We start from the raw sequence: 115,343 nt of genomic DNA, 5'->3' as shown, positions 1-115,343 counted from the left end.
TGGATCACCACAATAAATGAGCTGGCTAACCTGACTAGATCTGTATTCATCTTTTAGAAACAAAAATTTATTCATTAAAACTTTAAGTAGAATTGTAATTGTGGTCAATCTTTGTTGACCATCAACCACATCTACTGTATTGGTACCGCCATGATAGTACCCGGTATGAAGAATGAGCATACCAAAAAGATGACCATCTCCAGGCAAAAGCATATCTATATCTTCAATTAAGGCTCTATGCTGAGGGTATTTCCATGCATAACGTCTTTGATAGGATGGTACTTTGAACTGTTCTGTTGGCACGTTCAATAAAGAATGAAGCGTGAAATCTTTTGGAGTAACATTCATATTACAATTTTTTTATTTCTTATATTTTTTCACTTTTAATCCTCTCCAACAACCTCTCAGCAGGCTCCCAGTCTGCTTCTTTTCTACAAGCTTCCAGCTCGGATGCTGTCAACAACTTTCCTTCAAAAGCCTTTTTCAAAATACTCTGACGCATGGCTTCTGCTTTCTTTAAACTCGTTTGGATTGTTTCGGTCATCTTATCTGCAACTGAAAGGCGAGATTCGATTTCTTGGACTATTTGCAGCTGCTCTGAATATTCAGGTATATTTAACTCATAGTCATAAATTTTAGAACCTGAAATAACTGGCTGCGCAGTTGAATTTGATAATTTATTTAAATTCTCAAATTCAAGTTTTAATTTCATAAAATGGAGATCATGAATTTCCCCTTGCTTAAATTCAATAACAAGAGCATTGTCTGTAACCCAAGAGAATGGTAGAGTAATGTGAGTCACACCGCATCGCACACCAACTCTGCCAATTATAAGTTTTGGATCTGAAAATAAAAATTCCGAATGATTTCCATTTATCCCGTTACCTCCATAAACAAAAAATTTTCCCCCATCCATTTGATTTGATGTAAGTCCTTTTCCACTTGAAACCTTTAGAATCTTTCCAAGTCTAATTTTTCTCCAATTATTAGGAAGTTTTAAAACTAAATCTATATTAGAAGTAAATCCTCCCTCAAAAGCCTTCTTAAGCACCGCTTGTCTATAAATTTCGAGTTTGGAAAGGGCGGATTGCAAGTTCGAAATGGAATGGTCTAGCTCACTGAAAAGCTCCTCAATCCGAGCGACGATGGCGCGTTGTTCGGGGAGTGGAGATAGTTTAATTTTAAGAATTGAAAATTTTGACTTATTAAGAATTGGAAGAGTTGTAGATGATGAATTATCTTTAATTTTATTTTGAAATTCCTGACTAACAATCTGAAAATACAAGAATTTATAATGAACGAACCTATCAGGAATTACAGCATTAATTTGCTGATTAAAACCTCCATCTTTTTTAATTAATCCTGTTTTTCCGATTGTTGCGCCAATGCAGGTTACAAGAATTGAGTTTTTTGGAGCCTTTCTTGCAAGTTTATATGCTTTTAAAGACATAAAGTCTTGGGAATCAATTGTATTTATTCCTTGATTTAAGTCTGTTGGCTTGTAGAAGGGAAAATCATTAGAATTATAATTTGTTAAATCTGCTTTTATTGGTGTTCCACCAGTAATTATTTCACTTACAGTTTTTAATTCAACTTCTATCCAATCTTTTTTCATAGGGTGACTTTTCTGATTTTGCCATTGTAAAGGATTTCATAACCAAAAGGCTTTTTTTCATTTACAGCAATATTGGTGAGTTCAGGCCAGACTTTAGCTAAAACCTCAACCATTTCCCAAATTGTTAATTGTAGTTTTTTGTTTTTCCCCTTGATAAAAAAAATCCCAAGGCCACATTTCCTGAATATTTCAATTTCATGTTTTCGCTTGGCGATTTGATAATCTTGGGTGATCATGCAGGATTTTAATGCGGCCACTTTAGGCATCCACTCTTCATCTTTCTCACTATAAGTGGAATACTCAGGCCAATGGATCACTTCTATAGGAATCCCTGTTTTCTTACTTTCTGGAGCTTGAAGAATATTGAACCCAATGGCTAGATGTGGCGGTATATTTTCATCCGTAAAAATTTTCATGCGGCCGATTCACAATAAGTAATCGCATCTTGCGCTTGTTTCTCTGAGATTTGATATATGTATGCAATATAATCTACAGGATCACCAGCTTTAAAATGACCGTAAATTGTTTCTGGGTATATATTTTTACCTTCAATAATTGGATGACCAAATTTTCGCTGAGGATCAATCACTATTGAACTTTCTTTACCCATTGGCCAAAGTTTAGAAACCACTTCTCCATCAAATTCCAACTTTTTGAAAAATACCTTAATTATTTCAAGATTTATTTGCCTAGTCCCATTCATTGAAACTAAAACATTGTCAATTCTCCAATAGACAGATTTTCCATCTGTTTGAACTTGGTCTAGTACTTCCTTCTGGGCAAATGGAAATGGTGTTTGAAAAATTTCAGCTAATTCTTGGTGCGCAGTCAAAACTTCATGGGTCTTTACGCCTTTTTCTGCAAATTGAATCATGACATAGAGTTCAACAACTGTATGGAAATTCACAGCGACTGAACCATCTCTTTCCCAGGAGTATTGCTGTTGATATTTCTTACCTAGCTTCCCATCCCAATAGGTACGAACCCACCTTCTGACCTTTCGGTAAGGTATCTTTAAGATATGGGATATATCAGGTAAGGTATAAATACCTTTTCCTATTTCTGGTTTATTTTCGAAAGCGATCATGTCATTAGATTTAAAAAGTTCTTCAAATTACGAATTTCAATTGAAATTCAAATGTATTAGTTAAACGGAGTTTGTCGAATGTTGATTCAAAAGGTATTCTTAATAATTCTAATTCCGAAATAATTAATTTAGCTTCCTTTAGATTCATTCTCCTGAAATTGAAATTAAGAATATTAACCAAACAAAGGTGTCGTACTTGGTTTTGGAGGCAAACCAGGATAAAAAACCCCAATAATTACAAAAGGATTATTAGCCCTTCGCATATGCCATTCTTTGGTGGTGCCCAAAAAGAAATATAGATCCTAGATGGCAATGGATATGTTGTGACGGTTAAAAGTACTTTTTCTCTTGGCATAATTTATATATGTAAAAGTTCATACTCAAAATCAGGAAGTTCACAAATTGCCTCAGCCAAATGCTTTCTATGGCACTGACAGATATCCGCTTCAAAACAAGTGATGGCAACTCTATCAAAATTTTTGATCAAGTCGAGAATCTCTTGCTGTTGGGTGCGTGTTTGTGGTAGGACTGTCTCTTTGTAATCTTCAAAGAGTGCGTCATAATCACTTTGATTATTCAATTCCTGCCTTTTGTCAGAGACTATCCCCACCTCTGGAATATGGATAAACCGAATTCCCACACCTTGGCAAGCCATCGTCAATTGTGATTTATTGAAGCCATATTTCATACTGAAAGAATTTTTCCTCACATCACATAGTACCTTGACATCTTCTGCTAGTAATTTGTTGATGTATTGTTCCAAACTCAATCCTTCATATCCTATTGTAAACAATGCCTTCTTATTGGATTTTGGCTTTTCGGCTTCTACTATCGCCTTTTCAAGATCATTCAAATAGCGTCCTGAAACTGTGCTATTGATCGCATAATAGGGGAATTTGGTGTAAGTATATCTTATAAGGTCTTCAGATTTCTTTCCTTGGAAAAGCGTTTTTAGCTTTGTATTTGCTAATCTGTCTTTTGGTTTTAACTTTTGCCCATAATCGATAGAGTCTATTTTTTTCCAAGTTTTTTCACTTTCTAAAACTTGTTCATACTTCCTCATTGTAGAAAGATCAGCATTCGCTTGAAATGAAAAACAGCCAAATTTGTAAGGAACAAAATGGTAATTTCTTTCTTCTTGATAGGAAGAAAATATCATCAAAAGCTTCTGTAGCTGTAATTTTTCCAATTCACCACCAAATGCTTCTAAAATCGCCAATAATATTTTTCTTCTGTTATACATCATAAGAGTGCAAAGATAGCCAATACCAATGCCTATGCAGTAAGTTCCTTGTTTAATTCTTCGATTACATCGACCATTTGTGTCTCAAAAAGATTCCACATCATTCCCCTCCCCCCTTTTCCATCAAAAGGTGTATAATCCAAATCTTCGATATCAATTTGAAAACTGCTTGCAATGTGGTCTTTGATCATCCGCAGCCACTCCACCTGTTCTTCAGAGAATCTGTTATGTTGCCCCGCATTTTGTTTGAAAATCCATTTTTGGAAATTCAGGTTTACTGTTTTGTCATAAGGAGTCAGTTGGGCATCAATACCAGCCACCTTCCTTACCAATGAAACCAAGGCTATCAGTTCATTTTTTGGTGAATTCTCTTTCACCTGATCCAATTGCTGATAAGCCTCCCACACATAAGAAGGTGCGAGTAAGGGTCGATCCAATTTCAATTGTTCAAGTAATTCTTTGATCATTTTTAGGTTAAGTTCCCTTCTTTTGTAGGGCTGATCGTAGAATATACTCAATGCGAGAATTTCATCTTTGTGTGTTTCGATGTATTCAGCAAATTCTTTGACTACTTCATTGGCTTTGTCTTTGCTGAAAGTATCCCATTCAGATTTTATCACCCGATCAATGTTGACATGGTCAATAACTTGGTCATGTGCTTTTCTGACTTTCTCGACATACTCTGTCAGCGGGCCAGTAAAAATTTTAGCAGCCTCTGTTCTTAAATCTTCCACTTTTCCCTGAATAGTTTTAGAAATATCATCTGGAGCTTGTCCAATCATTTCTTTGGAAACTTCAGCTTCTATGTCCTCGATCACATCTGGGTTATAGGCATTGAGAAGATCTTTGATTACGGTTTGAAGGCTTTTCCCTTCGGCAAGATCTGAGAATTTCTCTTTTTCAGGTTCTGTGAGCTCTTTTTCTAGCCTTAGTAGTCTGTTGGCAAGTGACAGAAATAGGTCTTCATCTTGTGCACCCATCTTTACGGCTCCGAGTAAATCTTTGAGAGGAATAGAAGGCTTTCGCTCCAAGGGACGACTATCCGTCTTTTTTGATTTGATTGCTCCTATAGCATCTACAATCACAAAATGGGTTTTGGTGTGTTTGGCGGTTCTAGTTACTTTTTGTAAATCATCAAATTTGATTGTGCGCGTGCCCCGACCTTTCATCTGTTCAAAGTAATTGGTGCTTTTGACATCGCGCATAAAAAGTAAAACCTCCAAAGGTTTGACATCCGTTCCAGTAGCAATCATATCCACTGTCACGGCTATTCTCGGAGCCCAAGAATTACGAAAGCGGTTGAGGACAGATTTGGGATCTTCTTCAATCTTGTAGGTGATTTTTTTACAAAAATCATTTCCTTCGTTGAATTCCTCACGGACGATTTGGATAATGTCGTCTGCATGGCTATCTGTTTTGGCAAAAATCAATGTTTTTGGAACTTCAAACTCACCCTCTTCATCAAATCGATCTGGGAAAATAGAAGGTAAAGCTTCCCTAAAAGCTTTTATAACCGTTCGAATTTGACTAGGATTGACAATGTTTCTGTCGAGTTGACTTGGTTTGTATTCTAAATCCTCTTCCAGCTGTTCCCACCTTTTTTTCCTTGTCAGTTTTTCACGTCTATCAACAAATTCTTTGGCTTTGATAATGGAGCCTGATTTAGTGATTTCAGTTTCTATTGTAAAAACATCATAAGGAACATTCACGCCATCTAGGACGGATTCTTCATAAGTATATTCACTGACTACATTCTGATTGAAAAACCCAAAAGTTCGCTTGTCCGGTGTAGCAGTAAGCCCAACCAAAAAAGCATCATAATAGTCCAGCACCTGTTTCCATAAATTGTAAATCGAACGATGACATTCATCTATAATGATAAAATCAAACTGCTCAATAGGATTCTTGGCATTGTAGGCTACTGGTAATGGATCTTTTCCAGAAAGCAGTTTGGAATATGTCCAACTTGATTCATTAGGGTTTTCCTCTTCTGCAGTATCTTCCAGTTCTTTTCCTTGAAGGATGGCATACAACCGTTGAATCGTCGATATGCAAACCTGAGCATCAGAAGCGATATAACTCGAACTCAATCGCTGTACATTATACAATTCTGTGAATTTTCTGTTATCGTCATTTGGCTGATACTTTAGGAATTCCTGTTCAGCTTGTTCGCCAAGGTTCTTTGTATCTACTAAAAAAAGGATTCGTTTTGCATTCGCAAACTTCAATAATCTGTAAATAAATGTACAAGCTGTAAAAGTCTTTCCAGCACCAGTAGCCATCTGAATCAGCGCTTTTGGACGATTATCTTTGAAAGAAGTTTCTAGATTTCTAATCGCTCTGATTTGCGCAGGGCGAAGGCCATATTCATCTAAGGTTGTAAAATCTCTCAACCTGGCTCTCAAAGTCTTTGCTTGATCCAACCATTCAGCGAATGTTTCGGGTTTATGAAAATGAAATACTGGCCTTGAACGCGGTTTTGGATCTCTATAATCGGTAAATTTGGTTAGCGTTCCTGTGCTTTCATACACAAAGGGAAGATCTCCATGATTTAGATACTTGAGTTTACTGGTAGCATAATCACGAGATTGATCCTCTGCTACCGTAAGCCTTTCACCTTCTTCTTCTCTTTTTGCTTCAATAATTCCAACAGGCTTCCGATCTACAAAAAGCACATAATCAGCAGGACCTGAAGAGGTTTGATATTCCCTGACGGCGATACCTCTCCCGGCGGATAGATTTACTTCATTTTTAGATTGCACCAACCACCCCGCAAGCATCAGTTGCTTATCAATCAAATCTCTAGCAATTTGCTCTGGGTTTTGGTTGGGTATAGAGGTCATAAAAAAATCTTAAATTTTTAATACAAATTGATGTACTTACCGAATCTTTGATTGATTCAGATAATTTTCAGTTGTCAAGATATATAAAAATATTAATTAAAATTTCGTTGGTTAGAAGAAAGATGCTAAATATGTTACTAAAAAATGCAATTTATAGAATCACTAATTTATAAATTACTATAACTAAATAAAACCCTTTCTCTCCCATCACTTCCTATAATCCACCTGCTTTCTCAACTGATCCATTTCTTTGGAAAAGTCGAAGCTTCGGCTGAGGCGTTCGAGTTTCTTCTGAAGATTTTCCAAGAACTTCATGTGCGCCGGACTGTCGGGATTGAAAGGTCGGTGGGCTAGTTCTCTTCTGATGCTTTCTACTTCTTGGATAGTAGTAAATGACTTTGGATCAATCCACGAATTCTTAAAATGCTCCCAAATGTAATCCTCTGCTTGTTCTGTGGGGTGAATCATATCCGATTTATAAAAGCGATAATCACGGAGTTCGTCCATCATGATCTCGTAACTCGGGAAATAATGCACATGGTCAAATGACTCGGCTATATCATGACAAGCCAATCTTAATAGGCTTTTACTGAGTTGATTTTCGGGAATCCCATCTTTGGTATGGCGAACAGGACTGACTGTCAAAATAATATTGGCATTGGGATTGAATTCCCGATACATATTGATAAAGCCGATATACGTTTTATGAATTTCCTCCAAGTTGAGTAATCTCTTTTCAAACAAGTCACCCGGTTGTTTGTGGCAATTGGCTACGATCTGTCCAGAGGAACCATATTCATACACCCATGCCGTCCCAAATGTAATCAACAAGTGCGTGGCATTTTCTAATTGCTTTTTGGTTTGTTGCTGCTTTTTGTGAATCAGCCGCTCTAGAGAATCTTTACTATATCCCGACACATCAGAATGCATCCCAAAATGAAGGTAAACCGCATCCCGAATCAAAACCATATCGGTATTGACAGGCATTTCAAGCAACGCATCTTCCAGCACTTGTGTGATGGAAATGGGGTTAAAAAGTGTTCCAAAAGGATTGTTCAGCACATTGAATTTTCTATCATGCAGTTTCTCCCCTATCATCGTAGAAAAACATGAACCAATGGCATAAAGTGAAGATTGGTGATTGATCTTTGGTTGAAACTCAGGGATATCAAAACTAGTAGTCCATTGCATGACTTAAAATTAAGGAGAATCATTTGATATAGACAATGGTTGGGGAATATTTATCGAGAAAGGGAGACGGAGGATGTTGATTAGTTATTTGGTTGTTTAGGGTTTGAAGGTTGAAAGGTTTAAAAGTTGTAAAGTTGAGGTTCCTCACAACCGTTCCCGAATGGGAACAAATCTCGATTAACACCGAGTCGCTACTCGGGGTTAAAATGAAAGAAAATATATATTCCCGAACTCCAAAGGAGTTGAATTTAAACCAGATTTAGCCAAGATTTCTCCCCGTGGACTGTGTCCAAGCAGACCACTAATTGCAATGCGAAATTTCAAAAAGGAAGAAAGGCCTCTAAGGACACAAACCTTGGAAGTAAAAAAGGCCTGTGATAACACAGACCTTAAGGTAGGCTTTATAATATTTAAAAACTGATCACTCAGGCCACTAATCAACTGATCACCAATAACTCAATCCACTAATCCCCAATAACTATTTACTAAATTAACCAATAACTAATTTACTGATTACTCAATCAACTAATCACTTCACTTCATTCACCCAATTAAACGCATTGACAAATGCCTCTACCCAAGGAGTGATTTCGTCGTCTAATCTCTCTGTGGCGTAGTGTGGCCAGTTCCATGGCTTCAACGAACGCTCAATGTGTGGCATGATGGCTAAATGTCTTCCGTCAGCAGATGCAATACCCGCCACAGCATGGTCTGATCCATTTGGATTTCCTGGATATGCTTCGTAAGCATAAGTCATCCCAACGTGATAGTCGGAGAGTGATTTTGGTAAGGAGAATTTACCTTCTCCATGTGCTATCCATACGCCAAGACGCTTACCGGCAAGACTTTTGAACATCACTGTATTATTTTCTGGAATATTGACATTTACGAAAGCAGATTCAAACTTGTGAGATGCATTGTGTAGCATTTTTGGCTTGACATCATGCTCAGGTGTAACTAGTCCAAGCTCCACCATCAATTGACAGCCATTACAAACTCCTAAACTCAAGGTGTCTTTTCTTGCATAGAAATTGTCTAAAGCTTGTTTTGCCTTTTCATTATAAAGGAATGCGCCTGCCCAGCCTTTTGCTGAACCAAGTACATCGGAATTTGAGAATCCACCTACAAATACGATCATTTGCACATCTTCCAATGTTTCTCTTCCAGCAATCAAGTCTGTCATGTGCACATCTTTGACGTCAAAACCTGCTAACCATAGCGAATAGGCCATCTCACGATCACCATTCACACCTTTTTCACGAATGATTGCAGCTGTTTTTCCTGATTTTTCTTTGCGATATGGATTGAGGCTGAATGAATCAAATGTTCCTTCCCAATTCTGACCAAATGTATAAGAAAGTGCTTGTGATTTATAATGCTCAAATCTCGCTGCAGCTAATTTTTCACCAGATTGCTTTTTGTCAAGCAAATAAGAAGACTTGAACCAAGTATCGCGCATTTCTGCAACGTCTAATTCCATATTCAGACCTGTCAATTCAACTTTTCCAGTTAGGTTGACTGTTGCGAGTGGAATATAATCTATTCCTTGATTGGCCAATACTGCTCGTGTACGCTCTGGATTGACCACTTGAATCAACACTCCAGGGTTTTCAGCAAAAAGTGATTTTATAATATCGTTTCCAGCTAGTCGATCTGTTTTTACAGTAAGCCCAACTTTTGTTGATGGGAAAGTCATTTCTAACAAAGCGGTGATCAATCCTCCTGAAGAAATATCATGTCCTGCTAAAATTTCTCCTTTTTCGATCAGTTTTTGTAAGGTCATAAAAGCCATTCCAAAATAGTGGCTATCTTTTACATCAGGAGTTTCTGAACCTATTTTATTCAAAATCTGATAGAAGCTTGAGCCCCCAAGCTTTGGTAAATCCTTTGAAAAATCTATGTAAAACAGTTTACTTCCTTCCACTGGTTTCAGATCAGGAGAGACAGTTTTATTAATATCAGAACATTCACCAATTGAAGAAATTATGACTGTTCCAGGTGAATAAACAATTTTTCCATCAGGGTACTTTTGAGTCATGGAAAGAGAGTCTTTTCCTGTTGGAATATTCACTCCCAAATCAATCGCAAACTCACTGACTGCCTCTACCGCTCGATAAAGCCTGTCATTCTCACCCACATTTTTTGCGGGCCACATCCAGTTGGCACTTAGAGAAATCCCTGCCAAACCATCTTGAATTGGAGCCCAAACCAAATTGGTCATTGCTTCTGCAATGGCTAATCTTGAACCAGCTTCAGGATTTGCCAAAGCGGCTACAGGTGCATGTCCGATTGATGTGGCGATACCTTTTTGACCTGTGAAATCAATTGCCATCACTGCCACATTATTCAATGGAACTTGAATCTCTCCTACCGTCTGTTGCTTGGCAACTCTTCCCGTTACAGAGCGATCGACTTTGTTCGTCAACCAATCTTTACAAGCCACTGCCTCTAATTGAAGCACTTCAGAGATATATTGTTTCAGATGCTGAACATCAAATTCGGAATCTGCAAAATTTGAATTTCCACTCTTGTCTTCTAGAATTGTCTTTGGAGAACTACCGAACATGTAAGACAAATTCCAATCAACTGGCTTTTCACCCGTATTTTGATTTTCAAATTTGAAGTGCATATCTCCAGTTGTCTCACCTACAACATAAAAAGGAGCTCGTTCTCTTTCTGAAATTTTCTGAAGTAATTGAAGGTCTTTTTTACCAACGACAAGCCCCATTCTTTCCTGAGATTCATTTCCAATAATTTCTTTAGAAGAAAGAGTTGGATCACCTACTGGAAGTTTATCAATGTGGATTGTGCCTCCTGTAGTTTCTACTAATTCAGAAAGACAGTTTAAGTGCCCGCCAGCACCATGGTCATGGATCGAAACGATGGGATTATTGTCAGATTCGGCCATAGCACGAATTACATTCATGACACGCTTTTGCATTTCAGGATTGGATCGCTGAATGGCATTCAATTCTATCGCATTGGAAAATTCTCCGGTAGCTACAGAAGAAACTGCACTCCCTCCCATTCCAATTCGGTAATTATCTCCACCCATGATGATGATTTTATCACCTTTGGCAGGATCATTTTTCTTGCTGTATTGACTTCTTGTGAAACCAACACCACCAGCCAACATAATCACTTTATCGAAACCATGTGCCTTGCCATCTTCTTCATGTTCAAAAGTCAAAACTGAACCAGAAATCAAAGGCTGACCGAATTTATTTCCAAAATCACTCGCTCCATTGGATGCTTTGATCAAGATATCCATGGGAGTTTGATAGAGCCAAGGACGTTCTGAAAGATTTTTTTCCCAGCTTCTACCCTTTTCTGAACGTGGATAAGAGGTCATATAAACGGCTGTTCCAGCTAGTGGAATAGATGCTGTGCCCCCAGCCATCCTATCTCTAATTTCACCTCCTGCACCTGTAGCGGCTCCATTGAAAGGCTCAACGGTCGTTGGGAAATTATGTGTTTCTGCTTTGAGAGAAATGACTGTATCAATTGTCTCAGGTTCAAAAAAATCGGGTTTATCTTGTGTTTTTGGAGCAAATTGCTGTGCTCTTGGCCCTTGAACAAAAGCAACATTGTCTTTATAAGCAGAGACAATTCGATTAGGATGTCTCTTGGAAGTTTCTTTAATGAGTTGAAAGAGTGTTTTTTCTTTTTCTTCTCCATCGATGACAAACGATCCATTGAATATCTTGTGTCGACAATGTTCAGAGTTTACTTGACTAAACCCAAAAACTTCAGAGTCTGTAAGCGGTCTTTCAAGCTTTTTCGATACATTTTCTAAATATTCCACTTCTTCTTGGCTAAGCGCCAAACCTTCAGTAGCATTGTAAGCTTTAATATCTTTTACTTCAACTACCTTTTCTGGCTCCACATGAATATCAAAAATATCTTGATCCAATCCGTCATAAGCGGCTTGTAACATGGGATCAATACTATCTTCTTCCGAAATTGGTATATACTCTTCTATTCTTTGAATACCCAAAATACCCATATTGATGGTGATTTCTACAGCATTTGTTGACCAAGGAGTGATCATTTCCTTTCGAGGTCCTGCATACCGACCTGAGACCTTATCTGACTGAATCTCTTTAGCTTCTCCAAAAAGCCAAAGTAGTTTTTCGATATCAGATTTATGAATTGGGTGTTTGGATTGAACAGCGTAAATAACTGCTTGAGGGGATTGGAAAAAGAGAATCATGTCCTGAGTTTTGGATGTCTTTTTTAAGAAGATTCAAAGGTACACAATTGCATGAAAAGTAGGAAATGGAAAAGGTTGGAAGGTTGTAATGTTCTATGGTTGAGGTTTTGTTGATGAAAAAATCTAGTATTTAAAAAAAATAACCAACAGTTGTAAAACTGCTGGTTATCAATGTTTTTATAAATAATTTAATTAGTCAATCGAAGGAAATTTAGCAGGATCGAATTCGTTCATCATAGCATAAATTTTCTCTACAACATCTTCAACGGAAGGTTTAGAGAAGTAATCCCCATCAGAAGAATAAGCTGGTCTATGAGCTTTTGCTGCTAAAGTAGCAGGCTCTGAATCCAAGTGATAATAAGCTTTTTGATCTTCGATCACTTGCTGCATCATGTAAGCCGAAGCTCCTCCTGGAACGTCTTCATCTGCAAACAAAACCCTGTTCGTCTTCTGAATAGATTTTCCTACGATGCCAGTTGTATCAAATGGCAATAAAGTCTGAGCATCAATCACTTCAATATCAATTCCCATATCGCTCAATTCTTGGGCAGCATCCATTACAATCCTACACATAGAACCATAAGTTACCACAGTCATATCATTTCCTTCTTTCAGAATTTCAGGAACTCCTAGGGGTACTTTAAATTCGCCAATATTACTTGGCATTTTTTCTTTTAGCCTATAGCCATTTAGACATTCAATCACTAAAGCTGGTTCGTCTGCTTCTAATAAGGTATTGTACATTCCTGCGGCTTGGGTCATGTCTCTTGGAACACAAATCAACATCCCTCTCAAAGAATGAAGCAGCATACCAATCGGTGAACCTGCATGCCAAACCCCTTCTAATCTATGCCCTCTTGTACGAACAATTAACGGAGCTTTTTGACCTCCTTTGGTACGATATTGCAAGGAGGCAACATCATCGGCCAAAGTCATCAATGCATAATAAATATAATCTAAATATTGAATTTCAGCCATCGGGCGAAGTCCTCTGAGCGCTGCACCAAGTCCCTGACCTATGATGGTACATTCTCTGATTCCCGTATCCGTCACTCTCAACTCACCATATTTGGCTTGTAATCCAGCGAAAGCCTGATTAACATCGCCAATCTTTCCTACATCTTCACCAAAAGCAAAAAATCGAGGATCTCTTTGAAGAATATCATCAAAACAGGCTTGTAAGATTTCTCTTCCATCTACTAGTGGAGACTCTTCGGTATATTTGGGCGCGATAGAAGCGATTTTTTCTACACTATAGATTGACTCACTGTATAAATGACTGTTGTATCTGTCATTATTAAGATCTTGTTGATTAGCATACCAAGCTTTCAAATCAGCTTTCACATCGTCAGAATCAGTTCTTACGAGCCAAAGTGCTCTCCTTACTGTACTGATTACATCTTTTCTGATTGGATTCAATGTTTTTTTCAAATCCTCGGCTAACTGCATGATCGCCGAAGTATTTGAAGATTTTGAAGCAAGAGCTGAAAGCAAATCCACCGCTTCTTTCAGTTCATCTTTGATTCCATCTGCGAAAGACTTCCATGCCAAATCTTTTTGCTCTTTGACAAATTGTTTAGCCTCTGATTCTATTTGGTTGAGCTGCTCTTCATCAGCAATTTTTCTATCTAGAAGAAATTCTCTGAATTTTAGAATGCAGTCATGATTTTTTTCCCATTCCAATCTTTCTGCCGATTTATATCTTTCATGCGAACCTGAGGTAGAATGACCTTGAGGTTGTGTTACTTCTACTACGTGAATCAATACAGGTACATGTTCTTCTCTTGCAATCCTAGCTGCATTTTCAAATGCTCTATCCAAAGCTTCATAATCCCAACCTTTGACTACAAAGATTTCATAGCCCTTTTGGTCATCATTGCGCTGTAATCCTTTGAGGATTTCAGAAATGCTGCCTTTTGTAGTATGATATTCATTGGGAACAGAGATTCCATAGCCATCATCCCAGACTGAGATTACCATAGGGACTTGAAGTACACCTGCTGCGTTGATGGATTCAAAAAACATCCCTTCTGAAGTGGATGCATTTCCGATAGTACCCCATGCTACTTCATTTCCTTTGTTTGAAAACTCGGTTAGTTCATGAAGTCCTTTATTTTCTTTGAACAACTTAGATGCATACGCAAGCCCGAGCAATTTTGGCATTTGAGCAGCTGTTGGAGAAATATCCGCAGAAGAGTTTTTCATTTCTGTGAGATTTTTCCAAGTTCCATCATTATTCAATGATCTTGTCGCAAAATGACCATTCATAAGTCTGCCTGCAGAAGCGGGATCAGCTTCCACATCAGTATGAGCATAAAGCTGAGCGAAATATTCTTTGACTGTCAGTTGATCTATGGCAAACATAAAAGTCTGATCTCTATAATAACCAGCTCTAAAATCACCATTTTCAAAATATCTAGCCATGGCCAATTGAGCCAATTCTTTACCATCACCAAAAATTCCGAATTTAGCCTTTCCCATAAAAACTTCCTTTCTTCCCATCAGAGAAGCCTGCCTGCTTTCTTGTGCTATTCGGTAATCTTTCAAAAGTTGCTCCTTATTTAGGGGCTTCGGGTTTCGATTTTTAGATAATGTCGCCACTTCTGTCATATTAATGTAATCTTTAAGCTATTTTGGGTTATCACACTTGTTTTGCAAGTATTTCAAAAATAAAGAATTTTGTTATTTTTACAAACTCGAAGACAGAATAATTTTTACATTTTTCAATAATTTATTTCGACAATAATTATTTTACAGATTTAAATAAAAATAATATTCTGTATTAATGATTATTTCAAAATATAACAAATATGAAAGAGCAAAATTGCCAATGGTTCTAAAAGTCATAGATCAAGAATAAAAATGATCAGAATTTTAAGTTTTAAAAGCACAATTTTTGAAATTTTATTAAGAAAAAGTCATTTATAAAAAATTAAATTCTAATTATCATTTGATTTCATATTCGAATCAAAATAAGTGTGATGAATTAGAAGGAGAATCCTTATCCCTTATTATATTTGCCGCCATAATTATAACCCAAATTTACACGACATGATAATAGGTGTTCCAAAGGAGATTAAAAACAACGAAAACAGGGTTGCATTGACGCCGGCAGGTGCTCAAGAGCTTGTAAAGAGAGGCCATTCTGTATTTGTTCAGCATACTGCTGGTGAAGGAAGTGGATTTACTGACGATATGTACACAGAAGCTGGAGCTGCTATTCTTCCAACTATCGAAGATGTGTACGCTATCGCTGAGATGATCATGAAGGTGAAAGAACCTATCGAACCTGAATATAAGTTAATCAAAGAAGGTCAGTTGTTGTTCACCTATTTCCATTTTGCGTCATACGAACCTTTGACCAAGGCAATGATCGAAAACAAGTCGGTTTGTTTGGCTTATGAAACTGTAGAGAGACCTGATAGAAGTTTACCACTTTTGGTTCCTATGTCAGAAGTTGCTGGCCGTATGGCAATCCAAAAAGGAGCAAATTACCTTGAAAAACCACTAGGTGGTAGGGGAATTTTGCTGGGTGGTGTACCGGGTGTTCTTCCTGCTAAAGTAATCATTTTAGGTGGTGGAATTGTAGGAACACAAGCTGCATGGATGGCTGCTGGACTTGGTGCGGATGTAACGATCATGGATGTATCTCTTCAGAGAATGAGATATTTGTCAGATGTGATGCCTGCCAATGTTAAGACCATGATGTCTAACGAATACAATATCAGGGAGATGATCAAAGATGCTGATTTGATCGTGGGAGCAGTTTTGATCCCAGGAGCAAAAGCACCTCACTTGATCACCAGAGATATGTTGACAGATATGAAAAAAGGTGCTGTCTTGGTGGATGTGGCGGTAGATCAAGGTGGATGTATCGAAACTTGTAAGCCTACTACACACGAAAATCCAACTTACGTGATTGACGAAGTGGTTCATTATTGTGTGGCAAACATGCCAGGAGCAGTCCCTTACACGTCCACACTTGCATTAACAAATGCTACACTACCTTATGCCATCCAACTAGCTGATAAAGGTTGGAAAGTAGCAGCTAAAGAAAATAAAGAGCTAGTTCCAGGACTGAATATCATCAATGGTGACGTGGTGTACAAGGCAGTTGCAGAAGCTTTCAATTTAGATTATGTGCCAGTTGAAAAATACTTAGCTGACTAATCATTCGCTTTAATTAATATTTAAAAAAAGCCTCTCTGATTTACTTCGGGGAGGCTTTTCTTTTAGAAGTAAGGGGAAATAAGCAAGAGCCAAGAGGAGGAATTCAAATTGTAGAGGGTAGATCTTAGATTTTAGATTTAAGAAGGTAGATTTTTGATTGAACCACTAAGAACAATGAAGGATACACGAGGGTCACAAAAAGAGCTTTGTGATTTCATTGTAATATCGAAAGAATGTGAGATATCGCTTTGTGATTTTAGAGAGTAGCTTTTTGATTTAACGAATATGAGATATTTCGCTTTGCTCGATATGACGTGTTAAAAAATTAATAGAGTTAATCCGTGTCTATCTGTGGTAAAAAAATTGGCGAAAGATTCCTAAAAATTCATCAGCAATCCTACTCCACTTGGAGTGACACCGATATGATTCATGATTGCGGGAAGTTCCTTGCCGTGGACATTGTGAAAAACATATTTGATAGCATCGAAGCTCATCAAAAATGCTCCTTGCAAAATTACAGATTTCCCGAAACCTTTAAACTGTTCTTTGTCCAATCGACTTCCTCTTTCTAATAAATACATACCTCCGGCCATGTAGCCCAAGTCCAAAGCAGCATTGACCAGCAATATTTTTTCGATGCTGTTTTGTGCGTGCATAGTCTCCCAAAACTCTGAGCTCGGGATTTCATTCAAAGCAGCGTAATATCCAAAACCAGCAATAGCCAAGTTGACCGTATTCCAGTAAATGTTCATTTGATGAAAAGCTTTTGTTTCCCCCGATGTTCTCCCAGCCATGAATCCACCCAAAGCGATATTGCCCAAAGCCCATGAACCTAAGATGATCATTCCTGATTTGTTGTAATCTATTCTCACTTGATTGAATTCTGTTAGTCTTGCAGGGGTATCTTGAGCTTGGACAAAAGAGACTGCGAATAATAAGAATAAAACAATAAAAAATGCGGGTTTGAAATTTCGACTTATATACATTCTGTTTTCTTTTTGATTATTTTAAATGATTCAGATTGGCAAATTAAATATTTCATCAATTTCAATTTCAAATGATTAAGAAACAGCACATAGGTGTTGTTCTTTTAAAGCTATTCTATCCGATTTTGTTTTGAATACTTTATTGCATCATAGCTACATCTTTATCGGGAAAGCTCCTTTCTTTTTTAGCAATGTACCTAATATTGCCATATCTTTGTTTAGGAGCCTACAAGATTTAATGGAACAAATTTAAAGGAATGAGTATTAAAGAGAATTTAATTGAAATAAAAAACACCTTTGTAAACCCTAACTGTAAGCTTGTAGCAGTGAGCAAAACTAAACCTGTGGATGCTCTCAAAGAAGCTTATGCGGCAGGAATCAGGGATTTTGGAGAAAATAAAGTTCAAGAATTAGTTGACAAGCAAACTCAAATGCCACAGGACACCCAATGGCACATGATCGGTCATCTTCAGCGGAACAAAGTCAAATATATAGCACCATTTATTTATTTGATCCATGGCGTAGATTCCTTTAAGTTGCTCAAAGAGATCAACAAAGAGGCAAAAAAAGCTGACCGCATCATCCCTTGTTTACTTCAAATGCACATTGCAAAAGAGGAAAGTAAATTTGGTTTTGATCAAGTAGAATTGGAGGAAATGCTTCAAAGTAAAGAAATCAAAGAACTGGAACACGTCAAAATCGTTGGGTTGATGGGAATGGCAACATTTACAGATAATGAAGACGTAATCAGAAGGGAGTTTAAAGGTTTGAAAGCATTGTTTGAGGAATTAAAATCGAATGAACTTCCTCAGAATTTTAACTTAAAAGAAATCTCCATGGGCATGAGCGGAGACTACCTGATTGCTCAGGAAGAAGGAAGTACGATGGTCAGAATCGGATCGGCGATTTTCGGAAGCAGAAATTGAAAGATTTTAAAAGTTGAAATTTTGCTAATACGAGATAAGGTCATTTCTAGCCTTTATGATATAAAAGGATCATTTTACTCAAAAAATTTCCAGCTTTCTCACCTCACAAATAATTTAAAAAAACATGAACATACATATCAAAATTGCAGCCATTTTGGGAGCTTTGGCTGTAGGAATTGGAGCTTTTGGAGCCCATAGTTTGGCTGGAATTTTAGCTGAATATGGAAGAACAGAAACCTTCGAGACAGCTGTCAAGTATCATTTCTACCATGCTTTAGCAATTGCACTTATTGGTGTTTTAAAAATTCAATTCCCAAATAATAAAAAATTAAATTTCTCTGGATATTTCTTTTTAGCTGGAATTATTATTTTTTCAGGATCGCTTTACGTGATGTCCTTAACTGGAATTACTTGGCTAGGTGCAATCACGCCCTTTGGCGGTTTGGCGTTTATTTTAGGTTGGATTTACTTATTCTTATCAAGCAGATCAGTAAAAATTACTTCATGATGTTTAAAAGAGCTTTTTTGATCACTTTTTTCCTAACAAACTTTATATTTAATGTATTCTCACAAAGAGAAGTCGCCGAGGATAGCATTTCTTTAAGGTATGAGAAACTTCATCAACTGCTTGGACCGAATACTTTTTTCGACAATCACCTGACTGGGTTTATGCTTTATGATCTGGATAGTCAGTGGGTCCATTATGAAAAAAATAGTCACATGAATTTTATCCCTGCTTCTACCACAAAGCTGTTGACTTTTTATGCTTCTCTAATGGTCATGAACAACCAAACCAATTCTTTTCGCTACACAACAAATGGGAATGAAATCACTATTTGGGGCTCTGGCGACCCTTCGTGGAAATACAATATTTTACCCCAACCAAAAATTGAAGAGTTTCTAAAGTCTTACAGCAAAATTTACTTTTCGGATCAAAACTGGAATGACACACCATTTGGATATGGTTGGCAGTGGGATGACTATTATTATGCTTATTCAGCCGAGCGTTCTCCCTTACCGATTTATGGAAATATCGTCACTTTTAGAAATGTCAATCGTGTTCCTCAAGCCAATATTCCTACATTTAAGATCGAATCAAAAAATATAAATGGAAATCTTACGACTGTAAGAAGAGATTTTCATAGTAACACTTTTTATTACAACCCGAGGACCTATACTAACCCTGGCACAATCTTGCCTTTTGTAACTTCATCAGAACTTACAGTGAGCTTATTGCGCGATATCCTTCAGAAGCCAGTTGACTTAGTCAACACCCAACTCCCTTCCAATAGTCAAGTTTTTCACGGTGGAACGATGCGACCATTGTGGAAAGAAATGCTTCAGGAAAGTGATAATTTTATAGCTGAACAAATTCTATTGATGGTCTCTGATCAAATGCTGGGAGAATTGAATAGCGAAAAAGCCATCAAAAGTATTCTAAAAAAGTATATGAATGACCTCCCTGACGAACCTCAGTGGGTAGATGGCTCAGGCTTATCAAGACACAACTTAGTAACTCCGCGAAGTATGATAAGGCTAATTGAAAAAATCGATCAAGCCATGCCAAGGAATGAATTACTTAACCTACTTCCTCAAGGTGGAATAAATGGCACGCTCAAATACAACTACAGAGGCAATAGACCTTATGTATTTGCCAAAACTGGTACAATTAGCAATAACCACGCTTTGGTAGGAATTATCAAATCAAAAAGTGATCGATATTATGCATTTGCTTTTTTGAACAATAATTATCTCAACAAAGCAAGTGAAATTCGGAGGGAAATGGAAAAAGTGCTTGTCTTCATACGTGACAATTATTAAGAATAAATTTAGTTTTATAAATCATTTATGAATTGAATAAAAATGAATAAAAGGAATTTCATCAAATCTCTTGGTCTTACACTTGGGGCAGTTCCATTTTTAGCTTTTGATCCCTTAAAGGAAGAAAGAAAGAATCTCAATTCACTCCTACCCCAACCTCTAAATGAAGGGGATACTGTGGGATTAATCAGTCCTTCTTCTGCTACAGCAGAGCGAATCCAGTTTTTATTTGCTCAGGAAGTTTTAGAAGCTTTAGGATTTAAAGTAAAACTTGGTGAAAATCTCAAAAACCGTCGCGGTCATCTTGCCGGAACGGATGAAGAAAGAGCAAGTGATTTAAATAGCATGTTTGCAGATTCAGAGGTGAAAGCCATCATTTGTATCCGTGGAGGTTCTGGGGCAGCGAGAATTCTCCCACTAATCGACTACGAACTGATTAAAAAGAACCCGAAACCACTACTTGGGTACTCTGACATTACTGCTTTGCATAATGCCATTCATGCAAAAACAGGATTAATCACATTCCACGGGCCAAATGGAACGGGTAGTTGGAATGATTTTAATGTGAGACAATTCAAAAATATTTTCTTTGATAAATCACAAGCTGTTTTTCAAAATGAAACCCAGAAAGGTGATGACTTGGTAATCAAGAATAATAGAACCATTACCTTGAATTCTGGAACAGCAGAAGGTAAAATTCTCGGAGGGAACCTCACGGTTTTAACAGCTCTTTCTGGAACTCCTTATTTGCCAGATTTTAAAGATGCCATCCTCTTTTTGGAAGATATCGGAGAAGATCCCTACAAGATTGATCGAATGATGAGCACCTTGAAACTTAATGGTACTTTAGATCAGATCAAGGGATTTGTCTTTGGTCAATGCACTGACTGCACTCCGTCAGGTGGCTATGGTTCACTTACATTGGATGATGTATTGGATGATTATATTCTTCCATTGGGAATCCCAGCTTACAAAGGTGCTATGATTGGGCATATCCCAAAACAATTTATTATCCCAGTTGGCGCTAAAGTCAAACTCGATGCAGATGCATGTACTCTAACCATGCTGGAACAAATATTTCAATAAAATCTTATGAAAAAACTTCTTTCAATCGCTTCTTTTTTCCTTGTACTTGGACAGTGGAGTTGTATTTCTTCTCAAAATATTTCAAAACAAAATCAAAAAATGGATTCAAATAAACTGACATATTTGGCACTTGGCGATAGTTATACTATAGGAGAAGGTGTTGAAGCAAAAGATCGATATCCTCATCAGGCCGTAGAGATGCTCAAAGAGTCAGGACTGATTTTTTCAGAACCAAAAATTATTGCCACGACAGGTTGGACAACCGACGAGTTAGCAAATGGAATCAAAGCTGCGGATATAGAAGGGGAAAATTATGATTTGGTCACTTTGTTGATTGGTGTAAATAATCAATATAGAGGAAGACCTGTAGAAAATTACCGAAATGAATTCCGACAACTTCTGGAAGATGCCATCACATTTGCCAAAGGAGATAAAAGCCATGTAGTCGTGCTTTCAATTCCTGATTGGGGAGTTACCCCTTTTGCAGTAAATAGAGGTTCAGATCAAGAGAAAGTAGCTCGGGAAATTGATCAATATAATCAAGCGAAAAAAGCAATCTCAGAAGAAATGGGTATTGCATATATTGATATCACCGAACATTATAGAATCAATGGGATGAAGTCTGAATCTGTTGTCTCAGACCAACTCCATCCAAGTGGTATGATTTATCAGTATTGGGCGGAGAAATTGGTGGAGATTGTTGAAGGGATGGAGTTTTGATAGGTTTTTACTCCTAGTTGAAATTAGTTATTTCAATTCCTTATTTAAAAAAGTAAAGGTCAAAAGAAAAGAAGATTTCAATCAGAATTCGGCGGAGGGTCTTGCATTGAGCAATGACCATGAAATCCCTATTAACCGAAGGGGTAGATACGCATTTGTTAATTATTTGATTCCCAAAATTTCCTCCTTTAATTTTGGTAGTTCTCTCACAATTATTGTCCAAATAACTTCATCGGAAATGTTATCATATTCGTGAGCTATTCTGTTTCTTGTCCCAACAATTTGTCTTGCGTTTTGAATTTCAATTGTAGTGCTTTTATAATTAGTGATTCTGTTAACTGCCTCTCCAATAATTTCAATATTTCTTTCAACCGCTTTTTTTGTCTTAATATCTTTTTGAAATTCTAAGAAATTTGGATTTTGAGGTAAAAAATCAAAAATTTCATCAATAGACCTTAAAATATCCTCAAGCCAAGCATTTATTTTGTTATCCATAAATAACAACTTTTGACGATTCAATTTCTTTTTTGAAAAAAGTGTTTTTTAAACCTCGTTCCTCTATCAGATCTATTTGTCTCTTTAAAACTAGCTCTAATTTATCTTTAAGTTGAAAGTACAAATCAGTATACTTTAATGGGTCTTTTTCGTCAAAATCAACTATAAAGTCGATGTCTGAATTTGGGGAAAAGTTGTCAGTCAATACAGAACCAAAAACAGAAAATCTTTTAACTCTATGTTCTTTACAAAGTTCCTTTATCCGCTCTATGTTTTCCTCTAAAATTTGCATACGAAATTATTAACAACCATAAAGTTACAATTTTTAATTGAGTTCTGAGTCAGAATTTGATGCTACAAAAATCAGCTTATGCTTATAGCTATTGCGTGAAGCAAGTGTTTTTGAGTCAATTTTTACAATGCTTGCTAAAGGTTTTTATATCCGCAATTCATTGCGTTTTCTATTCCTTGTAAAGCACTTAGCATAACAAATCACTATCACATTCCAAATACCCAATCGAAATTCATACCTAAGAACTAAACTCTTTACCAAAAAAGCAATAACTCAATTCAGAATTACTTTGAATAAGTCATAAAAAAAGCAGACCCGAGATCAGGTCTGCTTTTTAATGATTTTATACGCTTTTAATTTCCTTTCGGAAGTACATTAGAAATCAATGATACTTTTTCGATTGGTTCTGCAGCATTGGAGTAAACTCTTACTACGGAGTTTTGCTTGCCCATTTTACCGGCAGAGTTGAAGACAACTTTCATTTCTCCTTTTTCTCCTGGTGCGATTGGGGTTTTTGGCCAGTTAGGTGCAGTACATCCGCAAGTCACTGCTACATTAGAAATCACCAAAGGCGCATCTCCTGTGTTTTCGAAAACGAATTTATGCTCTACCTTGTCACCTTGTGTAATATCACCGAAGTCGATAGATTTTTCTTTAAAGATGATTTGAGCTCCTTTTTTTTCCTGGGCCTGAACTGCTATCGCAAACAGTGCCATCACCATGACTAATACTAACTTTTTCATTGCTCTAAGTTTTAATTTTATTCTTTGTTTCTATATTCTATTTTCAAATTACTCAATAAACTGATCACTAATCAATCAAATAACTTATTTAACTATCACTCCAATTCATTATTTTCTGAATTAAGGTAAAATCTCGGATGAAAGTTCACCATAAAGACTTCTTTTGTTGCTCTAGTCACCGCGGTATAAAGCCATCGGATATATTCGTGATCCACTTGCTCTTCTGTAAGATAACCTTGATCTACAAAAACTGCCTCCCATTGTCCTCCTTGTGATTTGTGACAAGTTAATGCATACGCAAATTTAACTTGCAGGGCTGAAAGATAAGGATCTTTTTTAATCAAATCCATCCTTTCTCCTTTATTGGCAATATCAGCATAATCCTCGGCCACTTGCTGGTAGAGACTCTTATACTGTTCCACACTCAAGGCGGGGGTAGCACTGTGAAGTGTATCTAAAATCACCTTTGCCTCAAAATAGGGCTCTTCGGGATAATCTATCAGCTTCAATTCTAATGTTGCAAATCTCAAGCCATATAGTTCTTCAAAAGAACGAATTTTTGTAACTTCAACAAAATCTCCATTTGCAAGAAAATTTACTTTATCAGAATCTGCCAAATAAGTGTAGTTATTTTTAACTATCATTAGCATATCTCCCGATGAAATCTCTTCTTCATAGAAGTGAATCGTTCTTCTGATATATTCATTGTATTGTACAGCCACTTTGTTGGATCTGGTGACAATGATTGTGTTTTCTACACCATATTTGTCATACGCATATCTCAAGCCATCTTCCAATCGCTCACCAGTCATTTTGAAAAAATCCTTGAATCCTTTCGTGTAAAAGCCAATCACAGGATTCTCTTGGAGAACCTGTCCTCTCAACGAGGTAGCATTATATAAAATCCCTGAGTTCAACTGCTGTCGCATTACTTCATGTAGTTCTATATCTTCTACAGGAAGTCTAAAATTGCGAATAAGATAACTTTTATCTAAAGCTGGACTTTGAGTGCTTCCTACTGGAGGAAGTTGTGCTGTATCTCCTACAAGTAACAGTCTGTTTGAGGATTCTTGAAAAACAAACCTAATCAAATCTCTCAACAAACTTCCTGCTCCATCATCTGCAAGCATGGAAGCTTCATCGACTATAAAAACAGTGTTTTTGTAATAGTTTTTCATCAATTCAAATCCCAAAGTAAGTTCTGGAGTGGTACCTTTCGGACGATAGATGATTTTATGGATAGTAAATCCAGATTTACCTGAATAATTGCTCATCACTTTTGCTGCGCGCCCTGTCGGTGCCAAAAGTAAAGATTTCAAATTTAGTCGGGGAAGGGATTTTACTAAAGCAGAAATCACTGAAGTTTTACCTGTACCTGCATAACCTCTCAAAATAAATGTACTCCCCTCCGCCACTTCGGACTTCAGAAAGTGATCCATTTTCAAAAAAAATGAACCCTGACCCGATGTAGGCTCGTGCGGAAAATTTCTTTGTAGTAAAATGGAAGGCTTTACACCGACTTGATTATCTTTATCGTTCATTATTTACGAAGCTAAGTCTAAAATGACAAATTTGGAAAAAGAAATTGAGGAGAAATTTGGGGGAAGACTAAGAACTCGTGTTAATGGAGTACTGATCCAAGATAAAAAAATTTTGATGATCAAACATAAGATGGGTGAAGAGAGATTTCTTTGGAATGTACCCGGTGGAGGGATGAAGTATGGGAGTTCTGCCGAGCAAAACCTAAAACGAGAATTCCTTGAAGAAACAGGTCTTGAAATTAAAGTAGGGAATTTCCTTTGCACTTATGAATATCTGAACAAACCACTACACGCTGTAGAGCTTTATTTCGAAGTTGAGGCGATAGGCGGAGAGTTGAAAATGGGTAAAGACCCAGAACTGTCCGATGAACTACAATTGATCACAGAAATGAGCTTTCTTGACATCGATAATCTTGCGTTTATCAAAAAAGAAGAAAAACATCGGTTGTTTTGGGGAATAAAATCGCTGAATGATGTGAGAATGTGGAAAGGATATTTTAATTTTGAAAATAATTATCTAAAATAGCACTTTAATTAATATACCATCAACCTTATTTAGCAGATTAAATCAATCCGAAAATGACGTTAACTAGAATTTTATCTATTGTCTTCTTACTGGGTGCTCTTGGCCTAGGTTACATGCTTTACAACTCCGTGGATAGCGTAGTAGAAAAGGAAAAAGAAATTGCCAGAACAGAAGCTAGAATTATCGAAAAATTACAAATGCTACGAGATGCGCAGATTGCTTATGTTGCATCCAATGGCGAGTATGCTGGAAACTGGAATGATTTGAAAAAATTCATTGAAGAAGGCCAAATTTGGTTAATCCAAAGAAGTGAAACTACTAAGCTCCTTGATTATGGTAAAGAAGAAATTACGGTTACCTTCGATACCTTAGGTTCGGTGAATGTAATAGATTCACTTTTCAATGAGAGTAAGTATCCAGATTTCAACCTTGAGGCTTTAAATGTTGTGCCCGGCTCAGGAGGTAAAACATTTGAATTCTTCTCGGATAAAATTGAAAGAAATCAAAGAGAAATTCCAGTATTCGAAATCAAAGATCCAGATCCAATCAATCCAAAAAGAAGATTGAACAATAAAGAAAAAGCTTTGAGAGTAGGTTCTAGAACTGATTCTTCTACTTCAGGTAACTGGGAGTAATCTTGACTAACTCAGCTGAAAATATTCAAGAAAATATTTATAGCGATAAATTTGATACCCAAACGGTATCAAGTTTATCGCTTTTCTTATTTGATGAAAAATATATTCTCCTTTCCAAAGATGTCAATGGGGAGGTGTCTGGAATTCATCAAAAGTTTTTCTCTGACCTCAAATCTTTAAGTTTTGTCATACAAAGAGATAAACTATACGCATTAGACGTTCCTAAAAAGATATTTTTATTCCACAAACCTGCTGCATTAATCCCTGGATTGATATTTGATTCAAATCATCTCCCTTATTATCTAGGTTTCGTAGAAAAAAACTCCATAGATGTAAGCTATCTTTTCTCCAATCTTGACAGCAATAATTGCTATTTGGTATCAAAAATCAATAATGAACTAAAAGCAATCTTTACAGGTAATCAAAGTAAACTTTCTTTTCATCATGGTGCTTCCTCGTTTTTGTCCTATATTCTAAAAGATAAAAACACCTATATCAACCAAGAAATTTTTATTTCTGTTTATAGCCAAGGCTTTTATTTGGCTGCATTCAAAAATCAAACTTTAACTGTTTTCAACACCTTTGATTGTGAGGATAGAGAAACTTTAATGAAGTATTTGTTTGGCATAGTCAAGCACCTCAACTTTGATCAGAAATATTGCCGAATCACTTTATTTGGAGAATATACAGCCTTAGATATTGATCAAGAGTTTGGTCACACTTATTTCAAAAATTTTATTTTGGATCAGCCAAAAGCCAATCAGCAATACCAAGCAAGTGCAAGCATATTCCAGAACTCAAATTTGTTTGAAGCCTTTTGGGAATACTAAAAAGAAGCCCAATGACAAAAATAGCCATCTTCCCAGGATCCTTTGATCCATTTACCAAAGGTCATCATGATATCGTGATTAGAAGTCTTGATATTTTTGATAAAGTGATCATAGGTATAGGATACAATTCTTCAAAGAAAAATAGGTATTTTGATATTGACATGATGGTCGATAAAATCAAGGGAACCTACGCAGATAATGACAGAGTAGAGGTACTTGTTTATAATGAATTGACCTCAACTTTTGCGAAAAAACATCATGCAGATTTCTTGGTTAGAGGATTGAGAAATACGACTGATTTCGAGTATGAAAACACGATTAGTCAAATGAACAGGGATCTTAATTCAAACCTAGAAACCGTATTTTTGATTACTTCTCCAGAATTTGCGGCGATTAGCTCCACAATCATTCGAGAGGTACATCGTTTTGGGGTTGATATCAACAAATACCTTCCCTACGAAGTTTGAACCTTAGGCACCATTCTTAAAAAACGTTTATAAAGATATCTCATAGAAGGGTAAGAGTTTACTAATGCGACTTTTGCTTCGTGATGATTAAGCCATTTGATATCCACTATCCCCTCTTCCAACTGTGGCTTCATTTCTTTATCATTTAAGTTTTCCATTGCGTACCAAAAGGTCTTCTTAAGAATGCTTTTTCTATTGTGCGTGTATGTATGCCAGGTTTTACAGATTTGGGGACCCAATTTTACTTGAATAGCGCACTCTTCTTCCACTTCTCGTACCGCACAATCTTGAGGTTTTTCGCCTTTTTCAAACTTCCCTTTAGGCAAATCCCATTTTCCAAGTCTATGAATAAACAGAACTTTGTCACCTTTAGTGACTACTCCTCCTGCGGCCTTGATGATTGTGAATCTGCTTTTGATAAATTTCTTCAAGTACTCTTTATCCTTAGTTACCAATACTACAGAATCAAGGTTTTTAAGTTTTCTGGTTCTTAGAAGGTACAAAAGTTTAATGATGATATCCTTAGATGGGTTTGTAATCAAAACATCATCATGAAAATCGACAGAGGCGGGCAAATCAGTGGGATTTTCATAGATGCATTCGAAGGTCCTGTCATCTGCAAGTTCCTCTGGAGTCATAATATCCAAGGGCTTATCATTTATAAAAATCTTCATAGTTGGTAAATTTTATCAAATGAAATCGATACACAAATCAAAAATGCAGAAAAAAAATTAACCTGCACAATACAGCTTGATTTTTATCTGCTATTTTTGAGGCATGAAATTATTTGATAAAACTGTAGCTGCTGAAGTAGCTTCAAAACTTCTAGAAATCAGAGCAATTCGTCTTCAACCTGACAAGCCTTTCACTTGGGCTTCGGGTTGGAAATCTCCAATTTACTGTGATAACAGGCTTTCACTTTCCTATCCAGAAGTACGTAATCTAATCAAAGCCAATTTGATCAAAGCAATTCAACATCACTTTCCAAATACAGAGGCTATTGCGGGTGTTGCTACGGCAGGAATTCCTCAAGGAGCGCTTTTAGCCGATAGATTGGGATTACCGTTTATCTACGTTCGCTCCAAACCAAAAGGTCATGGAATGGAAAATATGATAGAAGGAAAGGTTACGCCAGGTCAAAAAGTTGTTGTTGTAGAAGATCTAGTGTCTACGGGAGGAAGTTCTTTGAAAGCTGTAGCCGATTTGAAAGACGCAGGATTTGAAGTGTTGGGAATGGTTGCAATTTTCACTTATGGCTTTGATGTGGCAGCAGAAAATTTCAAAAATGCAGGAATAGATTTAATTTGTTTGAGTGACTATGCAGCGATGTTGCCACAAGCATTAGCTAATGATTATATCATTGATGATGATACTTTGGCCTCCTTGGTAGAATGGAGAAAGGATCCATCTGTTTGGGGAAAATAACAAGCTCAAGTTGATTTGAATTAAATAAAAAGAGGTCGTTTTTAATTAAATTTGGAATTAGCTGATCAGGTTGATTGGAATCATTGGGAATGGAAACAAGCTCATTAAGCATCATTATACCATTAAATAAATGCTTATTCGTGACTTTTTGAAGGTCAATTTGCTGGGCTTGAACCAAGATTGGCAAGAGCAAAAAATGAAGGATTATAATTTTATTAATTTTCATAGCGAACGTGATTTAGCTAGGTGGAAGTTAAGTCACATTCAATAATTTTAAAAATCATTTCTACAAATAACCTAAATTAAAAAAACCAGTCCGCTCTGGACTGGTTTGATATTGTTATTTGTGGATGAATGTAAAACTCACGTTTACCCGATCAGAAAGCGTCTGCTCGTCAGGACTAAAAGTAGGTTCTACCCTATCTTCGGAAGCCGTCTTCATCATCATTGTTTCCATTCGATATTCAGTTGGCTGGAAACTAGCACCTGAGCTGTAGTTCACTTTATAAACGCGGATTTGATCAATCCCCATGGTCTTAGCAATGATATCAGCCTTTCGTTTTGCGTCGAGCAAAGCCAATTCTAAAAGCTTTTCTTGATAAGATTTCTTTTGATTTTCGGAAATTCCAAAACTCACATTATAACTTAAATCCGCTGATTTATTGATTGATTCGACGATTTTCACTAAATCATTATCTCTGTGCTTAACTACAACTCTGATATTTTGGGTGGCAACATATCCACTGTCTTTAGAAGATCCTCTGGTGTAGATTCTATTGATGTTCACATAGTAGTTGTCCACTACAAATTTGTAATCTTTTACACCTGATTTTTTCAATGCATTTTCGATTGATTTTGTCTTTTTATTCAATTGATTTGTCACATCAGAGACTTTCATCCCCAATTCCCGAAGATTCATATTCAGAATAGCTTCATCAGGCATTACTTTGAGTTCACTCGCTCCATCAACATCAATAGATGGAACTGACTGTTGCTGTGCCGAAGCAAATAATGGCATTAGCAAAACGGGTAATAAAAAGAATAGTTTTTTCATAAAATATAGATTTTAGTCTGTATGCGGTATTCAAATCCCGAGCCACAAAAACTTAATAAATGTTAATTCCTAAATTGATTTTCTCAGGAAAGTATTTATTCTAAATTTAAGGGTAAGAAATTATTAAACCACAATTAAGACGTATTTTCAATCCATAATGTCTCAAGAATCATCCTAACTATGAAAAATAAATTCTTTGCATTTTCTGTAGTCGCTTTAATGATTACCAACCTAAGCTTTAGTCAGGTTTCCAATGTGATATTCTCAACAGCTGAAAAAGTCAATCAAGACTCCCTCCATAATATTAATCTTTTGCTAGAGAAAGCAGTAGATAATCAATGGATTGCTGGAGCGGTGGCATTGGTAGCTATTGATGGAGAAATTGTCTATGAAAATGCTTTTGGCTTTAGAAATATTGCTCTAAATGAAGCAATGAAAACAGATGATATATTTAGAATGGCCTCTATGACTAAACCCATCACTTCCATCGCTATTCTTAAATTATATGAAGAGGGAAAACTTGATTTCAAAGATCCCGTTTCCAAATATATTCCTGAATTTTCAAACCCTCAGATATTAGTAGCTTTGAACCCTACCGATTCTAGCTATACCACAAAACCTGCTTCTCGTGAAGTGACTATTCATGACCTCTTGACTCATACTTCAGGAATTTCCTATGGCTTTGCGGATACGTTGATGAATAAGATTTATGCCAAAGAAGGAATCATAGACTTGACTACTTTAAGGCCAATCAAATTAGAAGAAAGCATAGCTAAACTTGCAAAACTACCTTTGAAACATGAGCCGGGCGAAAAATTCACTTATGGATTAAGTATTGATGTTTTAGGTCGAGTAGTAGAAGTTGCCTCAGGACTGTCTTTTGACCAATACTTATTGGAAAACATATTTGATCCTTTAGGAATGGATGATACTAGGTTTTATTTTGATGATGAAACTCAGAAAGAAAGAGTTACTACCATGTATGCAAACACGAGGTCAGAGCCATTAGTGGAGTTTCCAGAAAACCCAAATAGAGACTTATCCGGTTTCTTCCCAATCAAAGGAGCAAAAACCTATTTCTCAGGGGGAGCTGGCTTGAGTTCTACAGCTCAGGACTACTTCAAATTTTGCCAAATGGTACTCAATGATGGAGAATTGAATGGAGTCAGAGTTTTAAAAGAGGAAACTATCGCTTTCGCTAAAAACAATCAAATCGGAGAAATTAGAATGGGTAGAGATCATTTTACCTATGGTTATCAAGTTGTTCCAGAAGACGGAGATTTACGTTTTGGAAGGATTCCTGGAAAAATTTCTTGGGGAGGTGCCTTTCAAACTACTTTCTGGATTGATCCTGCAAGAAATTCTGTAGCCATGCTGCTTACACAAATGTACCCATCATATCATCAACAAAAGCTTTACGGACCATTTGAGCAAATGGTGAATGGGGCGTTTGAGACCGGAAACTAAAAAAATTATTTAAAGACAAATAAATTACTTACCTTTAACGTTACTAATGTAATACGTACATATGATTATTTCATTTGGATCAAAAGATACTGAACAAATATGGCTTGGTATTCGAGTAAAAAAAATCCCACTTGAAATACAAAATATAGGTAGGCGGAAGCTAAGAATGCTAAATAATTCACAAGATCTAATTGATTTACGAGTTCCTCCTTCAAACAGACTTGAAAAATTAAGCGGTAATTTATCTGATTATTATAGCATTAGAATAAATAGACAATGGCGTATAATATTTCAGTGGGAAAAAGGGCAAGCTTCTGCTGTATCAATAGTTGACTATCATTAAATCATCACAAATGGAAAAATTAGCTAACATACATCCAGGCGAAATTCTATTATTTGAATTCCTAGAACCACTTGAAATCACACCTTATAGACTTTCTAAAGATTTAAAAATCCCTCAAACTCGCATTTCTGAAATACTCAAAGGTAGAAGGAGAATTACTGCCGATACTGCATTACGATTAAGTAAATATTTTGGAAATTCACCAAAATTTTGGCTTGGTCTTCAAGATGACTTCGATATTGAAGAGGAATTAGAAAATAAGGAGAATGAAATGAATGAAATTAAACGACATGACGAAAAAAGTGTAGCCTAAAATTATAAAAACCCCTGCTAGCAAACTAACAGGGGTTTTTATTTTATTTTCCTAAATCTAAAATATCTCCAATTTTGTTGATTTTCTGCATTTCTGAAGCTAGACTTTCAAAGTCTTCAGCAATGATTTTATCTCTGAATTTTGACAAATTAGATATATAAAGACTTAAGGCTTCGAGCATATTTTTTTTGTTTTCCTCCATAATCGGTGCCCACATAGCAGGAGAGGATTTGGCCAACCTTACCGTAGATGCAAAACCTGAACCTGCCATATCAAAGATATTTTTTTCATCTTCCATCTTATCCAAAACAGTCTTGCCAAGCATAAAAGAAGATACGTGTGATAGATGCGACACGAAGGCAAGATGTCTGTCATGCTCTTCAGCATCCATAAATCTCAGTTTCATATTGAGCGCTTCTAAGATGTCATAAGCCATTCCTTTCAAATGCACATCAGTCAATTCCATTTCGCAGATGATAAATACTTTCTTATCCAATAAGTCAGCTTTAGCTGCTTTTGGCCCAGAATATTCCGTACCTGCTATTGGGTGTCCTGCCAAATATTGGGCTCTTTTAGGATGCTCTGTAACCGCTTTGCAGAGATTTTCCTTCGTAGAACCAAAGTCTATAATCAATGTGTTTGGTCCTACTTGATCCAAATATTTGATTAAAAGTCCAGATAGCGTATTCGCTGGAGTCGCTAAGATGATGACATCCGTATCTGCATCTGGTTCTTCTTTAGCTTCATCTATGATTCCTAAGATTTGAGCATCTTCTAGATTTTTGGGATTGGCATCAAACCCAGTAAATTTAATATCAGGTTTAGCCTGTTTTAAAGCTAAGGAAAAAGAACCTCCCAAAAGTCCTAACCCGATAATGTGTATCTTTTTCATATTGATGGTTTTATTTGATTCTATTGATTACTTCTTCTATTTTTTTTTCTGAAATGCAAAGTGAAAAACGAACATATCCTTTCCCCTGACTTCCGAAAACACTTCCTGGCGTGATAAACAAGTGATGTTGATCAAGTAACTCGTCCACAAAATCTATATCTGTTTTATCGTTTTTGATTTTCGCCCAGACGAACATCCCTACAGCTTCTTTTTCTACCTCCAAATCCAAAAGGTCAGCTAATTCCCAGACTAAGTTTCTTCTTTTCCCATAAGTCTCATTCAGTGAAGCATACCAATCTTGACCTAATGAAAGTGCAGCAATAGCACCTTTTTGGATCCCTAGAAACATCCCTGAATCCATATTGCTTTTTACTTTCAGCACTGCATCAACCAATTCTGCCTTCCCCACTAAAGCTCCAACTCTCCATCCCGCCATATTTGCGGTTTTACTGAGGGAATTGAGCTCCAATGCAATTTCCTTCGCTCCGTTTATTGATAAAATACTTGAAGGTTTATCTTCTAAAATAAAGCTGTAAGGATTATCATGAATGATCAAAATATTATGCTTCTTCCCAAACTGAATAATCTTTTCAAATAAATCTTGATTAGCTCTTGCTCCCGTCGGCATGTGAGGATAATTAACCCACATCAATTTCACTTTTGAAAGATCGTTTTTTTTCAATTCTGCAAAATTTGGCTGCCAGTCATTTATTTTGTCCAAGTCATAGAAAACAGCCTTAGCTTCTACAAGCTGTACCGCTGAGGCATAAGTGGGATAACCGGGATTTGGGATAAGAACTTCATCACCTGCATTCAAAAACGCCATGGAGATGTGTACTATTCCCTCTTTCGAACCCATCAAAGGAAGTATTTCAGCGTTAGGATTGAGATCAACTCCATAATACTTTTGATAAAAATCAGCAAAAGCCTTTCTCAACTCAGGTATACCCTGATATCCTTGGTACCCGTGGGAAAGGGAATCTGAAGCAGTATCTTGGAGTGCCTTGATCACTGAAGGGTGCGGTGGTAAATCCGGACTTCCTATTCCCATATTGATTACAGGCTTCCCTTCAGAAATCAACTGACGGACTTCTTTAAGTTTTTTGGAAAAATAATATTCCTCGATATATGTTAGTCGATTAGAAAAACCCTTCATCACTTTCTGTTCTCGTATTCACCGAAAATTTTCACATCGCCAAAATCATTTTTTATATCTTGAATTACCGACTGATAGGCTTGATAATTCTCGAATTGCAAATCTATAAAAAATGCGTACTCCCAAGGTTTGTCAATCACGGGGATAGATTGAATTTTACTCAAGTCCAAACCAGAGCTACTGATCAATGACAATAATTTTGCAAGAATGCCTTTTTCATTGTTAACAGTTACTTTGATAGAAGCCTTATTGGGCTGAGAAAAGCCTAACTCTAAAATTGGTTTCTGTAAAATGATGAATCGGGTAAAATTATTTTTGACGGTTTGAATATCGCCTGCAAGTATTTCTAGCCCATAAATTTTTGCGGCTGTTGTGCTAGCTATTGCTGCTACATTTTTTAATTTTTCATCTCTAATTTTTCGCGAAACGGAAGCTGTATCGATATCATCAATCAATTTGATATTCGGATAGGCTTCAAAAAACTTCTTGCATTGCAACAAGGCCATGGGGTGAGACCTTACTTCGGTAATATCATCGATTTTCTGTCCTTTCAGACACATCAAATTATGAGAAATTGGCAAGTAATATTCATCCTTGATCGTCAGATTATAGCGATCTATCAATTCATAATTTGGAAGAATAGCACCAGCGATTGAATTTTCAATGGCTAAAATCCCAAATTCACATTCTCCTTTACTCACACATTTGGCAGCTTCTTCAAAAGTCCTAAAACCCAAAATCTCTGCGTCCTCTCCAAAACAATTGAGCGCCACTTGATGATGAAAAGAACCCGGTATTCCTTGAATTGATATTTTCATAGAAAGAGATATTAGAAGCGAGACATTAGATATGAGACTAGATAAACACGAGATAGGATCATATAAATAAACGATTGAAATCAGCTTTTTGCAGGTGGTTTAGTAACCAAGTTTATATTGTTAAAACTTTACAACCTTCCAACATATATTTCAAACCTTACAATTCTTTCACCAATTCCACGTGTTTCCAAAAACTTGGGTAGGATTTGTTGACTACTTCTGGATCTTCGATGATGACTTGAGTTTTGGTCATCAATGGCATAAATGCCATCGCCATCCTGTGGTCATCATAAGTTTGAATTTGAACTTCTCTTGGAATATCAACTGAAGGAATTAATGTAAACACTTCATTTTCACCTTCTACTAGTTGAGCGTTAAACTTGGCTAGTTCTTGCTGTAAAGCTAAGATTCTATCTGTTTCTTTGATTCTTAGACTTTCAAGACCAGAAAACTCCACTTTCTGACCTAAGATTGCGCACGTGACAGCCACCGTTTGTGCCAAATCAGGACAATGGGTAAAATCCCATGACTTCAAACCCTTGATAGGTTGCTTGGTTAATTTAACACCTGATTTATTAAATTCACTTCTAACTCCCAAATGATCCATGATTTCCACGATCTTGAAATCACCTTGAAGGCTGTTTTGCTTCAGTCCTCTTAGAAACAATTCTCCTTCATCGGCACATGCCAATAGACTGAACCAATAACTTGCACCGGACCAATCAGACTCTACGGCAAAACTTGATGGCTGATATTTTTGAGGAGCAATAAGAATTCTATTTTCAATCCAAGTATATGTCACACCAAATTGGGCCATCAACTCTAGTGTCATTTCTATGTAAGTTCTCGAGCCTACTTTGCCTTCCAACTCCAACTCCAAACCTTCTGGCAAAATCGGTGCAATCATCAGCAAAGCTGAAATATATTGACTGCTTACATCTCCTCTTATCTTGATTTTATTGGTCTTTTGATTGCTAAAACCATGAATCGCCAAAGGTGGATAGCCTTCTTTATTCATATAATGTATCTCCCCACCGAGCTCTCTCAGTGCATCTACCAAGATCCCAATTGGGCGTTCACACATCCTAGCTGTACCAGTCATAATCTTATTCTGATTGGTAACAGTAGCATATGCAGTAAGAAAACGCATTGTCGTACCAGCATCAAGCACATCCAAAACAGGTGGATTAGTCTCAAGCAATCGAATCATCGTTTGCGTATCTCTTGCCTCAGCGAGATTCCTGATCTGATTTTCACCTTCCGTCAAAGCATCAATAATCAATACCCTATTGCTTTCGCTTTTTGAAGAAGGAAGTGGAATATCCGTAATTTTGAATTTTGATAGTTGAGATAATGTAATGGTATTCATTAGATATAAATAGGCTTGAAGATGTTCTTAAAGAGATTTGTAAAATGCGATTGCTTCTTTTATTTCTGTTATACTCCCTGTGATGTTGTATTCGCACTGTCCGATTTTCCTAAGAAGGGAGAAATTTATACGATCGGAATCATTTTTCTTGTCTTGCGAACAAAGTGCTACAATAGCATCAACATCAGCCATTGGAATTTCTATTTTCCCATACACCCCTAAGAGTAAATTTGTTATTTGCTTCAATTCATCTAAAGTCAAGCCTGATTTTTTGTTTGAGAGAAAAGCTTCAGAAATCATTCCGATGGCAATTGCTTCGCCATGAAGCAAATGGTTTTCAGAATCCAAATAAAAGGATTCAAAAGCATGACCAATGGTGTGCCCAAAATTGAGAATCTTTCTCAGTCCCGATTCCTTTGGATCTTTTTCTACCACTGACTTTTTTATGCTGACTGACTTTTCAATCAAGGTCTTCCAATCTTGAGATTCCCAATCTTGAATTTTCAGACAAGAAAAATAATCTGCATTTTGAATCAAACCATGTTTAACCACTTCTGCATATCCTGAACGCAATTCGTTTACTGGTAAGGTTTTGAGAAATTCATCTGAAATAAGGACAGCAATTGGTTCTGCAAAAACACCGATATGATTCTTGAAACCATTGAAATCGATCCCAAGCTTCCCTCCTACACTGGCATCGACTTGAGAAAGTAGTGTGGTCGGTATGTTGATAAAGCGCACACCTCTCTTGTAAGTGCTGGCGCAAAAGCCGCCCATATCGCCCGTAACTCCTCCACCAAGATTGATTATCAGTGCTTTTCGATCAAACCCACAATCTGTCATCCATTGCCAGATTTGAATGCAGGTGTCGAGGTTTTTATTGATCTCTCCTGCAGCAAAAGCGAAAGTTCGATGTGGTAGTAGCTTGGATTTAATCAATGGATAGCAATGCTCCTGTGTATTGCTATCCATGATCAATCCGAGTTGGGAATAATCCTGTCTGTTCAAAAACCCAGCAAGATCATCCGATATGGTATTAGAAAATATAATTGATTCCAATTTTTCTATGTTATTAATTGACTCGAAATTACAAAATGCCCGGGTATAAAAGTTATAAAATTGTAAATTTGGAATGTTGAAAAGTTTGAGATTAGCAATGATTAAAAACAAAATGAAATCAATGATTGCCAATAAATTTTAAACCTTTCAACATTTTAACCTAATTACTATCTCTTAACTGGATCTGCTTCTCGTAATTGCTTTTCTTGTCTTTTAACTGATTCTTCATGAATACAGTAAAGCAATTCTTTCATGAATTTTTCACTCAAATTTTTCTTCACTCCCTTTTGTGTTCTAGATTCCATTACGTATTTCCATCTGTCAGATTGGAATACGGTCAGGTGATTTTCTCTTTTATAGGCTCCTATTTGATCGATCATGGAGAATCTTTCTTGTAACAAATCCAACAATTGATCATCCAAATGATCTACTGCAGTTCTCAAGTCATTGAGTCTTTCACCTGGATTTTCCGAACCAGCAGTTTCTCTAAAATCAATCTTAGAAAGAATTTGCTTTAAAGCAGCAGGAGTTACTTGCTGTTTTGCATCAGACCAAGCATTGTCAGGATCATGGTGTGTTTCAATCATCAATCCATCTAAACCAAAATTAATCGCACGCTGAGCAGTCTCCAAAATACCTGCTCTATTTCCAACAATATGACTTGGGTCGTTGATCACTTCCATTCCTTTCCACTCTCTCTTTAAGTGAATTGGCATAGACCAATTTGGCTTATTTCTAAAACGTTTGTCATAGGAATCGGAGAACCCTCTGTGGATTGCTGCTAACTTGTTGATGCCAACAGTTTGAAGTCTTTCCAAAGCTCCCAGCCAAAGTTGAAGGTCAGGATTCATTGGATTTTTCACCATCACAGGAATATCTACGCCTTTCAATGCATCAGCAATTTCCTGCACTGCAAACGGATTAACCGTAGTCCTGGCTCCAATCCAAAGTACATCTACTTTGTGCTTCAATGCCAACTCAACATGCGCTGCATTTCCAACTTCGGTCGTGATCGGAATGTTCAGGTGATTTCTTACGATTTCCATCCATGTCAAACCCTCTTCTCCAATCCCTTCGAAACTCCCTGGTCTGGTTCTTGGCTTCCAGATTCCAGCTCTAAAAAGATGAGGAATCATATTTTCCTTCTTCATATCCAAACAGACTTTTTCTATCTGTTCTGGCGTTTCTGCGCTACAAGGTCCTGCAATGATCAAATGACCATTTAATCCGAGTCCCCAGTCTTTTGTTTGTAAGTGATTTTCCATGAGTTTAATTGGTTTGAATAAAAAAAGCCCGACTCTTGCGAATCGGGCTTCTGTGTTTGTATGATTGTTTATTTTTTGACTAGACAATACGCAGCTCCGATTCGACCTTTAGGACGAAAATAAAAGTAAAAGAATGTAAAATATATCGCTGCTGTGATTAACATACTTCAAATGTAAATGGTCATTTTTTAAAAACAAATTAATTTTTCAATATTTTTTTACCAATTAGATAAAACTAATTGACAATGTTGCCAATTCATCAAAAGACTAAAGAAATTCTTTTTTGTGCAGAATATAATTTGGACTTGATTTTTCAAAATTACTTAAAATCTAGGATCCATCTATTTGAAAATTATTTTTCCAGTTTTCTGCCTTCCATAATTTCCGTTTGTTTATTAATCGATTCGGTATGAATAAGTTTAAAAACCTCCTTGATAAATTCAGGATTTACATTCATGGACTCTGCCCAATCAGCTCTTGTTTTGAAAACTTTCTTCCATCTCTCAATTTGAAAAACGGTCAAGTTATTTGATTTTTTATATTCTCCCACTTGCTCAACTAAGCTCATCCGGCGAGTCAAAACTTCTAATAGTTCTCTATCTACTTCATCAATCTGTTCTCTAAGTTGCTCAAGTTGATGCTTAAATATTGGATTTTCCAATCCACTATTTCTTGTCTTAAGACTTTTAAGCATTGCACCAAATGCATCAGGAGTCAGTTGTTGTGCCGCATCTGACCAAGCTTTATCTGGATCGATATGAGATTCTACGATCAAACCATCAAAATTCAAGTCATAAGCCATCTGTGCGATATCAAATAGCAAATCTCTTTTTCCACCAATGTGACTAGGGTCATTCAACAAAGGTAAATTCGGGATTTTGGTTTTTAATTCAATCGGAAGCTGCCACATTGGGGAGTTCCTATATTTTGTATCATTAAAATTTGAAAAACCCCTGTGAATCGCTCCTATTCGCTTCAAACCTGCTTGATCTAATCTTTCTAAAGCCCCAATCCAAAGTGCTAAATCTGGATTCACAGGATTCTTGACAAAAATTGGAATATCTACTCCCTTTAAACTATCAGCAATTTCCTGAACCGCAAACGGATTAACGGTGGTCCTTGCTCCAATCCATAATAAGTCAATACCAGCTTCAAGCGCTTGTTCCACATGGTTAGGGTTTGCAACTTCTATTGCGAACTTGACACCATACTTCTCCTTCACTTCTTTGATCCAAGGCAAAGCAATTGCTCCCACCCCTTCAAAATTACCCGGTCTCGTTCTAGGTTTCCAAACTCCACCACGGATGATTCTCACACCTTGATCTACCAATCCTGCAACAGTCCTATCCAGCTGCTCAGGAGTCTCTACGCTACAGGGCCCTGCGATGATCAAAGGTTTCTGGAGATTCATTCCCCAACGATCTAAAGTTTTTGTTTCCAAATGGGATTATATTTTAGCAAATTAACAATCGTCTAAGGTAAAAAGTTATTGAATCAAAAGTGAAACAATAACATGCATTTTGACAAAAATCATGAAGATTAAAAATAGATTGAACAAATGCTTTTGTAACCATATAAGGTTTGGAAGGCTTTGTTTGATAGCGTATATTTGCAGCTCTATCATCAGAATATGCCCACAAAAACGAAAATTTCTTTGGAAAACTTAGAAGTAGCTTTTGCTTCTAAAACGGATGCGGAATTGAGAAAAATGTATCTCATTTACGCAACTATGAATAACAATACCGCTGTAAAATTGGGTATAAAAATGGCGAATTTCGCATTTGCTATCAAAGCACCCATCAAAGGTTTGATGAAAAAAACGATGTTTGGGCATTTTTGTGGTGGAGAAAGCATTGAGGATTCCCAAAAAACTGTGGATGAATTAGCTGCTTATCGCATTAGAACAATCTTAGATTATTCTGTAGAAGGTAAGGGAAATGAAGCCAGCTATGAAGCAACCAAAAATGAGATTTTAAGAACTATAGAGCGGTCTGCTGGAGATGAAAATATTCCTTTTGCAGTGTTCAAAGTAACAGGATTAGGTAGCTACGAGATCATGATGAAGGTTCAAGAAGGAAAAAAACTTTCTGAAAAAGAGCAAACATCATTTAATAAACTGAAAGCTAGAGTTGACGAATTATGTAAAGCTGCTTTTGAAGCGAAAACCAAAATCCTGATTGATGCCGAAGAATCTTGGTTTCAAGACGTCATCGATGAAATGGCATATGAAGCCATGGAAAAATACAATCAAGAACATTGCGTGGTTTACAATACTTATCAAATGTATATGCATGAAATGTTGCAGAGACTTAAATCTTCACAAGCAGTTGCGGCACACAAAGGATATAAGTTTGGCGCTAAACTCGTCCGTGGTGCCTACATGGAAAAAGAGAGAGATCGCGCAAAAGACAAAGGATATAATAGCCCTATACAGCCAGATAAAGCATCAACAGATAGAGATTTCGATGAAGCGCTTCGCTTTTGTGTAGAAAATCATGGTCATGTCAGTCTCGTGGCAGGTTCACACAATGAAAAAAGTAATATCCTATTAACTCAGCTAATCGAAGAGGCTAACATTAGCCCAAGTGACGAAAGCGTATATTTTGCTCAGCTCTATGGAATGAGTGATAATATTTCATTCAACCTATCTCATGCAGGATATAATGTAGTAAAATACGTTCCTTATGGTCCAGTTGAGAAAGTAATGCCTTATCTAGGAAGACGAGCTGAAGAAAACACCTCAGTTGCAGGTCAAAGTTCAAGAGAATTTGACTTGATCAAAAAAGAAATTACAAGAAGAAGAAATATAAAAGCATAAAATAAAAACCAACACTGAGCGCAGTTCATATAATTTCGCTCAACATCTCAAATCATTGAACAAATGCAATTATTAAGCGAACAGGAAATAGAGCGTAGAAAAGACCGGGAAGAACTAATGAAACTGGGAATCAATCCATACCCAGCAGAGTCATTTCCTATCAATGTGACTGCGGCAGATATTCATAAAAATTACGAAAATAATAAAACTGATTACAAGGGTATCACCATTGCAGGTCGATTGATGAGTCGTCGTATCATGGGTTCCGCTTCTTTTGCAGAAATCCAAGATTCTACTGGCAGACTTCAAATTTATGTAAGAAGAGACGATATCTGCGAAGGAGAGGACAAGACCCTTTATAATACTGTTTTTAAAAAACTATTAGGAATCGGTGATTTTATTGGCGTTCAAGGATATATTTTCACTACGCAGACAGGTGAAATTTCTCTTCATGTAACTGAACTTAAAGTGCTTTCAAAAGCCGTAAAACCTCTTCCTGTTGTCAAAAGAGATGAAGATGGAAATGTATATGACGGATTTACAGATCCCGAGTTGAGATACAGACAGCGCTATGTTGATTTGACAGTCAATCCAGAAGTTAAAGAGGTGTTCATTACCAGAACAAAAATCATCTCCAACATGAGAAGATACTTCGACGATCACGGATGGTTGGAAGTAGAAACTCCAATTCTACAAGCTGTTCATGGTGGTGCCGCAGCTAGACCTTTCAATACCCATCACAATACCTTGGATATGCCTTTGTATTTGAGGATTGCTAATGAACTGTACTTGAAAAGGTTGATTGTTGGCGGATTCGACGGTGTGTACGAGTTTGGGAAAATGTTCAGAAATGAAGGGATGGACCGCACTCACAATCCAGAATTCACTTCCATGGAAATCTATGTTGCCTACAAAGACTACATTTGGATGATGGAAATGGTGGAAGAACTTTTGGAGAAAGTAACCGAATCCATTCATGGCACAACGACAGTTACTGTTGGAGATAAAGAAATCAACTTTGCAGGGCCTTACAGAAGAATCAGCATGTATGATTCCATCTTGGAATACACAGGTATAGATGTTTCTGAAATGGATGAAGCAGGATTAAAACAAGTTTGCAAAGATCTTGGTATCGAAACTGACCCAAGCATGGGCAAAGGCAAATTGGTTGATGAAATCTTCGGAGCAAAAGTAGAGGCTAACCTCATTCAGCCAACATATATTACTGATTATCCAATTGAAATGACACCTTTGGCGAAAAAACACAGAACCAAAAAAGGTTTGGTTGAACGTTTTGAGCTTTTTGTTAATGGAAAAGAAATCGCCAATGCTTACACGGAGTTGAATGATCCAATAGATCAAAGAGAACGATTTGAAGAGCAATTGAAACTAGCGGCTAGAGGAGACGACGAAGCCATGGCGATGGATGACGATTTCTTGAGAGCTTTGGAATATGGTATGCCTCCTACTTCGGGTTTGGGTATAGGTATCGATAGATTGACCATGATGTTGACCAATAAGACCACGATTCAGGAAGTTTTATTCTTTCCACAAATGCGACCTGAGAAAAAAGTAAAAATCGCATCTGATGAAGATTTTATGGCTTTAGGGATCGCACAAGGATTGATTCCTGCATTGAGAGATTTGAATATCCATACTATCGATCAGTTGAAAGAGCAAGACGCCAATAAGCTTTTTAATGATGTCTGCGGAAGAAGAAAAAAACTCAAGCTTGAGGCGAATAACCCTACCAAAGAAGAAGTTGAAGCTTGGTTAGCCTAAGGTTGATTTAAGATTTAAGATCTTTAATTTTAGATTTAATAAAATAACAAGCCGGGTCGGAAGATTCGGCTTTTTTTATTTTTTGTTTTACCTTTTAGTCCTATTACTTTTTGACTTCTATTCTTTTTGAATTTGATTCTACTTATTTGGTTAAGAAGAATTTAAAAATGGAACAATTCATTTCATTGTGATATTTTTTCTTACAATCTATTTTCAATATTGAGATGTTTATCAAAAATGGATTGTCAATTAAACCATATTCTAAAAATTTTACAGTAATTTTAAGAAAATAAGTAAAAAAAGACACCATGAACTTGAGACTTAACTCTGAATTCGGAACATTGAAGGCTGTATTGATGCATAGACCAGGAAAAGAGATTGACCGACTAACTCCATACAACAAAGAATACCTTCTATTTGAAGATGTACCCTATTTGGATGCGATGCAGAAAGAACATGATTTTTTCACCGATTTGATCAAGCAAACTACGGGAGCTCAAGTTTTTAGATTACATGAGCTCATGATTCAGGTATTATCAGATGAAAAGCTGCTTTTCCAATTGATGCGTCAGGCGCTTACAAAATCAGGAATGACGCATTTGACGGAGCACATCATGGGTAGATTATCTACCGCAGAATGTGCTACTGCCCTTACAGCAGGTGTGAAAGTACACGAACTCAAACGAAAAATACCCAATCTATCTACTGGAGAATTGATGGATTACGCATTTGTAATTCCGCCAAGTCCAAACTTATATTTTCAAAGAGACCCTATGGCTGTCACTCCAGGCGGAATTATTTTTTCAAGTATGAAAATGGATGGCAGACAGAGAGAAGCAGATTTGCTGAGAAGCATTTTTGAAAATCATCCTGACTTCAAAGAAAATGTCAACAAACTCTACCCTGTCAATGGACACGATAATCCACCAAGCATAGAAGGTGGAGATGTTATTGTGCTTTCGAAAAAAGCAGTTGCAATTGGGAATTCCGAACGAACTGATGAAAAAGCAATTTATCATGTAGCCAAAGCGCTACTGGCAGAGGGGACTGTAGAGCGCGTTTATGAAGTTCATCTTCCTCAAAAAAGGAATTATATGCATCTAGATACTGTATTCACCATATTGGATGAAAACCTTGTATTGACCTATCCTGACGCACTCAATGCCGTGCTGCAGACTTCCCTCTACACGCTCAAAGAAATCAAAGACGACAAGGTCCATATCAAAAGAGAGGTTTTGAATGTATCTTTACTTACTGTTTTGGAAAAAGAAATTCCTTATTTGGAAATTCTTCATACTGCTGATGGAAATCCAGATTATGCCATGCGGGAACAATGGTTTGATGGTGCCAATGTCTTCGCTATCGGCCCAAGAAGGGTGATTTCCTACAATAGAAATAAACACACCAATAGAGCTTTGAGAAATCTTGGTGTTGAAGTATTGGAAATTCCATCTTCAGAACTCTCTCGAGGTCTTGGAGGCCCAAGATGCATGACCATGCCTTTAAGCAGAGCTAAAATCTAGAATTTTAACTCAATTCCATTTCCAAACTTTCAATTTCCTCAGCTAGCTTTTCCCATTGGGCATTCAAAACTCCCTCTTTGGCTTGAAACGTTGCATAATCTTTATTCAAAGCCTCTAGCTTTTCTGCATCTGCATAAACTTCAGGCTTAGCCATTTCTATTTCCAAAGCTGCTTTCTTTTTCTCAAGACTTGATATGTCATTTTCAACCTGTTCCAAATCTTGCTGCTTTTTCTTGAGCTCTTTTTTGATCAAATTGGCTTCAGATTGGTTGACTTCTTTTCTTTTAGGAGCTTCTACTTTCGGCGCAGACTCCACACTTGGAACGATTGGTTTTACGAATTCTTGCTTCGCTTTCCAGTCCACATACTCTTGATAGCTGCCTAAATATTCCTTGATTTCATGACTTTCTATGTACCATATTTTATTTGCAACACCCTTGATAAAGTGTCTATCGTGAGATACTGTGATAAAAGTCCCCTCGTATTGCTCCAAAGCCTGAATCAAAATATTCACAGATTGCATATCCAAGTGGTTGGTCGGTTCATCGAGTAGTAAGAAATTCGCTTCTGAGATCAATGTCTTTGCTAAGGCAACTCTAGATTTTTCTCCGCCTGACAACACTTTGATTTTTTTGAAAACATCATCATTAGAAAACAAAAAGCAACCAAGGACATTTCTCAATTCTTGCTCGGTCTTTTTCGATCCTGCTTGAGACATTTCTTGTAAAATCTCATTGTTCACATTTAGAGCTTCAAGCTGATGCTGTGCATAAAAAGACTTGATTACATTAAATCCATGCTCTCTTTTCCCATCTATCGGTTCAGTTCCATCTATAATCCTTAATAAAGTTGATTTCCCCTTACCATTTGCTCCAATCAATGCGATCTTATCGCCTCGCTCTATCCTAGCAGTGGTATTTTTGAGGATAACCAAATCTCCATAGGCTTTCGAAACGTTTTCTAAAGAAACAATATCTCTCCCCGATTTTTGAGAAAACTTAAATTTGAAATTTACTGAAATATTATCATCTACCACTTCATTTACTCGATCAAGTCTATCCAAGGCTTTTACCCTAGACTGAACTTGGTTGGATTTCGTTGCCTTTGCACGGAAACGTTCAATAAAACGCTCCGTTTGCTTGATCATTTGCTGTTGATTTTCATAGGCATTTTGCTGAATTTCCATTCTTTCCTTTTTCTCTTCTTTGTAGAAAGAGTAATTTCCAGAATACAAAGTCAAAGTACCATGTGAAACCTCCACAGTAGATTCAATACAATTATCCAAAAAATCCTGATCGTGGGAAACAACAATTACTGCACCTTCATAGGTTTTGAGGTAATTTTCTACCCACTGTATGGAAGGTAAATCCAAGTGGTTGGTAGGTTCATCAAGCATCAATAATGAAGGCTTTTCCAAAAGGAGTTTCGCTAACATCACACGCATTCTCCAGCCTCCAGAAAAAGTCTTTAAAGGTCTTTGTAAATCATTGGTATTGAAACCAATCCCTTCCAGAACCTCTTCAGCTTTAGCTTTGATGGTATAGCCTTCATTCGCTTCGAATTGATCCTGAAGTTTTGCTAACTTATTGATAACTTCATCAGAATAGTCCGTTTCCATTTGCTTGAGGACAGCATCTATTTCCTCCTGCAAACGCAAAGTTTCTTGAAAAGCTTCCAAAGCAACGTCTAAAATGGATTCTTCAGATTGGTAAGAAAGTAAATCTTGATTTAAAAATCCAATTGTACAATCTTTCGCTTTTTGAATTTCACCTGAGGAAGGCTGAAAGTCGCCATTAATGATTTTAAGCAGCGTTGATTTGCCTGTTCCATTTAAGCCAACAAGTCCAATTTTGTCTTTTGGTTTTATATGTAAAGAAGCATTTTCGTAAAGAGCCCTGCCTCCGATGAAGTACGATAGATTATTAATTGATAACATGGCGCAAAAATAGGCAATCTCCCATTGATATAGAAAGATGCTGGAAAATTTAAAGAAAATGATGATATTTAAGTTCAAGTAAATTCATGACGATGCTTAAAAATGCTCTTTTACTTGCAGCTATGATGATTTCCATAGCTTGCAATGCCCAAAATAAAGTGGTGAAAGAAGAAGTCTTCGCCGAAGGCTGGCTAGATAAAGACTCACAGGAGGTTTGGGGAAGACCTGTTGATGTTCTCCAACTCCCAGACGGAAGCATGTTGGTGTCAGATGACATGTCCAACTGTATTTATCGGATCAGTTATAAGAAGTGAAAATTTTAGATTGAGGATATAAAACTATGGACAGTAACGAATTTAAAGTCTCAATAGAAAAACCATGTGATAAGAAGTGGGATTCTTTTTCAGTGAATGAAAATGGTGGTTATTGTCCTAAATGCATAACGACAGTTATTGACTTCACCAATTATTCAAACACAGAAATCCTTCAATACTTAAAAATGACTGTTCAATTAGTTCTTGATATAATAAACAAACACTGTAAAAGTTTATTTTATACTTTAATAAGACCTAACAAACATTCGATAGGTTTAATAATTATAATGAGACTTTTTGTTTTGACCAATTCCAATATGGTATTCGCAAAAAATCAATTTTTCAACGAAAGAAATTATGTTGGAAATCAGAATCTCAATAATTCTTTGAATGTAAAATATCAGGTACTCAATAATGAATTTTCAGAAAATTTAATTCAAGGTAAAGTTATTGATAACGAATCAAAAGAACCTCTTCAAGGTGTCTCAATACTTATAGAAAAATCAGTGGTTGGAACTGTTACAATTAAAAATGGGGATTTTAAACTTGGGATTCCTGATAATCTTAGTAAAAAGAATGTAAAATTAATCTTTAGATATATTGGTTATAATACCAAATCGATAAAAGTCCGACAAAATCAATCATCTAAATTTTATACTATCAAACTCAAAAAATCGAAAGAAAAGTAAGCAGTCTCTTTTGTTTCTAGAATGAGTATTTCAATACTACAAACTAAGAACTTCGAAAAGTAGAAATAACAAAATAAAGAAATGCGACCAATTTTGGTCGCATTTCTTTATTTGATATTAAGTTAGATTCATAACTATTCTAACCAAGAAGGTTTTGTAGTTGTAATATTTGCCTCTAGTTGATTCAGTAAATTATAGATACCAAAGTAGGTTCTGTTAATATACAACCCATGTCTGCTTCCACGAGCCTGTCTGGACTTTCGGGACATTTTATCATTAGAAATGCGATCTCCTAATTTAAAAATTTGCTCGAAATAATCATTGTTAGCAAAGTCAAAGGTATCTACGTGAAATGGTTTACCTAGTAAAGAAATCATCTCCTTGAATACTCCTTTGAAATATGCTTTCTCAACTTCAGTATCTTTATCGCTGATAAATTCTAATCCATAGAATATCTCATTTAATTCCTCTTCATTGATCAACAATTCTCTTTTGATCAGCGAGAAATAGCCTTTATAAAAATCTTCCGGGATTACTTTCACACAACCAAAATCAATAATTCCCAACTTTCCATCATTTTGAATAATAAAATTACCAGGATGAGGATCGGCATGTACTTGTAATAAATTGTGCACTTGATGGTGATAGAAATCCCAAAGTGCTTGTCCAATTTTATTCTTTTCTTCCTGAGTTGGATTTGTTTCTAGCCATTCTTTTATATGCTTTCCTTCTATCCAATCCATGGTGATGATTCTATCAGAACTCAACTCTTCATAATATCCTGGGAAATTCAAACCTTCGATATGCGAACAAGCCTCTGAAATCTCCAAAGAACGCTGTACCTCTAAATTATAATCAGTTTCCTCAAGTAGCTTTTCCTCCACTTCTTCCATATAATGATCAAGTTCCTTCTCGTTCATGTTGAGTAATCTCAATGCAAAGGGACGCACTAATTTCAAGTCAGAACTTACTGAATCTGCAACACCAGGATATTGGATTTTTACTGCTAGTTTTTTGCCATCTTTAGTGGCCTGATGAACTTGACCAATGGATGCTGCATTGACAGCTGATTTAGTGAATGTATCAAAAAGACCTTCTGGAGTTTGACCAAAATATTTTTGAAATGTCTTTACAACCAAAGGATAAGACAAAGGAGGTGCACTGTACTGCGCCATCGTGAATTTGTCCTGATATGCTCTTGGAAGGATGTTTTTATCCATGGACATCATCTGCGCAACTTTCAAAGCTGATCCTTTCAATTCACTTAGAGAATTGTAGATATCATTCGCATTGCTGTTATGAAGTTCATCCTTCGTCATGGAAGGATTCACTACTTTTTTAGCATAATGCTTCACATAATTGCCACCTACTTTGGCGCCTGTACTGATGAATTTTGCGGCTCTTTGAACCTTAGAAGTAGGAATACTCTGCTGCTCTTTAACCTTGCTCTCCATGATTCCTGAATTATTTGTTTTGATATAAGAATTTTGCAAAATCTATAAATGTATCCAAAGCACTTTTTCCCATCAAGTCAAAAGCTAGATTTACAGATTTTTCAATAGCCGCATCTGTTTTCTCAAATGCTGGAGAAGTATCATTCAACCAAAATTGGAAAACAAACCAAGCTTGTAGCCACAATGCTTCGTCGTATCTATCACTGATAATTGGTCGACTAGCTATCTCTTCAGTTTCTTTCCCCTCCAAGATTATCTCATTAGCAAAATCTTTGAACTTAGATTTGAATTCTTTTACCTCAGTAGGAAGGATATTTCTAAGGTCTTTTTTATTTCCATATATAGACAATAAATAAGATCTGTTTTTCTTTAATTCCTCAATCCAAGTAAACAAAAAGCTAAGCAATTTTTCTCTGGCAGAATACTCTCTATAAACTTCTTGAGACTCAATACCACTTACTGTTGCTTCAAATAAATAAGCCCAAACCGCAGATTTGATAGATTCGAAAGAAGTGAAATAGTTATAAAACTCCTCTTCCTTCATTTTTAAATCCTTGGCAAACTTAAATACTGAAACTGGCTCGTGCCCATGTTCCAAAACATGATTGATGTATCCTGTTATGATTTTGCTTTTATAATCTACTTTGGCAGTTTTCTTAGCAATTACTTTTTCCATGATGCTTTTATTTTACTACCATCATAACCCTAAAAAGTCCTTAGAGGTTTAGCTTTATTTAAAAAATAAAAATAAATGTCCTTTTGGAAAGAACGGATTAAATTCATTCACCAAAAGGACAATTTCGATTATAAAGTCACTTTCTCGACCACCAAATTGTGATTAGTGTAGATACAGACATCGGCAGCTATCCCTAGGCTTTCTCTGACCATTTCTTCAGCTGACAATTGTGGAGCAAACTTCTTCAAAGCACGGGCTGCAGACTGCGCATACATACTCCCAGAACCAATGGTGGCAATTTCCATATCTGGCTCGATCACATCTCCTGTGCCTGAGATAATCAGTATGTCTTGAGCATCCGCTACAATCATCATCGCCTCAAGCTTGGAAAGCATGCGGTCTGTTCTCCACTCTTTGGCAAGTTCCACAGCTGCTCTCTTCATGTTATTCCCAAAAGCACCCAATTTCTCTTCAAACTTTTCTAAAAGTGTAAACGCATCTGCAGTAGATCCTGCAAACCCTGTTACAATCTTGCCTCCTTGGAGTCTTCTTATTTTATTGACACTACTCTTTGCAATTGTATTACCTAAGGTAGCTTGTCCATCAGCACCGATTACTACCTCTCCATTATGCTTAATCGCCACTACTGTGGTTGATTTCAATTTTTCCATTTTCCTCTTTGAGTTATATGTTAATAAACTTACACCATGAATAAAATTTCAGACTTAAAAATCCAAATCATATCGAATTCATCTGAACATTTTATCAATAACTATACAAAAAGCAAAAAGTCCTGCGAAACAGGACTTTTTGACATATTTATTCAATAAATTTTAGATCAAGATTCTAACTGGATCCTCCAAAAGATTTTTGAAAGTCTGGAGAAAGGCAGAACCAACAGCTCCATCGACTACTCTATGATCACATGATAAGGTAACTTTCATCAAGTTTCCAATTACCATCTGACCATCTTTGACGATCACCGTTTCTTTAATCCCTCCTACTGCCATTATACAAGCATCTGGAGGATTTATAATTGCTGTAAATTCATCAATTCCAAACATTCCAAGGTTAGAAATGGTGAAAGTGTTGCCTTCCCAATCTTTTGGCTGTAATTCTTTGTTTTTGGCTTTTCCTCCAAGAGATTTAGCTTCATTTGATATTTGAGAAAGGGATTTGTTATCAGCAAATCTGATCACAGGCACCAAAAGTCCTTCTTCTACAGCTACTGCCATTCCGATGTGGATGTGGTCATTGTATCTGATTTTATCACCTAACCAAGAAGAATTTACTTTTGGATGCTGACGCAAAGCCGCTGCAGCGGCTTTGATCACCATATCATTGAAAGAAATCTTCACAGGTGCTATTTCATTCATACTTTTTCTCGCTTCAATTGCCTTATCCATGTTGATTTCCATGGTCAAGTAGAAATGAGGAGCATTGAATTTACTTTCAGCCAATCTCTTAGCTATCACTTTACGCATTTGAGAAACTTTCTCTTCTTTGAAGGATTCTTGACCTAAGGCAGGCACTGAAGTACTTCCCTCCGAAGCTTTGGCAGCAGGAGCTTTTACGGATGCTGGATCAAAGCTTTCTATATCTCTTTTTACAATTCTTCCACCTTCTCCAGAACCTTTTACCAAAGAAATATCAACTCCTTTGTCAGATGCAAGCTTCTTGGCAAGTGGAGAAGCTTTTACTCTTCCGCCATCAGTGGTGGAGCTTGCTGAACTACTTTCTTTCGGTGCAGGCTTTTCTTCTTTCTTTTCCTCAGCTTTTTCAGGAGCCTTTTCTTCTTTTTTAACTTCTGATTGCGCCTCTTCAGTTGATCCTCCTTTAGATTGATGTGCTTTGATCAAAGTTTCATAGTCTGCACCTTTTTCTCCAATCACAGCAATCACACCATCTATTTCAACAGCCTCACCAGCTTCAACTCCGATATGCAATAAAATCCCATCATCATAAGATTCAAGCTCCATCGTGGCTTTATCTGTCTCCACTTCAGCGATAATATCACCTGCTTTGATCTCATCACCAACTTTCTTCAACCATGAAGCAATTACTCCCTCTGTCATCGTATCTGACATTTTAGGCATGGTAATCAAATTAGCATTGATTCCAGATGTATCGATGGATTCAGTTTTGGCGGATTCTTTAGGCTCTGCAGCCTTTTCAGGCTTTTCTTCCTTAACGTCCTCCTTATCACTTTTTGATTCTGATTTTGCGGGAGCATCTCCACTATTCGCTTCTTTGAGCAAATTGTCAATATTTTCTCCCTTTTCACCAATTATAGCAATCACACCATTTACAGGCACAGCATCTTTTTCTTCCACACCAATGTGAAGCAAAACACCCTCTTCGTAAGATTCTAGTTCCATGGTAGCTTTGTCAGTCTCCACTTCTGCTAAAATATCACCTGGTTTTACTTCATCACCAACTTTCTTCAACCACGCTGCGATCACCCCTTCTTCCATGGTGTCACTCATCTTGGGCATTCTTATTATTTCGGCCATAAGCTTTTTAGTATCCTAGTCAAATTTTCAGCAGGTCAAAAATAGTTCTTAAATTGTCTTTAATCAAATTTAATAATAGTATTTTCAAGTTTGGAAATGTAGAATTTACACATATTGATTTCAAATGCCGCTGATTAAAAATATAGATTACGAAAATCCAAAATGGCTATTCAATGGTCATATGCAAACTATCGTACCAGCATTGTTTAGAAACTCAATACCCTTATCATTTGAGAGAGAAAGGATTAGCACTTCAGATGGTGATTTTTTAGATTTGGATTGGCTGAAAAAAGGTAGTGACCAATTGGTCATTATTAGTCATGGTTTGGAGGGAAATAGTCAAAGACCTTACATGCTTGGAATGGCTCATCAATTTTTTTCAAAAAATTTTGATGTTTTGAATTGGAACTTTCGGGGGTGCAGTGAAGAAATGAATAAAAAACCAATCTTTTATCATTCAGGAGCTACTTATGACTTAGACACCGTAGTCAATCACGCAGCTAAATCCTACTTAAAAATCTTTTTGGTTGGTTTCAGTCTCGGTGGTAATTTAACTTTAAAGTATCTTGGCGAAAAACGTAAAAGAAATCCAAAAATAAAAAAAGGTGTAGCTATCTCAGTTCCCTTACATTTAGAAAGTTCTTGTATCAAAATTTCTTCAGCCGAAAATATTCTTTATTCGAAAAGGTTTTTATCCACCTTGAAAGAAAAAGTGATTAAAAAGTCTTTGATTTTTCCTGATAAAATCCCCGTGGGTACGCTTAGGAAAATCAAAACACTCCAAGATTTTGATGACAATTTCACAGGTCCACTTCATGGTTTCAAAGATGCACATGACTATTATGAACAAAATTCATCCTTGTATTTTATAGATCAGATTCAAATACCTACTTTGATTCTAAATGCTCAAAATGATCCATTTTTAAGTGAACAATGTTTCCCAATAGGTCAAGCGAGAAACCTAGATCAAGTTTGGATGGAATTCCCAAAATATGGAGGCCATGTTGGCTTCAGCCCTAGAAAAAGCTCTGATATCTATTGGTCTGAAAAGAGAGCATTTGAATTTATCAATGCAGATCATTAATTTGACAAAATAATCAAAAATCCATGTGCGGTAGATACTCCCTCAATAAAAGTAAAATAGAATTAGAAGAAAGATTTCAAGCAGAAATGCTGGGTGATTTCAAACCTAGATTCAACATTGCTCCTACGCAACTTCTACCTGTTCTCACCTCAGATAGCCCAAAAGGTTTTTCCTTTTTTTATTGGGGAATTACTCCTGATTTTGCTAAAAACAAGCCAGTTTCCCAGAAGCTAATTAATGCACGAGCGGAGACAATCAATCAAAAAATTTCGTTCAAATCTTCTTTTGAAAAGAGGAGATGTTTGATTCCTGCGGATGGTTTTTTTGAATGGAAAAGAATTGGGAAGAAAACAAAAACTCCATATAGATTCACACTTGCAGACGAGAGCCTATTTTCTTTTGCGGGAATTTGGGAAGAATACGAGAATGATAAGGGCGAATTGAATCATACCTTTTTGATTTTGACAACAGAACCAAATGGTTTGGTGAAAGATATTCATGACAGAATGCCTGTTATTCTCAAAAAAGAAGATGAAAAAAAATGGTTAGATTCTTATTCTAGTGAAAAAGAACTTTTAGAAATGCTCCTCCCCTATCAAACATCAGAAATGATCAGTTATTCTGTCAGCCCTTTAGTGAATACAGTTAGTAATGATACTGCTTCTGTACTAAGAAAAACTTCACCGATGGATCAATTTGGAAACTATACTTTATTTGGATAATAAATAATTTACACATTATTGATTTACCAACTTTTTATCAAAACAATAAAGAAGTTGCTTGGTATATTTGTTGTAAGAAAATGCCTAGCAATACTAATCGACAAAGCCCAATTATAACAAAAAACGTATGAAAAAATCCAGAATCACTGGAGTTGGACATTATGTTCCAGATCAGATCATCACCAATGAATATTTGTCATCCATCATGGACACAAATAATGAATGGATAGTAGAAAAAACAGGCATAGAAGAACGAAGATGGTTTACACCTGGCAAGGACACAGTTACAAGCATGTCTTTCGAAGCTTCAAAAATGGCACTTAAAAGAGCTGGAATTGACGCCAAAGAAATTGATTTCATTGTTTTTGCGACTATAACACCTGATTATTTTGTTCCAGGAAATGGAGTTTTGTTGCAAAGAGAATTAGGAATTCAAGGCGTACCTGCTTTAGACGTCAGAAATGCTTGTTCTGGTTTTATTTATGCGCTCTCTGTTGCTGATCAATTCATAAAAACAGGAATGTACAAATCCGTTTTGGTGGTAGGTGCTGAAATACAATCATCTGCATTGGACAAATCTGATGCAGGTAGATCAAGTGCTGTTATTTTCGCAGATGGTGCCGGAGCTGCAATATTACAAGCTGTAGAAAGTGATCAGCCTGGGATTTTATCAACACACCTTTATGCTGATGGAGATTATGCCGAAGAATTGTATCTAAAAGACCCAGGCAGTAGTAGAGAAGTAAGGCTATCACCAGAGATTATCAACCAGCCAAGTTTCAAGATGTTCATGAATGGCAATACGGTATTTAAGCACGCTGTCGTACGTTTTTCTGAGGTAATTCACGAAGCTTTAGAGGCCAATGGAAAAGACAAATCTGAGATTGACTTGCTTGTTCCTCACCAAGCCAATTTGAGAATAAGCAATTATATCCAACAAAAAATGGGTTTGAGTGATGAAAAGGTTTTCAACAACATCATGAAACTTGGTAATACTACCGCAGCAACCATACCGATTGCACTTAGTCAAGCATGGGAACAAGGCAGATTGAAAGAAGGAGATTTGATTGTATTGGCTGCTTTCGGAAGTGGATTTACTTGGGCGTCAGCTTTACTAAATTGGTAGAATGATATTGAATTCAAAAATCGATATTGACTTTGTACAAGACAAATTGACATTTGAAAAAATCCAAATTCAAAAATCAATTTTCATTAAGATTTTTACAGAAATTGCAAACCTGTTTCCTCAATCAAAACTTGAAGAAATTCATAAGAGAGCCAAAGGTTCAAAAGTTTCAAATGGAATGAATTTGGAAAACTGTCCTTATCAGGTATTAGATCTGATTCGTGATTTTGACGCGACGAAAGGCTATAATATCCGAATTTTAAATTGGTGGGGACATGGTTTGTATATTTTTATTCAATTTGGGAGAGAAATTATAACCCTGTATGAAAATACTATTTTTGAAAATCTTTCAGAGTTTCATATAGGAACTTTCCTTGATCCATTTGATTATAAAAGCATTATAACTACAAAGAAAAAATTAACAAAAACTAATTTTAAAAACTGTCTTAAGGATTCACAAACTGTCATTCTACATAAAAAAATATCTTACCTGAGCTCTCAAGCAAGGTTGCAAGAAGTCTTGTTAGAAAATATCAATTTGATCTTAGATAAAGACAGTTAAAACTTTCTGAATTAAGCTAATTTAAACTAATTTAGAACCGACTTAGATCTTATTCGTACTCAATAAGTGTGCAATTAAAAAAAATTCCTATTTCAAAATGTATTTAAAGTAAATATTATAGTTTACTTACAAAATAGTTGAATCTTAATGAAACTCTCGAACCATCGAATTATGAAATATATATTAGGAGTTTTTCTCCTCTTTCTTTTAACTGACACGTTACAAGCCCAAAACAATAATGGCAACATTGTTTCCATCTATAATTCGGATTCTACATTTGTTGGAACAGGATTGATGAGAAATAACCTTATGGAAGGTTTATGGAAATTCGAAAATCCAAAAACGGGGAATCTAATTCAAACTTCAAACTTTTTAAATGGCCTCAGAGATGGTACTACCATTGCATATTATAATGGACTTGTAAAAAGGCTCGAAGCTGAATACCGAAAAAACAAATTAAACGGACCATTTAAAGAATATGACATATATGGTAATTTACGTTTGGAACTGGTTTTTCAAGACTCAATTCCCGTAGGTCCTTATAAAGAATATCACCCAAAAACTAGTAGTGCTTCTAATTTCAATCCAAATTTGGTTAAAATAGAAGGTAATTATTTGAATGGAAAAAAAGATGGTCTTTGGATTACTTACTATGACATGACTCCCCCTACAATAGCTATTAGAGAAAATTACAAAAATGGTATACTAGAAGGGAAATATTCAGAGTATGATTTTGATGGATCATTGGTTTTAGAAGTAAATTATATCGATGGAGAGCCTGACGGTCCTTTTAAGAAATATGTTTACAACAAAATGATATGGCAGGAAGGTGAATTTGATAAAGGAAGAAAAGTGGGCAAGTGGCTTTCATATTTTCCTGGTACAAAAACAATAGAGTCTGAAAAATATTATGACGAAAGAGGTAATAAAACAGGCGAGTGGAAATATTATTATGAAAATAAAAGAGTTGCTAGAGTAGAAAATTATGAAAACGACATTCCTGTGGGCACATGGGAAGAGTTTTTCCCGAATAGAAATCTGTCTAAAAGAAAAACATATGAGCTAGGTGTGCCAGTTGGTGAATACATAGAAAACCACTCTAATGGTGATGTATCAGTAGTTGGTCAATACAAAAGTGGTTCAAAAGATGGCTTGTGGAAGAGTTATTTTCCAGATGGAAATTTATATTCTATCGGAGAATATAAAAACGACTTAAAAACTGGTCTTTGGAAATACTTTAATAAGATAGGAATTTTAATTGCCGAAGGAGAGTATAATTTAGGTTCTGAAAATGGTCAATGGTTCTACTATTATGATGGAGGACAGTTAAAATCCGTCGGAAGTTACTTTTTAGGATTTGAAGAAGGAACCTGGGGACTATTCTATGACAACAAACAGTTAACACAAGAAGAATATTGGAGTAATGGTAGATTGTTAAATGTTGGAGAATATAATAATTTCACAGGAACCAAAACCTTTGAAAAAGGCACATTAAAAGATGGCAATGGAACCAGAATAACGTATTACGTTAATGGAAAAAAAGAATCTGAAGGCAATTATAAAGACGGTAAGCCAAATGGAAAATGGTCTTATTTTCATGAAAATGAAAGACTAGCCTCAGAAGGTCAAATGATTGATGGCAAGAAAGAGGGTTTGTGGAGATACTTCAACATCAATGGTAGGCTTGAACAAGTCATTACTTTTGAAAATGATCAAATCAAAGAGCCAAAAGATCCAGAACCTGAAATTAGTTTTAAAACTTTTAATTAATAAACACTTAAAGGTTTTGGCTGTTTCTAAAATAAAAAACGATGTTTGGATTATTCAAGAAAAAAACAGAATTAGAAAAGCTTCAAGAAAACTACAAAAGCCTTTTAGAAAAGGCCCATAAAGCGTCTCAATCAAACAGGACATTAGGAGATAAGCTTATGGCTGAAGCTGAAGAAGTAGCTAAAAAAATTGATTCATTAAAAAATCAATAGCTAAAGGGAGTGTTAGCTAAAAGCAAGATTTCTTTAAAAACTATAAGTAAGAAGACTCAACATTCGTGTTGGGTCTTTTTTTACTTTCTTTCCGATTATCAAAAAGATAATTTTCGGATAATATTATTATTTTTTTTATAATGAATTAGTGTTTGCTAAATCGTTTTTATCAAAATTTAAACACTTCAATATTCTTTCATGCAAAACATTTTTTCAATTAAGCTCGTAAAACAGACTATAATACTAAACCACACTACAATGAAAAATCTAACTCTAATCCGCTTGGGAATCATTCTAATGCTAGGCATTGGATATTCTCAGAATAACAAAGTAGAGGCTAAACCTTCTCCGATGGGGGTTAGTTTTCAAGTATTCTACAATGAATTAAGTCCTTATGGGGACTGGGTAATGGATCAAAGACATGGCTATGTTTGGATTCCAAACGTAGGTCAAGATTTCCACCCATACGGTTCAAACGGATATTGGGAAATGACCAACTATGGAAATACTTGGGTATCCAACTATAACTGGGGATGGGCTCCATTTCACTATGGAAGATGGTATTGGGATGATTTCTACGGCTGGGCTTGGGTTCCTGGATATGAGTGGGGACCAGCTTGGGTAAACTGGAGAACAGGTGGAGGTTATTATGGATGGGCACCTTTGGGTCCTGGTGTTGGCATTAACATCTCTATAGGCTTCCATAGCAATCATTGGAGATTCGTGCCTCAAAGAAGATTTAGACATCGCCATTTCCACAAATACTATGTCCCTTCTTACAATATGGTAAGTATTTATAACAGAACAACTGTCATCAATAATACTTATGTTTATAATAATAGAACCTATGTAGCTGGCCCATCAAGAAGAGAAATTGAAAGAGTGACTCGAGGAACAGTACCAGTATATCAAGTAAATGATAGTGGTAGACCTGGAAGAGCTTCTGTAAACAATAGAACGCTGAATGTGTATCGACCAGAAATTGACAATTCAAGATCTGCAAATGCTCAAGCTAGACCTTCAAGGGCTTTCACAGCCGAAGAGTATAGAGGCAGAGCATCAGCGCAAAACAGAAGTTCAGCACTTAGCAATGGGAGATCAGAAAACTCAAGAAATGCAACTATTTCTAATCAAAGAAATAGTTCAGCCCAACAAAACAGAGCTGCAACTTCGAACAGAAATCAAGCAATATCTTCTCAACAAAGAAGCCAAACAAGAGCTGCGGCAAGTCAACCTAATAGTAGAATAAACACTACACAGCCGAATACACGAGGTCAAGTTAGAACTGCACCGAGCTCAAAATCAACTAATAGAGGTGGATCAGTAAGTACAACAAACACAAGACAATCACAAGTGAGAACTAGTCCTCAACAAAAAAGACAAAGTTCTCCAACGGTGAGACAACAAAGAAGTAGTAACAATTCTTCGCCTAGAGTCACTAACTCGACAAATACGAGGAGTAACAGTCCAGCAAATGTCAGAAAAAGTGCACCAAGCACCCGTAGTACTGGGACAGTAAGAAGTACTACTAGCAGACCTAGCACAAAAGCTGCACCTGCAAGATCAACTTCTAGATCTTCGGGTACTACTTCAAATACCAGATCCAGAGGAGGAAGAGGCAATAATTAAATCATAAAAAATGGAGGCTTGTAAGCCTCCATTTTTTATGATTTTGAAAATGTTGATTTTCTTGGAACAAATTGATTAGCAAGTTCAACTTTGAAGGTTTTTGATTCTATATTTTCATCTAGTTGATTTAGTATCCCCTCCATTAATTTCTCAGCAATTCCTTCTAAAGGTTGGGCAATAGCCGAAATACTTGGTTGATAAAGGCTAAAGAAAAAGTGATCATCAAATGCCAAAACTTGTAGATCTTCTGGAATCCTTAATTCTAGTTTCCTAATCGCATGTAAACCCTCAAACGCTAAATAGTTTGTAGCAAAAAATAAAGCATCTGCGTCAGGATGATTAAGCAAAAACTCCTTTATTTGATCCCCCATAAATTCTTCTGAAGAAGAATGAAAAGGTTCTTCAAATACAAAAGGAGAAAGATTTGCTAACTCTAATGCTTCTAAATATCCTTTAAGTCGATCCTGCATTTGCGTTTGATCCGAGGAGACTGTAATAAAAATAATTTTTTTGGCTCCAGTATCTATTAAATGTTGGGTTGCTTCAAAACTACTCCTTCTATTTTCAACAATTACATGACTACAATCTAGGCCTGGAATCCATCTATCAAAGAGTATTACGCCAAAATTTTCCTTAATTAAATTTTCAATTTCAAATTTAAGGTCTGCTGTAGGAGTAATAATAAAACCATCTACATTCCTACTTTTGAAAGTGTGAATTAACTCTTTTGCTTTTTCAGTACTATTTTCTGTACTACAGTAAATAATCTTGTAGTCATTTTTAAACGCTTTCTCTTCAATTAAGCGTGCAATATTTGAGAAAAATGAATTAGAAATATCCTCAACCATCAAAACAAGTACTTTGGATTTGCCAGATCTAAGACTTTGAGCCAAATGATTTGGTCTATATCCTACTTTCGCGACATAATCCTCAACTTTTTTCACCATCTCTTTGCTGATTCTTTTTTCTTCAGCCTTTCCATTAATAATAAAAGAAATTGTAGTAATTGATACACCTAGTGCTTTTGCTATATCTTTAATAGAAGTTTTCTTTCTCACCATTCAGCTTGAATTTTTCTTGATCATTACAAATTTATTACCAAATGTAATTGAGATGCTAAAATTTTTAGCAAAAGCCCATAAATATTTAATATAACAAAAAAGACCACAATTTGCGGTCTTTTTCATTTTAGGTAAATAGGTTAAATTACTTAATAAATAACATTTCTCTATACTTTACTAATGGCCAGGATTCATCATCTACCAAAAGTTCTAGCTTGTCAACGGCATATCTAATTTTGTCAAAGAAAGCTTCTTTAACTTCAAGGCTATAACCTTTAGCTTGCTTTACAATATCCTCCTCTTTATTTAGTTTTTTCCTAGCTTCAATCATTTGATTTACATTTGATTTTAAGGATTCTAAATGACGGCTTACATCTTTGATTGTTTCGATAGCAGCTGTATTATCCAAACCTAGCCCTTGAAGACCATTGGCATTTTCAATCAGTTTATTTTGATATAAAATTGCAGTTGGGATAATATGATTCAGTGCCAAATCACCCATTACTCGAGATTCTATCTGAACTTTTTTGATATAGTTTTCAAGCATGATTTCATGTCTTGCATGCAGCTCAACTTCTGAAAGGACATTATGCTTTGAAAAGACTTCTAGTGACTTTTTCTCCAGATAAGTATCTAATGCAAATGGAGTACTTTTTAAGTTAGAAAGACCTCTTTTCGCTGCTTCTTTTTCCCATTCTTCAGAATACCCATCTCCTTCAAATCTAACTTTTTTACTATCCTTGATATATTTTCTTAAAACATTTACGATAGCAATTTTCTTTTCCTTACCTGAAGCAGTTTCCTTTTCGATATCTTTTGCCATTTGCTTCAAAGTCTCGGCAACGATCACATTCAATACTGTCATCGGACCAGCTGAATTGGCTTGGGAACCTACCGCTCTAAACTCAAACTTATTTCCTGTGAAAGCAAATGGTGATGTTCGATTTCTATCTGTATTGTCCAAGATGATTTCAGGAATTTTTGAAATTCCCAATTTCATATACATGTTATCACCCTTTTCAATCTTGATATTTCCATTTTTCTCTAGTTCGTCAAGAATCCCTGTCAAAGTAGAGCCAAGGAATACAGAAATAATGGCAGGCGGTGCTTCATTTGCTCCAAGTCTAAAGTCATTTCCCGCAGAAGCAATACTTGCTCTTAACAAATCAGCGTAGTCATAAACTGCCTTTACAGTCGCTACCAAGAAAGTCAAAAACTGTAGATTCTCTCTAGCAGAGTTGCTTGGCTGGAATAAGTTCACACCGGTATCTGTAATCAAAGACCAGTTATTGTGTTTTCCAGATCCATTTACTCCAGCGAATGGCTTTTCATGAAACAAGACTTTCAAACTATGTCTTTCAGCAACTTTATCCATCACATCCATCAAAAGCTGATTATGATCAACAGCTTTGTTGATTTCTTCAAAAAGTGGAGCGACTTCAAATTGACCTGGAGCTACTTCATTATGCCTAGTCGAAACAGGAATACCCAATTTCAAAGCTTCAATTTCAAAGTCCATCATAAAGTCTTTCACTCTAGTCGGAATTGTTCCAAAATAGTGATCGTCTAACTGCTGACCTCTAGCTGGATTATGACCAAAAACAGATCTACCTGCCATAACAAGATCTGGTCTTGTAGCAAAAAGAGCTTTATCTATCACAAAATATTCTTGTTCAACACCCAAGGAAGGTGTGATTTTCTTCACATTTCTATCAAAAAGCTGGCAAATGGCTACGGAAGCTTCGTTGATTGCTTCAATTGATTTTAAAAGTGGAGTTTTATAATCCAGTGCTTCTCCTGTATAGGCTACGAAAATCGTCGGAATACAAAGTGTATTACCAAATATAAATATTGGCGAAGAAGGATCCCAAGCTGTATAACCTCTCGCCTCAAATGTCGAACGAATACCTCCATTTGGAAAAGAAGATGCATCTGGCTCTTGCTGAACTAATGCTGATCCTTTAAACTTTTCAATCCCAGCATGTGCATCAAAAAAAGCATCATGCTTCTCTGCAGTCGATCCTGTCAAAGGCTGAAACCAATGTGTATAATGTGTCACACCTTTTGCCAATGCCCAAGTTTTGACTGCTGAAGAAATTTCCTCTGCTGTACTAGGATCAATTTTAGATCCTTTGTCTATCGCTTCTGTTACTTTCTTATAAACCGAAGGCGCCAAGGACTCCTTCATTTGTTTGGTACCAAAAACATTGACTCCAAAGTAATCGGAGATCTTTAAAGAAGGTGCCGTAACTGACACGATTGGTCTTTCTTGTGCTTTTAAAAGCGCTTTTTGTCTTAAAGTTGCCATTTTCTACAATAAGTGGTTTGATTTTACACTTACAAAAATAGAAAATATTCTCTATTTATAAGCTATCCGCTAATTTTTGAGCCAGATTCTCAAAAAAAATACACTTTTTTCAAAAAAATAGCTCTGATTTTAACAAAGACAACCAAAAAAATTGATTTTTAGCTAAAAAAATAGAAATAATATGGGTGAAAGAGTAAATTGAAAACTTGACTTAAATAATTAACTTTGCAAATTGAAATTAGAGGAGAGCGTTGTGAAAAAAGTAGCATTCTATACATTAGGTTGTAAGTTAAATTATTCTGAGACATCTACCATCAGTAGAATGTTTGAAAACAAGGGGTATCAAAAAGTTGAATTTGACGAGACTCCCGATATTTTTATAATAAATACCTGCTCTGTAACTGAGAATGCAGACAAAAAATGTAAAAAGATCGTCAAAGAGGCTAAAAAAATATCTCCAAATTCTTATGTGACGATTATTGGATGCTATGCTCAATTAAAACCTCAAGAAATTTCCGAAATTAAAGGTGTGGATGCCGTACTAGGAGCAGCTGAAAAATTTAGATTAATTGAGCTTTTAGATGGTTTTGCCAAAGAGCAGGAAACAAAAGTTTTAGCCTCCGAAATTCAGGATGCAACTATTTTCAACAATGCCTATTCTATGCATGACAGAACAAGAACTTTTTTGAAAGTTCAGGATGGTTGTAATTATGGCTGTGCATTTTGCACTATCCCTCTTGCACGAGGAAAAAGCAGAAGTGACAGTACTGAAAATATCCTTAAATCAGTAAGAGAAATTGCTCAAACTGATGTGAAAGAAGTAGTTCTTACAGGAGTGAATATTGGAGATTTTGGAATTCAAGAGGGAAAAAGAGAAGAAAGGTTTATAGACTTGATCAAGGCAATTGATGGAGTTGATGGAATAGATAGGTTTAGAATTTCTTCTATTGAACCAAATTTATTGACAAACGAAGCCATAGAATTTGTTTCCAAATCAAAAAGATTTGTCCCTCATTTTCACGTTCCACTTCAATCTGGAAGTAACGAGATTTTAAGAAAAATGGGCAGAAGATATCTTCGTGAGCTTTATGAAGACCGAGTAAATAAAATCAAAACCTTAATGCCGCATTGCTGCATAGGTGTCGATGTAATTGTAGGATTTCCTGGAGAGACTGATGAATTATTTTTAGAAACTTATAATTTTCTAAACGAATTAGATATTTCATATCTACATGTATTTACATATTCAGAACGAGCAAATACAAGGGCAGTTGACATGGATGGTGTGGTACCAATAAAGACGAGGAATGAAAGGTCCAAAATGCTCAGAATTCTGTCGGAGAAAAAGAGAAGAAAATTCTATGAAGATAATCTAGGAAATACATTTACGGTTCTATTTGAAGAGGATATCGAAGATGGTAAAATGCATGGATTTACCGAAAATTACATCAGAGTAGCAGCCAAATATGATCCTATATTAATCAACGAGCTCAAAATGGTAAGTTTAAAAGAAATAAATGAAAAGGGGACTGTAGAAGTTCTTGAACCAGAAGCAAGCTATGAATCACATTAATAATTTAATATTCATTTTATAAATAATTATATAAAAATCTTAAAACAATGGGTTTAACAAACTTTTCACCCTTGTTTAAGTTATATAATTATGAAAAATTCAAATAATTTCTTTAGACCAACAGGTAGAATTACAAGAAGAAAATACTGGCTTTTATTTCTAGTTTTTATTGGACAAACATCATTGCATTAGTAAAGATGTATGAAGCGTTTACGCTTTCTGATTACATCTCGTTTGTTACTTTTGGAGTTATATTAGTGACAACAATTATTTTACTGCTTATCCAAGCAATAAAAAGACTCCATGATATTGGACTTGATTGGAAGTATGCTCTTTACTTATTGATTCCACTCCATTAACTTCATAGGATTCATTTGGCTAGGGCTAAAAAAAGGACAGGAAAAGGCAAATGAATATGGCGAGAGCCCGCTCAAGACAGATGTAATTTAAAACTTTCTTAGTAAGAAAGAAAAAAACCTTAATACCGAAAATTTCCTTCAGTATTAAGGTTTTTTTTATTTTAATGAAATTTCAATTAATTACTCATAGCGTAATGATTCGATAGGGTCTAATTTACTTGCTTTGAAGGCAGGTATATACCCTGAAGAAAGTCCAACAAATACACAAATTACGAAAGAAACCAGAATCCAAATCCAAGGAATTAAAAAACCACCTGGTCCAATCGTATTCGCAACAATATTTCCTATTCCAATCCCAAGTATCACTCCAAAAACACCTCCAATCAAACAAATAACAATCGCCTCAATTAAGAATTGCTGACGAATCCTCAAAGGAGTTGCTCCTAAGGCTTTACGAATTCCGATTTCTCTAGTTCGCTCAGTTACAGACACCATCATGATATTCATCAATCCAATTGAAGCTCCAACTAAGGTAATAAAACCAATTGTAAAACCACCTATCCTTAAATACCCAGCTACTTCCTCTAAGCTTTCTCCAACGGTTTGACTTTTGGTAATCTCAAAGGAATCATCTTCCCCAATTCCATCTTGTCTGATTTTTCGCATTACTCCAGTAGCTTGACCCATCTCGTATTCAAGATTGATTGGGTTAGAGCCACTAGCAGTTATCGTGTACCTAAACGTACCCCTCCTATCAAGCCTGCTCCCATTGATTACAGGTATAAAAACTGCTCTATCTGCGCCAGATCCACCACCAACACTTCCTTGCTTCTCAAGAATACCAATGATCGTATATCTATTACCGAAAAATGAAATTTGCTTGTTCAAAGCATTTTCTTCTTTCTCAAATAACAAATCGATTAATTCAGTACCTACAATACATACATTTGAACCATATTCAATTTCAGTATTACTAAAATTCCTTCCTTCTTCAACTTTTATTCCTTTGATTGGTAAATACAAGTCATCGACACCGGTAACTCTAATATTTGGATTAGTCTTTTTGGAGCCTCTTTTTATTTCTACAGCACCCGAGAGGGTAGAATAAACTGTTGATAAACCGATAGACGAGTATTCACTTTTAAATTCTTGAGCATCCCGGAATTTTACCGCAGGATAAGATTTTTCTGTCTTGCCATCTTGTACAGCTCTTCCACCTGAAAACCCTCTTGATCTAATATCAAAATTATTGGCACCCAATCCAGAGAAGCTATCCTCAATTTGAGCTTTTATTGCATCTATAGCAGTTAGCATTCCGACTAAGGAAGTAATTCCGATTGCGATAATTGCACCAGTCAAGACTGTTCGCAATAAATTAATTTTCACAGACCTTAAAGCCTCTTTTATATTTTCGGTCAGATTCATAAAACGTTCAAATTAGAACAAAATTCAACAAAATATTACTTTCAAGACCTTTAATATGAAGGATAATATTCAAATATTATCATATTCGTTTAATATTTTTTTCTTTCTTCTTAAATTCTCTCAATGCATGCGGTCTCCACGAATTTCAAGATTTTTAATAATTTCAGCTTCATAAGTAAGCCACTCTTGCCAACGCAAATTCACTTTTTCTTTATCATAGATTTTTCTTGCTAACTCTATGAAATTCACATAATGGCCTGCTTCAGAAATCATCAATTCGTAGTAAAATTTTTTCAGCTCATCGTCTTTGATTTGCTGAGAAAGTAACTTAAAACGCTCACAACTTCTAGCTTCTATCAAAGCATTCATCAACAAATGTTCGGTGAGTTGTTGCTGTCTGCTCCCCCCTTTTTTAACAAAATCTAGTAGTTTGATTACATATTCATCTTTTCTAGGCTTCCCAAGAGCAAATTTTCTTTTGTTCAAATGCTCAATTACTCTTTCAAAATGCCCCCATTCTTCAGCAACCACTGGTATTAAAACCTCCGTAACTTCCTCAAAATCATAAAAATTGATTATTAAAGAAATGCAAGAGGATGCAGCTTTTTGCTCACAATAAGCGTGATCTACCAAAATATCTTTGATATTCATCTCTGCAATGTCAACCCAGCGTGGATCTGTTGGCAGCTGCAAATGCAGCATTTTTTGTTTTGTACTTTCTTCCCAGCTCATCATCAATCAAATAAAGGCCATGAAATCCCTATATCAAGTGTTCTCTTCAATCCTGTGAAATCAGGAGTGACAAAATAACCAGGTACAGAAAGCAAGTTACTATTCACATGGTTATATCTCAATAAGATTCTAGTTCTATTAATTCTTGCATTTAGAAAGAAATCAATCACTGGATATCCCTCAACATTCGAAAATCTATCCTGAAGATAGAATTGCTGCATGGCCGGATTATATGCCTCAGCGAAATATTCACTTCTGTATCTACCTTCCAAACCGATTTGAACAAAAAGGTTTTCATCAAATAATGGGCTATCGAAATAAATTCTACTATTTACAAATATCTCTGGAATCCGGAAGTTATCGGCGCCTCCTCCTGTGATCAAAGTATAGTAAGCTTCTGTCTCCCAAAACAACTTCCCACCTGCATTAAAACTAGTTTTGACCCCTGGGATTAACATAAATGCTTCACCTGAAGCTTGAGTAGCTTGTTGATTTTCATCAAAAAAAACATAATTATTTACTCTATTGATCGTCAGGTTAGGTCTGATACTCCATCTTTTGAAATCTGCTTTGATAACACCTTGGATTTGATCAAGTCCAATATTTGAAAAGTCATTGCTCCATCGATGATGATTCCCGCGAGATAAGACTTGCATAGAAGTTGGCTTGTATAGAGCTTTGGTGTATGAAGCCTCTAAAAAAGGTGAGACAAACAATCCATGAATCCTAAATGCTCCAGGAATCAAATATTCTCCCTCCGCTTCAAAGCTCCATTTCTCATTCAAATCCCCTCGCAAAGCGCCACCTAAAGATAATTCATCAAATCCATTGGGGTTGACAAAATAGTTACTTTCCATTCTTCCCGTTCGGAATTTCACAAAAGCATTATAATATAGCAAACCCAAATCTCCTTTGAATCCTGCTTCATTTCTCCATTCTGAAAAATTATTATAATTGATTGTACTATCTTGTCTATTGAACCTATCAGGATTGTACAAATCAAAAAAAGCACCATCAGCAGAATTTAATGCAGCCTTGAATGTGACATCTTGTTTCCTTTTATCAAAGACCTGATAAATCTGCCAGCCTTTTAGCAATTCATATTCATGATACAAATGATAATCTTGTCTCAAATCAACCGCTTGAGAATTTCGAAGCCATACTTTAGCATCTTCATATGTGAAGTATAGAGAAGTACTATCCACATCTGGAGGGATGATACCACCTTGTTCGGCAACTTGATGTCTCATCCTTGAAAAATTTGCTAACAGAAAATATTTTTCATTATCAGATTTATAACTTGTCTGAAATGAATAAGAGTTTTGAACAGTCCCAAGATCATCTCTTCTTGCTGGATTGAGTGTTTTGGTTGCTCGGATAGTATGAATATTAAACCCAACATTCCAATTTGGTGTGACATTTCTAGCAAATTCCAAATCCATCATATTTCTATTCCCCCCTCCAAAAAACAGCGCCATTTTCGTATAAGGTGACTTCGTATCATAATACTTGATGCTATCAGGGGAATGGTGATAAAGATCATAAGCAGTGAATCCAGAAGTGGTTCCTATCATTTTGGGAGCTTGATAAAAAATCGGTTTTGAAGCAGTTCCAATGTTTCCAAGGTCTTGATATTTCCAACCCGAGCTAGCTACTGGTTCATAATAATGAAAACCATTCAACAAAGTGTCTAATTCTGTCTTTTTGATTCGATTTCTCTTAACATCCTTTTCGAAGAAATACAAAGTAGTCTTTGGACCAAATACCATTTTGGTCGAATCATCTATTAATTTCCTCCTGCCATTTGTATCATCATCTCCTTCTCCTTCATTTACTACTTCTCTTTGCTGCCTTTGTTGCTGCGGAGGAAAAGTGCCAGACCCTGGTGGTGGAACTCTTGTAGGCCTTTGAGAAAAGGCTTCTTCTGCTACAAAAAAGCCTACAAAAAATATAAATATACTATAGTATCTAAATCTCACGGATATAACCTTTGTCCTTTATCACCTTTGAAACACTCTTTTCTAGCCAAAGTAAATCTTCTTCACTTAGGTTAACTTCAATTGGAAGAGCAAAAATCGCAATTTCTTCTAAATATTCTCGAAATATAGGCGCTTTAAGTTTGACTGCATCTTTTTCAGTTGTTAAAATTACTGAATCAGGCCAATCTTTCATGAATTCAACGATTTTTTTAACATCATTGATTTTATAATGATGATGATCAGAAAATGTAAATTCTTTGACAACTTGATATTGTTTTTTTACTTCTTTTTTGAATAAACTGTTATCTGCAATTCCTGAAACTAGAATCACATTTTGAAAATTAATCTTTGATGAATAACCAATATCAATTGGATTCCCATATTTTAAACCTGCAAAAATAACCTTCACTTGTGGATTATTTTTTTTAATCTCTAGAGATAATCGTCTTTTAGAATCATTAGCCATATCACTAGGACACTTAGTAACTATGATTACTCCTGCTCTCCGTGCGCCAACTTTTGCTTCTCTCAAGGTTCCTAGTGGAACAACTTTATCTTCAAAAAATGGCTTCTGATAGGTCGTCAACATAATATTTAAATCACCCTTCACATAGCGATGTTGAAAAGCATCGTCTAAAATGACAACTTCAGTTTCTGGTTTTTGAGCTATTATTTCAGGAATGGCAAGAATACGCTCTTCTCCTACTGCCACATTAATTTTATCGCCAAACTTTGAATAAATCTGAAAAGGTTCATCACCAATTTGTGAAGCTGTAGCATTCTTATTTGCTAGAATAAATCCTTTTGTCGTACGACCATATCCTCTGCTGAGTGTGCAAATTTGATATTTTTCAGAAAAAAGCCTGATCAATAACTCTACAAAAGGCGTTTTCCCTGTTCCTCCCATACTTAAATTACCAACAACAATGGTAGGAATAGAAAATTCAATACTTTTTTTCAATCCAACGTCAAACATTCGATTTCTAAGACGTGTACCCAAATCATAGAGTAAAGAAAAAGGATAAAGCAGCGGAACAAACCAACGCATTTGCAAATTTTAGTTAATTTTGATTGACAAATTAAATTAAAATATATGGTTTATACGATCAGCGATGTTGTTTCTTATTTAGAAAAACTTGCTCCTCCTGCATATCAAGAGTCTTACGACAATGCACAATTACTTACAGGAAATCCAAAAGACAAGGTAAAAGGTATTTTGTGCTCTTTAGATGCTACGGAAGAAGTAATCGATGAAGCTATGAAATTGGATTGTAATCTTGTCGTAGCTCATCATCCGATAGTCTTCAAAGGTCTGAGAAGTCTGACTGGAAAGAACTATGTAGAACGAACAATAATCAAAGCTATAAAAAATGATATCGCCATCTATGCCATTCATACAAATCTGGATCATGTAGCAATTGGTGTGAATAAAAAAATCTGTGATCAATTAGGACTTGAAAAGACGAAGGTCTTATCTCCTAAAAAAGAATTATTAACTAAGCTTACTACTTTTGTTCCACATGCCAACATCAATTCAGTACTTGAAGCTTTATTTGAAGCTGGCGCAGGAAGAATCGGAGAATACAAAGATTGTAGTTTTATTTCAGAAGGGACAGGAACTTTTACACCTTCAACAAATTCTAATCCTAGTGTAGGTAAAAAGAACAGCTTTCATCGAGAACCTGAGTCAAGGGTTGAAGTAATGCTACCCTCCCATTTGGAACAAAAAGTTCTTGGAGTATTGAAACAAGTTCACCCTTATGAAGAAGTCGCATATTATCTTCATAAATTGGAAAATGAAAATCAGGAAGTTGGTGCTGGAATGATTGGGGAATTAGCTTCAAGCATGGGGGAAAATGAATTTTTAAACCTGCTCAAGTCAAAAATGAATCTCAAAATTATCAAACATACCAAGCTATTAAACAAAGAAATCAAAAGAGTAGCTGTGTGTGGAGGTGCCGGGATTTTTCTTTTGCCTATGGCTAAAAAAACGAGAGCTGATATCTTTATTACCTCTGATATAAAATATCATGAATTCTTTGATGCTGAAAATCAAATAGTTATTTGTGACATCGGACATTACGAAAGTGAAATATATACAAAAGATTTATTATTGGAGCTTTTGTCACAAAAATTCACTAATATTGCACTCTATTTGACAAAAGTAGTTACGAATCCGATAACTTACATATAGTACATGGAAAGTACCGTTGCACAGAGACTTGAAGCATTACATAATCTTCAAAAGATAGATTCCCGCCTAGATTCAATCATCAAAGTAAGAGGAGCTCTTCCAGAGGAAGTCCAAGACTTAGAAGATGAAATCGCTGGTTATGAAACTAGAGTAGAAAAATTCAATTCAGATATCCTTAGCCTTGATGAAGAAATCAAAAAGCACAAGGAAAATATAAAAGAATCTGAAAAGCTGATCAAGAAATATCAAGAACAGCAGATGAACGTCAGAAACAACAGAGAATATGACGCCATCACCAAAGAACTAGAACTTCAAGATTTAGAGATCCAAGTTTCAAAAAAGAAAATTGGAGAAGCTCAAACAAGAATCGAAACCAAAAATAGAGATCTTGATGAGCTGAAAGAAGTAGTGAAGGATAGAAAAAAAGACCTTGAAAACAAACAAGGAGAATTGCAAAATATCGTTGCTGAAAGTGAAGCTGAAGAAGCAAAACTTAATGCGGACAGAGAAAAGGCAATGAAAAAAATCGAAGATAGACTTGCCAAATCTTATTCTAAAATCAGAGTGAATGCTAAAAACGGTTTGGCAGTGGTTTTGGTAAAAAGAGGTGCTTGTGGGGGCTGCTTCAATGTAGTTCCACCACAAAGACAAGCAGACATTAGAGAAAAGAAGAAGCTGATTGTTTGTGAACATTGTGGAAGAATCTTCTCGGGTGTTGAAGATGAAATTGAGGAGGAAGTAGCACCAAAGAAAAAAAGAAGTACGAAATCTTAATTATATCAAGGTCTGAAAAATTTCAGATCTTTTTTTTTGCTTTCTAGCTAAATCAACATTCTTTGAACATACACTTTTAAAAATTTGAAGACTCTGTAAACCATCTCTTGACATATCCGTTAAATTTTTATACATTTCAATTATGAAAAATTTACTTTTGACAATATTCTTATTTTCCTTCTTTAGTTTGGGCTTTGCAAAAAACCCAAATGAAAAGACTTTTTTAATAATATTTGATAAAGTAGAGCTGAAAAATAACAGAACAAGTCCCGAATATATCGAATTAAGCTTAATGAATCTTTTTGAAACAAAATCTTATTCAGGAAATTCTGACGCAGCAATTATACTTAAAACTACTCAAGATAAAATTGATAGATGCTTACTTGGAGATCATATTGTAAGAGTAAATCAAACTACTATCACTACACTCAATGATGTAGCTTTCCAAATTATTGACTTAGAACAGTCAAAAGGAGTTTATCAAGCATTTCTTTCAAGTATAGAAAGCAAAATTGAGAAAAGTAGTAAAAAATCCAGCAATTTTTTTTTAAATCAACTCCAAACCCTTAAGGTGCGCTCCAGAATTGTATTTTAAAATTCTGAAAACCCCAGAATCATCCATATTTAATTCGTAAAGACCAAGGTTCTGATGCTTAAATTCATCCATGAATTTCAATTCATAATTCATCAATATACTTAATAGCATCCTCATTGCTCTACCATGCATACAGATAAGTATTAATTTTTCAGGTTGATTTAATATTTTCTCTAACCCAATTTTCAAGCGAAAAACTACCATATTTGGACTTTCTCCACCTGCTATTGCATAATCTAAATCTCCCAAAGACCACCTTTTGAGCATCTGTAAATAATATTCATTTTCGTCATGCGTCATAGGTAAGCCTTCATACTTTCCCCAACTAATTTCATTGAATTCAATAATAGACTCCGAAGGAATATTTAAATTGAGAAATCCTTGAACAGACTGCTTTGTTCTTTGTAAGCCTGTATAGTAAACCTTTTCAAAAGGAATTTCTTTATAGGCATCAAAAAAAGCTTTTCCTTGTCTAAGTCCATTCGAATTTAGAGGCGCATCAATCCCGCTTCCTTGAACTACTCCTCTCAAATTATAATCTGTCTGTCCGTGTCTTACGATGTAATTTTTTTCCTTAACAAGATTCTCTATTTTTGTTTCAAACATCAAAGAAATAACTTTTATCCCAAAATTCATGATATTTCCAGCAAACCTGACTTTGGATACTCTCAACAACTTGGGAAAAGGATCCATGACTGATTTTTTAGATATAAAATTTACAAAAATTGGAGAAGATTATTTGGAGGCCACAATGCCTGTAGATTCTAGAACCAAACAACCCCTTGGGCTGTTACATGGAGGAGCAAATATAGTACTCGCAGAGACATTGGGGAGTGTGGCAGCTACCTGTCTTGTAGATCATCAAAAGCAGTATTGTGTGGGCTTAGAAATAAATGCCAATCACTTGAAATCTGTTAAGGCCGGATATGTCACTGGAATTACAAAACCGATCCATATTGGTAAAAAAACCCAAGTTTGGGAAATAAAAATCTATACAGATCAAAAAGAACTTAGCTGTATCAGTAGAATTACCATGGCAGTAATTGATAAGAAATAATATGCAAAGTGCAGTAGCAATACAATTCGATAATTTAATTCATTATTTGAGCAATCTTCTTGCAAAGAATCTAGAAGAGGGCCACCAAGTTGCTGTTTGGAGACAGCCTAAATCCCAATTTCTCCATATTTTGATAGATAGCACTGGAGAAACAAAACGTGTATCCCCAATTTTAGAAGAATTGACTCCAGGATTCATAGTACATCCTTTTGAAGATCAAGAAGATAAAAAAGCTTATTTCCTTCAGGCTAGTACTTATTTTAAAATTAACCTTCAGCTTTCATTTGAAGACTATAAAAATGACTTGAATGATATTTCCGAAATCAAGTCAATAGAAGAAAGTGCTAAAAGAATCAACAAATCTCTCATCACAGATGGAATAGAGGGTCTGAGAGAAACTCACTTTGAATGTACAAGACAGGACTTTATAAATTTAGTAGAAAAGGGCATCGAAGAAATAAAAGCTGAAAGATTGAATAAAATCGTTCCCGCCAAACTCAAAAAGATAGAATTACATGAACAATTTGATTTGGTGAAATCAATTAAACGTCTGATCGAATCTTACCCAAATGCTTTTGTTAATTTTTTCCATATTCCAAAAGTTGGTTCGTGGCTAGGTGCTTCACCTGAAGTATTGATCCAAACTAAAGGAGATCAGTTTTCAACCATGTCTTTGGCAGGAACACAGAAAGTTTCGGGAGAAAATCCTTTAAAAAATACTGCTTGGACCCAAAAGGAAATTGAAGAACAAGCTTTGGTAAGTAGGTATATTGTGGATTGCTTTAAGAAAATCAGATTGAGAGAATATGATGAAATTGGTCCAAAGACTGTTATGGCTGGAAATCTACTCCATTTGAGGTCAGATTTCAAAGTCAATATGAAAAACACAAACTTTCCAAAACTTGGCTCTGTAATGTTGGAGTTACTTCACCCAACATCTGCAGTGTGTGGAATGCCTAGAAAGGAAGCTTTTGACTTTTTGAGACTACATGAGAAATTCGACAGATCGCTATTTGCAGGATTTATCGGACCCGTCAACATTGAAGACGAAACTGCTATTTATGTTAATTTAAGAACAGCCAGATTGATGGAAGGATTTGCAATTTTGTATGCAGGTGCTGGTGTAACAGAAGATTCTATTCCTGAAAAAGAATGGGAAGAAACAGAAATGAAATGTGATATTATTGGCAGACATTTAAACTTAACCGATTCGCTTTGATCCTCGAACCAATCAATAACCTTGTTGAACTTTGTGCCCAAAAAGGAGTTAATCATGCCATTCTTTCTCCCGGATCAAGATGTGCTCCCATTACTTTAGCTTTTGTTAGGCATCCAGAAATTCACTCTAGAACAATCTCTGACGAGCGCTCAGCAGCTTTTATTGCATTGGGAATGGCTCAACAGTATGAATCTCCAGTTGCATTGGTGTGCACTTCTGGATCTGCTGCTTACAATTATGCTCCAGCAGTCGCAGAAGCTTTTTTCCAACAAATCCCTCTGCTCGTCATCACTGCTGACAGACCCCCCGAGTGGATAGATCAATGGGATGGGCAGACTATTCGACAAACAGATATCTACGGAAAGCATGTAAAAGGCTCTTTCACATTTCCTGATGAATATACTCATCCAGATAAATTATGGCATGCCAACAGAATTACCAATGAAGCGATCAATTTGGCTATGCAATATCCTTCTGGTCCGGTACATATAAATATCCCTTTAAGAGAGCCCTTTTATCCAGAAAAAAACGAAAGTTTTGTATTCAATTCCAAAGTCAAAAATATTGAAATGCTCCAAGGAAGTGCTTCGCTTTCTGATGATTCCAAACAAAAAATAGCATCAAAACTCAAAAATTTTAATAGAATCCTTATTGTTCCCGGTCAACAAAGACCAAACGAAAAATTAAAAACAGTTTTAAATAACATTACCAAAGCTGGAAATGCGGTAGTCATTACAGATACCATTTGCAACTTACAATCGGAAGAAACGGTAAATTTCCATGATCATTTTTTAGGAAAAGAGCACATCGAAGAAAAGCTTCAACCTGATTTGATCCTTTCATTTGGAAAATCTATCATTTCCAAAAATCTTAAATTATTTCTAAGAAAATCAAAAGCTGAACATTGGCATATCCAAGAGTCTGGACAAAGTCCAGATACTTATCAAAGTCTAACCCAAACAATTTACTGTTCAGCAATTGAGTTTTTGAATTTTGTAGAAAATCAGATTCAATCAGATTCAGAATTTGTTTCAAATTGGAAAAGCTTAGATCAATCGATCAAAAACTCACTTCCTACTCTCTTATCCAATGCTGAATTTGGAGAATACAGAGCTGTATCTACAGTCCTTAAGTCTACTCCAGATCGGTCAAAACTTCATTTGGCCAATAGCATGACCGTTCGGTATGTCAATTTTCTAGGAGCAAGAGCACAAGAAGTGATTTGCAATAGAGGTACAAGTGGAATTGATGGAAGCAACAGTACTGCCGTTGGTTGTGCCATGACCACCAAGGAATCGGTCACCTTGATCACCGGTGATTTAGCTTTCTTTTATGATAGAAATGCATTTTGGCACAATTACGATACTCCAAATTTGAGAATTATCTTACTGAACAATCATGCAGGTGGCATCTTTAGACTTATCGACGGACCTGCAAAGCAGCCTGAATTAGAAGAGTTTTTTGAAACCACTCAAGCTCTAAATGCGAGTAACCTATGCAAAGAGTTTGATTTTGACTACAACCTAGTCCATGATGAAGAAGGGTTAGATTTAGCCTTGGAAGATTTTTATAAAAGCTCTTTAAAACCAAAACTTATTGAAATCAAATCAAATAGCAGCAAAAACGCGGAAATCCTAAAACACATCAAAGCTGAGATTAGTAAAAAGCTCGAGAACTTCTAAAATTAAATTCTTATTTGGATCAAACTTCTTTTAGCCTAAATGCGAGAAACAAGGCTAAAACAAGCAAGGCAACAAATAAAAATAGCATCGTGGGAATTCCGAAAATAGAAGAAAATGACCCAAGCCCTGCGGCAATCAAGGTAAAAACTCCGATCATGGTATTCGAAAGAGAAAAGTAAAGTGGTCTCTCTTTTTCTGGAGCAAAATCTACCAAGTAAGTTTTCCTACTTAACCTTGCCCCGCCATGTGCCATGACTTGAATCAGAAATAAACCTGCAAAAGTATAAATATTTTTAAAAGCATCTGGCCAAATTGGAAAAAGTGCCATCAATGAAATATTAACAATTCCCAAAACAGATACCCAAACCATCAACTTTCGACTTGACTGATCTGCAAATCTTCCCCAAAATGGACTACTGACAATACTTGCAATTCCGGCAGCAATGACCATTATTCCGAGATTGCTAACTTCATTCTCCAATTCCTCTTTTCCCAAAATCACAAAAAAAGGCTGCGCTAACGGAATAGCCATCAACAAGCCTCTAGTAAAAATAAAACGCCTCAGGTTTACATCATCCTTCCAAAACCCCCAAGCTTTCTCCAGCTCGTTGATTGGAGATCTCCCGCCTGTTGTACTTCCGGATTCCTCTCTGATGCTTGCAAAAATCAGAGCTGATAACACCCACAAAATCGCTCCTGACATCACCAACCAAAATAAAAGTGAATTGTCATTCTCACCTTGTAAATCTTGCAGAACAAAAATTCCTGCAATCAAAGTCAACACACCACCAATCGTCGATCTGGCAGCCAAAAGTTGGCCTCTTTTACCTTTTGGGATCGTTTTCGCAATGACATCTTTAAAACTGATACTAGCCACACCACTCGCAATACTAAAGAGAAGAAGTAAACTCAATATCAATATACCAGCTGTCGTTTGCTCAGTGTTTAAGACCACAAAAGCCATAGCAGCCAATGCTATAGCTTGAATCAAAGCAGGAACAATCCAAAACCATTTCCTAACAGCATAATTTCTAATTTTGGCAGAGACAAAGAGCTGAGGCAAAAGAGAACCTGCATCTTTGATAGGCACCAATGCACCAGAAAATAGGTTTGGAACTCCGAGAGCAGAAAAAATCCATGGTAAAGTCGTGCCAGGGCTAACAAGCTGCTCAGCTAATTTAGATAATGCCCCACTGAAAACATTTTTAAAATAATTCCCTGGTGTTTCGTGACAAGCTGAATCAGGGATCGCTTCGCATGCTCGCTCCTCCCCTTCATCAGTTATCAAATCAAAGGCTCTAGCAACTAAGTCATTATTGGACATCTTCAAAAATAAGAAAACCTTTCCTCAAATCTATAAATGATTGATGGAAAGGTTTTATTTCAACTGTACTTTCATTTAAGATAGAACCAATGTTCCATTTTCATTCTCAGCACCGTTAAAATACTCTTTCTTACTATAAATTGAAAACAATAAATAGATGCACAAAATATCAAAGGCTGTTAGCAATATCAATCCATACATACTGAAAAGCACAGTACAAAATAGAAGTGCAGTGAATAACCCAACAACACCAGCCACTAGAAATATAGAACCCATTTTATTTTGAACAGAAATCAAACCAATTGATAAAGGTATCAGTGAAACACCGAGACTAAATATTTTAAAAACTCCGAATAGTTTGTAATCCATTAAGTATTGTTCTGAATAAAAAATATCTGCTCCAATAATTCCTAAATTAATTATGATGAATAAAATTGATCCAATTTGAATTAGTTTTGATCCGAGCTCTTTCCCAAGTCTTACAAACCCAAAAACATAAAAGAATAAGGATATAAAAACAAAAACTTTAAGAACAACATAATAATCAGGCAACTCTATGCCTGACTCCATAAAAACACTTCCATCCCAATAAAACTCTATAATTGAAATGAAAAAGTAAATGATTCCTGCTATCCCTGCTAGTAAGAATATTTTCTTGGATAAAGATGAAAAATTCATTTCTTCTTGTTTCGGGAGATAGTCCAAGGCTTCTACATGACTAACATCTAAGACTTCCATAATAGCCTTAATCGTATAAGATCTAGGAGTGACTTCTCCAGCTTCTATTCTTTGAATGGTGCGAACATTGAGGTTGCAACGCTCCACAAGCTCTTCTTGAGTCAATCCTTTGGCTTTTCTCCATTCTTGGATTTTGAGGCCGAGTTCTGGTTGTTTCATTGTGTTGATTGTTTGTTTGACCATGGCAAATTGGATTGATTTCTTCAAATATAACCTGAAAATTGAGAGGATTTTACCCGACATTTACCCGACTTTCAATTCTGAGCCTGATTTTAGTCAGAAATCGACATTTTCATTTTCAAAAGATGCAATTGTTTCACTTTCGAAAATCAAATCCTATTTTAGCAGAAAGAATTCTACTATGTCATATTTAAGCCAAATTACCTCTCCAACACTTTTGATCGATGAAGCCATTTGCAGAAATAATTTGCAAAAGATGGCTAACAAAGCTAAAAAGCATGGACTGAAATTGATCCCTCACTTCAAAACAGGACAATCCAAAGCAATAGGGAAATGGGCGAAGGAATATGGCATAACAGAAATCACTGTTTCCTCTATCAAAATGGCTAAGTACTTTTGTCAGGATGGATGGGAAAATATCCACATTGCATTTCCATTCAATCCTTTGGAAATCGAAACGCTTCAAGAGCTAACTAAAGAAAATAAAATCTCCATTCAGCTGGTGAATGAAGAAGTAGCTGAAAGTCTCAACAAATCTTTAACCTCTTCAATAGAATTTTTTATCGAGATTGATGCTGGATATGGCCGTACGGGTGTAGAAGCTACAGATTTTGGCACTATCGAAAAAATACTAAGAAAAGCTAAAGAACGTGATAAACTGATTTTCAAAGGATTCTATATTCATGCAGGTCATTCGTACTATGAAAAGGATATCTCCAAGATTTACGAGGAAACAAGACTTGCATTGAATATGCTCAAAACTAAGTACAGCAGTGAGTATCCTAATTTGGTAACCCGAATTGGTGATACGCCCGGTTGCTCAACCATGGATGATTTTGGTGATATTGATGAAGTGGGCCCTGGAAATTTTGTTTTTTATGACATAACCCAAGCACGCATCGGAAGTTGTCAAAAAAGTGATATTGCAGTAGCTCTTGCTGCGCCTGTAGTCGATATCAAAAAAGATAAGAAAACTATCCTTGTACATGCAGGAGGTGTGCACTTAGCCAAAGATGTCTTGATGGAATCTGATGGAAGTAAGAACTTTGGTGAAATCGTAATACTCAATGAAAATGGTTGGACTATTCCTGAGTCTAGGTCTTTTGTCAAAAGCATATCACAAGAGCATGGCATTATCCAAGCTTCGGAGGAATTGCTTGAAAAAATAAAGGTAGGAGACCTTTTGGGCATCCTACCTGTACACAGCTGTATGACAGCTGATTGTATGAAATCATATCTCAGTTTGGATGGTAAGTGGGTTGATCATGCTGAAAGTGTTCATTAATTTATGAAATAAACTATTCCCAGCTTAAATACCATGCTATTTCTACCAAAGGCTTGAAACCTTACCTCTGGGTTTAATCCCAATTCATCAGAGAATTTGATCATGCCTCCTACACCTAAATTCAGAGAATTGTGATCTAGCGTATTTTGCTCATTAAATTCAAATATTCTTCGATAAAAACCATAACCAGCAGTCAAATACCATTGCTTTTCCTTTTCTGTTAAATAATATCTTGCATTTAAATCAAAGGCTCTAGCATTACCTGTAGGTGGGACAAAAAAAGTAAACGAAGGAGCTATTGAAAAATAGTTTAATGGAAAATATTCACCTGTGAAATTTAATCCAAAGAAAGGTTTATCATAAGCCATTTCATAGGCATGAATAGCCCTAAATTGACCTTTATACTGAGCAGAGACAGATAAAGAAATAAATACAAGGCCTGCAATTATCAAAAATTTTTTCATTTAATCAATCAATTTAAAATGCAAAATCTCTAGTTAAAGGTTTTCTATTACCTCTGAAATCAATGGTATACATGACATTCAATCTAATGATATGCCTGTCTCTATACGTACCAGGCAAATCTGTTGGGCCATAAGTCCACATATGTCCTCCAAAAAACATGAAATTATTGTATGTATATCCAATAGCTGTATAAAGCCTATTTTCTTCAAATATATTCCAAACATTCTCTCCAGTTTCGAAGAAAAATTCATTTGATGGAGCAATAAATAATGTCTTATTTTCCATTTTTGGTTTATTCAATGGAACATAAGCTGTGATTTTGTATCTCCACCTATCTGTATAATTGAAATCCGCACCTATATCATTTGGTCTTTTAAACCTGTGCTCAAACCTAAATTGATGGAGTACTTTTACAGAACCCACTGATTGTGTAAGAAGCCATTGATGCCAAAATCTTGGTTCTAAAACAGAATCAACGTATTCTGGATTGCCTCTTTCCGGAGCAAAATTATATACTAAAGTGGGTCCAAAGGTGACTTCAAAATTATCTGTAAAGATGTAAGTCATTCCGAATCTATTGTAGATTTGACCCATCCTTCCAATAAAATCTAGTCTGTTTTCAGCACTTGATCTTCTTCGATAATGATTTTCTTGATACCACCACCATTTATCAGAAAGCCTCAATTTGAGATATAATCCATTCCAATTTTCTGTGGTAGATGGAAGCGATATTTTCTGATCAGGAACTGTCAATCCTTGACCAAAAGAAGAAGTATATGCTACAAAAAGAAATGAAACTAGAATCAGAGAACTTGATATCTTACTTAACATACTATTTTCACTTATTCTTAAAGTTCTAAATCTGATTCAATTTTACTAATTGAAGACCTTCTGTTTAATCTTCTTTCTAAACTTCTTGTGTCTTCATTTCTTAATTCTGACATTTTCACAATTAAAGATTCTATTTTTTTTGTCCAAATTTTGATTGCTGTATAGTCTTGTTCTTTGGCAATTCTTTCTAAGTAGTACTCAAAAAGCCGTTCTGCACTTTCAAACAATCTTGGTTTTGCTCTCTTGTCGTAATTTGTATAGGTGAATGGATTGATTACTTCTTCATTATAATATTCATCCAAGATCTCCCAGTTTCTAGAAATATTGGATAAAACTTCATATTGAGATTCCATCTCATCCAGAAGGTCTAGAAGAGTATTTGCTTCATCTTTTTTAATAGAAAATTGCTCGGACTTTGCATACCTTTCATTAATCCTATTGTAATCGTCTTTTAGTATATTAGAATTGATTGCACTAAGTAGCTCTTGAGTAAGCTCATCTTTTTCTTCAAAACCCGTGTACAACTCGTCAAGTTGATTTTTTCGCTCACCAATTTTTTCCTCTAAGTTCTTTAAATCAGAATCTTGTTCAATTCTAGATAACTGACGCTCAGCATATGCTTTAAATTTTGAAGTGACTTTGTTCATTTCTAAAACGTAAGCGTCTAAGGCTCCATAAAAATCTTCTTTAAAATCACCAACATAATATTCTATCTCAAGGACCTTGACTTCACCACCAAAATTATATTTTATTTTATCCATGCCACTCACAAATTCTAACCCTTCTTGAGCAATATAATTGACGTCATAAAATTGAATTTCTTTTGTTCTTATTTTATCCATCAATTCATTGAATCTTTTCAGTTTCTCATTTTGAAATTCAAAAAATGAATAAGTGGCTGAAAGCGAATCGGATTTTTGCCTATTTAAACCTAGAGCATTTCTTTCTTTAAATTCTTGAGTGACTTTTAGCAATTCATCAAATTTCGCAGGTAGTTCTTCTATTATTTTTTGTTGATTTCTATTCAATTCAAAAACAAACTTCTTTGTGTGTATAGGAGATTCGATCAATTCCAGCTTTTGATTTAAATAGCTTTCATCATATCGGAGAATTTTCTTTAAAAAATCTGTCATAAACTCATTCCCTTCAGTTTGACCTTTTATTTCAGGGCTGTTTGATAAAAATCCATCATTAAATAAAATACCAAAATTTTGATCTGCTATTCTGAATCCATTGTTTTCACCAGCATTTACTTGATTCAATTTAGCAATAGTTTCAAAAAAAACTTGTTCTTCAATTACATCATCATTGTTTAGATCTCGTTTTACTAAACCTAGTAAAAATCCATCTTCATACTTTCTTACTTCACTAACTAATCGTCCCTCAGCTTCATAAACAAAAGTCCACTCTCCATTCATGATGCCATCATCTTTCAATTCTCCACGAATAAATTGTGTATAATCATCAGTAAAAGATTTAAACTGAAATTTACCTTGAATATCTCCATCCTTAAATAAAAATTCTTCTGCTTGGGCTTTCTTATTTAGAGACCCTTCCGAAAATTCATTTTCTTCAAATTTCCATTTACCGTTTGGGATTCCATTGACATAATTCGCTTCCAGTTTGATTTGAATACTTTCTAAGTTTGAGATTAATTCAAAATCTACTATATCCTCTAATTCAAGTTGATGATCTTCGTCTAAATAAGTCCAAGATCCCTTTTTCTTATCCTGTTCATAAACCCCTTTAATCTCTGTTTTTAAAAATCTTGTCTTGTCTTTTGGATCACTTTCCTTTCTTACAAAACTAAATTCCCCCTGCTTAATGACTTTTCCATCTGTATCTTCAACAAATTGAAATTTTGCCTTTCCATTAATGTTATTGAATTTATATTCTCCTTGATATTCTTTTTGACCTTGGCTTTTATATGAAATCATAAAAAAAGAAACGGAAAGAAAAATATTGAATAACTGTTTTAAATTCATGATTGAAGTTTAATAAGTATAACTATGTATAAAATTATTCCTATTTTGAATGTTCCAAAAATTTTCAAATATCACGCCAAAAGACTTTATTTTTGATGAATTTTTTAAAATTATTGACTATTTCCTCACAAAGAATACATAATTCTAGTACCAGATTAGATTTGCATTTAAAAAAAAATCAAGAATAAATCAATACTAAACTCGCAATTTATTTTAAAAATATTTCAATAATTCCTTATAACACTTTATTAAAATATTTTTACGTCAAAATAAAAAAAGCGTGATCGAAATCACGCTCCAAATTGCTACTTATACCCAAGTGTCTTTAACATACTCTCGCTAGTCTGCTCAGGAGCAAAAAGCCAGTGCTTGATACTTCCATCAGTATCTCTATCAATGATCACATGCTTTGGCGCAGGAATCAAACAGTGCTGTATGCCTCCGTAGCCACCTAAGGATTCTTGATAAGCACCCGTATGAAAGAACCCGATGTATTGCTTTTTGCCTTCTTTTGGATTAGGTAAATAAATATTGAATTGATGTGCTTCGGAATTGTAATAATCCATGCTGTCACAAGTCAATCCACCAAGATTAATGTTGTGATATTCTTCCTGCCAATTGTTTACTGCAAGCATGATGTATTTTTGATTCAGTCCCCAGCTATCTGGAAGTTGGGTAATAAAACTTCCGTCAATCATATACCAAAGCTCTTTGTCGTTTTGGAGTTTTTCGTCCAAAATAGAATACAAAACTGCTCCGCTTTCCCCTACTGTATAGCTCCCAAATTCAGTGAAAATATGAGGTTCAATAGTATTATTCTTAGCACACATCCACTTGATGTTTTTAATAATCTGCTCAGCCATATATTGATAGTCATAATCGAAAAAGACATTCGTCTTGATCGGCCAACCACCACCAACATCCATGGTATCAAGGCTAGGTGCGATTTTCTTCAAATCGACATATTTCTGAATAAATCGAGTTAACTCCGACCAATAGTAGGCCGTATCTCTAATTCCAGAATTGATGAAAAAGTGAAGCATCTTTAAAGAAACATTTGGATTGTCTTTTATTTTTTCTTCGTAAAGACTCAAAATATCATTGTACCTTACTCCAAGTCTTGAAGTATAAAAGCCAAATTTAGGTTCTTCGTCTGCAGCAATTCTAATACCTACCTGAAACGGAACTTTGACATGCTCGAGATAGTAATCGATCTCGGTCAAGTTATCCAAAACAGGTACACAATTTACAAAACCGTCATTCAATAATTCGGTGATGTATTGCTTATAAAGGTCTCTTTTGAAACCATTGCATACGATATAAGTCTGTTTTGTGATTTTGCCTTGTTCATAAAGACTCCTAACCAAAGGAATATCAAATGTGGAAGAAGTTTCAATATGAATGTCATTTTTCAAAGCTTCATTCAGAACAAAGCTGAAATGTGAAGATTTGGTACAATAACAATAGGTATACTTGCCTTTGTATTCGTGCTTTTCTATAGCATTTCCAAAAAATGTTTTGGCGTTTTGGATATTCTCAGAGATTTTTGGCAAATACGTGAGCTTCAAGGGCGTGCCATAAGTATTGATGATATCCATCAAATTGACACCATTAAAATGAAGCTTGTTATTTTCAACTTTAAATTCTTTGGTAGGAAAATCAAAAGTTTGTTGGATTAGGTCAATGTATTTATTCATCACAAAGAGTAAAATTATGTCTATTAAAGGATTACAAAATTTGCTTATATTCTTGTAAAATCATAATGAATAAGGGGAAAATCAATTAAGACTTTCCCCTTATCACTAATCGACATTAAAACCAACGAACCTCTCAAGCAAAGAGTTTCTGCAACAATAAACTTTCCTCCGATTTGATTTTTCTTTGATTTTCAATGATGGTATTAAGTACACTCTTAAATCGAATTTCGTCCTCGATATTTTCAATAAACTTATTTATATATGATTTGGCTATGTTTTTATCGCTTTCATAATACTTCAAAGTGAATTGTTCCAATTCTGAAATATATTCTACTATCACTCCAAGCGGTTTCCCTAAGCTAACCATACCTTTAAAAAGACCTTTTAATGAAGAAAAAGAAGGATTGATTTTGAAGTAAATCGCATGAAATGTTTTATTCGTTTCAGGGAAATTCGGAAAATTGAAATTTGTAGATTCTACCACATTCAGCATCTGGCACATCTCAAGAATTTCTAGAACACTTAAATCATTTAAAATCGCATCAGACCTTTTACTGATGTTTTGGAAAGTAAATGACTTTTCAACCTGAATTTCTGAAGAGATATTTGCTGTAACTGACATAATCATAAATTTAAGATTTCTCAAAATCATTGCTTTGTCCTTACAATGATTTTTCAAAAATAGATGAAGAATTTTTAATTTCCTAATTACCCTATAATATTTATAGGGATTTAAAAATTTCAATTAATAATTGAATGGATATATTTTCATATTGAACTTCATAAATGGTTTTTCGGGCATTTTTGACTAGTTTTGCCGAGCTTATATCAATCATATTATAGGTAACCCGAATATATCAACATCATATATGAGAAACATCAAATTAGTAGAAGTACGTTCTGAAATCGCTGCTGGAACTAGAGGAGCAAGCTTGGGAATCGATGCATTGAAGATTGCTAGTTTAGACAAAAAATCTAATTTTTTTACAAAATTTGACCCAATCAATGTTCCCGATGCAAACAATTTTTTGTGGAGAGGAAATAAGCATCCTCATGCCAAATACATCGATGGTGTCTATCAAGTATTGAAAAATGTATCAAGTACCATTGAATCCCTTCGTTTGGAGAAAAAATTTCCCATAGTACTCGCAGGTGATCATTCAACAGCTGCAGGGACGATTATGGGAATCAAAGCAGCCCACCCTGAAAAAAGGCTTGGTGTCATTTGGATAGATGCCCATGCTGATTTACATACACCTTATACTACGCCCTCTGGCAATATGCATGGCATGCCATTGGCGATGTGCTTGAAAGAAGACAATCTTGAAAATTGCATTAATGAACCAGCAGAAGAGACGATTCAATACTGGGATAAAATCAAAAAAATTGGCGGGGATTTTCCAAAAATCAGCCCAAAAGACATTGTTTTCATAACTGTTAGAGATACAGAAGAGCCTGAAGATAATTTGATTGCCAAGCATCAAATTAAAAATTTCACTACTGAGGAGGTTAGAGAAAAAGGAGTGACATTAATAGCAAAAGAAGCTTTAGAAGTTCTCAAAGAATGTGAGCAAATCTATATTTCGTTTGATGTGGATAGTTTAGATAGTTCTATATCAGTTGGAACTGGAACTCCTGTCGCAAATGGACTGACAGTCGAAGAAGCTATACAGCTCAATACTGAATTAATTAAAGACAAGAGAGTTTGCTGTTGGGAAATCGTAGAAGTTAATCCTACTTTAGATACAGAAAATCTAATGGCAGAAAATGCTTTCGAAGTCCTAGAGTCTACTACTAGATCGCTCGTAGACAACTTCTAATTATATAATTAAACCGCAAAGAAACGCGGTGAAGCGCAAAGAAAAATAAACAGCTGCGTTACTTTGTGAACCTCAGCGGCTAAAAAAACTTCGTGGTTAAAAAGAAAAAAATGAACTTAGAACAACAGATTATTTTAGCAATTCAACAAGGATTTAAAGAGCTTTTCGATCATGATTTGGTGATTGAAGACCTTGGGTTGCAACCAACGAGAAAGGAATTTGAAGGGAGCTTCACCTTTGTGATGTTTCCTTATCTGAAAGTTACCAAAATGGCACCTGAGGCTAGTGGAAATAAATTAGGTGAATATTTGGTAGCGAACTCCGAGGTTATCTCTGCTTTTAATGTTGTTAAGGGATTTTTGAATTTATCTATTAATGAAAGCTCTTGGTTAAACATTTTCAATCAACTTTATTCCAACCCAAATCTTGGTCAGCTACCACAGAATGGGCAAAAGGTGATGGTGGAATATTCTTCGCCAAACACCAATAAACCACTCCATTTGGGTCACTTGAGAAATAACTTTTTGGGATATTCTATCTCTCAAATCCTCAAAGCAAATGGCTACGAAGTAATCAAAGCAAACTTGGTCAATGACCGTGGAATACATATCTGTAAATCTATGGTCGCGTATCAGCATTTTGGGAATGGCGAAACTCCTGCCTCGTCTGGATTGAAAGGTGATCATTTAGCAGGTAAATACTATGTGATTTTTGATAAAGAATACAAAAAGCAAATCAGCGAATTAGTTGCAAAAGGACAAACCGAAGAGGAAGCCAAAAAAAATGCCCCGCTCATTTTAGAGGCTCAAGAGATGCTTCGTAAATGGGAAGCGAATGACGAAGAAGTAGTTTCTCTTTGGAAAACGATGAATTCCTGGGTTTATGAAGGTTTTGATGCAACTTACAAGAAAATGGGAGTTGATTTTGATAAATTTTATTACGAATCTGACACCTACCTTCTCGGAAAAGATATTGTTGAAGAAGGACTTTCTAAAGGTATTTTCTTCAAAAAAGAGAATGGATCCACTTGGGTTGACTTAAGCGAAGAAGGTTTGGACGAAAAGTTAGTTCTTCGAAGCGATGGAACTTCTGTGTATATCACTCAAGATATGGGAACTTGCGATTTGAAATTCAATGATTCTGGATTCAACAAATCGATTTACGTGGTAGGGAATGAACAAGATTACCATTTCGATGTCTTGTTTAAAATTATGCGTAAACTTGGTCGACCTTACGGAGATGGCCTTTATCATCTATCTTATGGAATGGTAGATCTACCTACAGGAAAGATGAAATCAAGAGAAGGAACTGTCGTAGATGCAGATGATCTGATGCAAGAAATGATCGACACTGCAGAAGCTCACACCAAAGAACTAGGGAAAATTGAAGGTTTCTCCTCTGAAGAAGCGGCAGAACTTTACGAAACTTTGGGCATGGGAGCATTAAAATACTTCTTGTTAAAAGTAGATCCCAAAAAGAGAATGCTCTTTAATCCTCAGGAATCTATAGAATTTCAAGGAAATACAGGGCCATTTATTCAATACTCACACGCGAGAATCTCCTCGATTCTCAGAAAAGCAGATCAGATAGGTGTTGTTTATAAAAACGCCGTTTTTGAAGGACTTGAAAACTTGGAAGATGCTGAAAGGGATTTGATAATAATTTTAAATGATTTTGAAAAGAAAATTAGACAAGCAGCGGAAGACTTCTCTCCAGCCTTGTTAGCTCAATACCTATTTGACTTAGCAAAAGAGTACAACAGATTCTATGCAGAACTATCCATCTTCAACGAATCCAATGAAAATATTCAGGCTTTTAGAGTAGCACTTTCTGCTTTAACAGCCAAAACAATTAAGTCGGGGATGAAGTTATTAGGAGTAAATGTCCCAGACAAAATGTAATATTAATTCTATGAAAAAACTACTTACTATTTTGGCTTTTATCGCCTTTGCTTGCACTTCAAGTGTACAAAAAGATAACAAAGAAGTATCTTCAAACATCACCTTAGACCAAATGCTCATGGAAAAATCAATATATGATTTCAAATTAAATGATATTGATGGTAATGAAGTTGACTTCAACCAATTCAAAGGTAAAAAGCTGCTTTTGGTAAATGTCGCATCAAAATGTGGCTACACTCCTCAATATGCTGATTTACAAAAATTAAATGAAGAATATGGAGATCAAGTAGTGATTCTAGGATTTCCTGCTAATAATTTTGGTGGACAAGAGCCAGGAACTAATGAAGACATCAAACAATTCTGTAGTGCCAACTATGGAGTAACATTCAAAATGTTCGATAAAATCTCTGTGAAAGGTGCAGATAAGCATCCTCTTTATAGATGGTTATCTGATAAAGACATGAATGGTTGGAATGACAAAGAACCTACCTGGAATTTTTGCAAATATTTTATTGATGAAAATGGGGAATTAAAAAAATTCTTTGCATCTTCGGTAAATCCAATGGATCAAGAAATTATCCAATTAATAAAATCTTAAACAGAAAGTTGTTTATCTCACCATGACCTGTTTTCGTAACGAAAACAGGTCTTTTTGTTACCTTAGCAGAAAAATTACAACGTGGAAATCACTCTTGCCAGTAAAAAACAAGCTTGGCTTCATGCTATTCGTTTGAGAACCTTACCATTAGCCTTATCAAGTATTTTGATGGGCTCAATTTTAGCAGCATACCAAGAAAGCTTTCGTCTTGATGTTTTTATTCTAGCTGCTATTACAACAATTTTTCTTCAGATTCTTTCCAACCTTGCCAATGATTATGGAGATAGCGTCCATGGTGCAGACAGCCAAGATCGCGAAGGTCCAATTAGAGCTGTTCAGTCAGGTGTGATTAGTTTGGCTTCCATGAAAAAGGCGATGATTCTCTTTGCTTTTTTTTCTTTGATCAGCGGATTAAGTTTACTTTACCTTAGTCTTGATGACTGGAAGTTATTTTTCATATTCCTTGGACTCGGAATATTGGCAATTATAGCTGCTATTACCTATACTTCTGGCAAAAAACCTTATGGTTATGCTGGTTTAGGTGATATATCGGTTTTTATCTTTTTTGGACTTTTGGGGGTATCCGGAACATACTTCCTCCACACTTTAAGTTTTGGTTGGGTAAATTTATTGCCAGCGATTTCCTTGGGTTTATTCAGTGCTGCAGTACTAAATATTAACAATATACGAGATATCACATCTGACACGAAAGCTGGAAAAAAATCCATTCCTGTAAGGATCGGAAAGAAAGCTGCCATTCTTTACAATTGGGGCTTAATTATAGGAGGAAATATCAGTATTATTCTTTTTGCATTCTTGGAATCCTCTTGGTGGGCCATCTCCCCTTTACTTATTTCACCCTTGATGATCAAAGTAGGTCTCGGTGTGAGCAAAAGTCAAAATTCAAGTATGATTGATCCATTTCTCAAGAAAATGGCAATATCAACACTTCTTTGGGTGATTGCATTTGGTTTGGGTTGGATTATTTTCAATTAATAATTCAATCCTCTTAAAATGAATAGTATTTTTTGTATTTTCCTGAATTGATAAAAATAAAATCAGATAATCGGGTGAAAATCTATATTTCCTAAGTAAATAGTGAATTGATACCCGTAATTATTCAACCCAAAGAAAATTAAAATCGAATCTTATGAAAACTATTCTTGTACCCTTTGATTTTTCGGAACAAGCAGAAAATGCATTTGAATTTGCTAAAGGACTAGCAATAAAAAACAATGCTCATTTGAAACTGCTGCATGTCTTGGAAACTCCCACAATGACTTCGCTCGGGACGATGGGAACAGTGGAATCCGGATATGGGATAGACCAAATCTATGTTATGGAATTGGTAGAAAAAAGAAAAAAGCAATTGGCAGCTATTGAAGAAGAACTTACAAATTCAGATTTTAAATTTTCAACTAAGCTGATTTTTGGAAATCCTTATGCTGGTATCTCAAAAGAGGTCTCGGAATTTGATGCAAACTTAATCGTCATGGGATCTAAAGGAAGTAGCGGGTTAGAGGAACTCCTAATTGGAAGTAATACTGAAAAAGTTGTAAGAAATGCTACTTGTCCTGTAATCACTATAAAGGACAAAAGAGATGTGAAAGATATCAAAACCATTGTTTTTGCCAGTGATTTCACAAAAGAATCTGCTACAGTAGTCAATAAACTTAAAAAACTAGCCAATACACTCAGTGCACAACTTTGTTTAGTGAAGATCAATACACCAAGCATGTTTGAAAACAGTAGAGTTTCTTTAAGAAGCATGCAGGAATTCATCAAAGACCATGAATTACAAAACACAAAAGTTGAAATTTATAACAGCTCATCAGAAGAGGAAGGCATCATAGAATACGCAGAAGATATCAATGCTGATATGATTGCAATGGCAACACATGGGAGAACAGGCTTCCTACATCTCTTGAGCGGAAGTATTGCTGAAGATGTTGTCAATCATGCCAAGCGGCCTGTATGGACGATGAAAATAAAATAAGAACATGGCAAAAAACAAAAATAACGACTGGAAAAAGAGAGATGGCGTGGTGTATTCCACTAGTGATAATTTTGAATTTGACCTAAATGATGGTGAGGAACACGAAACCCTACCTCCTCAGCAGCAAAACCTAAAAGTCATGCTGGACAAAAAGTCCCGAGGTGGCAAGCAGGTAACACTAGTTGAAGGGTTCATTGGAACCGATGATGACCTGAAAGAATTGGGAAAAATGCTCAAAAATAAATGTGGTGTTGGAGGAAGCGCCAAAGATGGTGAAATCTTAATCCAAGGAGACCACAGAGAAAAAGTTGTCACAATTCTGCAAGCAGCTGGCTATAAAGCAAAAAGGTCAGGAGGGTAAATTCTCTCAATAAATATTCAAAACAGATCGCTAAAAAAATCAGCGATCTGTTTCTTTTTCTACAATCGTAAAAGCTTAGATTCAAGTCTTAAAAAATTATGACTAGTCAATTTTTAAAATCCAGATTACTTTATTTTTTTGAGGTTTTACTTTTAATCCCTTCCTATCCCTTTTTATTATTCGCTGGAAAAAAACTAAGAAAAAAGATAATCAAATTACCTTCACAAAGTGAGTATTTGGAATTTCTATCTAAAAAAGAAAATCCGAATCTATTAATCATTGGCGAATCTACTGCGGCTGGTGTTGGAGCAAGTGAAGCTTACAAAACCTTTGCAGCTAATATTTCAACCTCGCTTGAAGATAGGAATGTCTATAACATTGGAAAAAACGGTCTAAAAGCTTCTGGGCTTAATGCTAGATTTCAAAAGCATAAAAATAAAGTTCCACAATATTTCGAGACTTGCATCATCTTGATTGGTGCAAATGACTGTTTCCAATTTACCCCTCCTTCAAAATTCAGTTATGAATTAAAAGTTTTCATTTCGGAATTTATCAGCTCATCTTCTTGTAAAAAAATAATTATCCCTCTCATCCCTCCTGTTCATCAATTCCCTGCAATTCCTCTAATAATCAGATTCTTTTTAGGGCTACATAGGAAAGTATTGGGATTGGAAGTCAAGCAACTAGCAGCATTGATTCCAGAAGTGACTTTCATTGATCAAAATCAATTTTATGAACCTGATTTTTTTGCTGAGGATGGTATTCATCCTTCAGATTTGGGTTATCTAAAAATGTCAGAAATGATTCTTTTTCAGATAAAAGAAAAAGGTAGCTCAACATAGCTACCTTTTTACCGAAAAATTGAACCACAAACTAAACCTGATTACCATTTTAAAAATGATAATCTCGATATTGTAAATTGAAATACGAAGAGAAATAAGTATTTGGATTTCCTAAACTGCAATTAATTTATAATCCACAGAAATGGCACAACACATTGCTCAATTTGCACTAATCGTAGAGGACTATGATGATGCGATTGACTTTTACACGAAAAAGTTACACTTCCAACTCTTAGAAGATACACAAATCTCAGAAACCAAAAGATGGGTAAGAATAGCTCCTCCCGGGTCAACCGATCAGAATTGCCATATTCTACTTGCTAAAGCATCTGGTGAACAACAAAAGAATGCCATCGGTAACCAAACTGGAGGAAGAGTTTTTCTATTTCTTCATACAGATGATTTTGAGCGGGATTATCAGAATTTACTTGATCAGGATATTAAAATTTTCAGAGATCGGTCAACTGAAAGCTTCGGGAAGGTAGTCGTATTTGAAGATCTTTATGGTAATCTATGGGATTTGATAGAACCTATAAAAAAATCATGACCAAGCTTCAAATTGCAAAACTTATTTCAATCATCGGGCATCCCCTTTTAGTAGGCTCGCTTTATGTGATTTTTATAAGTTTTTATGATTTGGAAAAAAATACCGCTGTCATCATATCGATCGCTATTTTGTCAGTTGTTACTTTTCCCATATTAATCCATAATTACATCAAGACCAAAAGGGGAACCTACAGTAACTTTGATGTCTCAGATCAGAAACAAAGACGGGGATTTTATCCATTCAGTATCCTTCTCTTTACAATCTGTTTGATTCTATTTGTGATACTTCATTTTCCAAAAGTAGTCCTTGTCACCACTGCTTCTTTTTTGGGGATGCTTATTTCGATGGCTTTGGTAAACTTCAAAATCAAAGCCTCCCTTCATTTGGCAATAGCCCTATTTATTGTCCCAAAGTTTTTTGAAATTTCTATGATTCTTGGATTAGGGTTTTTGTTATTTGGGATTTGTATAGGTTGGTCAAGGCTTACCTTGGGAAGACATTCGATGCAAGAAATCAGTCTCGGAAGTATCATCGGTTTTCTTTTCGGCCTTTTGAGTCTGTATTATTGATAATTAGAGAAAAAGTTGCCCATTTATCCAAAATAATAAGAAAAACATTCTCCAACTTTTGCTTGTTAAGATTTGGTATTTAACTTTGCATGCATAAATGAACAGCAATTTACTCCATATCGAATTATTTTTAGCGACAGCTCATGCTGGTACTGTTCATCATATCCATCATTCCTCCTAAGGAGGAAAATCAATTACATATCGCCCAAGGAAGGCTGTTGATATATTTATACAGCCCTATCGTCCAAATCATTTATTTGTTTTGTATTACTAAACGTATATTGCATACATGGAAAATATTATCCGTATTGCCGTTCAAAAAAGCGGAAGACTCAGCGAAGATTCATTAAGCCTCATAAAAGAATGTGGTATCAAGTTTTATAATGGAACAGGAAAACTAAAGTCCACCTCCACCAATTTCCCCATAGAATTTCTCTTTTTGAGAGATGACGATATTCCTGGCTATGTCTCTGATGGCGTTGCTGATTTAGGAATCGTTGGAGAAAACGAATTAGTAGAAAAAGACAAAGAAGTTCAAGTATTGAAGAAACTCGGTTTTTCTAAATGCAGACTTTCTCTTGCCATCCCAAAAGGAGAAGACTACCCAGGAATCAATTATTTTGACGGAAAAAATATCGCCACCTCTTATCCAAAGATTCTAGGAGATTATTTGAAATCAAAAAATATCAAAGCGGAAATTCATGAGATTTCAGGCTCAGTAGAAATTGCTCCAAGTATTGGACTTGCAGAAGGAATTTGCGATATCGTAAGCTCGGGTTCTACTTTGATGATGAATGGCTTGAAGGAAGTAGAGCAGATTTTTAAATCTGAAGCAGTTTTGATTTCAAACAAATATTTACCTGAAGAAAAGAGAGCCATTGTTGACAAATTATTGTTCAGAATGAATGCTGTTCAGACTGGTAAAAGCAATAAATATGTTTTGCTTAACGCTCCAAACAAATCTTTGGATAAAATCATTTCTCTAATTCCTGGCATGAGAAGCCCGACGATCTTGCCTTTGGCACAAGAAGGCTGGTCATCAGTACACTCAGTTTTGAGCGAAGATCAGTTTTGGGAAAATATAGAAGAACTGAGAGCGGCAGGTGCAGAAGGAATTCTTGTAGTTCCTATTGAAAAAATGGTGCTTTAATAAAGTAAAAGAGAAGAATTCAATTTCAATTTGATTTTTATCTCAAACCTAAATTCAAAAACATGAAAATTTTAGTCAATCCTGTAAAAGGAGAATGGAAATCAGAATTGGCAAGACCAGTTCAAAAATCCAAAGACATAGAAAAAATTGTCAAGCCGATCATGCGTAAAGTAAAAAGACAAGGCGATAAGGCATTGAAAAAATTTGCTTTAGAATATGATCATGTCACCATCAAAAACCTTTTGGCAAGCAGAGAAGAAATCAGTGCTGCCAAGGCACTAGTTTCCGAAGATTTGCAAAAAGCCATTTTGCAGGCGAAGGAAAATATTGATAAATTTCACGAAGCACAACAGAGTCCTGACTTGGTTATGGATACCATGGAAGGTGTAACCTGTATGCGTAAAACTGTCGGAATTCAAAAAGTCGGCTTATACATTCCAGGAGGTACAGCACCACTTTTTTCCACTGTTTTGATGCTTGGTATTCCTGCGAATATTGCAGGTTGCGAGGAAATTGTACTTTGCACACCTCCCAACAAAGAAGGTAATATTCACCCTGCTATACTTTATACTGCCGACCTAATCGGAATTGACAAAATCGTCAAAGTTGGTGGTGCTCAAGCAGTAGCTGCCATGACTTATGGAACAGAGTCTGTTCCTGCAGTAGACAAAATCTTTGGTCCAGGAAATCAATATGTAACTGCTGCCAAGCAATTGGCTGTAAAAAAAGGAGTTGCGATAGATATGCCTGCCGGACCTTCTGAGGTGTTAGTTTACGCAGATGAATCTGCTATTCCTGCCTTTGTTGCTTCAGATTTGCTTTCACAAGCCGAACATGGAGTTGATTCCCAAGTAATCTTGGTCGCTTCATCTGAAAAAGTTGCTCAAAAAGTGATGCAAGAAGTCGATCTTCAAGTAGAAAAACTATCTAGAAAAGAAATCGCCAAAAAAGCATTGGGCAATTCTGTAGCGGTGGTGATTAACAATCAGGACAAAGCCATTGACTTGATCAATGAATATGCTCCTGAGCATTTGATCATCTGTGTCAAAGAAGAGGATGAAGAAGAAGTTGTGAATAGAATCAAAAATGCAGGATCTGTTTTCATCGGAAACTTCACTCCAGAATCCGCCGGAGATTATGCTTCTGGAACCAACCATACGCTACCAACTTATGGTTATGCGAGAAATTACAGTGGAGTTTCATTAGACAGCTTTACCAAAAAAATAACCTATCAAAAAATCACTGCGAAGGGAATTCAGAATATCGGTCCGACCATAGAAATCATGGCTGAAAACGAACTCTTAGAAGCCCACAAGAATGCAGTTACCATCCGTCTAAATTATCTAAAAGAAAATTCCTGATGGCTTTCGATCTAGAAAAATTACTTCGTCCACACATCAGCAAAATCAAGCCTTACTCTTCCGCTCGTGATGAGTATTCGGGAAAAGCTGGGATATTTCTTGATGCCAATGAAAATCCATTTGGCTCGATGGCTGATGGGAAATTCAACAGATATCCTGATCCTTATCAACTGGATATCAAACAGAAGTTAGCTGTAGTCAAAGGTGTAGAAGCCAATCAAATTTTCTTGGGAAATGGCAGTGATGAAGCGATAGATTTGTTGATGCGCGCATTTTGTAGGCCGGGTATTGATAACATCATCTTGCTTCCTCCTACTTATGGCATGTATGAAGTTAGTGCAGGGATCAACGATATCGCTATTCAGAAAGTAAACCTTACTCCTGACTATCAACTCAGACCTGATGCCATTCTGGAGGCAGTCAATGAAAACACAAAAATCATCTTCATTTGCTCACCAAATAACCCAAGTGGCAACAAAGTCAAAAGATCAGATATCCATCAGATTCTGAATAATTTCCAGGGCTTGGTAGTAGTTGATGAAGCATATATTGATTTCAGTGATGAACCAAGTTTCACGACAGAATTAGCGAATTATCCAAACCTCTTGGTGATGCAGACTTTCTCCAAAGCTTGGGGACTTGCTTCTTTGCGAATTGGGATGGCTTTTGCATCAGTAGAAATCATCAAAATCCTGAATTTGATCAAACCTCCATACAATATCTCTGGACTTACCCAAGAAAAGGTATTAGAAGCTTTGGATAATGCAAGTGCAATTCAAAGAATAGTTAAAGATACGCTAGCAGAAAGAGCGTTCCTTAAAACTGAACTAGAAAAATTCCCTTTTGTATCTACAATCTATCCTTCTCACGCGAATTTTCTTCTGATCAAGACCGAGGGAGCTAGAAAAATTTACGAATACTTAATCGAACAAACCATCATCATCAGAGATAGATCCAAGGTAGTCCTTTGCGAAGACTGTTTGAGAATTTCTGTTGGAACAAGAACTGAAAACGAAGCTTTATTAAAAGCTCTAGTGCAATACAAGCCATGAAGAAAGCATTATTTATTGATCGTGATGGCACCATCATCATCGAGCCCCCTACTGACTTCCAAGTTGACAGCTTGGAGAAATTAGAATTCTACCCCAAAGCATTGAGCAATCTCAGGAAAATAGCTGAGGAATGTGATTTTGAACTAATCATGGTCACCAATCAAGATGGCTTAGGTACGGATTCTTTTCCAGAAGACACCTTTTGGCCAGCCCAAAACAAAATGATGAAGACCCTCGAAGGAGAAGGCATCATTTTTACGGCTGTGCATATCGATAAGTCATTTGAACACGAAAACTTACCTACTCGTAAACCAGGGATCGGTATGCTCACAGCTTATCAAAACGGCGACTATGACCTAGCCAATTCCTATGTGATCGGAGATAGGAAAACAGATGTTCAACTCGCAAAAAACCTTGGAACCAAATCCATTTTCATTGGAGAAGCTTTTGAAGACGCAGACTTCTGCACTACTTCTTGGGATGAAATCTATGAATTCCTCAGACTTCCAGCGAGAAAAGCATCAGTAGATAGAAAAACTTCAGAGACTGACATCAAAATCAGCCTCAATTTGGATGGAACAGGCAAGTGCAATATCAGCACAGGTTTGCATTTCTTTGACCACATGCTAGAGCAACTGGGCAAGCATGGCGGTACTGATTTGGATATTCAGGTCAAAGGGGACTTGCACATCGACGAGCATCATACGATTGAAGATACAGCCTTGGCACTTGGTGAAGCTTATTTAAAGGCGCTTGGAGACAAAAAGGGCATCTATCGTTATGGTTTCCTTTTGCCGATGGACGATGTGTTGGCACAATGTGCAATAGACTTTGGCGGACGTCCTTGGATGGTTTGGGAAGCAGAATTCAAAAGAGAAAAAATTGGAGAAATGCCTACGGAGATGTTCTACCATTTCTTCAAATCCTTCTCCGACACAGCCAAATGTAACCTGAATATCAAAGCCGAAGGTTCAAACGAACACCACAAAATCGAAGCGATCTTCAAATCCATGGCAAGAGCCATCAAAATGGCCGTAAAAAGAGATCTCAATGCCTTGAATCAACTTCCGAGTACGAAGGGGGTTTTGTAAGGCGAGGAAAATAATTTAAATAAAGCGAGGCAAATTAAATTGCCTCGCTTTTTTTGCTGATTGATCAAAAACTATATCGGTCGTCACTACGTGACTTCTGAATAGCATGGCTACCTCATTGTCAAGAATTGAAATCCATGATTAATATATCGGTCGTTCCTACGGAGCTGATACGGAAACTCCCTCTTATCTTAAGAAATATCCCAGACTTTCCAGTGCCAGCGGCACGACCGAAATCTTAACGGTGGGTTTCAACACACTTAGCCACGAAACTTGCGACTCGGTGAAAGTCTCGTAGGGATGGACGATTATTGCTCTAAAAAAATCAATCTTCACTTTCTGCTAAATTCCAATTCACCGCTCCTTCTCCAATATTTCAAAAACAAATAAACACAAATCAAAACAGAGATCCCAATAATGAAGAAAGTCCATTTTCCATAAATCATATAACTTTCCAAGTTGTCTATGGAAGTATCAATTTTCAAAAACTCCCCAATTAATATACTCGTCAGGTTGGCTACAGAATGTAACAGAATTACTAAACCCAAACTATTTGTCTTGATAAATATATAACCAAAAACCAGTCCCATCAATAAAGCTGTAATTATCTGAGCAGGTTGAATATGAATAATGGCAAATAAAATACTAGAAATAGTCAAGGCTAAATTACTTCCATATTTATCTCTAAGTCCATTAAGGATAATACCCCGAAATATCAATTCCTCTACTATTGGACCAATAAAAACAGCTCCAAATGAGAAGATTGAAAATAATTCCATTGCCATACCTTTGTTTTTATTCTGTAATAAAAGGTTAATCAAATAGTTCAGAGGATGACTAATAGCCAGAATCATGGTAACAATAAATAACAAAGAATAAGCAATCCATCGGATGCTAGGTAACCTAAAACTAAAATCAAAAGGCCACTTTCTTTTGTTCCTTATCCAAGCATAAAGAACTATTGTTATTCCATAAATAATAAAAAGTGTAAATCCATAAATTGAATCTTCAATACCAAAAAACAAAAAAGGCATACAAATTATTGCTGAAATAAAGAAAGGAACCACGATTAATTCAGCACTATGCAAGATTTTAGAAGGAAAATTATTTTTCATTTATGATTTTTTTCGATAAGAGAATGTGCGCACCGTAAAGCACCGATGCGCACAATTATGAATTTCTGAATTGTTTTCAATTAATCTACTAATTGATTCCAAATCCAAATGCCTGCATTTGCAATGGCCTTACCTCCATTTACAACTGCTTCTGCTGTATAAATAATAGGATTGTTAGTTCCAGTCCAAGAATATTCATAATAATCAACTTTCCCTCCATAAATCTCCATCAATTCATTTTTGTTTAATTCCTTAAACTTTTCCATAATCTAAATAAATTTTCATTCTTCCCCAATCTTTTCCGGGCATTGGGTGCTCCCAATCTCTCATAAGCAAATCGAATTAGCTAGCATAGAAATCTCTAAAACATGATTATTCAGATGCCCTTTCAGGGCATTACTGATAATAGCAGGATCTTGTGCAATGGGCTGCACCCATTGTTAGGAGCTCTTGCCCTTACAGGGCAGTAGTTTATTATTGATATTTATTTTTTAAAATTAGTAGCTTCTGATAATCAAACAAGTCTCTAATGTCAGACAACTAAGAAAAGGTTACATAATAAAACAATGGCTAAAAACCATTGATAAACGGAGTAAACTGGTGCTCCTTTCCGGCTCAGTAATGCCTGTCCCGAATATCGAAAGGCTAAAGAAAACGATAATTCACTAATAACAATCCATATCGCTCGTCACTACGTGACTTCTGGATTACCTTATTTCATTCAAATCATGGATTGAAATCCATGACTAATATTTCGGCCGCACCTATGGAGCTGAAAGCAAATCTCACTTTCATCCGATATACCAGCCTTCCAGTGCCAGCGGCACGACCGACATCTTAACGGTGGGTTTCAACCCACCGACTCACGAAACTTGCGACTCGGAAAAAGTCCCGTAGGGACGGACGATATAGCAGGCTCAAACTTCATAAAAATATACTGCTGGTATGATCAAGATAGCATTATATACTCCATGGAAAATAATCGCCCACTTCATGCCATAGTTTAGTCTGATGTAACTCAGAACAAGACCAATCAAAAACTGAGCACCTACCATAAATGGCACCCAATAGAAATATTGTGCATAATCAAAGTCCGTGAAATTCATTAAATGAACTAATCCAAATAATGCTGAGGAAATAAAAACACTATATTTTAGATTTAGTGAATCACCTTTATTCACTTTATACATCAAAAACAATAAGTACACCCAAAGCAATGCTACAGGAATCCAAACTTCACTGATTAACAGTAAAGAAAGTACCAACCCCCACCAAATAGATGACTTTTTAAAATCTAGATGTAACCTATAAATCGGTTCTTCGAGCAAAGGAGCAATTACAATAGCCAGTACAGCTACAAGCCATTTATTCTCCTTCAACAAAAATTCCATCTTATGGTCAAACTGATCTATTCCTGCCAAATCCAAAACAAATGCATATGGAATTACAATGGCAAATGCTATCAAAAGCAAATGCAAAAATTCTTTACCCTTTATTTTTTCATAAGAATCCTTATGATATGGAGATTTAAGAAAGGTTTTGAGTTTGGTAAAGGTTTGTGTCATATTTTTAAGGTCTTAAAGTGGAAATTTTATGTGTTTAAAATTGATTTTCATTACTACTCCGATTAGTAGGGGCATGCTACGTAATGCCTAAAATAACCATCCCTCTGGGTGTTTCCGTAAATTCGGAATCATTGATATTTCATAATAGTACAATACTGAATTTATTTTCGGATATTTTATCATTTAGAAAAAAAACATCAATTCAAAACTCTAGAATTCGATTTCTTAGAAAAAAAAGTAAAAAGGGAACAAGATTCCATAGCATGTGTAGTATGATGGATAAAAAGATTCCTTTTTTATCAAAAACATAACAAAAAAGAAGGCCTCCAAAAAATTTGGTGATGAATACAAATATTGAATTTGTGAGATTCTCGAGCAAGTAAAAATTTTCTGTAAAGGTTACATGTAAAACTCCAAACATAATTGAAGAAGTATAAACTAAAATTAAATTTTTAACTTTTATTTTATTTTTTAAAAAAAATGAAAGTATCAGGAAAAATAAAAGTAAGACCGAAAGGACTATTAAACTATCGTAAAACAATATAATAGAAGCAATTGCTGAAAAAACAATATGTTTTAACTTATTCCCAATGTGATAACGAAAAACTAACTCTTCTAATATGGGAGCTAATATAACCACATTTAAAAAGATTTTTATTATATTATCCTCACCAAAAACAGAATTACTCTTCGGTAGTGATTGGTTGAATACTAAAAAATTTAATAACAAAAAAACTGAAAAAATTATCCACTTTAAGAATAATGCATTCGCTAAGAATTTAAAATTAGAAAGAAGTATTTGATTTGATTCTTTTTTAGAAACCAAAAACCTTCCAAAATCTTTTATAATTATGAACATTTGATTTATTAAATAATTATTAGCAGAATTAATATAAAATTGTGGTATCTAGCTTCTTTAACGATTCCTTAGGTTTCAATTTTAATTCTTACTTTAAATTAAATTGTTTAAATATCGATTATTGTAAATATAAACTGAAAAAACGCAATTATTTCTTTCTTGGCAAGTTTAATGTATATGTTTATGTTAAAACAATTAACAACATATTTCTTAATTTAAACTTAAAATGAGAAATTACTTACTAAAAAGGTTATGTAAATTGAGGTTTAAGCTCATTTAAATTGAACTTAAACCTCAATTTTATTTTTATTTTAAAACTGTTTTTATAACATCAACAGTAGCATCGGCTACGAAAATCGTCCAAGCTGCTGTTACAGCTAAGAGTTCTCCAGCAATTCTACCGGCTTTTCTTGCGAAGGAAACATCTTCTCCTCCATTCAAATTAATTAATTCGAAGTTTGTTAGATCTTTCATATTATTATTTCTCATATTTTACTGTTTTTCTGACTTGTTCAAAAGTTTCACTAAATGTTTCACTAATTCCGTAAACGAATTCTGTCATGGATATAGAAGGTGACCATAAAATAAAGCCTCCATCTACCTCCACCATCTCCTCAAAACTCAGTTCTCTTAAATTTTCCATAATCTAAATAAATTTTCATTTTTTCCCAACCTTTTCCGGGCATTAGGAACTCCCAATCTCTCCCAAGCAAATTGAATTAGCTAGCATGTCTTTTTGCTGATTGATCATATATCAAAGAAATGATAGTTCCGTCTAATATTTTAGACGCTGGAAAATAATTTGAAATTTTTCCAGCAGAGATATTCCGAACTTCATCTGATCCAAGAACCTTAAGAGAAAAAACCACTGATACTCCGTTACAATTCTCATAAACAAATGAATTTGAACGCTTTGAAAACCTAATCTCAACCCCTTCATCTCTTAATTCATCAAGCATCAAATACAGCTTCGCTCTACTCACCCCCAATCTCTCCGCAAATTCCTCCGGACTTCCTGTCCTCTGCTCTCTTACTAGCTTGTTTAGCAGCTGTAATCTCTCTATTTGTCTGATAAATTCCATGATTTAGATAATTTAGTTATTGGTTAAATAGTTAAAAGGTTGTAAAGTTGGAAGGTTAGAAGGTTAGGCTTGCAAAAACCTTTTTCTAAACTTCTAAACTCTAAGCCTCTAAACTTTCATTATTGGTTAAAAGGTTAATTGTTAAACGCTTAACGTTTAACGCTTAACGATCATCATTATAGCACCAAAAGCTGTTTTCTGATCATTTGGTAATATTTTCCTTCCTGCATTAACAACTCTGTATGGGTTCCTTCTTCGATTAGTTTCCCTTTATCTAGCACATATAAGCGATCAAAATCCTGCACAGCCGCCAACCTGTGAGTAATAAAGATGATAGTCTTGCCTTCTGTGGCGAGCATTCGGATAGTTTGCTGTACAAACTGCTCCGAGTCAGGATCTAGGGAAGCTGTTGCTTCATCTAAAATCAAAACTTCTGGATCTTTATACAGCGCTCTTGCTAAGGCTACTCTTTGCTTTTGCCCTCCTGAGAGGGACGCACCATTTTCTCCCAAATAAGTACCAAAACCATTGGGAAGGTTTTCTATAAAACCCATCATTCCCAGCTTATTGCATATACCGACTATCTTCTGCATATCGGGTTGATAATCCCCCAAAGCGACATTTTCCAAGACATTTCCAGCAAAAAGGTCTATGCGCTGAGGCACCACAGAGACTATTTGTCTCAAACTGACATTGTCGATAAATTTGATATCATGTTCCCCGATATGGATATTACCCGATTGAAGAGGGTAAAGATTCTGAAGTAAGGATACCAAGGTACTCTTGCCAGAACCACTTTCACCTACAACACCCGAAATCTTCCCTTTTGGGAATGTCAAGTTTAGATCATCAAACACATTAGCTCTTGACCCATATCTAAATTTCACGTTTTTGAAAGTGATATCGCCCACATTTTCCTTTTTGATAGGAAATGAATCTTTAGAACTCTCTACCTCAAGATCCATGATTTCAAAAAGCCTATCTGCTGCTATCAGAGCATTCTGAATTGTCTTGTTCATACCGATCAAACTAGAAATCGGACCAGTAAGGTAGCCTGTCAATGCGTAAAAAGACATTAGTTCACCAGGCGTAATTTCATTTTTCAGGACATAGCCTGCACCCACCCAGAGAAGAATAATGGTAAAGAGCCTCGAGACTACTTCCGAAGATGTCCCCGAGAAGATGTTGTTCATTCCTGATTGATAAACTGTCCTCAACAAAGAGACAAACCTCACCTCTGTTTTGATATTGGCATGGTCTTCAGCCCCAAATCTTTTGATTGTACCCGCCGAGGTAATGGATTCTACGAGCTGAGATTCTAACTCTGCTGATTCTTCCATCAGTCTTCTTTCAATTTTTTTATTCAAACTATTGGTCACCAAGTATATGATCGTATAAAGTGGAATGACCAGCAACATAACCAAAGCCAATTTCCAATAGAAAGTAAACATCAATGCAAAAGAAAATAAGACGATAAAAATATTGACCAAAAAGCCAATAGAAACGTCGTTGATAAATGCTCTGATTTTCACTGCATCATTTACTCTTGAAATAATTTCACCTACACGCATGGTGTCAAAAAAACGCTGAGGCAATGTGAGTAAATGCTTATAATAACCCAAAATCAACCTGGCATCGATCCGTTGACCTACCTTGATGATAAATAGGGTTTTGTAAACACCGATTACTATTTGCATCAATAGGAGAGCAATCATCCCAATTGACAATAAATTCAGCAAATTGGTATTTCTTCCTATAAAAACATGGTCAATGATCTTTTGCACATAGATAGAAGTTGACAGTCCCAAAATAGTATATAATACTGCTCCAACCAGAGATTGTACCATCACACCTTTATGTGGTCTGACCAAAAACCAAAACCTACTCCATGTGCTTACTTTTTCACTAATTGCTTTGAATTCATCATTGGGCATAAGAAGGACAAGTACCCCTGTCCACATCTCTTTGAAAGCATCTGGGCTGACCTTGTGCATTTGTCCATCACCAGGATCCATATACTCCACAGTCTTATCATTTACTTTATATAAGACTACAAAATGGTGTAAGACCTTTTTTACGATCACATGAGCAATAACAGGCATCGGAACATCTTTCAAGGCATCAAAATCACCTTTTACACCTTTTGCTGAGAAGCCCATCTTGGTTGCAGCTTCAATCAACCCAAGGATATTAGTTCCCTTTTGGTCAGTCGAAGCCATCTGACGGATTTTGGCTACTGGCATCTCCAATTTGTAAAATGCAGCTACTGAGGCCAGACATGCAGCACCACAATCAGTAATATCTCTTTGTTTGATTTTTATTCCCATTGTTGTAAAAAATTAATTTAAGCTTTGAACTTGGGGGTTGAGCCAATTATCTACTTTATCATATAATAATTGGAATAAGGACCTCCGAGCAATTACAAATCTGGCATTATAAGTCATTCCTTTTTTTACATAACCCTCCTGACCATTGGATAAAATTAAAGATGGATTGTCTAAAGCACAGGTAACCAAAAAACCAGCTTCTCTTTCATTCAATAATGATAGATCATCAGCAATATCTACTACTTTTCCTGTAGCAATTCCCCACTGGTTGTAGTTGTAGGCATCAATTTGGAAACTCACTTCTTGCCCTTTTTCGATAAAGGCAATATCCATAGGAGAGATGTAGGTCACTGCCAACAATGTCGTATCGGGAGAGATTTCTGCTAATTTTTGTTGGGGATGGACAAAATCACCCTTATTAAGGTTCAATACATTAATCAAAGTCCTGTTGGTACCTGCGATGACTTTATATTGATCCATTTGTTCTGAAAAGACACTTTTTTGGTTAAGCAAGCGAACTCTTTCATTCTGATGGTTGACCAGTTCCTGCTCCCATAGATTTCTTTGTTGTTTGCGAATCAAATCAAGTTGTGATTTTGCCTGTTTATATTGTACATCAGCCACATCATAATCTGCAAAAGCCAAGGCATTGCCATCAAACAGTGTTTGTGCTCTTTCGAAATCCCTCTCTAGTTTCTGCACTGCAGCATCTTGGTTGTTAAATTTCGTTTGATACTCAAGCAATATAGCTTGATAGAATTTTGACCTCAGTGATACCGGCTCCATAACATAAGTTGATAAATCTAACTTTAGGAGTTTATTGAGATCATGGATAAATTCGTCCAAAACAGTCAATCTTTCCTCCAAGCCTTGCATTTCAAGGTTCAAAACCTCGCCCCTTATAACCGCCAAAACATCTCCCTTTTTAACCTTTTGGTTTTCTTTCAGATTCCATATTTCCAATCTTCCACTTACCGAGCTCATCAGAGAATTGCGCTGCAAAGCTGACTGAAAAGTCCCCCTAGACTGTACAGCAACATCCACATAGATCAAAGGCATTGCGATGATCCCAGCAAATAAAATCCCGAGAAACAAAAGATAAATTGCTCTGGATCGTACACTAATATGTGAATCATAAACTTCAACAGATTGATTGATAATAGCTGTTGGAAAAATCTTCGTATTCATATTTGTAAAATTTTAATAGATCAGAAAAATCAGAAAATGTTTAACAGATAAAATTTACTATACCTTGAAAGTAGGTTACGAATGGTTTCTAAGTTGAAATAAACTTGATAAAAATATAAACCAGTAGCGAAATTTGTAAAATAAAAATCTTGAATTAAACAGATTTTTTACCGATAAAACAATTTGAAAACCTCCCATAACCTAAATAAATTATATTTAATAATGTGTCAATTATAAATAACCTAAAGTTAATTACCAAAAAAAGTTTAATTATTGACTTAATAAATTAAATTTCAACACGGTGAAATCAGTTTAAAACCAAAATATAATTTTGTTAACTGCCTAATTTTAAATTAAAAAACTAGGTTTCATTTCGGTATTGATTTAAATCTAAAATATTATTCTTATTCAAATAATTACTAATAATTTTTACTTAATAATCATTTCTATTTTACAATAAGTAGTAAAAGACTATTATTATTATTAGGCTATAGGATAGATTTAGACTGAATTTTTAAAAAAAAATTGTTTATAAGTTGTTTAGACTTAAGACAAATCAAATTTTTAATCTTTTCAACCATAAAATGGTTGCCCCGAAAATCGCGAGGATACAAAATCTTATATTTAATAAAATTCATTTTAAAGTATAAAACAATATAATTCTTGAAGCTAAAAGAGCTAAATTTTATACAATTCACTGATCACAAAATATATCGCTCGTCACTGCGTGACTTCTGGATTACCTTATTTCATTCAAATCATGGATTGAAATCCATGATTATTATATCGGTCGCTCCTACGGAGCTGATTGCAAATCCCACTTTTATCCGATATACCTGCTTTCCAGTGCCAACGGCACGACCGACTTCTTAACAGAGGGTTTCAACCCACCGAGCTAGGAAACTTACGATGAAGGGAAAGTCACGTAAGGATGAACGACGTAAAGGCAAATCATGAGTTACAAATGACAAAAAAAGGCCAGCTTTATCTCAAAGCTGACCTTTTTCTAATTAAAACCGATATGATTTTTACTTATCTCTGTACGATAGCATCTTTCAAACCTGGACTTGTCAATAAAGCTCCAAATTCTCCTATTACGCTTTCAGGCACATTGTTTTCTACTGCTCCTTCTACTACTGCTCCAATAAACAAATCATAGTCTTCAGCAGATACTAAACCTGTCATTCTTGAATTGACAGCAGGATTGTGAGCATCAACCATATTCAAACCAGAGTATTCGATATTTACAGAACCAATAGCTTCTGCTAAGAATTCAGAGAAGTCTGTTACCAAAGTTGTAAAGCCTGAAAAATTTCCAGCCCCTACTTCAGCTAATAAAACTGAGAAATAAGGTTGTAAGGCATCATACTTACCACCTTCATTTGTAGCAATAATCAATACTGTACTTGTGACAACTGCTTCTAATGGTGCATATCCAGCTTCAACCAATCTTTCAGGGTCACCTTCGGCAGACACATCTACTAAAACATTTCCTCCGAGTCTAGTATATAAATCCAAACCTTCATCATCAGCTCTTTGAACAATTGGTTCTCTAACAGATTCCAATAATTGTCCCACTGGACCGATTACTTCACTAGAGGTAATATTTGCTTGCGCTGCACCTTCTACTACTGCTTGAATAAATAAGTCATAATCAGCATTGTTGATTCGACCATTCATTCTTGAGTTTCTGGTAGGATCATGTGCTGCTTCCATATCTAAGCCACTATACATAAAGTTTTTAGAACCAGTTGCTTCTGCAAAAAACTCCGTAAAATCACTTACCAAAGTAGTAAACCCAGATGTTTGACCTGCCCCAACCTCACTTAGTAATACACTGAAATAAGGTTGTAAAGCATCATACTTCCCATCTTCATTTGTAGCAATAGTCAAAACGGTGTTAGTTACAACCGTTCTCAGGTTTAGAAAACCTTGTTCTACCAATTGACCTGGATTGTTAGGATCCGAAACTCGTGTTTCACCACCCAACTGCACTGCATAAAACGAATCATCCATCATCATTGGCTGATCATCATCATCATTACATGATGAAAATGTAGCCACCGTTCCAATCAAGACACTGGCGAACCAGTAATTTACTTTTTTCATAATCATTAAAATTTGGTTTTAGTTTAATTTTCAAAGGTCCTCTGGAAGAAGGCTCCAAGTTTGTAGGTAAGTGAACTTTTATTAATGGCAGGGCAGCTTTGCGCTAGCATTTCATCAGATGGCTGAAAAAGGCTTGCTTGAACCAAAAAATCTTTGCTGATCGATTCTACGATATCTTGAGGAGCTTGCTTATTTCTGTCATACAAGCAGACTAGATGACCTGAAGCTAAATTCACTCTGACATCCCTGACGCCATCCATCAGACTTGTATAAGTTTTGATTTTTACAGCCTCAAGTGAATCCAACTGTGAATCAAAGTCAATCCTACTCATGGCTAAATTTGGTCCTTCGTTACCCTTAGGTTGAGTAACCAAATAAATGTGCACAGCTAAAGTCACAACCAAAGCTGAAAAAAGGACTAGGCATCCAATAATAATTCTTTTAAACATGGCTCAATAATTTTAAGATTTTGATGATATACGAGCCGTATTATGAACTTGGATTGTAGAGATTTAAAAAATTTGAATTTCTTTTTTAATTAATCGTCTATTTTATTAGTTTTGATAAAATTGTTTTTTATGAAAAAGATTACCAAATACTTAGCCTGCCTTGCTTTATTGACTTCATCCTGTTTCGGAAGTTTTTCTGAAGGGGAAATTCATTTCAATAATGGAGAATATGAAAAGGCCATAAGAGAATTTTCTCAAACTTTATTTATAAACGTTACTGATATCAATTCTCTCCACTTGAGAGCAAGAGCCTATGAAGAACTGGAACGTTATGAAGAGGCATTGGAAGATTATAAGCGAATCATAAGTATTGACCCCAGATATGCGCAAGCACATGCAGGGATTGGTAAATTATATTGGAATCAAGAAGACTATTTGAATGCAGAAAAACACTTGCTTATCGCTGCGAAATATGATGAAAATGACTTTGAAATTATTTATCTGCTTGGTAGAGCGATGATTATGAATGAAAATTTCAAAAGTGCAGATGAGTTTTTCTCTATTGCAAAGGAATTAAAACCAAAAGATGCACGAGTTTATTTTTATCAAGGAATGGCTAGATCTCAGATTGGAGATGTATTAGGTGCAGCGGGTTCATTTAACATGTGCTTGAATTATGACCCTTCAAATCATGCTGCATTATACAACAGAGGTTTAGTCAGAATGACCATTGGTTATGTAGCTTGGGCTTTAGAAGATTTTGAAGAATTACTGAAAATCAACCCTAATCATATAGAAGCTTTAGCAAGAAGAGGAATCTGTAAAAAAACACTAAAAATCCCAACAGCCTGCCAAGACTTGATAATGGCCTCTAATAAAGGTAGTGAAATAGCAAGATTGAATTTAGAAGGCTGTTAAGAAAGGACAAAATAGAAAGTCTGAAGGAGGAAATTTTATATTATTTTTCTGATATGCATTTTGTTAGTTCTTTCTTCTTGGATCTCGCTTCTCAAATCTCTTATAAGGTATTTTCTAAAGCTCTTGTCACCATTTTCTTTTTTGCTGCTTTGTCTAGGGAAACATTGATTTCAAAACAAACCAAGATGATCAAGGATGTAATGAATAGCCAAAGCATCACTGCCAACATTGTCCCGATGGAACCATAGAGCTTGTTGTAAGTCGCGAAATTATTGAGGTAGAAAGAAAATAGATAAAAACTTGCAGTGATCAAAAAGCCAGCTGTTGTGGAACCTGTAGAAAAGAATTTCCATTTATCGTGAACGGCTGGCGCAAAACGAAAAATGTAAGCAGTAGCAATCATAAAAACAGCTAATAAGGTGAAAAACCTAAAAAAAGCCAGCAAATAATAATATAGATTGCTAGATACAAACTCCCAATCTGAAATTCTATACAAAACACTACTTCCCAAAACCATTATAACAACTGCACCACAAATAGTAAGCACCAAAACCATTATAATCCCAACTGCAATCAGCCTTGTTTGCCAAAAAGTTCTGTTTTCCTTGGTTTTATAGACAGCATTAAATGCACTCATCAAGGAAATCACACCATTAGTTGCTAAAAATAATGCAAGAAAGAAACCCAGCGAAAGTAAGCTTTGTCTTGGTCTGCTGACAATATCCATGATTGTGGATTCAGCTTCTGAATAAATGCTAGGAGGAATGATTTCAGCTATAAATAACAAAATATTTTGCGTAGTCACATTCTCAAAAAAGAATCCAATATAAGGTATGATGTTGAGAAGAAATAAGAGTAAAGGGAACATCGCTACAGTAAAACTAAAGGCAACTGACCCTGCTCTTTCGATAATTTCATCTTTTCTAATCTGCTCCAAGAAAATTTTCCCAACATTATAGAGGTTTTGATCAGGATTTCCGAAATGGATATGTCTGAGTTTTTTTGCCTCTCGGGTAAATTTGATAGATAGAAGTCTGATTCTTTTTTTCACTGAAAAAATTATTCAAAATATGGTTTTAATAAATCTAGTAAATATTGAGGTGGTCTGCTTGGTCTATGAGTGTCTTTTTTTAAAAAAGTTAGAATTGTCTTGCCAATTGTGATCAATTCCCTTTGTTCATTAAAAACCTCATACTCAAATGCGATCCTAATCCCTGGCATTTCATTGATAGTCGTTTTGATCGTCAAAAGCTCATCATATTTTCCAGGCCTCAGGTACTTTGTTGTTTGTTCTAAAACAGGCATCATGATACCATCTTCTTCCATTTTCTTATAAGAAAAACCGGCGGATCGTAATGCTTCTACTCTTCCAACTTCAAAGTACATGGCATAATTCCCATAGTAAACATATCCCATTTGATCTGTTTCTGCATACCGCACTCTGATTTGTGTTTCAGCTTGGAACATTTTAATAAATTTTAGCTCGGTTCAATGCGACTTGATACTTTCGTGCATTGTTTAAATGCTCATTATAATTTGTTGCAAAAGCATGATAGCCAGAAAAATCGTCTTTTGCACAGAAATAAAGATAATCGTGTTTCTCAAAATTCAAAACTGCATTCAAGGCAGATATTTCAGGAAGATTGATCGGCCCAGGAGGTAGGCCAAGATTTTTATAGGTATTATAAGGGCTATCAAGTTCTTTATGAACATTCAAAACACGCTTTAAACTAAAGTCTCCCGATGCAAACACCAAAGTCGGATCTGCTTGCAAAGGCATATTAATTCGTAATCTATTGAGATACACGCCTGCTACTTTTGGTCTTTCATCAGCTTTTTGCGTTTCTGCCTGCACAATCGACGCAAGCGTGGAAACTTCCTGCTGAGTCAATCCAAGAAGTCTTGCCTTTTCTTTTCGCTCATCGGTCCAAAACTTCTCATACTCAGTGTACATTCTATCGAATAGCTTTTCCGCACTAGTATTCCACCACACTTCATAAGTATTAGGAATAAACATTCCCATGATATTCTCTTCGTCAAAACCAAACTTCCTAATGTTTACTGAGTCGATCAACAAATCATAAAATTGTTGTTCAGTAAGTTCTAAATTACTGGTAATCTTTTCTGCCAAATCTTCTTTGGTACGCACATTATTGAATGTCAGCCTTACGGGAGTTTGCTCACCTGACCTAAGAAGTCGAACAAGATTCAAATTACTCATTTTGGGAATAATTTTGTAAAGTCCAGTCTTGACAGATTCTTGATATCCTAGCACTTTGGCTACAAAACTAAAGGTGATTACATCATGAATTTTTTCATCTTTATACAAGCTGTCAGACACCATTTTGAAGGTAGCATTGCTTGGGATTTGGAGCATATAGGGTTCTTCCTTTTCCAAAAGGGTATTGGGACTAAAAAAAGCCTGATAAAAATAGAAAGACAATGAAGTCAAGAGTACCGAGAATGTGATGACGGCGATGAGATAATATTTTGTTTTTTTATCCTCAAGCATAATTTTAATAGAAATCACTTTGATAAGGCGCAAAAATAGGGAATTTTGTTCATCAGACTCACTAAAATCATAAATTGATGCAATCAGCTATTCGAGTAACCTGTGCCATCATCTTCGAAAACAAACAGGTTCTCTGTGCTCAAAGAAGTAAAAACATGTCTCACCCCTTGCTCTGGGAGTTTCCAGGTGGAAAAATTGAAGAAAGGGAAACAGAGTCTGCCTGTATCATCCGAGAGATTAAAGAAGAACTCAACATCGAAATAAATATTTTGGAGAGACTTGAAAGTCATTATCATACCTATCCTCAGAAGAAAGAAATTGAACTAATCCCTTTTATTTGTGGCTATAAGAGTGGTAATTTTAAGCTTAAAGAGCATAAAGAAATTCGATGGGTTCCTATTTGTGAAATAGATCAGCTTGATTGGGCTGCTGCAGATATTCCAATTATGAAATTTATACTAAACAAATACTGTTCTCTTCAAAAAATCAGCAAATAAGTAATACCTAGGATTACCCTAAACTCAAAACTTTAAAATCATGGCAGCTGAATTTATTAAACTTTATCCAGAAAACCCTGATCCAAAAAAGGTTCAAAAGATAGTTGAAATACTTCGGAACGGTGGTGTGATCATCTATCCTACTGATACTGTGTACGGAATGGGCTGCGACATTCATAATCAGCGCGCCGTTGAAAGAATATGTCAAATCAAAGGGATTAAAGCAAAAAAACACAATTTTTCATTTATTTGTTATGACCTGAGTAACATTGCGGAATATACAAGGGCACTAAGCACTCCTGTCTTCAAGATGATGAAAAAAGCACTTCCAGGACCTTTTACATTTATCCTTGAGGCAAATAATTCAGTCCCAAAAATCCTCAATAGTAATAAGAAGACCATTGGCATTCGTGTTCCAGACCATACAATTCCTCGCTTGTTAGTTAAGGAATTGGGTCAACCAATTCTGACTACATCCATCAGAGACGAAGATGACGTAATTGAATACAGCACAGATCCAGAATTGATCTTTGAGAAATATGAAAATCTAGTAGATGTGGTCATTGACGGAGGCTATGGAAATAATGTAGGTTCTACAATCTTAGACTGTACCAATGATGAAATTGAAATTATCAGGGAAGGATTGGGAAATGTTGACGATATCCTATAATCCGCTCATTTCGTTTTCAGAATTACAGAAAAATCAAATTAGTTAGCTTGAGTCTATGGCAATCATTAGCGAATTGTTTTATTTACCACCTATCGAATACTTCGTTGCAATTTTAAATGAAAAGGAAATCCTCCTCGATTTGAATGAAAATTACCAAAAACAAACCTACAGAAATAGAGCTCAAATCAGATTGGCCAATAAAGTTGAAACCTTGAGTATTCCTGTGATTGGTGGCAACAAAAAAATAAAAACAAGTCAAATAAAAATTGATTACAGCCAAAAGTGGATGAACGTTCATCTTCGAGGAATTCAAAGTGCTTATGGAAAAGCTCCATTTTTTGAGTTTTATTTTCCATATATTGAAAAAGTCTTCAGGGAAAATTTTGACTTATTAACAGAATTCAATAAAGAATTACTGACAGTTTGTCTGAAATTATTGCAACTTGACATATCAGTAAATACTTATGATTATGGTATCGAAAAAATTGAAAAAAAAGACCTCAGAGGCGTAATTAATGCTAAATCAGCATACTCAGAAAGAGACATCTATGAAGCACTTCCATACAGTCAGTTGTTTGGCTTAGACTTTGTTCCCAACTTGAGTGTGATTGATTTATTATTTTGCATGGGACCTGAATCAAAAGATATTTTGATCAAGTCACAAAAAAATCATTGAACAATCAGCAAAAGGATTGTGTTTTTAAAACAAAATCGGTAACATTAGATTAGATTTCAAATCATTTAGAAAGGATATAAATGGAAGCAAAATTTTCGAACAGAGTCAAAGAGGTGATCTCACTAAGTCGCGAAGAGGCTTTGCGCTTGGGTCATGATTACATTGGTACAGAGCACCTCTTGCTGGGTATGATTCGTGAGGGTGAAGGCGTGGCTGTTTCCATATTGAAAAAGTTGGGAGTACCTCTAGACGAGTTGAGGAATTCCGTGGAGCGTGCTGTAAAAGGTACTGCAAACCATAACGTAAAAAACCTTGCCAATATACCATTGACTAGGCAATCAGAAAAGGTATTAAAAATCACTTATTTAGAAGCTAAAATTTTCAAAAGCGCGTTGATAGGAACGGAACATTTGCTCTTATCAATTTTGCGTGATGAAGATAACATTGCTACTCAAATCTTACAGAAATTTGATACCAATTACGATTCAGTAAAAGAAATGTTAGAATTTCAGACTGATTCAGGACCAAGGTCAAAAGCTGAAGCTGATGATCCTGATGAAGATGGAAGTAAGCTATTTGGTTCATCTTCGGGAAGTGGTTCCTCTAGCTCTTCCAAGCCAGGGTCTGAAAAGTCAAGAACTCCAGTATTAGATAATTTCGGTAGAGATTTGACCAAAATGGCTGAGGATGACAAACTAGACCCAATCATAGGTAGAGAAAAAGAAATTGAGCGAGTTGCTCAAATCTTATCCAGAAGAAAGAAAAATAACCCAATCCTAATTGGCGAGCCTGGTGTTGGAAAAACGGCAATAGCTGAAGGCTTGGCTTTGAGAATTATTCAAAAGAAAGTTTCGCGTGTCTTATTCAATAAACGAGTAGTTACATTAGATCTTGCATCTTTGGTAGCAGGCACAAAATATAGAGGTCAATTTGAAGAGAGAATGAAAGCTGTGATGAACGAGCTTGAAAAATCTCCAAATGTAATCTTATTTATAGATGAACTTCATACTATCGTAGGTGCAGGAGGAGCAAGTGGCTCTCTTGACGCATCGAATATGTTCAAACCTGCTTTAGCTCGTGGAGAAATCCAATGTATCGGAGCTACTACTCTTGATGAATACAGGCAATACATTGAAAAAGATGGTGCGCTTGCCAGAAGATTCCAAATGGTCATGGTCGATGCAACCTCCCCCGAGGAGACGGTTATGATTTTAAATAATATCA

Annotated in this window: 107 protein-coding genes and 1 pseudogene (2 of these 108 only partly in view); 52 read left to right on the top strand and 56 right to left on the bottom strand. The window is 35.7% G+C overall.

Annotation, left to right across the window (positions count from 1 at the left end; translation table 11 throughout):
- The 9 genes from BELBA_RS11330 to BELBA_RS11290 all read right to left on the bottom strand — a co-directional run.
- Positions 1-348 carry the 5' portion of a DUF262 domain-containing protein gene (locus BELBA_RS11330; protein ID WP_014772835.1) on the bottom strand. It extends 1,455 nt beyond the left edge of the window, so 348 of the gene's 1,803 nt are visible here — the first part of the coding sequence; the start codon lies at positions 346-348; its stop codon lies off the left edge, out of view.
- Between the two features lie 19 nt (positions 349-367).
- On the bottom strand, positions 368-1,615 hold the full coding sequence (locus BELBA_RS11325; RefSeq protein ID WP_014772834.1) for a restriction endonuclease subunit S: 1,248 nt from the start codon (positions 1,613-1,615) through the stop codon (positions 368-370).
- Positions 1,612-2,031: a PIN-like domain-containing protein gene (locus BELBA_RS11320; protein ID WP_014772833.1), complete on the bottom strand. Its 420-nt coding sequence runs from the start codon at positions 2,029-2,031 to the stop codon at positions 1,612-1,614. Before BELBA_RS11320 ends, BELBA_RS11325 begins: the two co-directional genes overlap by 4 nt.
- Complete coding sequence (locus tag BELBA_RS11315; protein WP_014772832.1) at positions 2,028-2,702, bottom strand: DUF433 domain-containing protein; 675 nt, start codon at positions 2,700-2,702, stop codon at positions 2,028-2,030. Before BELBA_RS11315 ends, BELBA_RS11320 begins: the two co-directional genes overlap by 4 nt.
- 358 nt (positions 2,703-3,060) lie before the next feature.
- Complete coding sequence (locus BELBA_RS11310; protein WP_014772831.1) at positions 3,061-3,948, bottom strand: DUF488 domain-containing protein; 888 nt, start codon at positions 3,946-3,948, stop codon at positions 3,061-3,063.
- A gap of 29 nt (positions 3,949-3,977) precedes the next feature.
- Positions 3,978-6,788: a type I restriction endonuclease subunit R gene (locus BELBA_RS11305; protein WP_014772830.1), complete on the bottom strand. Its 2,811-nt coding sequence runs from the start codon at positions 6,786-6,788 to the stop codon at positions 3,978-3,980.
- Positions 6,789-6,995: 207 nt separating this feature from the next.
- Positions 6,996-7,979: a GSCFA domain-containing protein gene (locus BELBA_RS11300; RefSeq protein WP_014772829.1), complete on the bottom strand. Its 984-nt coding sequence runs from the start codon at positions 7,977-7,979 to the stop codon at positions 6,996-6,998.
- A gap of 529 nt (positions 7,980-8,508) precedes the next feature.
- Entirely contained in the window at positions 8,509-12,192 is a 3,684-nt protein-coding gene (gene purL / locus BELBA_RS11295; RefSeq protein WP_014772828.1) for a phosphoribosylformylglycinamidine synthase, read from the bottom strand.
- Positions 12,193-12,384: 192 nt separating this feature from the next.
- Positions 12,385-14,802: an alpha-ketoacid dehydrogenase subunit alpha/beta gene (locus tag BELBA_RS11290; RefSeq protein ID WP_014772827.1), complete on the bottom strand. Its 2,418-nt coding sequence runs from the start codon at positions 14,800-14,802 to the stop codon at positions 12,385-12,387.
- A 441-nt stretch (positions 14,803-15,243) separates the two neighbouring features.
- Here BELBA_RS11290 and ald point away from each other — a divergent pair, with 441 nt between their 5' ends.
- Complete coding sequence (ald, locus tag BELBA_RS11285) at positions 15,244-16,362, top strand: alanine dehydrogenase (RefSeq protein WP_014772826.1); 1,119 nt, start codon at positions 15,244-15,246, stop codon at positions 16,360-16,362.
- Positions 16,363-16,739: 377 nt separating this feature from the next.
- Here ald and BELBA_RS11280 read toward each other — a convergent pair whose 3' ends face one another.
- Positions 16,740-17,348: a DUF6992 family protein gene (locus tag BELBA_RS11280; RefSeq protein WP_014772825.1), complete on the bottom strand. Its 609-nt coding sequence runs from the start codon at positions 17,346-17,348 to the stop codon at positions 16,740-16,742.
- A 257-nt stretch (positions 17,349-17,605) separates the two neighbouring features.
- Between BELBA_RS11280 and BELBA_RS11275 the strand changes: the two genes are divergently transcribed.
- The 5 genes from BELBA_RS11275 (at position 17,606) to BELBA_RS11255 (ending at position 21,901) form a co-directional block, all read left to right on the top strand.
- Entirely contained in the window at positions 17,606-18,274 is a 669-nt protein-coding gene (locus BELBA_RS11275) for a YggS family pyridoxal phosphate-dependent enzyme (RefSeq protein WP_014772824.1), read from the top strand.
- Between the two features lie 124 nt (positions 18,275-18,398).
- On the top strand, positions 18,399-18,782 hold the full coding sequence (locus BELBA_RS11270) for a DUF423 domain-containing protein (RefSeq protein ID WP_014772823.1): 384 nt from the start codon (positions 18,399-18,401) through the stop codon (positions 18,780-18,782).
- Positions 18,782-20,095: a D-alanyl-D-alanine carboxypeptidase/D-alanyl-D-alanine-endopeptidase gene (locus BELBA_RS11265; protein ID WP_014772822.1), complete on the top strand. Its 1,314-nt coding sequence runs from the start codon at positions 18,782-18,784 to the stop codon at positions 20,093-20,095. The genes BELBA_RS11270 and BELBA_RS11265 overlap by 1 nt, the downstream gene beginning before the upstream one ends.
- Positions 20,096-20,137: 42 nt before the next feature.
- Complete coding sequence (locus tag BELBA_RS11260) at positions 20,138-21,181, top strand: S66 peptidase family protein (RefSeq protein WP_014772821.1); 1,044 nt, start codon at positions 20,138-20,140, stop codon at positions 21,179-21,181.
- Positions 21,182-21,187: 6 nt separating this feature from the next.
- Positions 21,188-21,901 (top strand): SGNH/GDSL hydrolase family protein, encoded by a 714-nt coding sequence (locus tag BELBA_RS11255; RefSeq protein WP_014772820.1) that lies wholly within the window; start codon positions 21,188-21,190, stop codon positions 21,899-21,901.
- A 162-nt stretch (positions 21,902-22,063) separates the two neighbouring features.
- On the opposite strand, the gene BELBA_RS11250 is transcribed toward BELBA_RS11255, so the two are convergent.
- From BELBA_RS11250 to BELBA_RS11235, 4 genes are all read right to left on the bottom strand, one after another.
- Positions 22,064-22,396 carry a HepT-like ribonuclease domain-containing protein gene (locus BELBA_RS11250; RefSeq protein ID WP_014772819.1) on the bottom strand — a complete coding sequence of 111 codons (333 nt, stop codon included), beginning with the start codon at positions 22,394-22,396 and terminating at the stop codon, positions 22,064-22,066.
- On the bottom strand, positions 22,389-22,688 hold the full coding sequence (locus BELBA_RS11245) for a nucleotidyltransferase family protein (RefSeq protein WP_014772818.1): 300 nt from the start codon (positions 22,686-22,688) through the stop codon (positions 22,389-22,391). Before BELBA_RS11245 ends, BELBA_RS11250 begins: the two co-directional genes overlap by 8 nt.
- Positions 22,689-23,041: 353 nt before the next feature.
- Positions 23,042-23,431 carry a DUF1573 domain-containing protein gene (locus BELBA_RS11240; RefSeq protein ID WP_014772817.1) on the bottom strand — a complete coding sequence of 130 codons (390 nt, stop codon included), beginning with the start codon at positions 23,429-23,431 and terminating at the stop codon, positions 23,042-23,044.
- Between the two features lie 95 nt (positions 23,432-23,526).
- The gene (locus BELBA_RS11235) at positions 23,527-24,972 is read right to left on the bottom strand and encodes an ATP-dependent DNA helicase (RefSeq protein WP_014772816.1); all 1,446 of its coding nucleotides are present in this window, start codon (positions 24,970-24,972) and stop codon (positions 23,527-23,529) included.
- Between the two features lie 22 nt (positions 24,973-24,994).
- On the opposite strand from BELBA_RS11235, the gene BELBA_RS11230 reads away from it, so the two are divergent.
- The 4 genes from BELBA_RS11230 to coaD are packed head-to-tail and all read left to right on the top strand — an operon-like array spanning position 24,995 to position 27,430.
- Positions 24,995-25,498, top strand: coding sequence for an NUDIX domain-containing protein (locus BELBA_RS11230; RefSeq protein ID WP_014772815.1), 504 nt, complete (start codon positions 24,995-24,997; stop codon positions 25,496-25,498).
- 53 nt (positions 25,499-25,551) lie between these two features.
- A complete protein-coding gene (locus tag BELBA_RS11225; RefSeq protein ID WP_014772814.1) occupies positions 25,552-26,133 on the top strand; it encodes a hypothetical protein in 582 nt (193 codons plus the stop codon).
- A gap of 2 nt (positions 26,134-26,135) precedes the next feature.
- The gene (locus BELBA_RS11220; protein WP_014772813.1) at positions 26,136-26,963 is read left to right on the top strand and encodes a DUF3822 family protein; all 828 of its coding nucleotides are present in this window, start codon (positions 26,136-26,138) and stop codon (positions 26,961-26,963) included.
- Positions 26,964-26,974: 11 nt separating this feature from the next.
- Positions 26,975-27,430, top strand: a complete 456-nt coding sequence (coaD, locus tag BELBA_RS11215) for a pantetheine-phosphate adenylyltransferase (protein ID WP_014772812.1) — start codon at positions 26,975-26,977, stop codon at positions 27,428-27,430.
- Here coaD and BELBA_RS11210 read toward each other — a convergent pair.
- A complete protein-coding gene (locus BELBA_RS11210) occupies positions 27,418-28,104 on the bottom strand; it encodes an NUDIX hydrolase (protein WP_014772811.1) in 687 nt (228 codons plus the stop codon). The two genes, coaD and BELBA_RS11210, sit on opposite strands and share 13 nt — an antisense overlap.
- Positions 28,105-28,207: 103 nt before the next feature.
- On the opposite strand from BELBA_RS11210, the gene pyrE reads away from it, so the two are divergent.
- A complete protein-coding gene (gene pyrE, locus BELBA_RS11205) occupies positions 28,208-28,855 on the top strand; it encodes an orotate phosphoribosyltransferase (RefSeq protein ID WP_014772810.1) in 648 nt (215 codons plus the stop codon).
- Positions 28,856-29,195: 340 nt separating this feature from the next.
- On the opposite strand, the gene BELBA_RS11200 is transcribed toward pyrE, so the two are convergent.
- On the bottom strand, positions 29,196-29,909 hold the full coding sequence (locus tag BELBA_RS11200) for an SIMPL domain-containing protein (protein ID WP_014772808.1): 714 nt from the start codon (positions 29,907-29,909) through the stop codon (positions 29,196-29,198).
- A gap of 180 nt (positions 29,910-30,089) precedes the next feature.
- Here BELBA_RS11200 and BELBA_RS11195 point away from each other — a divergent pair, with 180 nt between their 5' ends.
- The 3 genes from BELBA_RS11195 to BELBA_RS11185 all read left to right on the top strand — a co-directional run bounded on the left by BELBA_RS11195 (position 30,090) and on the right by BELBA_RS11185 (position 32,032).
- Positions 30,090-31,376: a serine hydrolase domain-containing protein gene (locus tag BELBA_RS11195; protein WP_014772807.1), complete on the top strand. Its 1,287-nt coding sequence runs from the start codon at positions 30,090-30,092 to the stop codon at positions 31,374-31,376.
- A gap of 61 nt (positions 31,377-31,437) precedes the next feature.
- Entirely contained in the window at positions 31,438-31,719 is a 282-nt protein-coding gene (locus BELBA_RS11190) for a type II toxin-antitoxin system RelE/ParE family toxin (protein WP_014772806.1), read from the top strand.
- Between the two features lie 10 nt (positions 31,720-31,729).
- Positions 31,730-32,032, top strand: a complete 303-nt coding sequence (locus BELBA_RS11185; RefSeq protein WP_014772805.1) for a HigA family addiction module antitoxin — start codon at positions 31,730-31,732, stop codon at positions 32,030-32,032.
- A gap of 43 nt (positions 32,033-32,075) precedes the next feature.
- Here BELBA_RS11185 and BELBA_RS11180 read toward each other — a convergent pair whose 3' ends face one another.
- The 7 genes from BELBA_RS11180 to BELBA_RS11150 form a co-directional block, all read right to left on the bottom strand.
- Positions 32,076-32,924 (bottom strand): prephenate dehydrogenase, encoded by an 849-nt coding sequence (locus BELBA_RS11180; protein ID WP_014772804.1) that lies wholly within the window; start codon positions 32,922-32,924, stop codon positions 32,076-32,078.
- Positions 32,925-32,934: 10 nt separating this feature from the next.
- Positions 32,935-34,080 (bottom strand): pyridoxal phosphate-dependent aminotransferase, encoded by a 1,146-nt coding sequence (locus tag BELBA_RS11175; protein ID WP_014772803.1) that lies wholly within the window; start codon positions 34,078-34,080, stop codon positions 32,935-32,937.
- Complete coding sequence (locus BELBA_RS11170; RefSeq protein ID WP_014772802.1) at positions 34,080-34,898, bottom strand: prephenate dehydratase; 819 nt, start codon at positions 34,896-34,898, stop codon at positions 34,080-34,082. The genes BELBA_RS11175 and BELBA_RS11170 overlap by 1 nt, the downstream gene beginning before the upstream one ends.
- 157 nt (positions 34,899-35,055) lie before the next feature.
- Positions 35,056-36,267, bottom strand: a complete 1,212-nt coding sequence (locus tag BELBA_RS11165; RefSeq protein WP_014772801.1) for a 3-phosphoshikimate 1-carboxyvinyltransferase — start codon at positions 36,265-36,267, stop codon at positions 35,056-35,058.
- Positions 36,268-36,294: 27 nt separating this feature from the next.
- Positions 36,295-37,326: a 3-dehydroquinate synthase gene (gene aroB / locus BELBA_RS11160; protein ID WP_041779637.1), complete on the bottom strand. Its 1,032-nt coding sequence runs from the start codon at positions 37,324-37,326 to the stop codon at positions 36,295-36,297.
- Positions 37,327-37,493: 167 nt separating this feature from the next.
- On the bottom strand, positions 37,494-38,591 hold the full coding sequence (locus BELBA_RS11155) for a chorismate mutase (RefSeq protein WP_014772799.1): 1,098 nt from the start codon (positions 38,589-38,591) through the stop codon (positions 37,494-37,496).
- A gap of 352 nt (positions 38,592-38,943) precedes the next feature.
- Complete coding sequence (locus BELBA_RS11150) at positions 38,944-40,032, bottom strand: bifunctional 3-deoxy-7-phosphoheptulonate synthase/chorismate mutase type II (protein ID WP_014772798.1); 1,089 nt, start codon at positions 40,030-40,032, stop codon at positions 38,944-38,946.
- Between the two features lie 189 nt (positions 40,033-40,221).
- Between BELBA_RS11150 and BELBA_RS11145 the strand changes: the two genes are divergently transcribed.
- From BELBA_RS11145 to BELBA_RS11135, 3 genes are all read left to right on the top strand, one after another.
- Positions 40,222-41,409 (top strand): proline dehydrogenase family protein, encoded by a 1,188-nt coding sequence (locus BELBA_RS11145; protein ID WP_041779327.1) that lies wholly within the window; start codon positions 40,222-40,224, stop codon positions 41,407-41,409.
- 63 nt (positions 41,410-41,472) lie between these two features.
- Entirely contained in the window at positions 41,473-43,191 is a 1,719-nt protein-coding gene (lysS, locus tag BELBA_RS11140) for a lysine--tRNA ligase (protein ID WP_014772796.1), read from the top strand.
- A 308-nt stretch (positions 43,192-43,499) separates the two neighbouring features.
- Positions 43,500-44,714: an arginine deiminase gene (locus BELBA_RS11135; protein WP_014772795.1), complete on the top strand. Its 1,215-nt coding sequence runs from the start codon at positions 43,500-43,502 to the stop codon at positions 44,712-44,714.
- A 4-nt stretch (positions 44,715-44,718) separates the two neighbouring features.
- Here the strand turns inward: BELBA_RS11135 and BELBA_RS11130 are convergent, their stop codons facing one another.
- Positions 44,719-46,650 (bottom strand): ABC-F family ATP-binding cassette domain-containing protein, encoded by a 1,932-nt coding sequence (locus BELBA_RS11130; RefSeq protein WP_014772794.1) that lies wholly within the window; start codon positions 46,648-46,650, stop codon positions 44,719-44,721.
- Between the two features lie 158 nt (positions 46,651-46,808).
- Here BELBA_RS11130 and BELBA_RS11125 point away from each other — a divergent pair.
- Together BELBA_RS11125 and BELBA_RS11120 are read left to right on the top strand one after the other, a co-directional pair.
- Positions 46,809-46,964: pseudogene (locus BELBA_RS11125) on the top strand (PQQ-dependent sugar dehydrogenase); the annotation flags it as partial.
- 26 nt (positions 46,965-46,990) lie between these two features.
- On the top strand, positions 46,991-47,653 hold the full coding sequence (locus tag BELBA_RS11120; RefSeq protein ID WP_014772793.1) for a carboxypeptidase-like regulatory domain-containing protein: 663 nt from the start codon (positions 46,991-46,993) through the stop codon (positions 47,651-47,653).
- A gap of 134 nt (positions 47,654-47,787) precedes the next feature.
- On the opposite strand, the gene BELBA_RS11115 is transcribed toward BELBA_RS11120, so the two are convergent.
- The 4 genes from BELBA_RS11115 to BELBA_RS11100 all read right to left on the bottom strand — a co-directional run bounded on the left by BELBA_RS11115 (position 47,788) and on the right by BELBA_RS11100 (position 52,296).
- The gene (locus tag BELBA_RS11115) at positions 47,788-49,107 is read right to left on the bottom strand and encodes an ABC1 kinase family protein (RefSeq protein WP_014772792.1); all 1,320 of its coding nucleotides are present in this window, start codon (positions 49,105-49,107) and stop codon (positions 47,788-47,790) included.
- 10 nt (positions 49,108-49,117) lie between these two features.
- Positions 49,118-49,783: a TetR/AcrR family transcriptional regulator gene (locus BELBA_RS11110; RefSeq protein ID WP_014772791.1), complete on the bottom strand. Its 666-nt coding sequence runs from the start codon at positions 49,781-49,783 to the stop codon at positions 49,118-49,120.
- Positions 49,784-49,911: 128 nt separating this feature from the next.
- A complete protein-coding gene (gene hslV, locus BELBA_RS11105) occupies positions 49,912-50,454 on the bottom strand; it encodes an ATP-dependent protease subunit HslV (RefSeq protein ID WP_014772790.1) in 543 nt (180 codons plus the stop codon).
- 162 nt (positions 50,455-50,616) lie between these two features.
- The gene (locus tag BELBA_RS11100) at positions 50,617-52,296 is read right to left on the bottom strand and encodes a pyruvate dehydrogenase complex dihydrolipoamide acetyltransferase (protein ID WP_041779325.1); all 1,680 of its coding nucleotides are present in this window, start codon (positions 52,294-52,296) and stop codon (positions 50,617-50,619) included.
- A gap of 124 nt (positions 52,297-52,420) precedes the next feature.
- Between BELBA_RS11100 and BELBA_RS11095 the strand changes: the two genes are divergently transcribed.
- The 7 genes from BELBA_RS11095 to BELBA_RS11065 all read left to right on the top strand — a co-directional run bounded on the left by BELBA_RS11095 (position 52,421) and on the right by BELBA_RS11065 (position 59,401).
- Positions 52,421-53,380 (top strand): YheT family hydrolase, encoded by a 960-nt coding sequence (locus tag BELBA_RS11095; RefSeq protein ID WP_014772788.1) that lies wholly within the window; start codon positions 52,421-52,423, stop codon positions 53,378-53,380.
- A 23-nt stretch (positions 53,381-53,403) separates the two neighbouring features.
- Positions 53,404-54,102 carry an SOS response-associated peptidase gene (locus tag BELBA_RS11090; protein WP_014772787.1) on the top strand — a complete coding sequence of 233 codons (699 nt, stop codon included), beginning with the start codon at positions 53,404-53,406 and terminating at the stop codon, positions 54,100-54,102.
- A 127-nt stretch (positions 54,103-54,229) separates the two neighbouring features.
- A complete protein-coding gene (locus BELBA_RS11085; protein ID WP_014772786.1) occupies positions 54,230-55,228 on the top strand; it encodes a 3-oxoacyl-ACP synthase III family protein in 999 nt (332 codons plus the stop codon).
- 1 nt (position 55,229) lies between these two features.
- Positions 55,230-55,790 (top strand): hypothetical protein, encoded by a 561-nt coding sequence (locus tag BELBA_RS11080; protein ID WP_014772785.1) that lies wholly within the window; start codon positions 55,230-55,232, stop codon positions 55,788-55,790.
- Positions 55,791-55,961: 171 nt separating this feature from the next.
- Positions 55,962-57,560: a toxin-antitoxin system YwqK family antitoxin gene (locus BELBA_RS11075; RefSeq protein WP_041779324.1), complete on the top strand. Its 1,599-nt coding sequence runs from the start codon at positions 55,962-55,964 to the stop codon at positions 57,558-57,560.
- Positions 57,561-57,601: 41 nt separating this feature from the next.
- Positions 57,602-57,772: a Lacal_2735 family protein gene (locus BELBA_RS19685; protein WP_014772783.1), complete on the top strand. Its 171-nt coding sequence runs from the start codon at positions 57,602-57,604 to the stop codon at positions 57,770-57,772.
- 258 nt (positions 57,773-58,030) lie between these two features.
- Complete coding sequence (locus BELBA_RS11065) at positions 58,031-59,401, top strand: DUF6600 domain-containing protein (RefSeq protein ID WP_014772782.1); 1,371 nt, start codon at positions 58,031-58,033, stop codon at positions 59,399-59,401.
- Between the two features lie 35 nt (positions 59,402-59,436).
- On the opposite strand, the gene BELBA_RS11060 is transcribed toward BELBA_RS11065, so the two are convergent.
- Both BELBA_RS11060 and BELBA_RS11055 read right to left on the bottom strand, forming a co-directional pair.
- Complete coding sequence (locus tag BELBA_RS11060) at positions 59,437-60,462, bottom strand: LacI family DNA-binding transcriptional regulator (RefSeq protein ID WP_014772781.1); 1,026 nt, start codon at positions 60,460-60,462, stop codon at positions 59,437-59,439.
- A gap of 145 nt (positions 60,463-60,607) precedes the next feature.
- Complete coding sequence (locus tag BELBA_RS11055) at positions 60,608-62,770, bottom strand: glutamine synthetase III family protein (protein ID WP_014772780.1); 2,163 nt, start codon at positions 62,768-62,770, stop codon at positions 60,608-60,610.
- Positions 62,771-63,023: 253 nt separating this feature from the next.
- On the opposite strand from BELBA_RS11055, the gene mtaB reads away from it, so the two are divergent.
- On the top strand, positions 63,024-64,343 hold the full coding sequence (gene mtaB, locus BELBA_RS11050; RefSeq protein ID WP_041779635.1) for a tRNA (N(6)-L-threonylcarbamoyladenosine(37)-C(2))-methylthiotransferase MtaB: 1,320 nt from the start codon (positions 63,024-63,026) through the stop codon (positions 64,341-64,343).
- 539 nt (positions 64,344-64,882) lie between these two features.
- Here mtaB and BELBA_RS11045 read toward each other — a convergent pair.
- The 4 genes from BELBA_RS11045 to lpxK all read right to left on the bottom strand — a co-directional run bounded on the left by BELBA_RS11045 (position 64,883) and on the right by lpxK (position 69,886).
- Positions 64,883-66,127 carry an ABC transporter permease gene (locus BELBA_RS11045; RefSeq protein WP_014772778.1) on the bottom strand — a complete coding sequence of 415 codons (1,245 nt, stop codon included), beginning with the start codon at positions 66,125-66,127 and terminating at the stop codon, positions 64,883-64,885.
- 120 nt (positions 66,128-66,247) lie between these two features.
- Complete coding sequence (locus tag BELBA_RS11040) at positions 66,248-66,859, bottom strand: MiaE family protein (RefSeq protein ID WP_211208422.1); 612 nt, start codon at positions 66,857-66,859, stop codon at positions 66,248-66,250.
- A gap of 2 nt (positions 66,860-66,861) precedes the next feature.
- Positions 66,862-68,838, bottom strand: coding sequence for a putative porin (locus BELBA_RS11035; RefSeq protein ID WP_014772776.1), 1,977 nt, complete (start codon positions 68,836-68,838; stop codon positions 66,862-66,864).
- Positions 68,828-69,886, bottom strand: a complete 1,059-nt coding sequence (lpxK, locus tag BELBA_RS11030; RefSeq protein WP_014772775.1) for a tetraacyldisaccharide 4'-kinase — start codon at positions 69,884-69,886, stop codon at positions 68,828-68,830. Before lpxK ends, BELBA_RS11035 begins: the two co-directional genes overlap by 11 nt.
- Positions 69,887-69,931: 45 nt before the next feature.
- Between lpxK and BELBA_RS11025 the strand changes: the two genes are divergently transcribed.
- The 3 genes from BELBA_RS11025 to BELBA_RS11015 all read left to right on the top strand — a co-directional run bounded on the left by BELBA_RS11025 (position 69,932) and on the right by BELBA_RS11015 (position 72,401).
- On the top strand, positions 69,932-71,032 hold the full coding sequence (locus BELBA_RS11025; RefSeq protein ID WP_014772774.1) for a Nif3-like dinuclear metal center hexameric protein: 1,101 nt from the start codon (positions 69,932-69,934) through the stop codon (positions 71,030-71,032).
- A 3-nt stretch (positions 71,033-71,035) separates the two neighbouring features.
- Positions 71,036-71,806 (top strand): zinc ribbon domain-containing protein, encoded by a 771-nt coding sequence (locus BELBA_RS11020; protein WP_014772773.1) that lies wholly within the window; start codon positions 71,036-71,038, stop codon positions 71,804-71,806.
- Positions 71,807-71,948: 142 nt separating this feature from the next.
- Entirely contained in the window at positions 71,949-72,401 is a 453-nt protein-coding gene (locus tag BELBA_RS11015; protein WP_014772771.1) for a hypothetical protein, read from the top strand.
- Here BELBA_RS11015 and BELBA_RS11010 read toward each other — a convergent pair.
- Entirely contained in the window at positions 72,354-73,007 is a 654-nt protein-coding gene (locus tag BELBA_RS11010; RefSeq protein ID WP_014772770.1) for a histidine phosphatase family protein, read from the bottom strand. The two genes, BELBA_RS11015 and BELBA_RS11010, sit on opposite strands and share 48 nt — an antisense overlap.
- Positions 73,008-73,035: 28 nt before the next feature.
- Between BELBA_RS11010 and BELBA_RS11005 the strand changes: the two genes are divergently transcribed.
- From BELBA_RS11005 to menD, 3 genes are read left to right on the top strand one after another with little or no spacing between them, the layout of a single operon-like run.
- Positions 73,036-73,458 (top strand): hotdog fold thioesterase, encoded by a 423-nt coding sequence (locus BELBA_RS11005; RefSeq protein WP_014772769.1) that lies wholly within the window; start codon positions 73,036-73,038, stop codon positions 73,456-73,458.
- Position 73,459: 1 nt separating this feature from the next.
- On the top strand, positions 73,460-74,677 hold the full coding sequence (locus BELBA_RS11000; RefSeq protein ID WP_014772768.1) for a chorismate-binding protein: 1,218 nt from the start codon (positions 73,460-73,462) through the stop codon (positions 74,675-74,677).
- Positions 74,674-76,359 carry a 2-succinyl-5-enolpyruvyl-6-hydroxy-3-cyclohexene-1-carboxylic-acid synthase gene (gene menD / locus BELBA_RS10995; protein ID WP_014772767.1) on the top strand — a complete coding sequence of 562 codons (1,686 nt, stop codon included), beginning with the start codon at positions 74,674-74,676 and terminating at the stop codon, positions 76,357-76,359. Before BELBA_RS11000 ends, menD begins: the two co-directional genes overlap by 4 nt.
- A gap of 19 nt (positions 76,360-76,378) precedes the next feature.
- Here menD and BELBA_RS10990 read toward each other — a convergent pair whose 3' ends face one another.
- Both BELBA_RS10990 and BELBA_RS10985 read right to left on the bottom strand, forming a co-directional pair.
- Positions 76,379-77,683 carry an MFS transporter gene (locus BELBA_RS10990; RefSeq protein ID WP_014772766.1) on the bottom strand — a complete coding sequence of 435 codons (1,305 nt, stop codon included), beginning with the start codon at positions 77,681-77,683 and terminating at the stop codon, positions 76,379-76,381.
- Positions 77,684-77,758: 75 nt separating this feature from the next.
- Positions 77,759-78,580, bottom strand: a complete 822-nt coding sequence (locus BELBA_RS10985) for a helix-turn-helix domain-containing protein (protein ID WP_014772765.1) — start codon at positions 78,578-78,580, stop codon at positions 77,759-77,761.
- A gap of 202 nt (positions 78,581-78,782) precedes the next feature.
- Between BELBA_RS10985 and BELBA_RS10980 the strand changes: the two genes are divergently transcribed.
- Positions 78,783-79,886: an alanine racemase gene (locus BELBA_RS10980; RefSeq protein WP_014772764.1), complete on the top strand. Its 1,104-nt coding sequence runs from the start codon at positions 78,783-78,785 to the stop codon at positions 79,884-79,886.
- Here BELBA_RS10980 and BELBA_RS10975 read toward each other — a convergent pair.
- From BELBA_RS10975 to BELBA_RS19080, 5 genes are all read right to left on the bottom strand, one after another.
- Positions 79,883-80,350, bottom strand: coding sequence for a hypothetical protein (locus tag BELBA_RS10975; protein ID WP_014772763.1), 468 nt, complete (start codon positions 80,348-80,350; stop codon positions 79,883-79,885). The two genes, BELBA_RS10980 and BELBA_RS10975, sit on opposite strands and share 4 nt — an antisense overlap.
- Before the next feature lie 13 nt (positions 80,351-80,363).
- The gene (locus BELBA_RS10970; RefSeq protein WP_014772762.1) at positions 80,364-81,182 is read right to left on the bottom strand and encodes a DUF2490 domain-containing protein; all 819 of its coding nucleotides are present in this window, start codon (positions 81,180-81,182) and stop codon (positions 80,364-80,366) included.
- A 17-nt stretch (positions 81,183-81,199) separates the two neighbouring features.
- Positions 81,200-83,167: a hypothetical protein gene (locus BELBA_RS10965; protein ID WP_014772761.1), complete on the bottom strand. Its 1,968-nt coding sequence runs from the start codon at positions 83,165-83,167 to the stop codon at positions 81,200-81,202.
- A 305-nt stretch (positions 83,168-83,472) separates the two neighbouring features.
- Positions 83,473-84,864, bottom strand: a complete 1,392-nt coding sequence (locus BELBA_RS10960; protein WP_014772760.1) for an arginine decarboxylase — start codon at positions 84,862-84,864, stop codon at positions 83,473-83,475.
- Between the two features lie 133 nt (positions 84,865-84,997).
- A complete protein-coding gene (locus BELBA_RS19080) occupies positions 84,998-85,486 on the bottom strand; it encodes a hypothetical protein (RefSeq protein ID WP_157466083.1) in 489 nt (162 codons plus the stop codon).
- Between the two features lie 247 nt (positions 85,487-85,733).
- Between BELBA_RS19080 and rocF the strand changes: the two genes are divergently transcribed.
- The 13 genes from rocF (at position 85,734) to hisB (ending at position 98,152) form a co-directional block, all read left to right on the top strand.
- Complete coding sequence (rocF, locus tag BELBA_RS10950; protein ID WP_014772758.1) at positions 85,734-86,684, top strand: arginase; 951 nt, start codon at positions 85,734-85,736, stop codon at positions 86,682-86,684.
- Between the two features lie 110 nt (positions 86,685-86,794).
- Positions 86,795-88,585: an arginine--tRNA ligase gene (gene argS, locus BELBA_RS10945; protein ID WP_014772757.1), complete on the top strand. Its 1,791-nt coding sequence runs from the start codon at positions 86,795-86,797 to the stop codon at positions 88,583-88,585.
- A 10-nt stretch (positions 88,586-88,595) separates the two neighbouring features.
- Positions 88,596-89,183, top strand: a complete 588-nt coding sequence (locus BELBA_RS10940; protein WP_014772756.1) for a glutathione peroxidase — start codon at positions 88,596-88,598, stop codon at positions 89,181-89,183.
- Positions 89,184-89,264: 81 nt separating this feature from the next.
- Entirely contained in the window at positions 89,265-90,179 is a 915-nt protein-coding gene (locus BELBA_RS10935) for a 1,4-dihydroxy-2-naphthoate polyprenyltransferase (RefSeq protein ID WP_014772755.1), read from the top strand.
- A 154-nt stretch (positions 90,180-90,333) separates the two neighbouring features.
- Positions 90,334-91,179 (top strand): universal stress protein, encoded by an 846-nt coding sequence (locus BELBA_RS10930; RefSeq protein ID WP_014772754.1) that lies wholly within the window; start codon positions 90,334-90,336, stop codon positions 91,177-91,179.
- Between the two features lie 4 nt (positions 91,180-91,183).
- Positions 91,184-91,540, top strand: coding sequence for a translation initiation factor (locus BELBA_RS10925; RefSeq protein WP_014772753.1), 357 nt, complete (start codon positions 91,184-91,186; stop codon positions 91,538-91,540).
- A 98-nt stretch (positions 91,541-91,638) separates the two neighbouring features.
- A complete protein-coding gene (locus tag BELBA_RS10920) occupies positions 91,639-92,382 on the top strand; it encodes a GDSL-type esterase/lipase family protein (RefSeq protein WP_014772752.1) in 744 nt (247 codons plus the stop codon).
- Between the two features lie 142 nt (positions 92,383-92,524).
- A complete protein-coding gene (locus BELBA_RS10915; protein WP_014772751.1) occupies positions 92,525-92,929 on the top strand; it encodes a VOC family protein in 405 nt (134 codons plus the stop codon).
- Positions 92,926-93,498, top strand: a complete 573-nt coding sequence (locus tag BELBA_RS10910; protein ID WP_041779627.1) for a phosphatase PAP2 family protein — start codon at positions 92,926-92,928, stop codon at positions 93,496-93,498. Before BELBA_RS10915 ends, BELBA_RS10910 begins: the two co-directional genes overlap by 4 nt.
- A gap of 289 nt (positions 93,499-93,787) precedes the next feature.
- Positions 93,788-94,648 carry an ATP phosphoribosyltransferase gene (gene hisG, locus BELBA_RS10905; RefSeq protein ID WP_014772749.1) on the top strand — a complete coding sequence of 287 codons (861 nt, stop codon included), beginning with the start codon at positions 93,788-93,790 and terminating at the stop codon, positions 94,646-94,648.
- A gap of 62 nt (positions 94,649-94,710) precedes the next feature.
- Positions 94,711-96,009 (top strand): histidinol dehydrogenase, encoded by a 1,299-nt coding sequence (gene hisD, locus BELBA_RS10900; RefSeq protein WP_014772748.1) that lies wholly within the window; start codon positions 94,711-94,713, stop codon positions 96,007-96,009.
- On the top strand, positions 96,009-97,061 hold the full coding sequence (gene hisC / locus BELBA_RS10895) for a histidinol-phosphate transaminase (protein WP_014772747.1): 1,053 nt from the start codon (positions 96,009-96,011) through the stop codon (positions 97,059-97,061). The genes hisD and hisC overlap by 1 nt, the downstream gene beginning before the upstream one ends.
- Positions 97,058-98,152, top strand: a complete 1,095-nt coding sequence (gene hisB / locus BELBA_RS10890; protein ID WP_014772746.1) for a bifunctional histidinol-phosphatase/imidazoleglycerol-phosphate dehydratase HisB — start codon at positions 97,058-97,060, stop codon at positions 98,150-98,152. The genes hisC and hisB overlap by 4 nt, the downstream gene beginning before the upstream one ends.
- A 332-nt stretch (positions 98,153-98,484) precedes the next feature.
- Here hisB and BELBA_RS10885 read toward each other — a convergent pair whose 3' ends face one another.
- From BELBA_RS10885 to BELBA_RS10840, 11 genes are all read right to left on the bottom strand, one after another.
- Positions 98,485-99,267 (bottom strand): CPBP family intramembrane glutamic endopeptidase, encoded by a 783-nt coding sequence (locus BELBA_RS10885; RefSeq protein ID WP_014772745.1) that lies wholly within the window; start codon positions 99,265-99,267, stop codon positions 98,485-98,487.
- Between the two features lie 80 nt (positions 99,268-99,347).
- Positions 99,348-99,533, bottom strand: a complete 186-nt coding sequence (locus tag BELBA_RS10880; protein WP_014772744.1) for a bacteriocin — start codon at positions 99,531-99,533, stop codon at positions 99,348-99,350.
- Positions 99,534-100,184: 651 nt separating this feature from the next.
- The gene (locus BELBA_RS10875) at positions 100,185-100,832 is read right to left on the bottom strand and encodes a CPBP family intramembrane glutamic endopeptidase (protein ID WP_014772743.1); all 648 of its coding nucleotides are present in this window, start codon (positions 100,830-100,832) and stop codon (positions 100,185-100,187) included.
- Between the two features lie 202 nt (positions 100,833-101,034).
- Positions 101,035-101,691: a CPBP family intramembrane glutamic endopeptidase gene (locus BELBA_RS20490; protein WP_014772742.1), complete on the bottom strand. Its 657-nt coding sequence runs from the start codon at positions 101,689-101,691 to the stop codon at positions 101,035-101,037.
- A 306-nt stretch (positions 101,692-101,997) separates the two neighbouring features.
- Positions 101,998-102,180, bottom strand: coding sequence for a hypothetical protein (locus tag BELBA_RS10865; RefSeq protein WP_041779323.1), 183 nt, complete (start codon positions 102,178-102,180; stop codon positions 101,998-102,000).
- A complete protein-coding gene (locus BELBA_RS19680; protein WP_014772740.1) occupies positions 102,170-102,334 on the bottom strand; it encodes a hypothetical protein in 165 nt (54 codons plus the stop codon). The genes BELBA_RS10865 and BELBA_RS19680 overlap by 11 nt, the downstream gene beginning before the upstream one ends.
- A gap of 76 nt (positions 102,335-102,410) precedes the next feature.
- Positions 102,411-102,773 (bottom strand): HTH domain-containing protein, encoded by a 363-nt coding sequence (locus tag BELBA_RS10860; RefSeq protein WP_014772739.1) that lies wholly within the window; start codon positions 102,771-102,773, stop codon positions 102,411-102,413.
- Positions 102,774-102,949: 176 nt separating this feature from the next.
- Positions 102,950-105,100 carry a peptidase domain-containing ABC transporter gene (locus BELBA_RS10855; RefSeq protein WP_014772738.1) on the bottom strand — a complete coding sequence of 717 codons (2,151 nt, stop codon included), beginning with the start codon at positions 105,098-105,100 and terminating at the stop codon, positions 102,950-102,952.
- A gap of 12 nt (positions 105,101-105,112) precedes the next feature.
- A complete protein-coding gene (locus BELBA_RS10850) occupies positions 105,113-106,288 on the bottom strand; it encodes an HlyD family secretion protein (protein WP_014772737.1) in 1,176 nt (391 codons plus the stop codon).
- A 1,032-nt stretch (positions 106,289-107,320) separates the two neighbouring features.
- Positions 107,321-108,397, bottom strand: a complete 1,077-nt coding sequence (locus BELBA_RS10845) for a globin family protein (RefSeq protein ID WP_041779626.1) — start codon at positions 108,395-108,397, stop codon at positions 107,321-107,323.
- A gap of 23 nt (positions 108,398-108,420) precedes the next feature.
- Positions 108,421-108,846, bottom strand: a complete 426-nt coding sequence (locus tag BELBA_RS10840) for a heavy-metal-associated domain-containing protein (protein ID WP_014772735.1) — start codon at positions 108,844-108,846, stop codon at positions 108,421-108,423.
- A 129-nt stretch (positions 108,847-108,975) separates the two neighbouring features.
- Between BELBA_RS10840 and BELBA_RS10835 the strand changes: the two genes are divergently transcribed.
- Positions 108,976-109,764 carry a tetratricopeptide repeat protein gene (locus BELBA_RS10835; RefSeq protein WP_014772734.1) on the top strand — a complete coding sequence of 263 codons (789 nt, stop codon included), beginning with the start codon at positions 108,976-108,978 and terminating at the stop codon, positions 109,762-109,764.
- 100 nt (positions 109,765-109,864) lie between these two features.
- On the opposite strand, the gene BELBA_RS10830 is transcribed toward BELBA_RS10835, so the two are convergent.
- The 3 genes from BELBA_RS10830 to mltG are packed head-to-tail and all read right to left on the bottom strand — an operon-like array spanning position 109,865 to position 112,276.
- The gene (locus tag BELBA_RS10830; protein ID WP_014772733.1) at positions 109,865-110,815 is read right to left on the bottom strand and encodes a YihY/virulence factor BrkB family protein; all 951 of its coding nucleotides are present in this window, start codon (positions 110,813-110,815) and stop codon (positions 109,865-109,867) included.
- An 8-nt stretch (positions 110,816-110,823) separates the two neighbouring features.
- Positions 110,824-111,231: an acyl-CoA thioesterase gene (locus BELBA_RS10825; protein ID WP_014772732.1), complete on the bottom strand. Its 408-nt coding sequence runs from the start codon at positions 111,229-111,231 to the stop codon at positions 110,824-110,826.
- A gap of 1 nt (position 111,232) precedes the next feature.
- Complete coding sequence (gene mltG, locus BELBA_RS10820; protein ID WP_041779322.1) at positions 111,233-112,276, bottom strand: endolytic transglycosylase MltG; 1,044 nt, start codon at positions 112,274-112,276, stop codon at positions 111,233-111,235.
- A gap of 77 nt (positions 112,277-112,353) precedes the next feature.
- Here mltG and BELBA_RS10815 point away from each other — a divergent pair, with 77 nt between their 5' ends.
- The 4 genes from BELBA_RS10815 to BELBA_RS10800 form a co-directional block, all read left to right on the top strand.
- Positions 112,354-112,773, top strand: a complete 420-nt coding sequence (locus tag BELBA_RS10815) for a (deoxy)nucleoside triphosphate pyrophosphohydrolase (RefSeq protein WP_014772730.1) — start codon at positions 112,354-112,356, stop codon at positions 112,771-112,773.
- A 40-nt stretch (positions 112,774-112,813) separates the two neighbouring features.
- Entirely contained in the window at positions 112,814-113,443 is a 630-nt protein-coding gene (locus tag BELBA_RS10810) for an L-threonylcarbamoyladenylate synthase (RefSeq protein WP_014772729.1), read from the top strand.
- Between the two features lie 55 nt (positions 113,444-113,498).
- The gene (locus tag BELBA_RS10805; protein ID WP_014772728.1) at positions 113,499-114,119 is read left to right on the top strand and encodes a WbqC family protein; all 621 of its coding nucleotides are present in this window, start codon (positions 113,499-113,501) and stop codon (positions 114,117-114,119) included.
- A gap of 80 nt (positions 114,120-114,199) precedes the next feature.
- Positions 114,200-115,343: the 5' portion of an ATP-dependent Clp protease ATP-binding subunit gene (locus BELBA_RS10800; protein WP_014772727.1), read on the top strand. It continues 1,388 nt past the right edge of the window; the window shows 1,144 of its 2,532 coding nt (coding positions 1-1,144); the start codon lies at positions 114,200-114,202; the stop codon falls past the right edge of the window.

Source organism: Belliella baltica DSM 15883 (assembly GCF_000265405.1).
Lineage (GTDB): Bacteria > Bacteroidota > Bacteroidia > Cytophagales > Cyclobacteriaceae > Belliella > Belliella baltica.
The sequence above is the reverse complement of the archived record's forward strand: the minus strand, read 5'-3'. Positions and strand labels throughout refer to the sequence as shown.

What these genes read in the sequence shown, in the direction of transcription:
- BELBA_RS11250 (WP_014772819.1), bottom strand. Translation starts at nt 22,396, where the DNA reads ATGGATAACAAAATAAATGCTTGGCTTGAGGATATTTTAAGGTCTATT.
- BELBA_RS10990 (WP_014772766.1), bottom strand. Translation starts at nt 77,683, where the DNA reads ATGTCCAATAATGACTTAGTTGCTAGAGCCTTTGATTTGATAACTGAT.
- BELBA_RS11090 (WP_014772787.1), top strand. Translation starts at nt 53,404, where the DNA reads ATGTGCGGTAGATACTCCCTCAATAAAAGTAAAATAGAATTAGAAGAA.
- BELBA_RS11085 (WP_014772786.1), top strand. Translation starts at nt 54,230, where the DNA reads ATGAAAAAATCCAGAATCACTGGAGTTGGACATTATGTTCCAGATCAG.
- BELBA_RS10815 (WP_014772730.1), top strand. Translation starts at nt 112,354, where the DNA reads ATGCAATCAGCTATTCGAGTAACCTGTGCCATCATCTTCGAAAACAAA.
- BELBA_RS19685 (WP_014772783.1), top strand. Translation starts at nt 57,602, where the DNA reads ATGTTTGGATTATTCAAGAAAAAAACAGAATTAGAAAAGCTTCAAGAA.
- BELBA_RS10985 (WP_014772765.1), bottom strand. Translation starts at nt 78,580, where the DNA reads ATGAAACAACCAGAACTCGGCCTCAAAATCCAAGAATGGAGAAAAGCC.
- BELBA_RS10975 (WP_014772763.1), bottom strand. Translation starts at nt 80,350, where the DNA reads ATGAAAAAATTTTTGATAATTGCAGGCCTTGTATTTATTTCTTTATCT.
- BELBA_RS11080 (WP_014772785.1), top strand. Translation starts at nt 55,230, where the DNA reads ATGATATTGAATTCAAAAATCGATATTGACTTTGTACAAGACAAATTG.
- argS (WP_014772757.1), top strand. Translation starts at nt 86,795, where the DNA reads ATGAACTTAGAACAACAGATTATTTTAGCAATTCAACAAGGATTTAAA.
- BELBA_RS11190 (WP_014772806.1), top strand. Translation starts at nt 31,438, where the DNA reads ATGATTATTTCATTTGGATCAAAAGATACTGAACAAATATGGCTTGGT.
- BELBA_RS11235 (WP_014772816.1), bottom strand. Translation starts at nt 24,972, where the DNA reads ATGAACGATAAAGATAATCAAGTCGGTGTAAAGCCTTCCATTTTACTA.
- BELBA_RS11010 (WP_014772770.1), bottom strand. Translation starts at nt 73,007, where the DNA reads ATGTTTGAAACAAAAATAGAGAATCTTGTTAAGGAAAAAAATTACATC.
- BELBA_RS10970 (WP_014772762.1), bottom strand. Translation starts at nt 81,182, where the DNA reads ATGTTAAGTAAGATATCAAGTTCTCTGATTCTAGTTTCATTTCTTTTT.
- BELBA_RS10920 (WP_014772752.1), top strand. Translation starts at nt 91,639, where the DNA reads ATGACTAGTCAATTTTTAAAATCCAGATTACTTTATTTTTTTGAGGTT.
- BELBA_RS11015 (WP_014772771.1), top strand. Translation starts at nt 71,949, where the DNA reads ATGAAAAATTTACTTTTGACAATATTCTTATTTTCCTTCTTTAGTTTG.
- BELBA_RS11155 (WP_014772799.1), bottom strand. Translation starts at nt 38,591, where the DNA reads ATGGAAAATCACTTACAAACAAAAGACTGGGGACTCGGATTAAATGGT.
- BELBA_RS10880 (WP_014772744.1), bottom strand. Translation starts at nt 99,533, where the DNA reads ATGGAAAAGTTTAAGGAATTAAACAAAAATGAATTGATGGAGATTTAT.
- BELBA_RS11175 (WP_014772803.1), bottom strand. Translation starts at nt 34,080, where the DNA reads ATGAAGGGTTTTTCTAATCGACTAACATATATCGAGGAATATTATTTT.
- BELBA_RS10915 (WP_014772751.1), top strand. Translation starts at nt 92,525, where the DNA reads ATGGCACAACACATTGCTCAATTTGCACTAATCGTAGAGGACTATGAT.
- BELBA_RS11315 (WP_014772832.1), bottom strand. Translation starts at nt 2,702, where the DNA reads ATGATCGCTTTCGAAAATAAACCAGAAATAGGAAAAGGTATTTATACC.
- BELBA_RS10875 (WP_014772743.1), bottom strand. Translation starts at nt 100,832, where the DNA reads ATGACACAAACCTTTACCAAACTCAAAACCTTTCTTAAATCTCCATAT.
- pyrE (WP_014772810.1), top strand. Translation starts at nt 28,208, where the DNA reads ATGAAATTATTTGATAAAACTGTAGCTGCTGAAGTAGCTTCAAAACTT.
- BELBA_RS10850 (WP_014772737.1), bottom strand. Translation starts at nt 106,288, where the DNA reads ATGAATACGAAGATTTTTCCAACAGCTATTATCAATCAATCTGTTGAA.
- BELBA_RS11165 (WP_014772801.1), bottom strand. Translation starts at nt 36,267, where the DNA reads ATGAATACCATTACATTATCTCAACTATCAAAATTCAAAATTACGGAT.
- BELBA_RS10980 (WP_014772764.1), top strand. Translation starts at nt 78,783, where the DNA reads ATGTCATATTTAAGCCAAATTACCTCTCCAACACTTTTGATCGATGAA.
- BELBA_RS11225 (WP_014772814.1), top strand. Translation starts at nt 25,552, where the DNA reads ATGACGTTAACTAGAATTTTATCTATTGTCTTCTTACTGGGTGCTCTT.
- BELBA_RS11060 (WP_014772781.1), bottom strand. Translation starts at nt 60,462, where the DNA reads ATGGTGAGAAAGAAAACTTCTATTAAAGATATAGCAAAAGCACTAGGT.
- BELBA_RS10910 (WP_041779627.1), top strand. Translation starts at nt 92,926, where the DNA reads ATGACCAAGCTTCAAATTGCAAAACTTATTTCAATCATCGGGCATCCC.
- BELBA_RS11290 (WP_014772827.1), bottom strand. Translation starts at nt 14,802, where the DNA reads ATGACAGAAGTGGCGACATTATCTAAAAATCGAAACCCGAAGCCCCTA.
- BELBA_RS10835 (WP_014772734.1), top strand. Translation starts at nt 108,976, where the DNA reads ATGAAAAAGATTACCAAATACTTAGCCTGCCTTGCTTTATTGACTTCA.
- BELBA_RS19680 (WP_014772740.1), bottom strand. Translation starts at nt 102,334, where the DNA reads ATGGAAAATTTAAGAGAACTGAGTTTTGAGGAGATGGTGGAGGTAGAT.
- BELBA_RS11045 (WP_014772778.1), bottom strand. Translation starts at nt 66,127, where the DNA reads ATGAATCTGACCGAAAATATAAAAGAGGCTTTAAGGTCTGTGAAAATT.
- BELBA_RS10855 (WP_014772738.1), bottom strand. Translation starts at nt 105,100, where the DNA reads ATGGGAATAAAAATCAAACAAAGAGATATTACTGATTGTGGTGCTGCA.
- BELBA_RS11025 (WP_014772774.1), top strand. Translation starts at nt 69,932, where the DNA reads ATGGTTTATACGATCAGCGATGTTGTTTCTTATTTAGAAAAACTTGCT.
- hslV (WP_014772790.1), bottom strand. Translation starts at nt 50,454, where the DNA reads ATGGAAAAATTGAAATCAACCACAGTAGTGGCGATTAAGCATAATGGA.
- BELBA_RS11075 (WP_041779324.1), top strand. Translation starts at nt 55,962, where the DNA reads ATGAAATATATATTAGGAGTTTTTCTCCTCTTTCTTTTAACTGACACG.
- BELBA_RS10925 (WP_014772753.1), top strand. Translation starts at nt 91,184, where the DNA reads ATGGCAAAAAACAAAAATAACGACTGGAAAAAGAGAGATGGCGTGGTG.
- BELBA_RS11260 (WP_014772821.1), top strand. Translation starts at nt 20,138, where the DNA reads ATGAATAAAAGGAATTTCATCAAATCTCTTGGTCTTACACTTGGGGCA.
- lpxK (WP_014772775.1), bottom strand. Translation starts at nt 69,886, where the DNA reads ATGCGTTGGTTTGTTCCGCTGCTTTATCCTTTTTCTTTACTCTATGAT.
- BELBA_RS10965 (WP_014772761.1), bottom strand. Translation starts at nt 83,167, where the DNA reads ATGAATTTAAAACAGTTATTCAATATTTTTCTTTCCGTTTCTTTTTTT.
- mltG (WP_041779322.1), bottom strand. Translation starts at nt 112,276, where the DNA reads ATGCTTGAGGATAAAAAAACAAAATATTATCTCATCGCCGTCATCACA.
- BELBA_RS11320 (WP_014772833.1), bottom strand. Translation starts at nt 2,031, where the DNA reads ATGAAAATTTTTACGGATGAAAATATACCGCCACATCTAGCCATTGGG.
- ald (WP_014772826.1), top strand. Translation starts at nt 15,244, where the DNA reads ATGATAATAGGTGTTCCAAAGGAGATTAAAAACAACGAAAACAGGGTT.
- BELBA_RS11230 (WP_014772815.1), top strand. Translation starts at nt 24,995, where the DNA reads ATGACAAATTTGGAAAAAGAAATTGAGGAGAAATTTGGGGGAAGACTA.
- BELBA_RS11310 (WP_014772831.1), bottom strand. Translation starts at nt 3,948, where the DNA reads ATGATGTATAACAGAAGAAAAATATTATTGGCGATTTTAGAAGCATTT.
- BELBA_RS11265 (WP_014772822.1), top strand. Translation starts at nt 18,782, where the DNA reads ATGTTTAAAAGAGCTTTTTTGATCACTTTTTTCCTAACAAACTTTATA.
- BELBA_RS10840 (WP_014772735.1), bottom strand. Translation starts at nt 108,846, where the DNA reads ATGTTTAAAAGAATTATTATTGGATGCCTAGTCCTTTTTTCAGCTTTG.
- BELBA_RS11185 (WP_014772805.1), top strand. Translation starts at nt 31,730, where the DNA reads ATGGAAAAATTAGCTAACATACATCCAGGCGAAATTCTATTATTTGAA.
- BELBA_RS11055 (WP_014772780.1), bottom strand. Translation starts at nt 62,770, where the DNA reads ATGGCAACTTTAAGACAAAAAGCGCTTTTAAAAGCACAAGAAAGACCA.
- BELBA_RS11270 (WP_014772823.1), top strand. Translation starts at nt 18,399, where the DNA reads ATGAACATACATATCAAAATTGCAGCCATTTTGGGAGCTTTGGCTGTA.
- purL (WP_014772828.1), bottom strand. Translation starts at nt 12,192, where the DNA reads ATGATTCTCTTTTTCCAATCCCCTCAAGCAGTTATTTACGCTGTTCAA.
- BELBA_RS20490 (WP_014772742.1), bottom strand. Translation starts at nt 101,691, where the DNA reads ATGTTCATAATTATAAAAGATTTTGGAAGGTTTTTGGTTTCTAAAAAA.
- BELBA_RS11200 (WP_014772808.1), bottom strand. Translation starts at nt 29,909, where the DNA reads ATGAAAAAACTATTCTTTTTATTACCCGTTTTGCTAATGCCATTATTT.
- BELBA_RS10885 (WP_014772745.1), bottom strand. Translation starts at nt 99,267, where the DNA reads ATGAAAAATAATTTTCCTTCTAAAATCTTGCATAGTGCTGAATTAATC.
- BELBA_RS11120 (WP_014772793.1), top strand. Translation starts at nt 46,991, where the DNA reads ATGGACAGTAACGAATTTAAAGTCTCAATAGAAAAACCATGTGATAAG.
- BELBA_RS11130 (WP_014772794.1), bottom strand. Translation starts at nt 46,650, where the DNA reads ATGTTATCAATTAATAATCTATCGTACTTCATCGGAGGCAGGGCTCTT.
- BELBA_RS11300 (WP_014772829.1), bottom strand. Translation starts at nt 7,979, where the DNA reads ATGCAATGGACTACTAGTTTTGATATCCCTGAGTTTCAACCAAAGATC.
- BELBA_RS11115 (WP_014772792.1), bottom strand. Translation starts at nt 49,107, where the DNA reads ATGGAGAGCAAGGTTAAAGAGCAGCAGAGTATTCCTACTTCTAAGGTT.
- BELBA_RS11280 (WP_014772825.1), bottom strand. Translation starts at nt 17,348, where the DNA reads ATGTATATAAGTCGAAATTTCAAACCCGCATTTTTTATTGTTTTATTC.
- BELBA_RS11195 (WP_014772807.1), top strand. Translation starts at nt 30,090, where the DNA reads ATGAAAAATAAATTCTTTGCATTTTCTGTAGTCGCTTTAATGATTACC.
- BELBA_RS11065 (WP_014772782.1), top strand. Translation starts at nt 58,031, where the DNA reads ATGAAAAATCTAACTCTAATCCGCTTGGGAATCATTCTAATGCTAGGC.
- BELBA_RS11325 (WP_014772834.1), bottom strand. Translation starts at nt 1,615, where the DNA reads ATGAAAAAAGATTGGATAGAAGTTGAATTAAAAACTGTAAGTGAAATA.
- BELBA_RS11245 (WP_014772818.1), bottom strand. Translation starts at nt 22,688, where the DNA reads ATGCAAATTTTAGAGGAAAACATAGAGCGGATAAAGGAACTTTGTAAA.
- BELBA_RS10805 (WP_014772728.1), top strand. Translation starts at nt 113,499, where the DNA reads ATGGCAATCATTAGCGAATTGTTTTATTTACCACCTATCGAATACTTC.
- BELBA_RS19080 (WP_157466083.1), bottom strand. Translation starts at nt 85,486, where the DNA reads ATGTCAGTTACAGCAAATATCTCTTCAGAAATTCAGGTTGAAAAGTCA.
- BELBA_RS11005 (WP_014772769.1), top strand. Translation starts at nt 73,036, where the DNA reads ATGATATTTCCAGCAAACCTGACTTTGGATACTCTCAACAACTTGGGA.
- BELBA_RS10930 (WP_014772754.1), top strand. Translation starts at nt 90,334, where the DNA reads ATGAAAACTATTCTTGTACCCTTTGATTTTTCGGAACAAGCAGAAAAT.
- BELBA_RS11275 (WP_014772824.1), top strand. Translation starts at nt 17,606, where the DNA reads ATGAGTATTAAAGAGAATTTAATTGAAATAAAAAACACCTTTGTAAAC.
- BELBA_RS10845 (WP_041779626.1), bottom strand. Translation starts at nt 108,397, where the DNA reads ATGAAAAAAGTAAATTACTGGTTCGCCAGTGTCTTGATTGGAACGGTG.
- BELBA_RS11180 (WP_014772804.1), bottom strand. Translation starts at nt 32,924, where the DNA reads ATGAAAAAGATACACATTATCGGGTTAGGACTTTTGGGAGGTTCTTTT.
- BELBA_RS11100 (WP_041779325.1), bottom strand. Translation starts at nt 52,296, where the DNA reads ATGGCCGAAATAATAAGAATGCCCAAGATGAGTGACACCATGGAAGAA.
- BELBA_RS10810 (WP_014772729.1), top strand. Translation starts at nt 112,814, where the DNA reads ATGGCAGCTGAATTTATTAAACTTTATCCAGAAAACCCTGATCCAAAA.
- BELBA_RS11110 (WP_014772791.1), bottom strand. Translation starts at nt 49,783, where the DNA reads ATGGAAAAAGTAATTGCTAAGAAAACTGCCAAAGTAGATTATAAAAGC.
- BELBA_RS11305 (WP_014772830.1), bottom strand. Translation starts at nt 6,788, where the DNA reads ATGACCTCTATACCCAACCAAAACCCAGAGCAAATTGCTAGAGATTTG.
- BELBA_RS11145 (WP_041779327.1), top strand. Translation starts at nt 40,222, where the DNA reads ATGCCCACAAAAACGAAAATTTCTTTGGAAAACTTAGAAGTAGCTTTT.
- hisG (WP_014772749.1), top strand. Translation starts at nt 93,788, where the DNA reads ATGGAAAATATTATCCGTATTGCCGTTCAAAAAAGCGGAAGACTCAGC.
- lysS (WP_014772796.1), top strand. Translation starts at nt 41,473, where the DNA reads ATGCAATTATTAAGCGAACAGGAAATAGAGCGTAGAAAAGACCGGGAA.
- BELBA_RS10940 (WP_014772756.1), top strand. Translation starts at nt 88,596, where the DNA reads ATGAAAAAACTACTTACTATTTTGGCTTTTATCGCCTTTGCTTGCACT.
- BELBA_RS10865 (WP_041779323.1), bottom strand. Translation starts at nt 102,180, where the DNA reads ATGAGAAATAATAATATGAAAGATCTAACAAACTTCGAATTAATTAAT.
- BELBA_RS11135 (WP_014772795.1), top strand. Translation starts at nt 43,500, where the DNA reads ATGAACTTGAGACTTAACTCTGAATTCGGAACATTGAAGGCTGTATTG.
- hisB (WP_014772746.1), top strand. Translation starts at nt 97,058, where the DNA reads ATGAAGAAAGCATTATTTATTGATCGTGATGGCACCATCATCATCGAG.
- BELBA_RS11210 (WP_014772811.1), bottom strand. Translation starts at nt 28,104, where the DNA reads ATGAAGATTTTTATAAATGATAAGCCCTTGGATATTATGACTCCAGAG.
- BELBA_RS11255 (WP_014772820.1), top strand. Translation starts at nt 21,188, where the DNA reads ATGAAAAAACTTCTTTCAATCGCTTCTTTTTTCCTTGTACTTGGACAG.
- BELBA_RS11240 (WP_014772817.1), bottom strand. Translation starts at nt 23,431, where the DNA reads ATGAAAAAGTTAGTATTAGTCATGGTGATGGCACTGTTTGCGATAGCA.
- BELBA_RS11000 (WP_014772768.1), top strand. Translation starts at nt 73,460, where the DNA reads ATGCAAAGTGCAGTAGCAATACAATTCGATAATTTAATTCATTATTTG.
- BELBA_RS11040 (WP_211208422.1), bottom strand. Translation starts at nt 66,859, where the DNA reads ATGAGCTGGGAAGAAAGTACAAAACAAAAAATGCTGCATTTGCAGCTG.
- hisC (WP_014772747.1), top strand. Translation starts at nt 96,009, where the DNA reads ATGGCTTTCGATCTAGAAAAATTACTTCGTCCACACATCAGCAAAATC.
- BELBA_RS11170 (WP_014772802.1), bottom strand. Translation starts at nt 34,898, where the DNA reads ATGAAAATATCAATTCAAGGAATACCGGGTTCTTTTCATCATCAAGTG.
- hisD (WP_014772748.1), top strand. Translation starts at nt 94,711, where the DNA reads ATGAAAATTTTAGTCAATCCTGTAAAAGGAGAATGGAAATCAGAATTG.
- BELBA_RS11020 (WP_014772773.1), top strand. Translation starts at nt 71,036, where the DNA reads ATGGAAAGTACCGTTGCACAGAGACTTGAAGCATTACATAATCTTCAA.
- BELBA_RS10960 (WP_014772760.1), bottom strand. Translation starts at nt 84,864, where the DNA reads ATGAATAAATACATTGACCTAATCCAACAAACTTTTGATTTTCCTACC.
- BELBA_RS10860 (WP_014772739.1), bottom strand. Translation starts at nt 102,773, where the DNA reads ATGGAATTTATCAGACAAATAGAGAGATTACAGCTGCTAAACAAGCTA.
- rocF (WP_014772758.1), top strand. Translation starts at nt 85,734, where the DNA reads ATGAGAAACATCAAATTAGTAGAAGTACGTTCTGAAATCGCTGCTGGA.
- coaD (WP_014772812.1), top strand. Translation starts at nt 26,975, where the DNA reads ATGACAAAAATAGCCATCTTCCCAGGATCCTTTGATCCATTTACCAAA.
- BELBA_RS11095 (WP_014772788.1), top strand. Translation starts at nt 52,421, where the DNA reads ATGCCGCTGATTAAAAATATAGATTACGAAAATCCAAAATGGCTATTC.
- BELBA_RS10825 (WP_014772732.1), bottom strand. Translation starts at nt 111,231, where the DNA reads ATGTTCCAAGCTGAAACACAAATCAGAGTGCGGTATGCAGAAACAGAT.